The organism is Phascolarctobacterium sp. Marseille-Q4147, assembly GCF_017968825.1.
In the GTDB taxonomy this organism is placed as follows: domain Bacteria; phylum Bacillota; class Negativicutes; order Acidaminococcales; family Acidaminococcaceae; genus Phascolarctobacterium_A.
Genome location: NZ_CP072874.1, coordinates 1,675,153 through 1,790,495, shown reverse-complemented (window position 1 = coordinate 1,790,495; position 115,343 = coordinate 1,675,153). Strand labels below are relative to the sequence as shown.

The 115,343-nt window shown below is 46.4% G+C and carries 80 protein-coding genes, 12 tRNA genes and 1 pseudogene (2 of these 93 only partly in view); 16 read left to right on the top strand and 77 right to left on the bottom strand.

What is annotated here, in order from left to right; translation table 11 throughout:
• The 9 genes from KAH19_RS08335 to KAH19_RS08295 all read right to left on the bottom strand — a co-directional run.
• Positions 1 to 3,708, bottom strand: partial view of an autotransporter outer membrane beta-barrel domain-containing protein gene (locus KAH19_RS08335; RefSeq protein WP_210684195.1) — the 5' portion only. The gene continues 810 nt to the left of window position 1, outside the view; only the first 3,708 of its 4,518 coding nucleotides appear in the window; it begins with the start codon at positions 3,706 to 3,708; its stop codon lies off the left edge, out of view.
• Positions 3,709 to 3,824: 116 nt separating this feature from the next.
• Positions 3,825 to 8,309 carry an autotransporter outer membrane beta-barrel domain-containing protein gene (locus KAH19_RS08330; protein WP_210684194.1) on the bottom strand — a complete coding sequence of 1,495 codons (4,485 nt, stop codon included), beginning with the start codon at positions 8,307 to 8,309 and terminating at the stop codon, positions 3,825 to 3,827.
• Positions 8,310 to 8,422: 113 nt separating this feature from the next.
• Positions 8,423 to 12,610 (bottom strand): autotransporter outer membrane beta-barrel domain-containing protein, encoded by a 4,188-nt coding sequence (locus KAH19_RS08325; protein WP_210684193.1) that lies wholly within the window; start codon positions 12,608 to 12,610, stop codon positions 8,423 to 8,425.
• 234 nt (positions 12,611 to 12,844) lie between these two features.
• Positions 12,845 to 13,333 (bottom strand): hypothetical protein, encoded by a 489-nt coding sequence (locus KAH19_RS08320; RefSeq protein WP_210684192.1) that lies wholly within the window; start codon positions 13,331 to 13,333, stop codon positions 12,845 to 12,847.
• A 97-nt stretch (positions 13,334 to 13,430) separates the two neighbouring features.
• A complete protein-coding gene (locus tag KAH19_RS08315; RefSeq protein WP_210684191.1) occupies positions 13,431 to 29,066 on the bottom strand; it encodes an autotransporter outer membrane beta-barrel domain-containing protein in 15,636 nt (5,211 codons plus the stop codon).
• A gap of 14 nt (positions 29,067 to 29,080) precedes the next feature.
• Positions 29,081 to 31,891, bottom strand: coding sequence for a TonB-dependent receptor plug domain-containing protein (locus tag KAH19_RS08310; protein ID WP_371816702.1), 2,811 nt, complete (start codon positions 31,889 to 31,891; stop codon positions 29,081 to 29,083).
• Positions 31,892 to 32,134: 243 nt separating this feature from the next.
• Positions 32,135 to 32,311, bottom strand: a complete 177-nt coding sequence (locus KAH19_RS08305) for a hypothetical protein (protein WP_210684189.1) — start codon at positions 32,309 to 32,311, stop codon at positions 32,135 to 32,137.
• A gap of 772 nt (positions 32,312 to 33,083) precedes the next feature.
• On the bottom strand, positions 33,084 to 33,797 hold the full coding sequence (locus tag KAH19_RS08300) for a response regulator transcription factor (RefSeq protein ID WP_210685525.1): 714 nt from the start codon (positions 33,795 to 33,797) through the stop codon (positions 33,084 to 33,086).
• On the bottom strand, positions 33,787 to 34,845 hold the full coding sequence (locus tag KAH19_RS08295; RefSeq protein ID WP_246869340.1) for a DUF4118 domain-containing protein: 1,059 nt from the start codon (positions 34,843 to 34,845) through the stop codon (positions 33,787 to 33,789). The genes KAH19_RS08300 and KAH19_RS08295 overlap by 11 nt, the downstream gene beginning before the upstream one ends.
• A 224-nt stretch (positions 34,846 to 35,069) precedes the next feature.
• On the opposite strand from KAH19_RS08295, the gene KAH19_RS08290 reads away from it, so the two are divergent.
• Positions 35,070 to 36,410: a TrkH family potassium uptake protein gene (locus KAH19_RS08290; protein ID WP_210684188.1), complete on the top strand. Its 1,341-nt coding sequence runs from the start codon at positions 35,070 to 35,072 to the stop codon at positions 36,408 to 36,410.
• 20 nt (positions 36,411 to 36,430) lie between these two features.
• The gene (locus KAH19_RS08285; protein WP_210684187.1) at positions 36,431 to 37,078 is read left to right on the top strand and encodes a TrkA family potassium uptake protein; all 648 of its coding nucleotides are present in this window, start codon (positions 36,431 to 36,433) and stop codon (positions 37,076 to 37,078) included.
• Positions 37,079 to 37,184: 106 nt separating this feature from the next.
• On the opposite strand, the gene KAH19_RS08280 is transcribed toward KAH19_RS08285, so the two are convergent.
• The 13 genes from KAH19_RS08280 to KAH19_RS08220 all read right to left on the bottom strand — a co-directional run bounded on the left by KAH19_RS08280 (position 37,185) and on the right by KAH19_RS08220 (position 48,028).
• Positions 37,185 to 37,715, bottom strand: a complete 531-nt coding sequence (locus KAH19_RS08280; protein WP_210684186.1) for a TIGR00730 family Rossman fold protein — start codon at positions 37,713 to 37,715, stop codon at positions 37,185 to 37,187.
• Positions 37,716 to 38,079: 364 nt separating this feature from the next.
• The gene (locus KAH19_RS08275) at positions 38,080 to 38,856 is read right to left on the bottom strand and encodes a ZIP family metal transporter (RefSeq protein WP_210684185.1); all 777 of its coding nucleotides are present in this window, start codon (positions 38,854 to 38,856) and stop codon (positions 38,080 to 38,082) included.
• A 1,398-nt stretch (positions 38,857 to 40,254) separates the two neighbouring features.
• Positions 40,255 to 40,343 (bottom strand) — tRNA-Leu (locus KAH19_RS08270).
• Positions 40,344 to 40,379: 36 nt separating this feature from the next.
• Positions 40,380 to 40,453 (bottom strand) — tRNA-Cys (locus tag KAH19_RS08265).
• A gap of 8 nt (positions 40,454 to 40,461) precedes the next feature.
• Positions 40,462 to 40,536, bottom strand: a tRNA-Gly gene (locus KAH19_RS08260).
• Between the two features lie 4 nt (positions 40,537 to 40,540).
• Positions 40,541 to 40,616: transfer RNA gene (locus tag KAH19_RS08255), tRNA-Phe, on the bottom strand.
• 5 nt (positions 40,617 to 40,621) lie between these two features.
• Positions 40,622 to 40,698, bottom strand: a tRNA-Asp gene (locus tag KAH19_RS08250).
• A 53-nt stretch (positions 40,699 to 40,751) separates the two neighbouring features.
• On the bottom strand, positions 40,752 to 41,444 hold the full coding sequence (locus KAH19_RS08245) for a hypothetical protein (protein ID WP_210684184.1): 693 nt from the start codon (positions 41,442 to 41,444) through the stop codon (positions 40,752 to 40,754).
• A 1-nt stretch (position 41,445) separates the two neighbouring features.
• The gene (locus KAH19_RS08240; RefSeq protein WP_210684183.1) at positions 41,446 to 42,336 is read right to left on the bottom strand and encodes an amidohydrolase family protein; all 891 of its coding nucleotides are present in this window, start codon (positions 42,334 to 42,336) and stop codon (positions 41,446 to 41,448) included.
• A 33-nt stretch (positions 42,337 to 42,369) separates the two neighbouring features.
• The gene (locus KAH19_RS08235; RefSeq protein WP_210684182.1) at positions 42,370 to 43,680 is read right to left on the bottom strand and encodes a uracil-xanthine permease family protein; all 1,311 of its coding nucleotides are present in this window, start codon (positions 43,678 to 43,680) and stop codon (positions 42,370 to 42,372) included.
• The gene (locus KAH19_RS08230) at positions 43,680 to 44,267 is read right to left on the bottom strand and encodes a xanthine phosphoribosyltransferase (protein ID WP_210684181.1); all 588 of its coding nucleotides are present in this window, start codon (positions 44,265 to 44,267) and stop codon (positions 43,680 to 43,682) included. The genes KAH19_RS08235 and KAH19_RS08230 overlap by 1 nt, the downstream gene beginning before the upstream one ends.
• Before the next feature lie 144 nt (positions 44,268 to 44,411).
• Entirely contained in the window at positions 44,412 to 46,865 is a 2,454-nt protein-coding gene (locus tag KAH19_RS08225; RefSeq protein WP_210684180.1) for an AAA family ATPase, read from the bottom strand.
• Positions 46,862 to 48,028 carry an exonuclease SbcCD subunit D gene (locus KAH19_RS08220; protein ID WP_210684179.1) on the bottom strand — a complete coding sequence of 389 codons (1,167 nt, stop codon included), beginning with the start codon at positions 48,026 to 48,028 and terminating at the stop codon, positions 46,862 to 46,864. Before KAH19_RS08220 ends, KAH19_RS08225 begins: the two co-directional genes overlap by 4 nt.
• A gap of 231 nt (positions 48,029 to 48,259) precedes the next feature.
• Between KAH19_RS08220 and KAH19_RS08215 the strand changes: the two genes are divergently transcribed.
• Together KAH19_RS08215 and KAH19_RS08210 are read left to right on the top strand one after the other, a co-directional pair.
• Positions 48,260 to 48,333: transfer RNA gene (locus KAH19_RS08215), tRNA-Gln, on the top strand.
• Between the two features lie 3 nt (positions 48,334 to 48,336).
• A tRNA-Glu gene (locus tag KAH19_RS08210) sits at positions 48,337 to 48,411 on the top strand.
• A 270-nt stretch (positions 48,412 to 48,681) separates the two neighbouring features.
• Here the strand turns inward: KAH19_RS08210 and KAH19_RS08205 are convergent.
• The 5 genes from KAH19_RS08205 to KAH19_RS08185 all read right to left on the bottom strand — a co-directional run bounded on the left by KAH19_RS08205 (position 48,682) and on the right by KAH19_RS08185 (position 53,332).
• Complete coding sequence (locus tag KAH19_RS08205; RefSeq protein WP_210684178.1) at positions 48,682 to 48,975, bottom strand: helix-turn-helix domain-containing protein; 294 nt, start codon at positions 48,973 to 48,975, stop codon at positions 48,682 to 48,684.
• Between the two features lie 226 nt (positions 48,976 to 49,201).
• On the bottom strand, positions 49,202 to 49,834 hold the full coding sequence (locus KAH19_RS08200) for a hypothetical protein (protein ID WP_210684177.1): 633 nt from the start codon (positions 49,832 to 49,834) through the stop codon (positions 49,202 to 49,204).
• 238 nt (positions 49,835 to 50,072) lie between these two features.
• A complete protein-coding gene (locus tag KAH19_RS08195) occupies positions 50,073 to 51,506 on the bottom strand; it encodes an aspartate ammonia-lyase (protein ID WP_210684176.1) in 1,434 nt (477 codons plus the stop codon).
• Between the two features lie 183 nt (positions 51,507 to 51,689).
• Complete coding sequence (locus tag KAH19_RS08190) at positions 51,690 to 52,262, bottom strand: carbonic anhydrase (protein WP_210684175.1); 573 nt, start codon at positions 52,260 to 52,262, stop codon at positions 51,690 to 51,692.
• A gap of 35 nt (positions 52,263 to 52,297) precedes the next feature.
• Positions 52,298 to 53,332 (bottom strand): alcohol dehydrogenase, encoded by a 1,035-nt coding sequence (locus KAH19_RS08185; protein ID WP_210684174.1) that lies wholly within the window; start codon positions 53,330 to 53,332, stop codon positions 52,298 to 52,300.
• A 234-nt stretch (positions 53,333 to 53,566) separates the two neighbouring features.
• On the opposite strand from KAH19_RS08185, the gene lgt reads away from it, so the two are divergent.
• The 3 genes from lgt to KAH19_RS08170 all read left to right on the top strand — a co-directional run bounded on the left by lgt (position 53,567) and on the right by KAH19_RS08170 (position 55,296).
• Positions 53,567 to 54,382, top strand: coding sequence for a prolipoprotein diacylglyceryl transferase (gene lgt, locus KAH19_RS08180; protein WP_210684173.1), 816 nt, complete (start codon positions 53,567 to 53,569; stop codon positions 54,380 to 54,382).
• Positions 54,383 to 54,459: 77 nt separating this feature from the next.
• A tRNA-Arg gene (locus KAH19_RS08175) sits at positions 54,460 to 54,536 on the top strand.
• A gap of 151 nt (positions 54,537 to 54,687) precedes the next feature.
• Positions 54,688 to 55,296, top strand: a complete 609-nt coding sequence (locus KAH19_RS08170; protein WP_210684172.1) for an NTP transferase domain-containing protein — start codon at positions 54,688 to 54,690, stop codon at positions 55,294 to 55,296.
• Here the strand turns inward: KAH19_RS08170 and KAH19_RS08165 are convergent.
• The 14 genes from KAH19_RS08165 to dnaG all read right to left on the bottom strand — a co-directional run bounded on the left by KAH19_RS08165 (position 55,262) and on the right by dnaG (position 68,404).
• Positions 55,262 to 56,668: a uracil-xanthine permease family protein gene (locus tag KAH19_RS08165; protein WP_210684171.1), complete on the bottom strand. Its 1,407-nt coding sequence runs from the start codon at positions 56,666 to 56,668 to the stop codon at positions 55,262 to 55,264. The genes KAH19_RS08170 and KAH19_RS08165 overlap by 35 nt on opposite strands.
• 202 nt (positions 56,669 to 56,870) lie before the next feature.
• The gene (locus tag KAH19_RS08160) at positions 56,871 to 57,827 is read right to left on the bottom strand and encodes an XdhC family protein (RefSeq protein WP_210684170.1); all 957 of its coding nucleotides are present in this window, start codon (positions 57,825 to 57,827) and stop codon (positions 56,871 to 56,873) included.
• Positions 57,827 to 58,636, bottom strand: a complete 810-nt coding sequence (yqeB, locus tag KAH19_RS08155) for a selenium-dependent molybdenum cofactor biosynthesis protein YqeB (protein WP_210684169.1) — start codon at positions 58,634 to 58,636, stop codon at positions 57,827 to 57,829. The genes KAH19_RS08160 and yqeB overlap by 1 nt, the downstream gene beginning before the upstream one ends.
• Positions 58,637 to 58,639: 3 nt before the next feature.
• Complete coding sequence (gene yqeC, locus KAH19_RS08150; RefSeq protein ID WP_210684168.1) at positions 58,640 to 59,341, bottom strand: selenium cofactor biosynthesis protein YqeC; 702 nt, start codon at positions 59,339 to 59,341, stop codon at positions 58,640 to 58,642.
• A gap of 93 nt (positions 59,342 to 59,434) precedes the next feature.
• On the bottom strand, positions 59,435 to 59,854 hold the full coding sequence (locus KAH19_RS08145; RefSeq protein ID WP_210684167.1) for an OmpH family outer membrane protein: 420 nt from the start codon (positions 59,852 to 59,854) through the stop codon (positions 59,435 to 59,437).
• 76 nt (positions 59,855 to 59,930) lie between these two features.
• Positions 59,931 to 60,662 carry an aspartate/glutamate racemase family protein gene (locus KAH19_RS08140; protein WP_210684166.1) on the bottom strand — a complete coding sequence of 244 codons (732 nt, stop codon included), beginning with the start codon at positions 60,660 to 60,662 and terminating at the stop codon, positions 59,931 to 59,933.
• A gap of 10 nt (positions 60,663 to 60,672) precedes the next feature.
• Entirely contained in the window at positions 60,673 to 61,398 is a 726-nt protein-coding gene (locus tag KAH19_RS08135; protein ID WP_021720719.1) for an amino acid ABC transporter ATP-binding protein, read from the bottom strand.
• Positions 61,391 to 62,047 carry an amino acid ABC transporter permease gene (locus KAH19_RS08130; protein WP_021720720.1) on the bottom strand — a complete coding sequence of 219 codons (657 nt, stop codon included), beginning with the start codon at positions 62,045 to 62,047 and terminating at the stop codon, positions 61,391 to 61,393. The genes KAH19_RS08135 and KAH19_RS08130 overlap by 8 nt, the downstream gene beginning before the upstream one ends.
• A gap of 16 nt (positions 62,048 to 62,063) precedes the next feature.
• A complete protein-coding gene (locus KAH19_RS08125) occupies positions 62,064 to 62,900 on the bottom strand; it encodes an ABC transporter substrate-binding protein (RefSeq protein ID WP_210684165.1) in 837 nt (278 codons plus the stop codon).
• A gap of 120 nt (positions 62,901 to 63,020) precedes the next feature.
• Positions 63,021 to 63,857, bottom strand: a complete 837-nt coding sequence (locus KAH19_RS08120; RefSeq protein ID WP_210684164.1) for a polysaccharide deacetylase family protein — start codon at positions 63,855 to 63,857, stop codon at positions 63,021 to 63,023.
• Positions 63,854 to 64,711: a polysaccharide deacetylase gene (locus tag KAH19_RS08115; protein ID WP_210684163.1), complete on the bottom strand. Its 858-nt coding sequence runs from the start codon at positions 64,709 to 64,711 to the stop codon at positions 63,854 to 63,856. Before KAH19_RS08115 ends, KAH19_RS08120 begins: the two co-directional genes overlap by 4 nt.
• A 161-nt stretch (positions 64,712 to 64,872) precedes the next feature.
• Positions 64,873 to 64,947, bottom strand: a tRNA-Ile gene (locus KAH19_RS08110).
• 54 nt (positions 64,948 to 65,001) lie between these two features.
• Positions 65,002 to 66,606, bottom strand: coding sequence for an RNA polymerase sigma factor RpoD (gene rpoD, locus KAH19_RS11005; protein WP_293388105.1), 1,605 nt, complete (start codon positions 66,604 to 66,606; stop codon positions 65,002 to 65,004).
• A 16-nt stretch (positions 66,607 to 66,622) separates the two neighbouring features.
• Complete coding sequence (dnaG, locus tag KAH19_RS08100; RefSeq protein WP_210684162.1) at positions 66,623 to 68,404, bottom strand: DNA primase; 1,782 nt, start codon at positions 68,402 to 68,404, stop codon at positions 66,623 to 66,625.
• Between the two features lie 179 nt (positions 68,405 to 68,583).
• Between dnaG and KAH19_RS08095 the strand changes: the two genes are divergently transcribed.
• Positions 68,584 to 69,063, top strand: a complete 480-nt coding sequence (locus tag KAH19_RS08095) for an OstA-like protein (RefSeq protein ID WP_210684161.1) — start codon at positions 68,584 to 68,586, stop codon at positions 69,061 to 69,063.
• Between the two features lie 104 nt (positions 69,064 to 69,167).
• Here KAH19_RS08095 and eis read toward each other — a convergent pair whose 3' ends face one another.
• The 4 genes from eis to KAH19_RS08075 all read right to left on the bottom strand — a co-directional run bounded on the left by eis (position 69,168) and on the right by KAH19_RS08075 (position 72,977).
• The gene (gene eis / locus KAH19_RS08090) at positions 69,168 to 70,391 is read right to left on the bottom strand and encodes an enhanced intracellular survival protein Eis (protein ID WP_210684160.1); all 1,224 of its coding nucleotides are present in this window, start codon (positions 70,389 to 70,391) and stop codon (positions 69,168 to 69,170) included.
• An 8-nt stretch (positions 70,392 to 70,399) separates the two neighbouring features.
• Positions 70,400 to 71,245, bottom strand: coding sequence for a DUF2156 domain-containing protein (locus KAH19_RS08085; protein WP_246869339.1), 846 nt, complete (start codon positions 71,243 to 71,245; stop codon positions 70,400 to 70,402).
• Positions 71,246 to 71,593: 348 nt separating this feature from the next.
• Positions 71,594 to 72,100: a hypothetical protein gene (locus KAH19_RS08080; protein WP_210684159.1), complete on the bottom strand. Its 507-nt coding sequence runs from the start codon at positions 72,098 to 72,100 to the stop codon at positions 71,594 to 71,596.
• On the bottom strand, positions 72,093 to 72,977 hold the full coding sequence (locus KAH19_RS08075) for an aminotransferase class IV (protein ID WP_210684158.1): 885 nt from the start codon (positions 72,975 to 72,977) through the stop codon (positions 72,093 to 72,095). The genes KAH19_RS08080 and KAH19_RS08075 overlap by 8 nt, the downstream gene beginning before the upstream one ends.
• Positions 72,978 to 73,184: 207 nt before the next feature.
• Here KAH19_RS08075 and KAH19_RS08070 point away from each other — a divergent pair, with 207 nt between their 5' ends.
• Entirely contained in the window at positions 73,185 to 75,488 is a 2,304-nt protein-coding gene (locus KAH19_RS08070) for a cation:proton antiporter (RefSeq protein WP_210684157.1), read from the top strand.
• Positions 75,489 to 75,553: 65 nt separating this feature from the next.
• Here the strand turns inward: KAH19_RS08070 and KAH19_RS08065 are convergent, their stop codons facing one another.
• Positions 75,554 to 76,540, bottom strand: a complete 987-nt coding sequence (locus KAH19_RS08065) for a type IV pilus twitching motility protein PilT (RefSeq protein ID WP_210684156.1) — start codon at positions 76,538 to 76,540, stop codon at positions 75,554 to 75,556.
• Positions 76,533 to 77,711, bottom strand: coding sequence for a GspE/PulE family protein (locus tag KAH19_RS08060; RefSeq protein WP_210684155.1), 1,179 nt, complete (start codon positions 77,709 to 77,711; stop codon positions 76,533 to 76,535). The genes KAH19_RS08065 and KAH19_RS08060 overlap by 8 nt, the downstream gene beginning before the upstream one ends.
• A gap of 195 nt (positions 77,712 to 77,906) precedes the next feature.
• On the opposite strand from KAH19_RS08060, the gene KAH19_RS08055 reads away from it, so the two are divergent.
• Positions 77,907 to 78,983: a type II secretion system protein GspD gene (locus KAH19_RS08055; protein ID WP_210684154.1), complete on the top strand. Its 1,077-nt coding sequence runs from the start codon at positions 77,907 to 77,909 to the stop codon at positions 78,981 to 78,983.
• Positions 78,984 to 79,274: 291 nt separating this feature from the next.
• Here KAH19_RS08055 and KAH19_RS08050 read toward each other — a convergent pair whose 3' ends face one another.
• The 3 genes from KAH19_RS08050 to KAH19_RS10985 form a co-directional block, all read right to left on the bottom strand.
• Positions 79,275 to 80,672 (bottom strand): ATP-binding protein, encoded by a 1,398-nt coding sequence (locus KAH19_RS08050; RefSeq protein ID WP_210684153.1) that lies wholly within the window; start codon positions 80,670 to 80,672, stop codon positions 79,275 to 79,277.
• Between the two features lie 551 nt (positions 80,673 to 81,223).
• Positions 81,224 to 81,835 carry a hypothetical protein gene (locus KAH19_RS08045; protein ID WP_210684152.1) on the bottom strand — a complete coding sequence of 204 codons (612 nt, stop codon included), beginning with the start codon at positions 81,833 to 81,835 and terminating at the stop codon, positions 81,224 to 81,226.
• A 109-nt stretch (positions 81,836 to 81,944) separates the two neighbouring features.
• On the bottom strand, positions 81,945 to 82,070 hold the full coding sequence (locus KAH19_RS10985; RefSeq protein ID WP_256437799.1) for a hypothetical protein: 126 nt from the start codon (positions 82,068 to 82,070) through the stop codon (positions 81,945 to 81,947).
• Between the two features lie 236 nt (positions 82,071 to 82,306).
• Here KAH19_RS10985 and KAH19_RS08040 point away from each other — a divergent pair.
• Positions 82,307 to 82,603: pseudogene (locus KAH19_RS08040) on the top strand (IS30 family transposase); the annotation flags it as partial.
• A gap of 59 nt (positions 82,604 to 82,662) precedes the next feature.
• Here KAH19_RS08040 and KAH19_RS08035 read toward each other — a convergent pair.
• From KAH19_RS08035 to KAH19_RS07995, 9 genes are read right to left on the bottom strand one after another with little or no spacing between them, the layout of a single operon-like run.
• Complete coding sequence (locus KAH19_RS08035) at positions 82,663 to 83,271, bottom strand: L,D-transpeptidase (RefSeq protein WP_246869338.1); 609 nt, start codon at positions 83,269 to 83,271, stop codon at positions 82,663 to 82,665.
• A 14-nt stretch (positions 83,272 to 83,285) separates the two neighbouring features.
• Complete coding sequence (locus tag KAH19_RS08030; protein WP_210684151.1) at positions 83,286 to 84,008, bottom strand: N-acetylmuramoyl-L-alanine amidase; 723 nt, start codon at positions 84,006 to 84,008, stop codon at positions 83,286 to 83,288.
• Between the two features lie 18 nt (positions 84,009 to 84,026).
• Positions 84,027 to 85,331, bottom strand: coding sequence for an SH3 domain-containing protein (locus KAH19_RS08025; RefSeq protein WP_210684150.1), 1,305 nt, complete (start codon positions 85,329 to 85,331; stop codon positions 84,027 to 84,029).
• A 27-nt stretch (positions 85,332 to 85,358) separates the two neighbouring features.
• Entirely contained in the window at positions 85,359 to 86,078 is a 720-nt protein-coding gene (locus KAH19_RS08020) for a lectin-like protein (RefSeq protein WP_210684149.1), read from the bottom strand.
• A gap of 11 nt (positions 86,079 to 86,089) precedes the next feature.
• Positions 86,090 to 87,727 carry a hypothetical protein gene (locus KAH19_RS08015; RefSeq protein ID WP_210684148.1) on the bottom strand — a complete coding sequence of 546 codons (1,638 nt, stop codon included), beginning with the start codon at positions 87,725 to 87,727 and terminating at the stop codon, positions 86,090 to 86,092.
• 19 nt (positions 87,728 to 87,746) lie between these two features.
• Positions 87,747 to 88,373: a hypothetical protein gene (locus KAH19_RS08010; protein WP_210684147.1), complete on the bottom strand. Its 627-nt coding sequence runs from the start codon at positions 88,371 to 88,373 to the stop codon at positions 87,747 to 87,749.
• A gap of 21 nt (positions 88,374 to 88,394) precedes the next feature.
• A complete protein-coding gene (locus KAH19_RS08005; RefSeq protein ID WP_210684146.1) occupies positions 88,395 to 89,198 on the bottom strand; it encodes a hypothetical protein in 804 nt (267 codons plus the stop codon).
• Positions 89,199 to 89,221: 23 nt separating this feature from the next.
• On the bottom strand, positions 89,222 to 89,806 hold the full coding sequence (locus KAH19_RS08000; protein ID WP_210684145.1) for a zinc ribbon domain-containing protein: 585 nt from the start codon (positions 89,804 to 89,806) through the stop codon (positions 89,222 to 89,224).
• 17 nt (positions 89,807 to 89,823) lie between these two features.
• Positions 89,824 to 90,891, bottom strand: a complete 1,068-nt coding sequence (locus KAH19_RS07995; RefSeq protein WP_210684144.1) for an SPFH domain-containing protein — start codon at positions 90,889 to 90,891, stop codon at positions 89,824 to 89,826.
• 388 nt (positions 90,892 to 91,279) lie between these two features.
• Between KAH19_RS07995 and KAH19_RS07990 the strand changes: the two genes are divergently transcribed.
• Complete coding sequence (locus KAH19_RS07990; RefSeq protein ID WP_210684143.1) at positions 91,280 to 92,737, top strand: hypothetical protein; 1,458 nt, start codon at positions 91,280 to 91,282, stop codon at positions 92,735 to 92,737.
• Between the two features lie 181 nt (positions 92,738 to 92,918).
• Here the strand turns inward: KAH19_RS07990 and rd are convergent, their stop codons facing one another.
• The 16 genes from rd to KAH19_RS07910 form a co-directional block, all read right to left on the bottom strand.
• A complete protein-coding gene (rd, locus tag KAH19_RS07985; RefSeq protein WP_009146201.1) occupies positions 92,919 to 93,077 on the bottom strand; it encodes a rubredoxin in 159 nt (52 codons plus the stop codon).
• 136 nt (positions 93,078 to 93,213) lie between these two features.
• Positions 93,214 to 95,061, bottom strand: a complete 1,848-nt coding sequence (uvrC, locus tag KAH19_RS07980) for an excinuclease ABC subunit UvrC (RefSeq protein ID WP_210684142.1) — start codon at positions 95,059 to 95,061, stop codon at positions 93,214 to 93,216.
• Positions 95,058 to 97,907, bottom strand: coding sequence for an excinuclease ABC subunit UvrA (gene uvrA, locus KAH19_RS07975; RefSeq protein ID WP_210684141.1), 2,850 nt, complete (start codon positions 97,905 to 97,907; stop codon positions 95,058 to 95,060). Before uvrA ends, uvrC begins: the two co-directional genes overlap by 4 nt.
• Before the next feature lie 146 nt (positions 97,908 to 98,053).
• Positions 98,054 to 98,776 carry an aspartate/glutamate racemase family protein gene (locus KAH19_RS07970; protein WP_210684140.1) on the bottom strand — a complete coding sequence of 241 codons (723 nt, stop codon included), beginning with the start codon at positions 98,774 to 98,776 and terminating at the stop codon, positions 98,054 to 98,056.
• A gap of 165 nt (positions 98,777 to 98,941) precedes the next feature.
• The gene (sepF, locus tag KAH19_RS07965) at positions 98,942 to 99,316 is read right to left on the bottom strand and encodes a cell division protein SepF (protein WP_040565369.1); all 375 of its coding nucleotides are present in this window, start codon (positions 99,314 to 99,316) and stop codon (positions 98,942 to 98,944) included.
• Positions 99,317 to 99,428: 112 nt separating this feature from the next.
• The gene (gene typA / locus KAH19_RS07960) at positions 99,429 to 101,255 is read right to left on the bottom strand and encodes a translational GTPase TypA (protein WP_210684139.1); all 1,827 of its coding nucleotides are present in this window, start codon (positions 101,253 to 101,255) and stop codon (positions 99,429 to 99,431) included.
• A gap of 267 nt (positions 101,256 to 101,522) precedes the next feature.
• Positions 101,523 to 101,596: transfer RNA gene (locus KAH19_RS07955), tRNA-Trp, on the bottom strand.
• A gap of 1 nt (position 101,597) precedes the next feature.
• Positions 101,598 to 101,672: transfer RNA gene (locus tag KAH19_RS07950), tRNA-Gly, on the bottom strand.
• 2 nt (positions 101,673 to 101,674) lie between these two features.
• Positions 101,675 to 101,751: transfer RNA gene (locus KAH19_RS07945), tRNA-Asp, on the bottom strand.
• A 75-nt stretch (positions 101,752 to 101,826) separates the two neighbouring features.
• The gene (locus KAH19_RS07940; protein ID WP_246869337.1) at positions 101,827 to 103,044 is read right to left on the bottom strand and encodes an AMP-binding protein; all 1,218 of its coding nucleotides are present in this window, start codon (positions 103,042 to 103,044) and stop codon (positions 101,827 to 101,829) included.
• Between the two features lie 5 nt (positions 103,045 to 103,049).
• A complete protein-coding gene (locus KAH19_RS07935) occupies positions 103,050 to 104,186 on the bottom strand; it encodes a thiolase family protein (protein ID WP_210684137.1) in 1,137 nt (378 codons plus the stop codon).
• 81 nt (positions 104,187 to 104,267) lie between these two features.
• Positions 104,268 to 104,849: a biotin transporter BioY gene (locus tag KAH19_RS07930; RefSeq protein ID WP_210684136.1), complete on the bottom strand. Its 582-nt coding sequence runs from the start codon at positions 104,847 to 104,849 to the stop codon at positions 104,268 to 104,270.
• 17 nt (positions 104,850 to 104,866) lie between these two features.
• Entirely contained in the window at positions 104,867 to 105,406 is a 540-nt protein-coding gene (locus KAH19_RS07925; RefSeq protein WP_210684135.1) for a hypothetical protein, read from the bottom strand.
• Between the two features lie 144 nt (positions 105,407 to 105,550).
• Positions 105,551 to 106,648 (bottom strand): SLC13 family permease, encoded by a 1,098-nt coding sequence (locus KAH19_RS07920; protein WP_246869463.1) that lies wholly within the window; start codon positions 106,646 to 106,648, stop codon positions 105,551 to 105,553.
• Positions 106,649 to 106,658: 10 nt separating this feature from the next.
• A complete protein-coding gene (locus KAH19_RS07915; RefSeq protein ID WP_210684133.1) occupies positions 106,659 to 107,384 on the bottom strand; it encodes a ComF family protein in 726 nt (241 codons plus the stop codon).
• Positions 107,384 to 109,549: an ATP-dependent RecD-like DNA helicase gene (locus KAH19_RS07910; RefSeq protein WP_210684132.1), complete on the bottom strand. Its 2,166-nt coding sequence runs from the start codon at positions 109,547 to 109,549 to the stop codon at positions 107,384 to 107,386. The genes KAH19_RS07915 and KAH19_RS07910 overlap by 1 nt, the downstream gene beginning before the upstream one ends.
• Before the next feature lie 210 nt (positions 109,550 to 109,759).
• Between KAH19_RS07910 and KAH19_RS07905 the strand changes: the two genes are divergently transcribed.
• From KAH19_RS07905 to KAH19_RS07895, 3 genes are all read left to right on the top strand, one after another.
• On the top strand, positions 109,760 to 110,242 hold the full coding sequence (locus KAH19_RS07905) for an S-adenosylmethionine decarboxylase family protein (protein WP_210684131.1): 483 nt from the start codon (positions 109,760 to 109,762) through the stop codon (positions 110,240 to 110,242).
• A 78-nt stretch (positions 110,243 to 110,320) separates the two neighbouring features.
• Positions 110,321 to 111,040, top strand: a complete 720-nt coding sequence (locus KAH19_RS07900) for an HAD family hydrolase (RefSeq protein ID WP_210684130.1) — start codon at positions 110,321 to 110,323, stop codon at positions 111,038 to 111,040.
• The gene (locus KAH19_RS07895) at positions 111,033 to 111,785 is read left to right on the top strand and encodes a pentapeptide repeat-containing protein (protein WP_210684129.1); all 753 of its coding nucleotides are present in this window, start codon (positions 111,033 to 111,035) and stop codon (positions 111,783 to 111,785) included. Before KAH19_RS07900 ends, KAH19_RS07895 begins: the two co-directional genes overlap by 8 nt.
• An 85-nt stretch (positions 111,786 to 111,870) precedes the next feature.
• On the opposite strand, the gene KAH19_RS07890 is transcribed toward KAH19_RS07895, so the two are convergent.
• Positions 111,871 to 113,358 (bottom strand): aldehyde dehydrogenase family protein, encoded by a 1,488-nt coding sequence (locus KAH19_RS07890; protein WP_210684128.1) that lies wholly within the window; start codon positions 113,356 to 113,358, stop codon positions 111,871 to 111,873.
• A gap of 149 nt (positions 113,359 to 113,507) precedes the next feature.
• Here KAH19_RS07890 and KAH19_RS07885 point away from each other — a divergent pair, with 149 nt between their 5' ends.
• The gene (locus KAH19_RS07885) at positions 113,508 to 114,917 is read left to right on the top strand and encodes a PLP-dependent aminotransferase family protein (RefSeq protein ID WP_210684127.1); all 1,410 of its coding nucleotides are present in this window, start codon (positions 113,508 to 113,510) and stop codon (positions 114,915 to 114,917) included.
• 118 nt (positions 114,918 to 115,035) lie between these two features.
• On the opposite strand, the gene KAH19_RS07880 is transcribed toward KAH19_RS07885, so the two are convergent.
• Positions 115,036 to 115,343, bottom strand: the 3' end of a protein-coding gene (locus tag KAH19_RS07880; RefSeq protein ID WP_210684126.1) for a nitronate monooxygenase. It continues 637 nt past the right edge of the window; only the last 308 of its 945 coding nucleotides appear in the window; its start codon lies off the right edge, out of view; the stop codon is at positions 115,036 to 115,038.

Sequence of the window (115,343 nt, the reverse complement as noted above, 5' to 3'; positions counted from 1 at the left end):
TTCACCTTCAGACAGACGCAGGTCGCCCATGCGTTTCATCAGGTCATTGTTTTCTGCACGCCACAGCATTGCGGTGGAAGCCATAGCAGATTTTGCACCCTTCATCATAGCAGTTTCCTTGCTGCCGTACATGATAGGTACATATACATCCGGAGTATGAATGCTGCCTGCAATCAGGCTGCCTTCGCCGTTCTCTTTGTTGAAGTCCAGGTCTGCCAGACGGATTGCCACGGAACCTGCTGTCAGGCCTTCGGCAATACCAACCTTGCCATCCAGATTAATTTCCGGTGTCGGATTATCCTCAGTAGCAACTGCTTCGTTATAAACCAGCTTTCTTCCCAGAGCGGAAAGTGTATTGACTACCTTATCCTGGTCGCTGGTATCAATACCGCTGCGGTCGGTATAGAGTGTAATGCCTGCATTCTTGCCGTCAGTCTTAGTTGCCTTATCAATAACAATATTACCCAAAGCATCAAAGCTTGCGTTGCCGTCTTCACCATTTTCATGTGCCAGATATGCGTTTACATAACCGGACAGATTTTTGATATTGATGTCCTTGGCTTCATTTTGATAAATATTACCGGCTGTTTCCGCAGTATTGCCACCATAGAGGCTGCTAATTACACTCTCGTGAGAAGTAGTATATTCCGGACCCGACCACGGATGGAACAGCAATCCCTTGTTATCCCAAACAGCTCCGTTGGACAACCAAAGGTTGTTATTAAATTTAGTATTTTCATCTCTCGGTCCGTAAAAATGACCATGCAGATAAGAATCAGGTGTAGTCAGGCCAATATTAATAGTACCGCCCTCACCATAGAAATCAGTGGAAGTGCGTACATCACCGGTAATCTGCACATAATTATTACCTGCACCGGTTACGTTACCATTCTCATCCTCAAGAACATTAACATTAACCATGGTGTTTTCTCCGGATGTCCAGATAGATTCATGCTTATCCGCAAAAATACGACCACCGCCAACACTGACCTTGCTATATCCCTGGCGAGCAAAAATAGCTGCAGATTTTTCGGTTTCGATATCTACAAGTCCCTTGATATCAATAGTATTGGAGTTTTCCTTAGTCGCATCGTTAAACATGCTTGTTGCTTCCAATGCACGCCAGTCAAGTTCGTAAGCAGGAGTAGGAATTCCGCCGCGGATAGTAACAGCATGGTCACGGCTGTTATCGTTATTGATGATAACATGAGCACCGGTATCGGTAGCAGCAGCTGTAGACGCTCTGATAGCACTGCCATAATAGTAGTTGTTTCTGGATTCCAGATAAACTGCACCGGGGTTATCAATCGTAATAGTACCCTCTCTATAAGCTCCGATAGCAGCTGCTGTCCACATAGGCTGATCGCCTGTGCTGTTTGGCTGCGGAAAAGCATTAAACACAACGCTCAAATTATGTCCCTGCATATCAATAGTGTAGGACGGTCCGCCTTTAGCTGTAAACGCACTGGATTTATAAGGAGCAGTACCATAGTTGTTGATGGCAGCACAGTACAATGTTTTACCCCAGACACCCTTCGGCATTTCATTAAGCTTTACTTCTACCATCGCATTATCATTAAATGTGTATTTCAAATCCTTACCATCAGCTGTTCCGCTAATAACGTCCTTATAGCCTGCCGCTGAGTCCGCCTTTTCATCGCCGAACATTACTCCAACATATGGATTATATATTTTTTCTTCCTTTTTAGCCTGACCGGTTTTCTCATCAAAGGTAATATTACTATAATACTTAGCAACAGAAGAACTTGTCAGGCCTTCGGCAATTTCTACTCTGCCGCTCAAATTACGCTCACCATCTACATATGCAGAATAGGTCAGCTTTTTAGCCAAATTATCCAGTACTTGATTAACAAGCCCTGTATCCTCCGTATTTATACCGTCAGCAGCTGTCTGCAGATATACCGTTGAATCGGAATGACCTAAAACCTCCTCTGTTTCAGTACCATCGCCAATACCGGTTGAAAGGATATCAGAAGGCACTGCCGATTTAATAGTAACATTACCACCCGTCAAATCTGCCGGATTCTCAGCAGTATGTTGGAAAACAAAGGTAGTATTACCGGCATACTTATCAATAGTAATATCACCTGCACCGACATTTACAAAGTTTCTCTTGCTGACAGCATCAGAGGAGGTAAGCTTGTTTACATGCTGCTTAGCATCAGAGGTAATGTTCCACACGGAATTACCGGTAAAACCAAGATTGATATTGTTGTCATCACCGGAAATCGCACCATTCCATGTTGCACCATCATAAGCGTATAAGGAAATATTACCGGAAACATTGCCCGTATACGCTCTGCCGGTGCCACTAATACCAAAGGTTATCTTGCTGTCGGCATCAGTTTTCATATCACCGGCAAGATTTCCATTTGAGGAAGCAACACTTATTGCATCATAATCAAGCTTGTCATAATGAGTACTGCTTACACCATAATTGATTTCGCCCTTGTTTTCAGCCAATGCAAGATATTTTCCGTCCGCTACGCTCTTGACATCTATGCCAAGATAATCTTTATCACCCTTCAGGACATTGATTCTACCGCCATCATGTGCATAGAAAATATTGCCGCCGCTACTGCTGATTATAGTATTATTTTCAGCACTGAACTCAACAACACCGTTTTTACCGGCTTCTGCAATGTTGCCTGTTGCAGTAATGTTATTTTTAATTCTGTCTGTAGCCGCTGCCGCAACCTTAACTTTTACCTTGCTTTCGTTTGTACCGTTATTGCCTGCATAAATAGCACTGCCCTTGTCATTACCGCTGACATTCATATTAAAAAATCTTGACTGGACGCTGACAATACCGGACTTATCATTGTAAATACCATACACAGTATCATCAGCATTACCTATAGCATTAATATTGAGTACAGTATAGCCGTTACTAGGTTTTTGCGTTTTAACATTAACAGGAGCATTAGTTATGTACAAATCCTTATCTGCTCCCTGTACTGCAGCTTTTAAGCTTTCTGAAGACAGGTCAGGCTGAATAGTAAACTGCATATCCTTGTTGTCACCATAGAAAACCAAGGTGTTTGCAGGTATCTTCACTTCCTCGTAAGTCGGACTCAGAGTAGTACGGTCGCTTGACGATATATCATAGTAAGGATTGTTATCATTTTTCAAAACATTAGTATATGTGCCGGCACTGCCATTATAGAAATAATACTTATCGCGGTCAGCATTATTTTTTACTATAATAAATGCACTGCGAATTACATTGCCATCATCATCCACAATTTTGATTTGTGAATATCCCCTTAAAAAATAATAGGCAGACGATGCTTTTGCAGAATCCGTAAGAACAAATTTATCTAACAGCCCATTAAGAACCTTATTGATTGTCGCATTAGTATAGTCAGGCAAATCGCTTGCTTTTACCTCTAAAGAAGCAAATACCGGTTTGGACATAACATCAGAGGTTACATTGACGTCTCCGCCAACTATCTTGCCAGTATTTTTATCATATCTGAAGCTGAAAACATCAGGCTTTACTTTAGATGAACCGACCTGTGCTTTGTTGGGATACGTCTTGCTGTCCAAAGTAATGCCGCCTGCGTATTCGCTGCTGCTCATATCATAGCTGGCAGCACTTGCAACACTCATCAGGCTGCAGCCTAAAGCTACGGCAATAGCTAAGGCAAGTTTGGTTTTCATTAAGCTTTTTTTACTCTTACTCATTTTTGTACATCTCCTCACTCAAAAATAAAAACTGAGTGGAGGCAGGAGCGATAGCTTCAGCTCCTGCCCGCTCTATACATATGCCTTAAATGGCACAATGTCAAGGAAACTAATTATTAGAACGTAAATCTTAAGCCTGCGTCTACACGCCATTTCTCTTCAACGTCACCGCCGAAGCTGCGTTCAAAGTCTGCATAAATCAGGCTGTTTTTGCTCAGCTTAGCTGTACCGCCGATTTGTGCTTCGTACCAGGTATCACCAAAGTCGATACTTGTTCTGCCTTCAGGCTCGTTCACTGCACGGAAGGTAGTGTCAAAGTCTCCGCTGAATTCATGTGCTGCTGCCAGTTTTACAAAGTAGCTTGCATTATCCAGCTTCTGGCCCAGGCGGAAGCCTACGCGGCCTACCAACGTATTGAACGCATCCTGCTCTACCTGCATATCCTTCTTCACACCAACGCTGTCCAGATAATCACTGTGTGCATTGTAATCCTTGCCGTTGATGCGTCCCAAGGTCAGCTCTACGCTCGGATCAAAGTAGAAGCCGTTGTCATTTTCAAAACGCTTGCCATATTCCGCGCTGATGCTGGTGCCCCAGGTCTTGTAATCGCCGCTCAGCTTGTGACCGCCGTCATTGAATACCTTGTAGTCATTATCCAGCTTGCTGTACTTGGCGATGATGTCAACATACTGTCCGTCTTCACTCTTCCAGGTACCATAGATGCCTGCGCTGTAAGCGGAAAGGTCACCGCGGCCATTGCCATAGGTAGCATCACCATCGTTGTAGGATACTGCTGCACCGACTGTCCAGCCGTTGCCTGCATCTGCATCATAGCCTAACTGATATGCATTATATTTCAGGTTGAAATCAGTATTCTGGCTGTCCATCTCGTACTTGCCGCCGTAGTATTTTGCCCACAAGCCTCTTTCACCTTCAGACAGACGCAGGTCGCCCATGCGTTTCATCAGGTCATTGTTTTCTGCACGCCACAGCATTGCGGTGGAAGCCATAGCAGATTTTGCACCCTTCATCATTGCGGTTTCCTTGCTACCGTACATGATTGGTACGTAAGCATCAGGAGTATGAATGCTACCTGCAATCAGGCTGCCTTCACCGTTCTCTTTGTTGAAGTCCAGGTCTGCCAGACGGATTGCTACGGAACCTGCAGTCAGGCCTTCGGCAATACCAACCTTGCCATCCAGATTGATTTCCGGTGTCGAGCCATCCATAGCACTAGTTTCAGTTTCAGTATCAACCTCCGGAGAATTTATAGCTTCATTGTAAACCAGCTTTTTAGCTAAAGCAGTCAAGGTATTTACTACTTCATTATTTTCGCTGGTATCAATACCATTGCGGTCAGTAAAGAGCGTAATGCAGGCATTCTTGCCATCTGTCTTGGTTGCTTTTTCTACAACAATGTTGCCAAGAGCATCAAAGTTTGCATTGCCGTCTTCACCGTTTTCATGTGCCAGATATGCATTTACATAACCGGACAGATTCTGGATATTGATGTCCTTGGCTTCATGCTGATAAATATTACCGGCATGAGCGCTGTCTGCACCACCATAAAGATTGCTAATATTGCTGACAATATTGTTAGTGCTATAGGTGCCGCCAGCCCAGTTATGCGTTACAGCAGGCATATTATCCCAAACGGCACCGTTGCGCAGATACAGATTATTGTTTCCAACGCCGTAGAAATGACCTTTCAGATAAGAATCAGCAGTGTTCAGACCGACATTAATTGTACCATTAGAACCCCAATACGGTGTAGCTGTCGAAACATCGCCTTCAATCTGCAGATAATTGTTGCCTGCATCTATAACGTTTCCTTCTGCATCCTTCTGCATATTCAGGTTAATCAAAGCTTCCTTACCAGCAGTAAAGATAGAGGAATAATTATGAGAAACAATGCGGCCGCCGCCGATGTCAATCGTCGCATAGTTGCCACGAGCAAATAAAGATGCACAATTATTTACATCAATATCAACAAGGCCCTTGATATCTACAGAGTTACCGTTTTCTGCTTTAGTACCATTTTGCGTCGTTACCTCAATCGCACGCCAGTTCAGCTGATAACCCGGAGTATCGATACCGCCGCGAATCTTGACAGCATGCTCCTTGCTGTTATCATTATTGATAATAACATGCGCACCGGTTGCGCCAGCAGCAGCAGTAGAGGCTCTGATAGCACTGCCGTAATAATAGTTATTAGTAGAGGTAATGCTGACAGCACCGGGGTTATCAATCGTAATCGTGCCATCACGGTAAGCGCCGATAGCTGCAGCAGTCCACATTGGCTGGCTGCCGGTAGAGCCTGAAGCCGGGAAAGCGCTGAAGTTTACATTCAGGTCATGTCCCTGCATATCGATAGTATAGCTCGGTCCGCCCTTAGTATAGGCAGGTGAAGATTGATATGGACGGTCACCGTAGTTGTTGATTGCTGCACAATATAGACCGCCCCATCCGAAGCTACGCGGATCCTTGTTCAGCTTAACATCAATAAGAGTATCATCATTAAAGGTATATTTTAAATCCTTGCCGACAGCGGTACCGCTGATCTGGTCAGCATACCCGTTTTTCGCATCTGATGTTTCATTACCAAAAATAATACCTGTAAACGGTTTAAAGAGCTCATTCTCTTTTTTAGCCTGTCCGCTGGCTGCGTCAAAGGTAATATTGCTGTAGAATTTGCTTACAGAAGCACTCGTCAGGCCCTCCGCAAGTTCTACCCTGCCACTTAAGTTACGCTCGCCGTTAACATAAGCAGAGTATGTCAGCTTCTTGGCCAGATTATCCAGCACGGAATTGATTGCAGCATCATCTGTAGTATCTATGCCATCGGTGGAAGTCTGCAGATACACTGTAGATGGTACTTCTGATACCTGATATTTCTCAGAGCCAACGCCTGTGCTGAGAACCTTAGTCGTCTCAGCGCTGTTAATAGTCAAATCGCCGCCAAGAATCTTGCTGGCATCAGCTGCATCATGCTGATAAACAAAGGTTGTATTGCCGGAGTATTTATCAATCGTCAGATTGCCTTCACCAACATTAATAAAGCTTCTCTTAGAAGCAGAGTCACCACCATTATGTACTTTTAAATGCTGTGCAGAGTTAGCGGTAATATTCCAAAAAGTGTCGCTGCCCAAATCCAAAGCAACATCTTCACCTATAGCATTGCCTTCCCAGCCTGCTCCTGTAGTGAAATACAAATTAACATTCCCCTCTGCATCACCTTGGTAGTTGTACTTACCGCCGAGGCCAAAATTAATTTTACTGTTAGCATCTGCCTTCATATTGCCGGTAACATTATTGCTTCCTTTTAAAACAGTAGCCTTATCATAATCTACACTGTCAAGATGCTCAACACTGACACCTGCATTAATCGTACCGCCGTTTTCAGCCAATGCCAAATACTTGCTGCTGTCACCCATTGTTATTTTCAGCCCGGCAGTACCCTTTGTCTTATGTCCAACGTTGATAATGCCACCATCATGAGCATACAACAAATTGCCTGTCGCAGTTTCCAAACTGCTTTGGCCGGATGTCAGGTCGATTACGCCATTCTTGCCGGCTTCGAGAACATTGCCGTTCGCCTTCAGCGCTACACCAACACTATTGTCAGCAGTAGATTCCAAAATGATATTGCTTGTATAATCCGCATTATTACCTGCATAGGCAGCATTGCTCTGCTCGTTGCCGTCAGCAGTGATAGTCATCTTGGCATTCTTCAGATGTACCAAGCCCTTCTGATCATTGTAGACGCCATAAACTCTATCTGTATTTTTTCCCTCGGCTTTAATGGTTATCTCACTGTTCCAGGTACTGGAGCCCAATACGTTATTAACATATAAATCCTTTTCAGCACCGCGTACAGCAGCCTTTATAGTTTCCTTAGAAAGGTCCGGAGCAACAGTCAGTCCATAACGGCTATCGTTTCCGCCAACATACCAGGTGTTTGCAGGGATTGTTGCATAACCATGCGTAGTATCAACCTGCTTGATATCATATTCCTTATTGCTGCTGTCATTGCTTAAAACTGTTTTATAGGTACCGCCGGTCAGATTAGCTGTACTGCTCATGTCATCAGCAAATTTCACTTCAGATACGCGCACTACCTTGCCGTCATCGTCAAGAATGCGAATAGATACGTAGTCAAAGCCGTAATAGTGGAGTAAGCCTTCAGCCGGCTTCAGCTTCTTCAAAACAGCAGCATTAACCTTTTCTACTGTTGCTAAAGAGCAATCAGGCAAATCGCTAGCCTTAACGTCAAGATTAGCAAAAACAGTAACACCTTTTACTTGCGTGCCACCCCAAGGAGTGGGTTCTTCATAGCGCATATCGGTAGCCATAGTAATATCGCCGCCAAGCACCTGTCCAGTCGCCTTATCATAACCAAACATATAACTATCCGGATCCTGATAGCTTTTACCAATCTGATCACCGTTTACCGCATGGCTCCAGGTAATGCCGCCGGCATATTCGCTACTCGTCATATCATAGGTAGCGGCACTTGCAACACTCATCAGGCTGCAGCCTAAAGCTACGGCAATAGCTAAGGCTAGTTTTGTTTTCATTAAGCTTTTTTTACTCTTACTCATTTTTGTACATCTCCTTACCCAAAAATAAATTTTTTGGATACAGGAGCTATAGCTTCAGCTCCTGTCTGTTTTATACATATGTCTTCAAAGACACAATGCCAAGGAATTATAATTTAGAACGTAAATCTCAAACCGGCATCTACACGCCATTTCTCTTCAACGTCACCGCCGAAGCTGCGTTCAAAGTCTGCGTAAATCAGGCTGTTGTCGCTCAGCTTAGCAGTACCGCCGATTTGTGCCTCATACCAGGTATCGCCAAAGTCGATACTGGTTCTGCCTTCAGGCTCACCCTCTGCTGCAAAGCGGCTGTTGAATTCACCTTTAAACTCATGTGCTGCTGCAAGTTTTACAAAATAGCTTGCCTTTTCAGTCTGTTGACCAAGACGGAAGCCTACGCGTCCTACCAATGTGTTAAAGGCATCCTGCTGTACCTGCATGCCTCTGCTCTTGCCCCAGGTGTCCAAATAATCACTGTTTGCACTGTAATCCTTGCCGTTGATGCGTCCCAGTGTCAGCTCTACGCTCGGATCAAAGTAGAAACCGCTTTCATTTTCGAAACGCTTGCCATATTCTGCACTGATGCTGGTACCCCAGGTCTTGTAATCGCCGCTCAGCTTGTGACCATAAACATTGGCAACATCATAGTCATTTTCCATACGGGTATATTTGGCAATCAGGTCTACATACTGACCATCATTACCCTTCCAGGTACCATACAAACCTACGCTTGTATCCTTCAGATCAGCTTTGCCAATGCCATAATTGGAATCACCATCGTTATAGGATACTGCCAAACCAACTGACCAGCCGTTACCTACAGCCTTATCAAAGCCTACCTGATAAGCATTGTATTTCAGATTAAGGTCAGTATTCTGACTGTCCATCTCGTATTTGCCGCCATAGTATTTAGCCCAGATGCCTGCTTCACCATCATCCAGACGCAAATCACCCATACGCTTCAGCAAGTCATTATTTTCGGCACGCCACATCAACGCACCGGAGGCCATAGCAGATTTTGCACCCTTCATCATAGCAGTTTCACTGCTGCCATAAATAATCTTCGCATCCGGCGTTCTGATAGTATCTGCTACCAGACTTGCCTGTCCGTTATCAGCAGAGAACTCAACATCTGCCAGCTTCATGCCGGCAGATGCAGCGGTTAGCCCTTCTGCTATCTGCACATAACCGTCAAGATTAGCTTCCGCATTATCTACGGCACCCTGGTAATAAAGCTTGTTAGCAAGGCTGCTCAATACAGCTTTTGTTTCATCTGCTTTATGCACATCAAAACCGCTGTTGTCTGTTGTCAGCGTAACAGCAGAGCCTTCAGCAGCGTGATTAATAGTAAAGTTACCGCCAAGAATATTTGTTGCATCGTCCGCCGCATGCTTATAAATAACGTTTACATGACCGCCAAAATTTTCAATAGTTGTATCTACAACACCGTCATGCGTCATATCAACAGTACCTGCAGCTGCTTGCGTAGCACCGCCAGTCAAAGACTTCAACGAAGTAGGCTGCTCTGTATCATTTAAGTTGTACCAAACAGCACCATTCTTGATTGTTGCATCAACAGCATTGTTTAAGGAATAACCTTCCCACGTTGCCCCGCTGTCCATCAGCAGTTTAGTAGCATAAGAGGCTTTGCCCATCCATTTAGCTTTATTGCCCATAAACAGGCTTACTATGCCATAATCACCGGGTGTTACGCCCCAACCGCCACCTGCGACAAAATTACCTACCCAATAGGAATCAGGTGTATTCAGGCCAACATTGATTTTACCCTTGGTGCCCATGCCGCCGACAGTTGAAAAGTTACCTACTATCTGCGTAGTATTATTTCCGGCCGCAATAGCGTTACCGGTAGGAGAATCCTCATCCTTGATAACATTGACGTTGACAATGCCATAATTGGTACTAACAAATTCGCCATAAGCACGGATAGCAGCATTTTCCGCACCGCCGCCAAAATTTAGGCCAGGATTTTGCCCAGCTTTCGTCATAATAATTCTGCCGCCGCCAACATCGATAGTAGATGCAACAGCACTCAAGCCTTCGGCCATACCAACACCGTCTGTAGTATCTGCTTCCAAATCAATCAAACCATCAACCTTCAGCCAGGAGCGTTCACCATTTGCACCATTCATAGACTTGATAACAGCGCCATTGGTGCTGTTAGTGGTACTGCCACGAACCGTGAGAACCTTTTTCTCTAAATTCTCACCGCCATTATGGATATAAAGCTGACCGCCGCCATTCACAAACAACGCCGCTGTCTGAGCACCTTTATTACTTACAGCTTTAACGGACATAGCTCCGGGGTTGAAAATTTCAACCTTGCCGGTAGCACCTACTGCAGCAATGCCAGTCGTACTTTGGTCGGTAGCTATATTTAAATCCATACTATGACCATTCAGGTCAACATTCACATTCTGCTGATTATAACCGCTGAAAATACCGGAGCTGAAGGTATACAGCCAAGGCCCTGCTACTAATTTATTACCTTCCGGATCAACATTGATTTTAATATCCTTGGTAAAAACATAGTTGCCGTTGTCGTATACACCTGCATCCTGATATTCTTTGGTCAGAGAAACATCACCGATTATAGCCTTGGTAAATTCTACGGCACCCTGTTCCGCAGGTTTAACGTATTCATTAACCTTGCTTTCCTTGTCAAGATAGCCCTGACCTGTAGTATCATCAAAGCTCATATCGGCGAAATACTTGCTGGCAGAGCTGGTTGTAAGACCTTCCGCAATACTTACGGTACCATTTAAATTTCTTTCGCCGCTTGCATAGCCTGTATAATAAATTTTGTTTGCCAAAGCGTTAAGTGTTGCCTCTCTGGCAGCTTCTGTATTCAGGTTGGCATCATAGTCAGTAAAAACATTGAGAGCACTGTTCTCTATAGCTTTTTCAATAGTGAAATTGCCACCTAAAATTTTTGACGGGTCCTTCTTATCATGCTCATAAGCTACGTTAAACAGATGGCTGTCAAATTTCTTAATTGTAACATCACCGCTATCGGCACTTTGATGCAACATACCGTTAATACCGCTAAAATTATTCAATACTGTATTGGTACCCTTATTGCCTGTATTGGCAGCGCTATTATTCCATACGGCACCATCATTAAGAATCATCAACACATTGCCGAATTTTCCTTCTTCCTTAATTACGCCGTTCAAATAGGAATCTTTGCCGCTTAACCCTAAGTAGACAATATTTTTTTCATTGTCACCAACAAAGACATCTCCGCCTATCTGAGTACCGGTACCCAATACCACAGCACCAGTCTGACTGTTCAAGCCGCCAACTGAATTTGCGCCATAAAAAACCTTGCCATAGGTATTATAAATTGCATAACGCTCACTACCATCAGTCGTCGGAATAAGCTTAATAGTACCTCCTTTTTTTACAGTAATGGCTTGATTATTATAGTTGGGAGTATTGTGTACAGGTGCAACAACTATACCATTTCCATCAGAAATAATATTACCCTTATGGTTCAAGGTTATCTTGGCATGATTACTGTCAACAAAAAGTCCCGCACTGTTTTCCAATACATCAGCAGCTTTTTTATTGCCGCTTACTGTGATATTTACGTCACCATTAACCGTAATACCGCTATTGTTATAAAATTTATTGTCTGTTGTCATTCCCTCAGGTATAGATACAGCTATACCATAAGCACCATTAGGATTGTCCACTTTAATATTCAGGCCATCGGTAGCAGTTAAAGTAATAGTTCTGGTCTTATTATCAGTAGCTGCACGCCAGATACCATAAGATTTTTTTGTATTGTCGGCATCAGCATTGACATTAATGTTCAATTCTTTTATTGCACCATATTTACTGCTGCCAAACTGCAAAGTGCCAAGACCGGTGGTCTGCAAAATACCGGCGCCGATATTATCACCGGAGGCTTTAACACTTAAAGTCAGCTTATTAGCAGGAGCTGCAATGCAAATATTGGGGCTGGTCTTTCCCTGCACCATATTGACCGCTGCCGCCTGCACATTATAATCTTTACTGTTCAAATCCTGAATAGTGAAGGGGGCAGCAGCACCGTCAACAGTAATGCTGCTATCCTTGGTAAATGTATAAACGTTGTTATTCTTAGCAGGCACTTCCAAAATACCGCTGTAAGTAACATCTTTTTCAATGTCGCCGGTAATGGGAGCCGTAAAATGCGCCTCAGTTTGTTCAGCACTTGTAACACTCATCAGACTGCAGCCTAAAGCTACGGCAATACCTAAAGCTAATTTTTTACTTCGAATCCAAGATGATTTTGCCATAATAAGCACCCCTTGCAAAAACACCGGACAAAGATAATAACACCAGGGCGTCCATCTCCCGACTGTCATTTCCTCTATCATAAAGCAGTCCACTCTCACATCAACCGCTTATCAGGAATCAAAATATTATTTTATAAATGCTTAACTAAACTTGAACATATCATCGACAATATCCTTTTGTTGCCTGACTTTTATTTTCAGCATGTCTCATATGTAAATCCATGCTCAACTAAATTATTTTTTCCAGATTGCTTCCATAATATTGCTGTACTGCGCTTCCAGAAATTTCAGTGCTTCACCGATAATTGCGTTCAGCAGCACCGGATTAAAGGTATTGTTTTCTGCGGTAATGCAGGCATTCAGCATGAAATCCCCCTTTTCGGAAACTGTAAATTTAAAGGGACGTACATTATTGTTCATGTTGTTGATAGCTGCAGCCAGTTCCGGCAGCTTTGCTTCCGGAATTACCTGCGGTGCAATCTGAACCTGTAAAATAATATAAACACTGTCATCCATCAGCACAGCCATCGGCAAAATCTGTCCTTTTACTTCCATACGGCTACGGAAAATTGTGGTATGACGCTCATCTTCAATTTTTTGTACGTCAAAGCAGTCTATTTTGTTATCAGTCAGGAATTGCTGCATTTTATCAATTTTATCAGCACGCTTCTGCTCCATATCCAAAACTTTAGTCTCTTTAGTTTCTTTAACTTTTTCTGTCATTTTAAAGTCTCCTTTAACATTTTTATTTAAGAGGGCGTCGGCGCTACGGCCGCCGCCCCACTTAGAACATTTTTATGCTGCTCGCATACCCCAAATCTTAGAAGCTCCAGCGCAAGCCTGCATCCAACCGCCAGTCATTGCTGCCGGTATCGCCGCCGAATTTCTTCTCGAAGGTAGCATATACATAAGAATTATCATTTACCTTCATGCTGCCGCCCAGCTGCCATTCAAACCAGGTTCCGCCAAAATCAACTGCTGTGCTGCTTGTAGGCTCATTTTCAGCTGCAAAGGTTGTAGTAAAGTCACCGCTGAATTCGTGTGCCAATGCAAATTTCGTATAGAACATTGCCTTGTCAGTTGTTTTGCCCATGCCCAGACCAATACGTCCGATTGCACTGGTAAAGGCATCCTGGCTGACATACATATCCTTCTTCAGGCCTTTGGAGTCGAGGAAGTCGCTGGCTGCACTATAGTCAGCTCCTGCCACACGTCCAACAGTAAATTGTACGCTCGGATCAATGTAGAAGCCGTTCTGCATCTGCATTCTGCGGCCATATTCAGCGCTCAGGGACAGCCCCCAGGTATCATAATCGCCTTCCAGCTTATGACCCATGTCATTGTAAACTGTATAATCATTATCAAGCTTGCCGCCTTTAACGATTACATCAGCATAATGTCCCTTGTCGCTGTTCCAGCTGCCATATACTGACAGGCTGACAGCCTTGCCGTCACCATGACCGCCCATTTCGTAGGTGTTCTTGCCCTTGTTGTAGCTTACAGCCGCACCAAAGAGCTTGTTGTTATCCAGTTGCTTGTCATAGCCTAACTGATATGCATTAAAGCTTGTGCTGTACTTGGTATTCTTAGCATCAAAGCTGTTCTTACCACCGTAGTAACGTGCCCACAGACCGCTTTCCTCATTGTCCAGACGTACATCACCCATGCGCTGCAGCATATCGCTGTTTTCACTGCGCCACAGCAAAGCAGTGGAAGCCATGGCGGATTTAGCGCCACACATCATAGCTGTTTCACTGCTGCCGTAAATAATTTCCGGATCAGTACGCTTAATGCTGCCATCCTTATAATTGCCCTGTCCATGCTCTCCGTAGTTAATATCGCCGTAAACCTTAACCTTCGTCAGGCCTTCGGCAATCTCCACATGACCGCTCAGATTGTCAGGATTGCTGCCCGCATCTGCGTAATACAGTTTCTTGCTCAGCTCACGGAAGAGCTTTTCAATATTATCAGTTTCGGTATAGCTGAGATTATCGGAATTATCGGTTCTTAAGGTAATGCTGCTGCCTTCAGCTGCTTTATCGATATTCAGCGAACCGCCGCCGAACTTGATATTATTCAGGGTGTTGCTTGCTGTATCCTTATCAGCAGTATGCTTGTAGTTGACAACAACGTTTCCGCTGTAATCACCTACATCAATATTACCTGCGTTAGCATCAGTCTGATTAATAATACCGCCATTACCCTTCAGGCTGCGCAGCTTGCTGTTTCCAATATTATTCCATTGAGCCTTGCTGCTATTCAGATGCAGATTAACGTTATCTCCGTCAGCATTACCTGTCCAGATACCCATATCAGCATAGATATTGATTACTGCATCACCGGCAGTACTTACATCACCTGTAAGCTTGCTATCTGCGGTACCCAATCCGATATCTACGCTGCTGCCGGCCGTTGCCAGAACGTTGCCGGTAATATCGGTAAGGATGCTTCCTGCCGCATTATTATTGGCATTAATGCTGATTTTACCTTTATTGTCTGCAGTTACATCACCTTTAACAGTGCCGCCGGCCAGCTCAATGCTGCCTGCATCAGCCTTCACTGCATCGCCGCTGCCTACGGTAATATTTGTCAGACCATCTGCTTTAATACCGCTGCCTGCGCCGTTGGCAACAAACGCACTGTCTGCAGTTACTGCGCCGGTGTTATGCAGAATGATTTTGCCGCCGTTTTCTGCCAGCAAAGCCTGGCCTGCAGCCTTGATATCAAGCTTATCAAGATTCTTAAATTCAATGGTAATCGCATCTGCTTTCACAGCATCAGCACCGGAATTCAGACTCATGCTCTTATTATTGAGCAACAGCTGCAAATCTTTGCCTGCGCCGATGGAAGTACCTGCGGTAGTAATAATGCTTCTGTCCTTGCTGAAGTCGTAAACCGCATTATCTGTATGCAGTACGCCGGCAAGCTTATACTCTTTATCCTGTTTCCATTCGCCGGTAATCTGACTTGTAAAGTTATCTTTTGTCTGTTCTTCCGGATAGGTTACATTCGGAGTAACGCTGCCATCCTTAAGGCTGCCCTGACCGGTCGTCTTATCATAGGCAATATCACCGGTTTGTTTAACAACAGAGCTTGCTGTCAGACCTTCTGCCAACTTAACATAACCGGTAAGATTCCGCTCGCCGGTAATATAACCGGTGTAATACAGCTTATTAGCCAAAGAATTCAAGGCATTGGCAATGCTGACCTCATCACTGAAGTCTACACCGCTTCTGTCCGTCAGCATGGTAATCTTACTGTTGGCTGCTGCCTTGTTAACGGTAAAGTTACCGCCGTATACTTCAGCAGGATTGCTGCTGTTGTGCTTGTAAATGACTGTTGCGTCACCGCTGTAGCTGCCAATCGTTACGCTAGCTGCAGCGTTAGTCATATCAACTATGCCGTTCGTACCAGTGAAGCTCTTCAGGCTGCTTGCACCGCTGTTGTTCCAGGTGCTGTTATTAAGCGTCAGACTAAAGTCTCCGCTTGTGCTTGCACCTGTCCAGATGCTGCCATTTGTCAAAGTTGCACTGCCTGCAGCACTCGTGCTGCCGTTCCACTTGCTGTTGTTGGCAGTAATTGTTACATTTGCACCGCTGTTGTCACCGCTCCAGCTGCTGTCGGTCATATTAACAGTTGCCTTGCTACCGCTGTTTGCACCGGTCCAAGTAGAAGCGTTGCCCAACGTAATGTTCGCATTCGCACCGCCGTTAGCTCCTGTCCAGGCTGCTTTATCTGCTTTCACAGTTACGCCGTCTGCGGTATTGCCTTTGCTCCAGCTTGCGCCGTTGGTCAAAGTTACATTTGCATTGGCTCCGCTGTTCGCACCATTCCATGTAGAAGCATCCAACTTAATCGTGCTGCCTGCACCACTGCTGTCACCGGTCCAGCTTGTGCCGTTCGTCAGCTTTGCGTTCAGCTTGCCGGTATTAGCTCCGTTCCAGCTGCCCTTGCTCAGGCTCATGGTAGTGTTGCCGCTGTTATCACCGCTCCAGCTTGCACCTTCCTTGAAGTTCAGCTCTACGCTGCCGTCGGCATCTGTTGCTACATCTCCGTCCAGCTTGCTGAGGTTCTTGGCTATAACCTTCGCACCCTTGCCATTAGCAGTAATGTCGCTGCCGATAGTTGTATCTGCAGAATCAATCGTTACTGCTGCATTTGCGCCATTTGCGCTCACTGCACCGTTCACCTTTGCAGCCTTCGTTGCCTTAATATTTACGACATTATTTGTGCTTACGTCACCATTCAGCGTTGCATTAACTGCAGTGATCTCTACCTTGCTGTTATTGGCGTTAATTGCTTTCGCACCACTTACTGTCAGGCTACCTGCATCTTGAACTGTCAGCTTACCGCCGGTTATTGCGATACCGTCACCGCTGTTGGCAGTAATAGTCATATCGTTGTTGTTCAGCTTCAAGGTAGTATCTTTGGCTGTAGTAACTGCGCTGCCAGCGGTCGTAATAGTTGTGGCATCTTTCGTGAAGTTATAGATATTGTTATCTACTGTGTTGGAGAGTACGCCGGCCTTACGGTATTCCTTATCAGCGAAGTGCTCACCAGTAATGCTTGTTACAAAGGCTGTTCTGTCCTGTTCTGTCGGATATACAGGTCCCGGCGTTACAGTCTTGTGGTCCGCACTGCCCTGACCGGTTGTCTTGTCATAGACAATACCTGCGGTCTGCTTAGCAACAGAGGTTGCTGTCAGGCCTTCGGCTATCTTCACAGTACCGTTCAGGTTGCTTTCTGCTCCGCCTATTGCTCCCAGGTAGAACAGCTTGCCTGCCAGTGCATCCAGTGCTTCGTTAATCTTATCCTCATCCGTCGTATCTACGCCGGTATTATCCGTCAGCATAGTAATCTTGCTGTTGGCTGCTGCCTTGTTAACAGTAAAGTTACCGCCGTATACTTCAGCAGGATTGCTGCTGTTGTGCTTGTAAATGACTGTTGCGTCACCGCTGTAGCTGCCAATCGTTACGCCGGCTGCTGCATTAGTCATGTCAACTATGCCGTTAGTAGCATTGAAGCTCTTCAGGCTGCTGGCGCCACTGTTGTTCCAGGTACTGCCGTTAAGTGTCAGGCTGAAGTCTGCGCTAGTGCTTGCACCGTTCCAGATACTGCCGTTTGTCAAAGTTGCACTGCCTGCAGCACTCGTGCTGCCGTTCCACTTGCTGTTGTTGGCAGTAATTGTTACATTTGCACCGCTGTTGTCACCGCTCCAGCTGCTGTCGGTCATATTAACAGTTGCCTTGCTACCGCTGTTTGCACCGGTCCAAGTAGAAGCGTTGCCCAACGTAATGTTCGCATTCGCACCGCCGTTAGCTCCTGTCCAGGCTGCTTTATCTGCTTTCACAGTTACGCCGTCTGCAGTATTACCTTTAGTCCAGCTTGCGCCGTTGGTCAAAGTTACATTTGCATTTGCACCGCTGTTCATACCGCTCCAGCTAGAAGCATCCAGCTTAATTGTGCTTCCTGCTCCACTGCTGTCGCCTGTCCAGGTTGTGCCGTTAGTCAGTGTCGCGTTCAGCTTGCCGGTATTAGCTCCGTTCCAGCTGCCCTTGCTCAGGCTCATGGTAGTGTTGCCTGCATTGTCCCCAGTCCAGCTTGCGCCTTCCTTGAAGTTCAGCTCTACGCTGCCGTCGGCATCTGTTGCTACATTGCCGTCCAGCTTGCTGAGGTTCTTGGCTGTAACCTTCGCACCCTTGCCATTAGCAGTAATGTCGCTGCCAATGATAGTATCAGCAGAATCAATCGTTACTGCCGCATTTGCGCCGTCAGCACTTACTGCACCGCTAATTGCTGCGCTTGCTGTTCCGTTAATGCTTACGCTGCTGTTCGCGCCGCTGGCGCTCACTGCACCGTTGACCTTAGCAGCTTTCGCTACTTTGATTGTTACAGTGTTATTCGTAGTCACATCACCATTCAGCGTTGCGTTAACTGCAGTGATATCTACCTTGCTGTTGTTAGCGTTAATTGCTTTCGCACCCTTAACCGTCAGGCTGCCTGCATTCTGAACTGTCAGCTTGCCACCGTTTGTTGCGATACCGTCACCGCTGTTGGCAGTAATCGTCATATCGTGGCTGTTCAGCTTCAGAGTTGCATCTTTGGCTGTATTAACTGCGCTGCCAGCGGTCGTAATCGTAGTTGCGTCTTTCGTGAAGTTATAGATATTGTTATCGACTGTGTTGGAAAGAACGCCGGCCTTACGGTATTCCTTATCAGTCAGATGTTCACCGGTAATGCTCGTTACAAAGGCTGTTCTGTCCTGTTCTGTCGGATATACAGGTCCCGGCGTTACAGTCTTGTGGTCCGCACTGCCCTGACCGGTTGTCTTGTCATAGACAATACCTGCTGTCTGCTTAGCAACAGAGGTTGCTGTCAGGCCTTCGGCTATTTTCACGGTGCCGTTCAGGTTATTTTCTGCACCACCAATTGCACCAGTGTAGAACAGCTTGCCTGCCAGTGCATTCAGTGCTTCGTTAATCTTATCCTCATCCGTCGTATCTACGCCGGTGTTATCCGTCAGCATGGTAATCTTGCTGCCGTTCTTAGCATTGTTGACAGTGAAGTTACCGCCGTATACTTCAGCAGGATTGCTGCTGTTGTGCTTGTAAATGACTGTTGCGTCACCGCTGTAGCTGCCGATGGTTACGCTAGCTGCAGCGTTGGTCATGTCAACTATACCGTTAGTACCGATGAAACTCTTCAGGCTGCTTGCACCGCTGTTGTTCCAGGTGCTGCCGTTCAGCGTAAGAGCAAAGCCTGCGCTAGTGCTTGCACCGTTCCAGATACTGCCGTTTGTCAAAGTTGCACTGCCTGCAGTACTTGTACTGCCGTTCCACTTGCTGTTATTAGCAGTCAGGCTCAAGCCTACGCCGCTGTTTGCACCAGTCCAGCTGCTATCTGTCAGATTTACTGTTGCGTTGCTGCCGGTATTTGCGCCAGTCCAGCTTGCGCTATTGCTCAAAGTGATATTGGCTTTTGCGCCGCCGTTTGCTCCCGTCCAGCTTGATTTATCTGCTTTCACAGTTACGCCGTCTGCAGTATTGCCTTTAGTCCAGCTTGCTCCATTGGTCAATGTAATATCTGCATTTACGCCGCTGTTTGCACCATTCCAAGCAGAACCATCCAGCTTAATTGTGCTTCCTGCTCCACTGCTGTCGCCGGTCCAAGTTGTGCCGTTAGTCAGCGTTGCGTTCAGCTTGCCGGTGTTGGCTCCGTTCCAGGTGCCCTTGCTCAGGCTCATGGTAGTATTGCCGCTGTTGTCACCAGTCCAGCTTGCGCCTTCCTTGAAGTTCAGCTCTACGCTGCCGTCAGCATCTGTTGCCACATCGCCGTTCAGCTTGCTGAGGTTCTTAGCTGTTACTTTAGCTCCGTTGCCATTAGCAGTAATATCGCTGCCAATGGTGGTATCTGCAGAATCAATCGTTACTGCTGCATTTGCGCCATTTGCGCTAACTGCACCGTTGACCTTCGCAGCCTTCGTTGCCTTAATATTTACGACATTATTTGTGCTTACGTCACCGTTCAGCGTTGCGTTAACTGCAGTGATATCCACCTTGCTGTTGTTAGCGTTGATTGCTTGCGCACCACTTACTGTCAGGCTGCCTGCATTCTGAACTGTCAGTGTAGCTCCGGTTGTTGCGATACCGTCACCGCTGTTGGCAGTAATCGTCAGATCGTGGTTGTTCAGCTTCAAGGTTGTATCCTTAGCTGTAGTAATTGCACTGCTGTCGGTAGTAATCGTGGTTGCGTCTTTCGTAAAGTTATAGATATTGTTATCTACTGTGTTGGAGAGTACGCCGGCCTTACGGTATTCCTTATCAGTCAGATGTTCACCGGTAATGCTTGTTACAAAGGCTGTTCTGTCCTGTTCGGTCGGATATACAGGTCCAGGCGTTACAGTCTTGTGGTCCGCACTGCCCTGACCGGTCGTCTTGTCATAGACAATACCTGCGGTCTGCTTAGCAACAGAGGTTGCTGTCAGGCCTTCGGCTATCTTCACGGTGCCGTTCAGGTTATTTTCTGCACCACCAACTGCACCAGTGTAGAACAGCTTGCCTGCCAGTGCATCCAATGCTTCGTTAATCTTATCCTCATCCGTTGTATCTACGCCGGTGTTGTCCGTCAGCATGGTAATCTTGCTATTGGCCGCTGCCTTAGTAACAGTAAAGTTACCGCCGTATACTTCGCCCGGATTACTGCTGTTATGCTTATAGATGACAGTTGCGTCACCGCTGTAGCTGCCGATGGTTACGCCGGCTGCTGCATTAGTCATGTCAACTACACCATTAGTACCAGTGAAGCTCTTCAGGCTGCTTGCACCGCTGTTGTTCCAGGTACTGCCGTTAAGCGTGAGAGCAAAGTCTGCACTAGTGCTTGCACCTGTCCAAACGCTGCCATTTGTCAATACTGCACTGCCTGCGGCACTCGTGCTGCCGTTCCACTTGCTGTTGTCGGCAGTAAGGCTCAGACCTGCGCCGCTGTTGTCACCAGTCCAGTTGCTATCAGTCAGGCTAATAGTCGCATTGCTGCCAGTGTTTGCGCCGTTCCAAGCAGAACCATCCAGCTTAATCGTGCTGCCTACACCACTGCTGTCACCGGTCCAGCTTGTGCCGTTCGTCAGCGTTGCGTTCAGCTTGCCGATATTCGCTCCGTTCCAGCTGCCCTTGCTCAGGCTCATGGTAGTGTTGCCTGCATTGTCGCCACTCCACGCTGCGCCTTCCTTGAAGTTCAGCTCTACGCTGCCGTCAGCATCTGTTGCCACATCGCCGTTCAGCTTGCTGAGGTTCTTAGCTGTTACTTTAGCTCCGTTGCCATTAGCAGTAATATCGCTGCCAATGGTGGTATCTGCAGAATCAATCGTTACTGCTGCATTTGCGCCATTTGCGCTAACTGCACCGTTGACCTTCGCAGCCTTCGTTGCCTTAATATTTACGACATTATTTGTGCTTACGTCACCGTTCAGCGTTGCGTTAACTGCAGTGATATCCACCTTGCTGTTGTTAGCGTTGATTGCTTGCGCACCACTTACTGTCAGGCTGCCTGCATTCTGAACTGTCAGTGTAGCTCCGGTTGTTGCGATACCGTCACCGCTGTTGGCAGTAATCGTCAGATCGTGGTTGTTCAGCTTCAAGGTTGTATCCTTAGCTGTAGTAATTGCACTGCTGTCGGTAGTAATCGTGGTTGCGTCTTTCGTAAAGTTATAGATATTGTTATCTACTGTGTTGGAGAGTACGCCGGCCTTACGGTATTCCTTATCAGTCAGATGTTCACCGGTAATGCTTGTTACAAAGGCTGTTCTGTCCTGTTCGGTCGGATATACAGGTCCAGGCGTTACAGTCTTGTGGTCCGCACTGCCCTGACCGGTCGTCTTGTCATAGACAATACCTGCGGTCTGCTTAGCAACAGAGGTTGCTGTCAGGCCTTCGGCTATCTTCACGGTGCCGTTCAGGTTATTTTCTGCACCACCAACTGCACCAGTGTAGAACAGCTTGCCTGCCAGTGCATCCAATGCTTCGTTAATCTTATCCTCATCCGTTGTATCTACGCCGGTGTTGTCCGTCAGCATGGTAATCTTGCTATTGGCCGCTGCCTTAGTAACAGTAAAGTTACCGCCGTATACTTCGCCCGGATTACTGCTGTTATGCTTATAGATGACAGTTGCGTCACCGCTGTAGCTACCGATGGTTACGCTAGCTGCAGCGTTAGTCATATCAACTATGCCGTTAGTAGCATTGAAGCTCTTCAAGCTGCTGGCGCCACTGTTGTTCCAGGTACTGCCGTTAAGTGTCAGGCTGAAGTCTGCACTAGTGCTTGCACCGTTCCAGATACTGCCGTTTGTCAAAGTTGCACTGCCTGCAGCACTCGTACCGCCGTTCCACTTGCTGTTGTCGGCAGTAAGGTTCAGACCTGCGCCGCTGTTGTCACCGCTCCAGCTGCTGTCTGTCAGGCTAACCGTTGCATTAGCGCCATTATTGGCACCGGTCCATGTGGTTGCGTTGGTCAAAGTAATGTTGGTATTTGCACCGCTGTTTGCGCCTGTCCAAGTTGCTTTATCTGCTTTCACTGTTACTCCGTCTGCGGTATTGCCTTTGCTCCAGCTTGCGCCGTTGTTCAAAGTAATATCCGCATTGGCACCGCTATTCGCACCGCTCCAAGCAGAACCATCCAGCTTAATTATGCTGCCTGCACCACTGCTGTCGCCTGTCCAGGTTGTGCCGTTCGTCAGTGTCGCGTTCAGCTTGCCGGTATTCGCTCCGTTCCAGGTACCCTTGCTCAGGCTCATGGTAGTGTTGCCGCTGTTATCGCCGCTCCAGCTTGCACCTTCCTTGAAGTTCAGCTCTACGCTGCCGTCAGCATCTGTTGCCACATTGCCGTTCAGCTTGCTGAGGTTCTTGGCGGTAACCTTAGCACTCTTGCCGTTGGCAGTAATACCACTACCAATGGTGGTATCTGCAGAATCAATTGTTACTGCTGCATTTGCACCATTTACGCTCACTGCACCGTTGACCTTAACAGCTTTCGCTGCTTTGATTGTTACAGTGTTATTCGTAGCCACATCACCATTCAGCGTTGCGTTGACTGCAGTGATATCCACCTTACTGTTGTTACCGTTGATTGCTTTCGCACCATTAACCGTCAGGCTACCTGCATCCTGAACTGTCAGCGTACCGCCGGTTGTTGCGATACCATCACCGCTGTTGGCAGTAATCGTCAGATCGTGGTTGTTCAGCTTCAAGGTTGTATCTTTGGCTGTAGTAACTGCGCTGCTGTCGGTCGTAATCGTGGTTGCGTCTTTCGTGAAGTTATAGATATTATTATCTACTGTGTTGGAGAGTACGCCGGCCTTACGGTATTCCTTATCAGTCAGATGTTCACCGGTAATGCTTGTTACAAAGGCTGTTCTGTCCTGTTCGGTCGGATATACAGGTCCAGGCGTTACAGTCTTGTGGTCCGCACTGCCCTGACCGGTCGTCTTGTCATAGACAATACCTGCGGTCTGCTTAGCAACAGAGGTTGCTGTCAGGCCTTCGGCTATCTTCACGGTGCCGTTCAGGTTATTTTCTGCACCACCAACTGCACCAGTGTAGAACAGCTTGCCTGCCAGTGCATCCAATGCTTCGTTAATCTTATCCTCATCCGTTGTATCTACGCCGGTGTTGTCCGTCAGCATGGTAATCTTGCTATTGGCCGCTGCCTTAGTAACAGTAAAGTTACCGCCGTATACTTCGCCCGGATTACTGCTGTTATGCTTATAGATGACAGTTGCGTCACCGCTGTAGCTACCGATGGTTACGCTAGCTGCAGCGTTAGTCATATCAACTATGCCGTTAGTAGCATTGAAGCTCTTCAAGCTGCTTGCACCGCTGTTGTTCCAGGTACTGCCGTTAAGTGTCAGGCTGAAGTCTGCACTAGTGCTTGCACCGTTCCAGATACTGCCGTTTGTCAAAGTTGCACTGCCTGCAGCACTCGTACTGCCGTTCCACTTGCTGTTGTCGGCAGTAAGGTTCAGACCTGCGCCGCTGTTGTCACCGCTCCAGTTGCTGTCTGTCAGGCTAACCGTTGCATTAGCGCCATTATTGGCACCGGTCCATGTGGTTGCGTTGGTCAAAGTAATGTTGGTATTTGCACCGCCGTTAGCTCCTGTCCAGGCTGCTTTATCTGCTTTCACGGTTACGCCGTCTGCAGTATTGCCTTTGCTCCAGCTTGCGCCATTGTTCAAAGTAATATCCGCATTGACACCGCTATTCGCACCGCTCCAAGCAGAACCATCCAGCTTAATTGTGCTTCCTGCACCACTGCTGTCACCGGTCCAGCTTGTGCCGTTCGTCAGCGTTGCGTTCAGCTTGCCGGTATTCGCTCCGTTCCAGCTGCCCTTGCTCAGGCTCATGGTAGTATTGCCAGCGTTATCGCCAGTCCAGCTTGCGCCTTCTTTGAAGTTCAGCTCTACGCTACCGTCGGCATCTGTTGCCACATCGCCGTCCAGCTTGCCAATGTTCTTGGCTGTAACCTTGGCACCCTTGCCGTTAGCAGTAACGTCGCTGCCGATAGTTGTATCTGCGGAATCAATCGTTACTGCTGCATTTGCGCCGTCAGCATTTACTGCACCTGTAACAGTCGTAGCTTCGCCGCCATTAATACTTACGCTGCTGTTTACACCATTAGCGCTCACTGCACCGTTGACCTTCGCAGCCTTCGTTGCCTTAATATTTACGACATTATTTGTGCTTACGTCACCGTTCAGTGTTGCGTTGACTGCAGTGATATCTACCTTGCTGTTATTGGCATTGATTGCTTTCGCACCAGTTACAGCAAAGTTTCCTGCATCCTGAACGGTCAGCGTACCGCCGGTTGTTGCGATGCCGTCACCGCTGTTGGCAGTAATAGTCAGATCGTTGTTGTTCAGCTTCAAGGTAGTATCTTTGGCTGTAGTAACTGCGCTGCCAGCGGTCGTAATCGTGGTTGCGTCTTTCGTGAAGTTATAGATATTGTCAGTATCAGGGAGTACACCCGCATCCCTATATTCCTTGTCTGTTACATAATCACCGGTTACAGTTGTTTTAAAATCTGTCTTAGACTGTACATTAGGAATGCTTGTACCATAATCAACGGTTTCTTTATCAAGACTGCCCTGACCGGTTTTACTATCATAACCAATATTACCGGCAAATTTAGTTGCTGATGCAGACGTAAGTCCCTCAGCAATTTTTACATAACCATCAAGATTTTTTTCACCATTTAAGTATCCGGTATAATACAGCTTATTAGCCAAAGCATTCAATGCGTCATTGATGGCATATTTATTGGTAGTTTCCAAACCATTAGAATCTGTCAGCAGGGTAATCCCTGAACCGGTTGTTGCTGTACCAATTGTAATATCACCACCATTAATTTTGGTAACATCATTTACATCATGCTGATAAACAAACGTAGCCTTACCATTATATTTATTAATAGTGAGATTTCCTGCAGTTGCATCCGTCATATCAACTGTAGTACCGCCACCGGCCGCCACAGCTGCAGCCTTTCTCATTTTGCTGATACTGCCGGCATTAAAGCTGTCAAGAACATTATCTCCTTTTAGTTTCCAAAGGCTGTCACCATGCATATTCAGCGTACTGCCGCTACCAATGACATTACCGCTCCAGCTGCTGCCATTATTGATATTAACAGCAACATCCCTACCGCTGCTATTACCTTCCCAACTGCTGCCATTATTCAGAGTTACAGAAGAGCTTTCACCGCTGATGTTACCATTGTAATCGGAATCATCAAGTGTGAGCTGCAAATCGCTGCCACTGCTGTCACCGGTCCAGCTTGCCTTATTTTTCAGTGTAACAACAGCCTTGCTGCCATCATTTTTACCGTTCCAGTCGGATGCGTTCAGTGTTGCATTTATTCCCGTACCCTTATTATCACCGGTCCAGGCAGAATCGGTTGCATTAACCACCATATTGCTGCCGCTGTTGTTGCCGGTCCAGCTTGCTTTGTCCTTCAGAGCCAGATTTACATTATCACCACTGTTATTGCCATGCCAATCGCCTTTTTCTACAAGGAAGTTTCTATCTGCATCAGTGTTATCTCCCTCGGGAGTTTCTGTCTGTACACTGATTTTTTCACCCAAGCTTCCCTGTCCTGTAGTATCGCTGTATTTAACACTGCTTACATATTTAGCTGCAGAAGCCGCTGTCAGACCTTCAGCAATCTGTACCTGCCCGTCCAGATTTCTGCTGCCATTGACATAATCTGTATAATAAAGCTTATTGGCCAAAGCATCGAGAACCTTATTAACAGTTGCTTCAGAAGAAGTATTTACGCCGCTGCTGTCCGTGCGCAAAGCTACAGCAGAGCCGGTTTCAGCAGTCTTCACCGCAAAATTGCCACCCAAAATATTTTCCGGGTTACTGTTATCATGCTCATAAATAACCATAGTATTACCGCTGTATTTGTCTATGGTTATATTCTTGCTGCCACTCTTCTGGAAAATAACGCCTGCAGCACCTGCACTGCCACCTGTAAGTTTGCTGATATGGCTTGCTCCATTGCTGCCGACATCCTCATTATCCTGTGCATAACGTGTATTATTGGCCTGGTTTATCCAGCTTGCACCGTTTTGCAGCCACATATTTACTGTGCCGCCATTATCTACAATGCCGCGCAGATAAGAATCATCCGTAGTCAAAGCTACATTTACCGTACCTGTTTTCAACGCGAAGATATCGCCGCCAAGCTTAACGCTGTTATTGCCGGCCGCTGTGCCATCCTTACCGGTATTGACGTTAATGGTTCCCTGATATGCTCCCAAGGTATAATAACCATAATTCATACCCTTAGGCACATTGATTTCGCCGCCGCCAATAGATACCGTACTGTTCTTAGCATTCGTTGTAATACCATTTCCATAAACATCCATATCAGCAGTACCGCTGACATCTACACGGCTGTTTTCTACCTGCGCAAGAATACCTGCGTTGTTAAAGCGCGACAACACATTATCTGCATTTATAGGAATACCCCATGTTTCGCTGTCAGAGCCCTTTATAGTCAGATTGCCGTTAATCGTAATTGTGTTGGCAACATCGGAAGCATAACTTGCTTCACCCCAACGGTCTGTTTTCTGTACAGCAACGCCATTACCGCCGTAGCTGCCGTTCATAGAGATATTAACATCTCCGTTAACAGTAATCTTGCTGGCAGCCGATTTGCCGGCATCATTCATGATAGCATTATTCAAGGAATTACCATTCACAGCGCCAATAGTAATAATATTCAGCTTACCTGCATTAATAGTAACACTCTTACCATTGCCGGCATAAACACCGACAGGTGTAGCAACACTGTTCTGTACCTGCAGCTGCAGAGTATTGCTGCCGGCGTTGACAGTAACATCATTACCGTCATGCGCATAAACAGCAGCCAGAATATTATTGCTTAAATCAGCCTGTGTTTTCCATGCATTAGGCTTCAGGCTGATAGTTTTATCAGCAGTAAAGGTATAAACACTGTTATCACTGCTGACACCGCTGTAAACGGAACTGTCAGCATCTGTGCCGCTGATGCGTTGGAAATAATCGCCTGTTTTACTATTGGCATTGATGTTGACAATCTTTGTTGTAGTCACAGAAGGAGATGTAAGCCCTTCTTCCCGTGAGGTTGTCAGCAAAGCCTTGTTGCCGAAAACAGTATCACCGGAAAGCAAGGAAACAGAGTTAAATGTATGGTAGGATGTGTTGCCCGCCAGCTCATAGGCACTCCAGGTATAGGTAGGCTTAGCGGCACCATCAGTATAAACTACGATATTATTGCCAAATTCGCCCCAGACACGCTTAGTATAATATTCGGCAAACAGCTTATTGAACCAACCGGTGCCTACACCGGTATTGCCGCCGCCCTCTGTATTGCCTTCAACAACAATTTCCCAATCTACAGGGTTATCCGAGCTCAGATTAGCCACTGTAGTTTTATAAACCTTCAGATTGCTGCCGCCGCCACTGGTTGCCAAATTATATGCCAAGATATAGGCTGTACCATTAGGCCAGACAGTCATATCACGAAAATCAAGGCCATTACTCTTGACGTTTTCCGGCAATACTACAGATTTAGATTCCTGATTCAGAACATTATTGTTAATCGTGGCCAAAGTTATAGCAGATTCACTATTGCCTTGTCCTACATATTGGTAACCGCCGACACCTGTATGCAGCAGTATATCATTATAATTGTTCAGTTTAACCGAGTCAGGATTACGTGCACTGCAGGTATAATTAACATATTCCAGACTACCGTCATCCTTTATCTGATATTGCATAATTATACTGTCATCATAAGGAGCATAACCACCCTTAGGATTGATGCTGACAACTACATAAAGCTGTCCGTTTTTGACAACCATACCTTCGCCATGCACCCAGCCCGGAGAACTGTAACTCATGCCGCAGTAAGTATTAAGATCCTCCATCAGATTACGGGATTTGCTGACTTCTTCGGTCAAAACATTCTTATCGTACTTTACAACGCCGATAGTACCTAAATCATAATCACCGACATAGATATATCCATTATAACCGGCTGCGGAATGCGGGTTGGCACCTTTGGTAATGATGCCGGATGGATAAACCTCATCCTTACTCCAGGTTGTATCGGCACCGATTACCTTCGAAGGAATCAAATCAACTGTACTAGAATTATACTGACGCAGCAAAAACATGCTTTTGCCATCCAGCACAAAGCTATAGGTGCCGGGATCCTTATTCAAGGATTCAATTACTGCTACATTTGCTTTGCTGTCAACCTTATCGGTAACACGTGAGCCGGTAATAGCAGTCATATTGCTGTCACCATAGTTAGAAGGAACAGTTATCAACAGATTGGCTGCGAAAGCGCTGCCGCCAATCATCCATCCACCCATTATTGAAGCTAAAATTGCCGCCTTTTTACTTTTACTGAACTTACGCATTGATAAATCCCCCTTTAGAACTGATAACGCGCTGTAACATAATAGGTGCGGCCCTGTATCGGGAATTCCGGATTAATATAGCCGGGAACCATGAACGCTGCATCACTGCGAATTTTAGATTTAGGACCTTTATTGAGAATGTCATTGCAGCCAAATGTCAGCTGCCAATTTTTCTTTGGCATCCACTTCAAGCCGCTATTCATAACAAACAACGAGCATACCGGCTTGCCGGACAGATACGGTGACAGCTTGCCACTCGTTGCTTTATTGTAATAAGTGAAGTATTCATCCGTGTAATGTCCTTCGGCAAAGAGCGAGAACTTCTCCGAAGGTCTGTAGGTCAGGCGGATATTGCCCTCCCATTCCGGCTGGTAGGTCGGCCATACCGAAGCGTATTCACCAAACTGCGTAGCCGTATGCTTGTTATAGGCACTGGTGTTAAGATAGGTTACCTGTAAATCGAGATCGAATTTATTCCATTTAAAGCTGCTCTGCAATTCAATGCCATGAGATTTTCCCTTGTTATCATTAAAATAAGACCAGTAATCCTTGCCTGCACGCTCCAGCTGCAGCATATTTGTAGAATCTCGCCAATAATAAGTCAAGGTAGTGGAATTATCTGCACCTAACAGTTTGTTATGCATAATTGCGCTGATATCAAACTGCTTACCCTCTTCAGGAACAGGGAACATAGCACCCTCGCCGTTATGGTTCTTCGGAGCAGGCAGGATACCGGCACCGTCACCGGCAATTTCCGCCATGTTCAGCAAACGGTAATAGGTTCCGCCCGTCATACGCAGAGTAAGGTTTTCATTTACTTCTTTCTTCAAAGCCAGCTGCCATGTTGCCTTACCCTTGGTCTGCGAATCCTTAGGATGAATCCAGCTTGCCTGTCCATCGGTAAAGCGCTTGCCATCACTAAAGCCGGTAATCTTTGATTGGTTATAACGTACACTAGGCGTAAAAATCCAGGTGCCTTCTTTATCTAAGGTAATAGAATCCTGCAGTTGTACGTTGAACAGCTCCTGCTCATAACGGTTACGGATTTGAGCGGAAAGGAAATTCTGACTGGCCTGTCCACCTAAAATTTTAGCCATGTTGGAACCATCTATATCCAGGCCTTCTTTGGAATAGTTAATCAAAAAGTCCAGCATATTGTTATCGTTCAGCTTGTAACCGCCATCAATCTGAGCTGTGTATTTATTGGATTTATAACGGCTCCATTCACGCAACGGCTGGTTCTGCATATCCCATTCACTGTTAGGATACGCAGTATTGATATGCTCTGCCCGATACTTTTTGTCCTGATGCATATAATCAAGCATCCAGCCCCATTCAAGCTTGCCAATCTCCTGACGGTTCTGCAGCATCAGGCTGGCACTGTTCTGTTTCTGTCTGCGGCTGTCATAATAATATCTGTCGCTCAAATCAACGCCATTATTATAAACCGCTGCATTAACATCACCCAGCCATACACTGTCCGGCATATGTCTGTCCAAGGTATCATATGTGCCTTTGATAACCCAGTTTTTATTTTGCCATTTTACAATCGTACTGGTCTTTTCATAATCATTATATTTTCTATATCTGGTAGCATTTTCTGCTTCCTTCTGTTTTTGTTTTAATTTTTCCAAAGACTCTTTTCTGCCGGCCTGATTTTTATTTTTATCAGGGTCCGCATCGTTCGTCCACTTATCTATATTATTCTGAACTACTTTATCGCCATACTCTTTAAGAATTTCTTCCTTGATTTCAGGTGTAAGAACACCCTCACCGAAGGAACTGCCGATCCAGTCATATTGCAGCGCCTCATGCCAGTCACTGTCATCATAGCCTCTTTTAAGATACTCATCCTTAAGACCTCTGTCTACCACCTGTTGTTCAATTAAATACAGATTGGAATTGCCGACATCTTTTTTCGCATATTCATATCGGTTATCATAGATAGCATCCTTCAGGCTGTCGCTTCTTACAAATCCCAACCAGGCATCATTATTTGCTTTATAGTAATCTATTTGTTCCTGCTGCAGATTTATTACAGCACCTTTGGTCATATAATCGATGGTTTCATTATTAAAATTATCGATTACTTTCTGCTGTCCTGCTATCTGTTCCGCACCATACGGCAGATACCTTTCCGCAGCATAATTCTTATATTTGAAATCACCGTCACTTGATTCATAGTTAGTGCCAACCATTATCGAACCATCTCCAAGAGGAGCAGTTATTTCCATAGAGCCCCTTTTGCCACCATAAGAGCTTTTGCCAACCTCTAAGGATACATTTGTTGTTTCTGGTTTTTTGGTAACAATGTTGATAACACCGCCCATAAAAGTACCACCAAAACGGCTGGGAATATAACCGCGGTAAACCTCAATACGCTCTACATTTTTTACAGGAATTGTCGAAAGGTCAACCGCAGTATCACCGCCAAGGTTAGCCAATACACCGTCAATAAAAATGCCGACCTGCGCAGCAGTGGAGCCACGCATCGTCACAGTTGTATATTGCCCTTTGCCGTTTACCTCACGCACGTGCACACCGGGCACGGTCAAAAGCAAGTCAGGCAAAGATTTCTGCTCACCTTTGAATTCATCAGGACGCACAATGTTTACCGTACCGGGAGAAAGCTTGCTTTCCCAATCAGGACGTTTAGCTTCGACCGTCATAGCATCAAGGCTGAAGTCCATCAATGAGTCATCAGCATCATTGCTTACTGTCTGCGCAGTATCAGTTGGGGCTGCGTATGCAGCAGGCAGAAATTCTGTAAGAGAGCATCCCAGAGATACAGCAATTGCCGCAGCTAAAATATTTTGGCCATGAATATTTTTCACTAAAATCTCCTCCTTAACCCGGAAATTTATCATAAACTTATAAAAAAAAAGACTTAATTTTAAAATGGGCATAGTAGTCCCATTATAAAATTAAGTCATCAGATTAATTTTATATGTCTTCAGCTGCAATCCGACTTTACGGTCTCCTGTGCAGGTAAGCTAGAGCTATTTGGCGTGCTGAAGTACATGATGTATATTTTTTTATATTAAACCATGTGTTTAAAGATCTGTTTTTTAACAGTTAGCACGGGCATCATTAATTTTACCTTGATGCGCTCTGGCTCCATCGCGCCGGCGCAGCCTTAAAAGCTCACCTATAAGCGTCAGCAAATAATCACGCGGTATTGTTACATATGTTTCGTCGCATTTTGAAAACTGATTAAAGCTTACCTTTAAATCCTCATACTTCATAATGAATCCTCGTCCCCCTTTTAGGCACACAAAAACAATTGCTCTTATCCGCCTGTAAATCGCAGGTTCAATGGATATCTTAAACAAACAGCGCTTTGACTCAAGATCTTCATGTCTCCATCCCTTTGCGAAAGGTATAAGCTGCGGCAATCAGTTTATATGATGAAGGCACTCCCTAATACAATTGCGGTACAGTGCCGGATTCTCACCATGCTTTCCTATTTGTTTAATATGTTTTTAACTTTTTATTATATGCGGAACAATAAATGATATCAGTTTGTAATCTATTTGCTTTTCATTTATCTCTATTTGCTTATTGATTGTTCGTATCATTTGCCGATTTAATTATAACATGTGAAATATTCTTTAGTCAAGAAAGCTCTTTGGATACTTTTTTATTTTATTTACAAAACTCTCAGTAAAACAACACCATGAGCTTTTTCTGTTAACTGCATATTCTTGAACATCATCACTTATTTACTAATTTACAACTAAGCAAACTTCTGCAGTAAATCATCTTTTCCTAAAATATCAAAAATGTCAAATAGCAGATAAACCGTAACGGAAAACCTGCTATCCGACATTTTTTGAGAGGAGTTGATGAGTATTTAAAGCTCATCCTTTATTTTTATGCGCAAAAGCCTGACTTCTACCATAATTCCTGCTTTTTCCAAACAGCTTTAACCAAAATGCAGGCCAAATAAAACGTCACTTTATTCCCTAAGCTACATGCTATGTTTTCCCTTGCCATATGTACACTTTCCGGCAAATCTTATTCTTCATCTTCTGCCAGCATACGATAGCCTACACCAAGCTCATTGACGATATAGCGCTTTTCTCCGGGTGTCACACCCATTTTTTTCCTGATGTTTTTCATATTTACCTGTAGCTTTTTGACGCTCCCATAATCAGAATATCCCCACACAGCTTTGATTATGGCAGCATAAGTCAGCACCTTTCCCGCATGGATGGAGAGGAAAGTCAAAATATTATATTCTGTCTGTGTCAGTTCGATTTCCTTTCCATCGACTAACACCTGCCTTTTATCGTAATCAATCAGCAAATCTTGAAATTTAAATTTACCGATGTGATTACCCTCGTTTTTTTCGCTGTAACGATGACTGCGAAGAACTGCACGGATACGAGCCATCAGTTCCTCAGTTCCAAACGGCTTGGTAATGTAATCATTCGCGCCAAGGTCTAAGGCTTCCACCTTATCCATTTCGCCGGAACGGGCAGAAAGGACAATGATGGGAACAGTATCCGCTTCTCTAACATCCTGAATCAAGCTCAAGCCATCACGGTCCGGCAACCCGAGATCCAGAACAATGAGATCCGGGTGATAAGAAGCGTACATCATCATGCCGAGCGCACAGGTTTCTGCACAGATTACCTGATAATAACTTATTTCCAAGTTGGCTTTGATGAAACTTAGGATGTTTGCTTCATCCTCTACGATTAAAATTTTGAATTTATTATTGCTCATCATCGCACCCTCTTGCCAAAGAAAAGCGGAATACAGCACCGCCGCCCTTCCGATTTTCCACAAAAATCTCGCTGCCATGCGCCTTAATAATAGCAGCACAAACCGAAATACCGATGCCCATATTACTGCGCGTTCCGTCTATCGGTGCTGCAGACTTTTTATAGCATCCGGTAAAAATTTTATCCAAAATCTCCTCTGGAATGCCACACCCATTGTCGGCAACTTCAAATACGGCCTTATCTCCTGCAAGGGAAACCGACAGCTTCAGCTCTGTCATTCCTTTCGCATGAAAAACGGCATTTTCCAAAAAGTTCAACAACACCTGCTCGATAAGAATAGAATCCATAGGAATATCCACAAAGTCGGCCGGTATCTGCGTAATCACCTTCTGATTCTGGTGTTTTTTGGCGAATTTCATAAGAACTGAGTCAATCAGCTCATCTAAAACGATTGGCGTTTTCACAATCTTGACCTTTGCACCGTCGATTCTTGTAACAGCCAACAGGTTTTCGACCATACGGATAAGCCATTCGCTATCCTCTTGAATTTCTCCCAACAGCTTTAGCTGCTGTCCTTCCGAAAGTGCATTCTTCTTGGAAATCAGCGTAGAAGCTGAGCCGTATATTGATGTAAGAGGCGTACGCAAATCATGAGAGATTGCCCGCAGCAGATTGCCCCTCATCCTCTCCTTTTCGCTTTCTGCCCGCAAATTCTCCTGGTCGCGTATCCTACTGTTCAACGTACTGGTGGAAACGGCAACAACCAGCATAATTATGGCAGATAATATGCTTTCTTCTACAAAAAAATCTAAAGTGTAATAGGGATAAGTAAAAGCGAAATTTACGGCAAATACACTTAAGACAGCCGAAACAATACCATAGCAATACCCGTGCGTTTTCAGCGATATCAGAAAAACGCCGAATACAAAAATCATAGGAACCAGCGTTTGCGTTGTAAAGAGCTTCCGAATCAAAAGATTAATGGCAAAAGCGCCGAAAAAAACGCAGACTGAAAACAAAATATCTTCTTTTCGTTGTTGATGCTTCATAATGCTTCTCCTAATTATTTTTACAACTTCATTATACTTCACGAGCAAAAGCGCTTCAAGATTTATCACAAGATACTGATGCTCTACGCTCGTTTCTTTACCAAATCTACACCGAAAAAATGCTATGATAGGAACAAGCAAAGCAGTGTTCAATATACGGCTTTTACATTGTGTCCGCAACAAGCACAATGAATGTATAAACAGATTAACAAGAAGGTGTAGGTATGTCAGAAGAAATGATTAGCAGAAAATTTCAGCTTTCATCTTTTCAAATTATCATATTAGGTTTTGCGGGAGTAATCCTGCTGGGTGCATTACTGCTGATGCTGCCAATTTCCGCAGCAGAACACTGTGTAACACCGTTTCATGATGCGTTATTTACCGCAACCTCCGCAGTTTGTGTAACCGGTCTTGTGATACATGATACCGGCAGCTACTGGTCGGCCTTTGGGCAGACAATCATTCTGACGCTGATACAGATTGGCGGTCTTGGTGTTGTAACAGTAGCGGCATCATTTGCACTTCTGTCCAGGCGAAGAATATCTTTGATGCAGCGCACCACCCTTCAGGACGCAATATCAGCGCCCAACGTAGGCGGTATTGTCCGGCTTACGAAGTTTATCCTGTGGGGGACATTTCTTGTTGAATTTTTGGGTACACTTGCCATGCTTCCGGTATTCTGCCGCGACTATGGCTGGCATGGTATTTGGCTGGCAACCTTTCACTCTATTTCTGCCTTTTGCAATGCAGGCTTCGATATTTTGGGAACTGCAGACAACATCTACCCCTCCCTTACCGGTTACGCGCAGAATCCTATGATAAATATAACGATTATGCTGCTTATCATAATTGGCGGTATCGGTTTTTTGACGTGGGAGGACATTTGTGAAAACAAGCTGCAGTTCCAACGCTACAGAATGCAAAGTAAAGTAATCCTTATCTCGACGGTTATCCTGATTGTCTTTCCGGCAATTTTTTTCTTCTTTGCTGATTTTGCTTCTCTCCCCATAGAAGCGCGGCTTCAAGCGTCCCTGTTCCAGTCGGTTACAACAAGAACAGCGGGCTTCAACACAGCAAATTTATCTGTTATGTCCGGCTCGTCGCAAGGCATTATGATACTTTTGATGCTGATTGGCGGTTCACCGGGCTCAACTGCCGGTGGTATGAAAACGACAACCTTTGCCGTCCTGCTTGCCAACATTGTTGCGACCTATCGCCAACAGGACAGTGCCCATTTTTTTGATCGCAGAGTCGATTACAATGCAATCAAGCTTGCCTCTACTATCCTCACCGTGTATATTACGCTTTTTTTCAGCGGAGGAATTTTTATCAGTGCCTATGAGAACCTGCCACTGACATCCTGCTTATATGAAACAGCATCGGCATTGGGAACAGTCGGACTGACGTTGGGAATTACACCGCAGCTGCATGTACCCTCACAACTGATACTGATTTTACTTATGTATCTTGGCAGAGTAGGCAGCCTTACGCTCATGTACGCAGCATTATCCGGCAAAAAAGCAGTTAACTCAAAACTGCCGCTGGAAAAAATCACTATTGGCTAAACAAAAGGAGTGGATATCCTATGAAAAATATTTTACTGATCGGAGCAGGTCATTTTGGACGGCATATCGCTATGCAGCTTTCACAATTAGGGCATCAGGTCATGGCAGTTGATACTGATGAGGAAAGAATCAATGATGTACTCCCATTTGTCACTAAAGCACAAATTGGCGACAGCACCAATGCAGAGTTTTTACGTGCTCTCGGCATCGGAAATTTTGACGTTTGCTTCGTAACTGTCAGCGGTAATTTTCAAAACTCGCTGGAAACTACTTCTCTTTTAAAAGAACTGGGAGCAAAATGTGTAGTATCTCGCGCTGAACGCGATGTCCAGGCAAAGTTTCTGCTTCGTAACGGTGCAGATAATGTAGTCTATCCTGAAAAGCAGATGGCTATATGGGCAGCCAAACGCTACACTGCAGACCATATTTTCGATTATATAGAGATTGACAAGCAGCACGCTATTTTTGAAGTAGAGGTGCCCAAAGCATGGGTTGGTAAAAGCATCGGCACGTTAGATATCCGCAAAAAGTTTGGCATCAATATTCTTGGTATAAAACGTTTGGGAAAAACTGACGTCTCAATTACGCCCGATACCATATTATCCGACGATATAACAATGCTGGCATTAGGCGAGTATAACGCACTGCAAAAGTGTTTCCGGATATAAGCAGGCTGTGCAACATTTATTAAGCACAGAATATTTAAGGCAGCAAAAAGGCTGACGCCTTGCGTAAATGCACAGCGTCAGCCTTTTTATATTCTCGTCAACTCTTTTATTTCAATAATTTCTTAATTTTTTCCAAGCTTTCCGCAAAATATACTCCCTGCTGCTTTTCCTCTGAAGAGAAGCCTTTAGCAATCATCTGCTGCAAAAAGTGCTTGATATCATCATAATAACCATCAAGATTATAATAAATGCACGGCGCCTGCAGCTGTCCCAAAGACAGCTTAGACATAATTTCACTGATTTCCTCCAGCGTTCCCACGCCGCCGGGAAAAGCAATAAAGGCATCGCCAAGCTCAATCATCTTCGTCTTGCGCTCTGCCATATCTTTGGTAACTATCAGCTGCGTCAGTCCCTCATATTGATAGTCTTCATCTATAAAAAATTGCGGCTCCACGCCGATAACCTTACCACCTGCCTGCAAAACGCTTTGTGCCAGCTCTCCCATCAGGCCGGTTTTAGAACCGCCATAAACCAACGTATTACCGCTCGCACCAATCCAAGTGCCAAGCTCTTTAACCGCAGCCTCAAATTTAGGATTATTGCCTGTGAATGAGGCAAGATATACTGTTATATTCATGTTAAGACCTCCGAGTATTGTTTAATCTAGTCTACCACCATAAAAATACCCGTGCAAGCTATACGCAATATTTTTCCAGACAATTTGCTATGTTATGCAGATGATTTGCCAGTCAATTTATAAAAAAGCTGATACCCGGCAAGTCTTGCGACCTGCCGTAGTATCAGCTTTTTCCTATGTATCCGTAAATTCAATTTTCTATGGTTATCAGCAGGATTTTTTCTCAGGTACAAGTATATTATAAGCCATTAGTACGTCAGAATCTGTCTATCTGCAAAAGAAGATGTTAGGCATGCCAGATAAACTGTTTAACTAAAGAGAGATTACTGTGAAGTGCAGCATTCTGATATACCGAAATTGTTCTCTACCCTAACGCAACATCCAGCACCATCATAACACTAAATCCCACGGCAAAGAAAATCGTGCCGATATTGGAATGCTCTCCCTGCGACATTTGAGGAATCAGCTCCTCTACAACAACATAAAGCATAGCACCGGCAGCAAAGCTCAAAAGATACGGCAGGACCGGTATTACAAGCTGAGCAGCAAGTATCGTCAGCACAGCTCCGATTGGTTCCACCACACCGGAAAGCACACCACCCCAAAACGCTCTGTTCTTACTCTCTCCCTCTGCGCGAAGCGGCATAGAAATAATCGCACCCTCCGGAAAGTTTTGAATAGCAATACCGATGGACAAGGCAAGCGCCCCTGCTGCCGTGATTGGCGTATTTCCCGCCAGAAAGCCGGCATATATTACACCGACTGCCATTCCCTCAGGTATGTTGTGCAGCGTTACAGCCAAAACCATCATCGCAGTACGGCTCAAATTGCTCTTGGGGCCCTCAGTCTGCTCACTTCCCACATGCAGATGGGGAATCAAGTGGTCAAGCATGAGTAAAAATAATATACCAATCCAAAAGCCGATAAACGCAGGGAGAAAGGACAGCCTTCCCATGCTTTCGGATTGCTCGATAGCAGGAATCAGCAGGCTCCAGATAGACGCTGCAACCATTACACCGGCAGCAAAGCCCGCAAGCGAGCGCTGCACCATATCGCTAAGCGATTTTTTCATAAAGAACACACACGCCGAACCGAGTGTTGTTCCGATAAAAGGTATCAGTATGCCGATAAAAGTCTCCATTACTTCACCATCCTCGTATAAAAAATTTGTTTCTTGTCAACTTAATTATACTACAACGGTAGGAATTATGATACCCAAAGCGGAGATTTCTTTGGAGTTATATCACCTACTTTTATGCGGCGGAGTTAATACTGCATGTGAAATCAGCAACAGCAACAAACTTCAGGAAGCATATTCGAACTAAAGGACTTAATCAATCCCCCTCATACCAAGCAGCAAGAAATCAATGCGCACCTTTTTTTCCACGATTACTTCATTATGATATGTTATACTTTGTTCATCGGTTGAATACCGACATGTTCCTTGAAAACTGTTTTGACAAATATATCGTATAACTCGGTGCACTAAAGGGTTGTCAACCCCTCCGAGAATACCGGAAGCTGTGACCAGGCTGCCTGCGGGATACTGCGGCAGTGAGGTTTCTGTTGCTCCGTGAGGACTGATGGAGAAGCCCAAAAGGCAACACAGAACGGTATGTGCGGATCTTGGTGCCGATTAAAACTCGAAGGATTCTGGCAGCGACAATAGACGCTAGCTCGAAAGGCTAGAAAAATCCGTGAAACCTGCAGCAGGGATGCTGCAGCGAACTTAGCAGAAACTCCGAACCAAGCTGTTGGTAGTGAAGCGGAGAAATCCGTGTATAACAGAATTCTGAGGAAAAAGTAGCTCAATACCAGAGTGTTGCTAGTTCTCGAAATTAGCTGGCTCAACTATCTGAAAGATGGGTGAAATTTGTGGGTAGCCATTCCCGCGGCAGGCAAAAGGGGCAGGAAGCTCAGGGTCGCTCCCGAAGGCTCAGACCTGTCTTCTGCGTGGCTGAAGAAATCGGAAACCGTAGATTACGTAAGGCGAAGGTCTATACGATATATTTGTCAAAGCAGTTTTTCTTATTGCAATTCAGAACTTCATATAAATTAAAAAGCTGATACCCAGCAAGTCCTAGCGACCTGCCGTAGTATCAGCTTTTTACTGTGCTTTTGTAGTCTCATATACGCCAGCCTCGGCATACGCTTCTTTAGCTCGTTTAAGATATGCACGCTTTGCGCATATCTGCATTTTTTGCTTTCTTCTATTTCGCCATATTGGCAGTCATAGCACGCTCGCCAGTTACTTGGTTATTATTTCGGCTATCTGATAACGAATGTAACACCATCTTATCTTCCCATTGAATCTTGCATGTTTCTTTATCACCATAAGGTTTATGATTAAAGTCTTTGCTAAACTGCATTCAGAGGGAATGGTTTCTTTAGAAGCGCCCTCTATCCCGCCATCTTTCAGGGAAGCTTGTCTCTGGGATGGCGGGATTCTTTTTTTACACACAAAAAAACTGATTGACTTCTAAAAGTACAATCAGCATTTTCATTCTATATATTGTTCCAACATAAACAAAATTTATGTTGGTGCCGCGGACCGGAATCGAACCGGTACGGGTATCACTACCCGAGGGATTTTAAGTCCCTTGCGTCTGCCAGTTCCGCCACCGCGGCAGACATAACTACTTGGCACCTTTTAAGAAATAAAAATGGAGGCGACACCCAGAATCGAACTGGGGATAAAGGTTTTGCAGACCTCTGCCTTACCGCTTGGCTATGTCGCCTTAAAAGGTGGAGCGGAAAACGAGATTCGAACTCGCGACCCCCTCCTTGGCAAGGAGGTGCTCTACCACTGAGCTATTTCCGCAATATGGTGCCTCAGCACAGAATCGAACTGTGGACACAAGGATTTTCAGTCCTTTGCTCTACCAACTGAGCTACCGAGGCATGATTGGCGACCCGGATGGGACTCGAACCCACGACCTCCGCCGTGACAGGGCGGCATTCTAACCAACTGAACCACCGGGCCAATCAACTACGAATTATATTATACAGGCTTGAACCTATTTTGTCAACATCTTTTTATACTTTTTTTAAATCTTCCAATGCAGCCATCAATTTTTCCTCTATATGCACCTGCAAAGCCTGCAGTTTATCCTCTGCCGGCACGTTGCCAAGCACGTCAAAAGCGTCTGTGGTCAAGGGCAGGTAATTCTTACGCATTTCCGCAAACAGCTCATCACGGAAAATATTATAGGAAAAGTATATCTGATTGCCATGCTTAAAATCAGTATAATCCAAAAAGATAAAGGAACCATTGATATAAGGCAATGGATTATCAGGCGTAATATACAGCTCATAATCGCCTACCTGGGCAGGCAGCGAGCGCCAGTAGTCCCACTGCTCAAAGTGCAACGCTTTTGCTTCATACGGCAGCGCATGCACGGTTTTCTTGTCCATGCTGGCCAAAATATCCGGCAGGCTCTTGCGCATCATGTCAGCAAAATGCTCGCGGTCACGGCAAAAAAAGCGCACGTCGCGAAACGTATGCAGACCTACGGTTTTTACCGGTACATAGTCAAAGGTTTCTTTTGTATAAGTCAAATCAAGACGGCAGTGTGATGCTTCGTGCACATAGGCTGCAATATTCAAAATCTGTCCGTCGATGCCGGAACCCGGTACTAGGGTATAATCACCGATTGCAGCAGGCAGATTGCGCACAAAGTCCCAATCCTTAAGACCTGCTTCTATTTCTTTGATATCAGGCTGTCCCATCTCAACCTCCGCACTTTTCCAGCAGCTTGCCGATTTTACTGTAAATCCTTACTGCATTGTTATAAAATACATCCTCGTGATAGCATTCTGGAACAACATGGCTGATCATCCAGATATACAGGGGAATATTTACAAGCGGCCAATCACTGCCATACATGATTTTTTCATAATTGCCAAGATAATTCAGCCAGGTATGCAGCTGACGCAAAAAGCCACGCTGTCTTTCGAGCAGCATCAGCGGTTTAGGATTGCCCTCCACCAGACCGGAAAGGTCAATACATACGTTGGCATTCTTGCAGGCCACCTCCGCCGCATCGGCGAACCATGGGCAACCACAGTGCGCTATAACAAAGGTAACATCAGGAAACGCCACTGCTGCTTCATCAACAGTCAGCGGATGCGAATATTTCAAAAGACCGCTGGGCCATGCTGTATCGCCTGTGTGAATTGCAACAGGCACATTATAAGCACGCGCCAGTTCAAACAGCGGCCAATGCCTTTTATCGTTGACATAGACAGCATTATACCCGGGATAGAGCTTAATGCCCAGACAATGCGGGTCCTTAATGAAGCGTTCAAATTCCTGCGCTGTTTTTTCCGCATTTGCTTCGGTTATAGCCTCGCTGTTTACACCCATGCAATAGCCAATGTTCTGCGGCTGATTGTAATGCTCCTCGTCAAAAGGCGCTGCAAGGTCAATCATGCGCGGTGTAACACCACCGTATTTCGAAGACGTATAATTAGTGTTGCCCATAGCTACGGAAAAAACGATATTGTTTTCTTCGCATATTTTCTGCCAGCAGGTCGCTGTATTTTCATAACCTGCATTGGCTGCAACCTGCACAAAACCATCAACATTGTAATAATGCATATGGGCATCAATAATCTTCATTTGTAACCCCTCTTTATTTTAAAACACGTATCGCTATTCTTCTTCCTCTTTAGGCAGAATGATATTTAACACCATAGCCACGATAAAAACTACAGCTACACAGTTTTCTGCAAAAACATTCTTAATCAGATCCGGGAAAATCTTAAAAATTGCCGGTGTCTGAGTAAAGCCGATGCCGATGCTGAGTGCCAAAGAAGCAATCGTTACATTACGGGAATTGTAGCCGCAGTTGGCAATCATCTGCACGCCGCTGACTACGATAGAACCGAACATCATCAAGGTGCAACCGCCCAAAACTGCCTCCGGCAGGGATGCCAACAGCACGCCCAGCGCCGGGAACAGGCCTGCCATAATCATAATAACAGCGCCTGTCATGATAGCAAAACGGTTAACAACCTTCGTCATAGCAATCAGGCCTACGTTCTGGCTGAAGGAGGTGATAGGCAAGCAACCGAAAACAGAAGACAAGCTGCTTACCAGACCATCGCAGACAATGGAGCCGGAAATTTCTTTTTCCTTAACATCACGGCGCAGACCGATGGCGGTCATGGCAGAGGTATCACCAATGGTTTCGGTAGCGGAAACCAGGAATATCAAAAAGAATGCAAAAATTGCATCAGGATGGAATTCCATGGTAAAAGGCATCAGCTGAGGAATAGCAATTAGCTTAACCTCAGCGAGCTTGCTCATGTTTACCATGCCCATAAAATAAGCAACTACATAGCCGACAATCAAACCAAAAAGCACGGAAAGTTGCTTGTAAAAGGATTTGGCGAAAATATTGTAGGCAATGCAGCTTACCAAAGTAATAGTACCTACAATAATATAAGGAGCATCACCGAAGTTTGGGTTACCGAAGCCGCCGCCGAAGGAGTTAGCACCTACCGCCAGCAAAGAGAAACCGATGGAGGTAACAACGGTAGCAGCAACAATCGGCGGAATCAGACGGCGCCAATATTTTGCTCCCAGGCCTAAAAAGCCTTCCAGCAAGCCGCCAACCAGTACCGCACCCATAACGCCGCCGTAACCGTACTTAGCACCGATAACACAGGCGATAGATACAAAGGTGAAGCTGATGCCCATAACGATAGGCAGACCGCTGCCGACACGCCAGACAGGATAAAGCTGTATAAGCGTACCGATGCCTGCTACCAGCATTGCCGACTGCACCAGAGCACCGCTCTGCTCTACCGGCATTTTTACCACACCGGCTACAATCAGAATCGGAGCGATATTCGCTACGAACATCGCCAGAATATGCTGCAGGCCGAAGGGAATCGCCTTGCTTACAGAAATTTTTCCGTCTAAGTCGTATATCGGATCAGTATATTGGTTTTCGCTCATTACTCTTCCTCATGTCTGAACACCACTGTGTTGGTTTTGGCATCCATCTTATCAATAATAGCTAAGGAATGCAGGTTGTAGCCGGCCTTGCGCAGCTTGTCGCCGCCACCCTGGAAGCCTTTTTCTACAGCAACGCCAACGCCTTCAACAGTAGCGCCGGACTGACGCACAATATCGATAAGACCTTCCAGAGCACAGCCGTTAGCCAGGAAGTCATCAATAATCAGCACGTGGTCGTTTTTAGACAGGAATCTTTTGGAAACAACAACGTCGTTTGTTTTGCTATGGGTATAAGAATAAATTTGAGTGAAGTAAACATCCTTATCCATATTGCTGCCGCTGGATTTCTTGGCAAACACTACCGGAACGCCAAAATACATTGCCGCAACGCAGGCAATACCGATGCCGGAGGCTTCAATAGTCAGGATTTTAGTAATATTCCTGTCTGCAAACAAGCGCTTTAATTCTTTACCAAGCTCCGCAACAAACGGCACATCAATCTGATGATTTAAAAAGCTGTCAACCTTCAGGACATTACCGCTTTTGATAACACCGTCATTAACAATTTTTTCTTCCAATAATTTCATCGTCAAGCCCTCCATACATTTTGTTTTTTAACTGCTGCTACGAACATGTCAGCAATCAATTTGCCTTTTAAGTATAAAGATTATTTTATCACACTGACAATATATGGTAAAGTAATTTTCTGCTTCCGCAGTGATATTTTTACCTTAATCTACCACCAGTGCGACTTCGCTGCCTGTCCCCTGTTGGCCGCGTTTTTTCCTGACGAGAATTTTTTTGTCAATCATTTCCTGCAAATCGTGTACGTGCGAAATTATACCTACAAGGCGATGGCCTTCACTGAGGCCCTGCAGCGTAGCAATAGCCTGCTGCAGACTGCTGTCATCCAGCGAGCCGAAGCCTTCGTCGACAAACATCGTATCCAGCTGAATGCCGCCGGCACAGGACTGCACCTCATCCGCCAGCCCTAGCGCCAACGCCAGCGATGCCATGAAGGATTCGCCACCGCTTAAGGTTTTGACGCTGCGCAGATTACCGCTGTAATAATCCTTAACCTCCAAATCGAGGCCTGTTTTACTGTTGCCCGTCTTGCTGTCCGCATCCTGCATTTTGTCACGGCACAGCTCGTACTGGCCGCGGCTCATGTGCAGCAGCCTTACATTGGCGCGCTGCAGAATTTTATCGAAATAGTGCATCTGCACATAGGTTTCCAGATTAACACGTTTTTTGCCGGTCAAGGTTCCGTTCAGCGTTGCGGAAAGGCTGTTGATCAAGCTGTACTCCGCTTCGCAGGCTGCCCTGCGCTCTTCGTAGCCGCTGACCTCCTGCTTAATCCGCTGGTTATTCTTAATGGCGGCATAGAGCCGCTTATCCTGCAGCTCCAACTCACGCTGCTGCGCCAGCAGCTTTTCATGCTCCTGCTGCAGCTCCTGTTCATCAACATCCGTCAGCAGCTCATTCTGCTCGGCAAGCTGCTTTTTCAGCTCCTGCAGCTGTCCTTCGGCACCTGCCAGCTGCTGCCTTAAGTTTTGTGCCGCAGCCTCTGCCTGCTTATCGGCAGCCTTCTGCTGCTCCAGCGTTTTCGCCAGCTTACGGTATTGCTCCACCTTTTCCTGCAAAAAGCCCATCTTCAGGCGCAGGTCCGTAATCTTATTGTTAACATCCTTCAGCTCTGCCTGCGCTCTTTCGGCAATCAGCTTCAAATCATCACAGCCAAGCAGCTCCATGCCCTTGCCTATCAGCAAGCCTTTATCCAGCTCCAGATGCTCCTTCAACGCTTTGCCTTCGCCAACAAGTCCGTCTCTTACTTTCTGAGCGGCCTCGGCTTTAGCGCGTGCCTGCTCAACATCGTTTTCAGTAGGTGCATCATGCGCCAGCTGCACAGGCTGCGGATGCTCGCAGGAACCACAAACCGGGCAGGGCTTGCCGGGTTTCAGCTTATCGTGCGCCAGAAGGCCCGCCTGTGCGCCCAAAAATCTGTCAAAGCAAGCATCGCTGAGCTTATTAAGATGATTGAAATTATCACAGGCCTGCTTATACTCCTGGCGCTTCTGCAGCAGTGCAACCTCCTGGCTTTGGTAACGCTGCTGCATTTCGTTTAATTGACGTAGCTCTCTTTGACGTGCCGCCATCTGTTGCCTTTCGGTTTGCAGCTGTGCCAGCTCCAACTCACCCTTTTGCGCTTTGTTAACCTCTGCCTCTAATTTTTGCAGAGCCTCCTGTCTTTGCACTGCCGCATCTGCTTCCTGCTCCAGCTGCTTTTGCATACTTATCATTTTGGCTTCTGTTGTCTGCATATATTTTTCCAGCTGCTGCTTTTTAGCAATAGCGCCCAAGCTGTCCTGCAGCGCAGTCAGATTTTTCGTCACGATAGCCGCCGCTGCTGCCACCTGCTGCTGTTCCTTTTCATCAAGAGCAATAATCGTATCAACCAAAGTCAGCACTTCTTCAACACAGCCCTCGTAATGACGCAAAGCAAAGCTCTGCAGCTGCTCCGTATATGCGGGATAAATGCAGCTGATGCCGTTCAGCGCCTGCTCGCTTCGGCGCTGCTGCTCGGCAAATTCGTTACGCTTGGCCGCAGCATCCTGCTTCAGCTTCTCCTGCAGCTGCTGGAAGAAGTATGTATGAAACAAATCACGGAAGATTTTACTGCGCTCATCTGTATTGGTATCCAAAAATTTGCGGAACTGTCCCTGCGCAATCATCGTAATCTGCGTAAACTGCTTGTGATTAAGCCCCAGCAGCTCCACAATGCTTTTATCTACATCCGACATTCTCGTTACCGGCACGCGGTCATCGGGATAATGCAGTTCTGCTCCGGCCTTCTCCTTCGTCATACCTCCGCCGCGCTTCGCCGGACGGCGGTACTCCGGATTGCGTTTTACCCTGTAGCACTTGCCGCGGAAGGAAAACTCCAGCTCCACAAACGTCGGCGTATCAGCATCCGCATATTGGCTGCGCAGCATGTTGGCATCACGCACACCGCTACTCGTCTGCCCGTACAAGGCATAGGAAACGGCATCAAAAATTACGGTTTTGCCGGCTCCTGTATCACCGGTAATCAGATACAGTCCCTGCTCTCCAAGCTGGGAAAAATCTATCACGGTTTGCCCCGCATACGGACCAAACGCACTCATAACCAGCTTCAGCGGTCTCATAATACGTCACCTCCTATTTCCGACAGCAGATTAGTAAGATAATGCTTCTGCTCCTCGCTCAGTTCCTGATTGTTCTGCAGGCGATAAAAATCATCAATAAGCTCTAACGGTGTTTTCTCTACCAAATCTTCCGTTACCTCCAGCTCCGCATTCGCCTGCGTGCGCTTATTGTCATAATCAAGCTGCAGCAAATTCTTATATACAGTCTGCAGGCGCTGCATAGCATTAGGAACATCGTTTTCATCCGTCAGCGTCAGATAATAAAAATCCTGCAGGAAGCCATTTTCATCAATAGGGAACATAGCGTAATTCGGCTTTGTCATTAAATTCTCGAAGGTATCCTTTAAATAGCGTACCTCGCGCAACGGTGTCAGCGGCAGCTGCGTAACCTTTATATTGCCTTTTTCGGCAAGCTCCACCATTGTTACAGACTTTTGCTGCTGCCATTCGCTGAAGGAATATTTCAGCGGTGTACCGCAATAGCGGATACGCTCATTACCGCCAACATTCTGCGGATTATGGATGTGTCCCAAAGCCACATAATCGAAAGCAGCAAAAACCTCCGCACCTATATTATCCAATCCGCCCACATTAAAAGCCTCGCTGCCTGCGGTAACAGCGCCGGTGACAAACTGATGCGCAACAAGCACATTGCGCTCGTCCTGTGCCAACGGCAACTGCGCCACAGCATATTTCACCGCATCATGATAGCCTGTAATCTCAGCTGCAGCCTCCTCGGGTGCCCAATGCTTCACAACAGCAGGCTTCAAAAACGGCAGCAGGAAAATATTCACCCTGCCGAATTCGTCCTCCAGCACGAGCTTCTGCTCCTCACCGTTGTAACTGCCCGCAAAATGAATGCCACTGCCACTCATCAGCTGCGCGCCGAACGCCAAGCGCTCCGCCGAATCATGGTTGCCGCTAATGATGCACACAGGCACCTTGAGCTCCGCCAGCTGATTGAGAAAATCATCAAATAAAACGACAGCTTCTGCCGGCGGCACCGGTTTATCATAAATATCTCCGGCAAGCAGTACGCAATCAGGCTGCTTAGCGCAAATCATATGTACAATCCGTTGTAAAATATATTTTTGATCATCATAAAGAGAAAATTCATTGAGTTTTTTTCCTAAATGCAGATCCGACAAATGTAAAAGCTTCATGCCATCACTCCCTGTCACGAATATTTATTCACTGTTATTTAATCGTTGTATTATCTTGATTTTATCATGCTAAAGCATATGCGTCAATCTATACTTCAAACAAACGTTGCCGGTCCTCCTAAACTTTTTCTAAAAAAATTTTACTTTTTTCAAAAAAAGTACTTGACCAACTGCCATCTATCTGCTATAATCGTTATTGTTCTGATGAGCGTGCTCAAAAAGAACTGCTACTCCGGGATGGTGTAATGGTAGCACAAGTGACTCTGGATCATTCGGTCTGGGTTCGAGTCCTAGTCCCGGAGCCAAATGGCGCTATGGTCAAGCGGCTAAGACGTCGCCCTCTCAAGGCGAAATCAAGGGTTCGATTCCCTTTAGCGCTACCAGAAGTTAACGCTGATGCTTATGCATCAGCGTTTTTTATTGTTTAAATTCAGAAAAAAAGCCTAATGAGTTCATATCATTTTCGTAACTCATTAGGCTTTTACTATTCTTTCGCGATATTTTATCTTTTAAAAATAAATTCTCCTAAATCATCTTCGACATAAACCTGAACCTGTTGCGCTATATCCTCAGCCAGCTTGAGATTCATACCGAGCTTCTTCGCAACATCCAAGATATCCCTTCATACATGAATCTTACCATTATAAGATACCTTAATCTTGTTGATTTCTTTCATTTTCTATCTCCTCAAGTGACATATAAGGCACGTTGCTGAAAAGCTGCTTCAGCTCTTGTTCAACATTCAATGCGATAGCAATTTTAGTCAGAGATAATAAGGAAATTTCACCTGTACTCTTAAAGCGCTTCACAGATCCTAAGCTTACTCCTGATTTCTCACTTAATCTAACCTGCGTAATTTTGCGCCGTTTGCGTACAGTACGAACGCGAGCTGCAATTCCTTTGTTAATCTCATCCGGGGTAGCTTCCAAAAAATCAAACATATCCATAGCTAATATTTTATCCCCAAAGTGTTGTTTTTGCAAGTTTCAGCTAATATATTATCTATTGTTACTGACAGTAAAAAAACAAATTGTTTGTCCCGAATTATATATATTTTTCGGGACATTCTAAAAATCATATACTCTGCAAACTGATTAAATCGTTCATCAGTCACACACTAAGCTTGAAGATGCTGAGCAACCGCCAACAAGCGATTATTGTCGCTGCAACTGCTTACTGTAATCTGCGCATAACAAACCCTTGCGCAGCATCATCCCACAAAAGCTCCAGCTGCAAATCCGTGCAATATTTTCTCCGCATGCCGAAGGTAGCTTCCGGAGGCATATATTCATATTGGCTGAGCAGAATAAAACGTCCGCTGCCATCCGTGTTAATCTTGGTTACAATCTGCCGCCATTGGTCAATGGCATAGCCGTTTTTCGCCAAATCTTCCAAGGTTACATAGGTCACCCATTGTCCGTTTTCCTTACCGATAAGCCAATAACCGCAGTTCTCCTCATGAGCGCCGATAGTGGCATTTATTTCAAAAAATATTTTTTCGGGATTAGCGGTGAAAACATCCCGCACCCTATAGCCAACCATTCCCTGCTCCGAAGGAACGAAGGTCTTATAAACATCTTTAGTATTTTTGTTCATCAGCTGCAGAGTGCCATCATCAGCAAGAAAGAATTGCACTCCTTCCTCCTCATCACTGATTTCCAGCTCTCTGCTATTCATATAGAGAAATGTTCCGTTATCAGCAGTCAGAAATTCTGCTGCCCGAACCTTGGGAGCATCTGCAAGCAAGCACACGAGGCAAAGTAAAAATAAGGATAAGCAGGAAAACAACTTCTTATAAATACGCATATTCATCAACCTCCTAAATTAGTTTCTGTCATTATAATTATAGCAACAAGAAGCTCTTTTTCCCCCACCCCAAAGCACAATTTCGGGTAGGACGAAAGAAAATTTCTTATATTGATAAGCAAATAAGCAAAATTCTCAAGGCACCAACAAAAAAGCTGTAGCCTGCTCCCGTACTCAGGAGCAAAGCTGCAGCTTTTGCTTTTATTCTATTGTTATAACAGAACTGCTCTCTTGTGCTTTACACAAGCTCTTCTCTGGACTCATGAATCTTCTTCAAAAGCTCCTTACCTGCAATACCCGGTCTGGTCATTTCCGCAGGAGCAAGGATAACCTCCAAGTCCTCTTTGCTCAGCACCTTGCGTTCAATAAGCAGGTCCTTAATGTTTCTGTTGGTTGCCAGCGCCTCCTTCGCCAAAACGGAGCAGGTTTCGTAACCGATATGCGGCAGCAGCGCGGTAACAATGCCAACGCTCTTATCCAGCCATTCCGCACATTGAGCACGGTTAGCCTTAATTCCGTCTACGCAGCGTGTGCGCAGAGTATTAACGGCATTGGTCAGGAAACGTAAGGAATTGAAAATATTGTAAGCCATAACAGGCTCCATAACATTAAGCTGGAACTGGCCGTTTTCTACGCCGAAGGCCACAGCCAAATCGTTGGCAATTACCTGATAGCAGGTTTGGTCCACTACCTCGGGGATAACGGGGTTAACCTTACCCGGCATGATAGAGGAACCGGGCTGACGCGGCGGCAACGTAATTTCGCAGAAGCCTGCCCTCGGACCGGAGGCCATCAGACGCAGGTCATTGGAAATTTTAATCAAGGAAAGTGCCGATGTCTTCAAGCTGGAGGACAAATCGGTGAAGATATCCGTGTTACTGGTAGCATCAACAAGATTGTCCGCGGTAGTGAAGCTCTCGCCGGTAACAAGCGTAAGCTGTTCGCAAACCTCTTTGATATATTCCGGATCGGCATTCAGGCCGGTGCCGACTGCTGTTGCGCCCATATTCATGGTGTGCAGCAGCTCACAGCTGCGGCGAATGTAGTTACTGCGTCTGCGCATGGAGGAAGCAAAGGCTTTGAACTCCAGGCCTAAGGTAATAGGCACTGCGTCCTGCAGATGCGTACGGCCGATTTTCAGTACATCCTTGAATTCCTCGCCTTTCTTATCAAAGGAATCCGCCAGGTTTTCCAAGGCAATAATAAGCTGTTCGGCGCGCATCAGAGCGCAGACACGGATGGATGTAGGAATAACATCGTTAGTGGACTGCGACATATTGGCATGGTTATTAGGGCTGATATAATTATAATCGCCGCGCGGACGGCCGAGAATTTCCAAAGCACGGTTGCAGATTACTTCGTTCGTATTCATATTGAAGGATGTTCCTGCACCGCCCTGAATAGGATCGGTCGGGAACTGGTCGTTCAGCTTGCCGCTGATGATATCATCGCAGGCCTGAACCATAGCATTGCCGATTGTTTCATCTAAAAGACCGATTTTCATATTTGCCAAGGCCGCAGCCTTTTTTACCATACCCAAAGCTTTGATAAAAAGCGGATCGGCAGTATAGCCTGTAATCTGAAAGTTTTCCATGGCACGCATGGTCTGTACACCATAATAAGCATTATCAGGAATTTCTAATTCACCTAAAAAGTCGTGTTCTTTACGCATAATACATTTGCCTCCTTCTTCAAAAGCGTGTAAAAGCTGCTTTTAATCGAAATCTGTATTATGTATACATAATACATTCATGCCACCATTCTGTCAAGCATATTATTGCGAATTTTAAGAAATTACTGCACAAAAAATACTGCCTTAAGACGCTAAGCTTAAGGCAGCTCAAAATAATCTGCTTTAGATAAAATCTACCACACCATTCTCCAGATGGTACATAGCACCGACAACGCGCAAGCCCTCCTGATGCTCAACCTTCTGAATCTCCAGGCTCGCTTCGATTTCCGCTTCACAGCTTTTGACATTAAGGCAGGCAGCCTTATACGGGTCGCACTCGTCACCAATCGCTGCTTTGATTTTATCCGTAATAAATTTGATATAGCCCTCCGGATCATGGTTGATTGCAGCATGCACCGCACCGCAATGCGTATGCCCCATAACAACAATCAACGGTGCGCCCAGATGACTGGCAGCGTATTCAATACTGCCCAGCTGATGCTCATCAATCACATTACCGGCAATACGGATAACAAACAGCTCGCCGATACCTGTCATAAAAATATTCTCCGGAATCACGCGGGAATCAGAGCAGGTAATAATAATCGCATAAGGCTTCTGACCGTTAACCAAGGTATCTGTTCTCTTTGCCTGCGAAATGTCCTCGCTGTTGACCTTGGCATCAATATATCTGGCATTGCCTGCTTTTAATTTTTCTAAGGCCTTTGCCGGTGTTGTTGTTATATGCTTAATCATAAAATCGCCCCTCTTAGAACATGCTTTGCAAAAAATCATTCGGTAATCGCTATCTTGATAACTCCGTCTAATCTGTTTTCGAAAATGCGGTAAGCTTCCTCGATATCAGCCAGCTTGAAGCGATGCGTAATCAGCGGCGTAGTATCAATTTTGCCTTCTTCAATCAGGCGCAGAATCTCCGCACAGTCGCAGCCATCCACGCCACCGGTTTTGAAAATAAGATTCTTGCCGTACATATCAGGCAGAGGCAGGCTCTGTGCTTCATCATAAAGCGCCACAACCGTCACAATAGCGTTCGGACGCGCGCATTTCCACGCCAGCTGGAAGGTATCGCGACCACCGGCAACCTCAAGAACAACGTCCGCACCGCCATGGTCGGAATGCTCCTTAACAAACGCTTCGCATTCATCCGGCTCGCAAAGCAGTACATCGGGATAATGCTTTCTGACAAACTCCGCTCTGGCAGCATCCTTCTCGCAGATGATGATGCGCTTCGGCTGCTTCAGCATAACGCACAGCAGGGTACAGATGCCCGTCGGACCGGCACCGATAATCAACACTGTATCATCCTCCGTGATTTCCGAAATGCGTGTTGCCCAAAAACCGGTAGCAAGAATATCGCCCACAAAAAGCGCCTGCTCATCGGTAACGCTGTCGGGAATTTTGTTCAACCCCTGATCTGCATAGGGTACGCGCACAAATTCCGCCTGTCCGCCGTCAATGCGACAGCCAAGCGCCCAACCACCATGAGGATCGGTACAGTTGTTGACAAAGCCCTTCTTGCAGAAGAAGCATTCGCCGCAGAACGTTTCTACGTTTACCGTCACGCGATCACCTGGCTTCACGGTTTTTACGTCAGCGCCAACCGCTTCCACCACGCCAACCATTTCATGGCCTACGGTAATTCCCGGCACAGCACGCGGTACCGAGCCATGCTTAATATGCAAATCACTGGTGCAGATGCTTCCCAAGGTTACGCGCACGAGAGCATCACGCGCAGAAACAAGCTGCGGCTTGGCCTTTTCTTGCAAAGCAAACTTGCCGTGTTCAATATAAGTCAATGCTTTCATAAAATTGCAGACCTTCTTTCTCTATTTTTTGCTTCACTAACGCTCATATCGCTTCCCTCATTATATCATAATATTGACGCTGTGGATAATGACATCAGCAACATGTCACGCAATACTATCTTCGCTGTTAAATGCAATAAGCTTTCTGAATAAAGAAATCACAACTTTTTCGCTGATAAAAATGCCGGAATGTGTTAAAATATTAGTTAGATTTTTTAGGAGGCTTTATCCATAATGCATCAATATCTCTTTTTTATCGGCGATTTTCCCATACGCATGTATGGTCTGATGCTCTGTACAGCAATTTTTCTGGCTACCGGCACTGCCTACTTTTTGGCTAAGCAGGACGGACGTTGGCACGAGCACATTTTAGACATCGGTATCTACGGCGGCTTTGCAGGCCTCATCGGCGGCAGGCTGTGGGACGTTTTCTTCTTCGACTGGGATTACTACAGCCATCATCTGTTGGAAATCCCCTTCGTCTGGCAGGGTGGCATGGCCGTGCAAGGCGGTATGCTGGCAGGCATTGCTGCCGGCATTGTTTACTGCAAGCTGCATGACATCGACTGGGTAGCTCTGGCGGATATCATTTCGCCTTCGCTGCTTATCGGCCAGTCCATCGGACGCATGGCCAACCTGCTCAATGGTGACGCCTTCGGCACACCTACCGGCGGCAGCTTCGGTATTCTGTACCCGGAAGGCACGCTGGCCTACAAAACCTACGGACCCGTACCCCTGTGGCCGGCGGAGGTTTGGGAAGGTCAGCTGGACATCATTATTTTTGCCCTGCTGCTGTTGTTCCGCACCACCAAGCATGCGCGCGGTCAGGCTTTATGCATGTACGCTATGCTTTATTCCGTAGTCCGCTTCTTTTTGGAAATGCTGCGCGGTGACTACGCCGAGCCCTGGATGTTCGGACTGAAATCCGCTCAGGCAACCAGCTTAGGCTTCTTCCTCGTTGCCTTAGGCTTCTTCATTTACTGCGGTTGGCTGGAAAAGCATCATCCTGTTGCCAAAGAAAAAGCTGTCGGCAAAAAATCTAAAAAATAATTGCAAAAAAGTGTTGACAAGAAGCGTACTTTTCGCTATAATATCATTGTTGCTTGAAACAACAGCAACGCTGATGTGACTCTGTAGCTCAGTTGGATAGAGCGTTTGACTACGAATCAAAAGGTCGCAGGTTCGAATCCTGCCAGGGCCACCACTTGAAAATGAACTCTGTAACTTCGGTTACAGAGTTTTTTGTTTTTGCGGATAAAATATATTCTTCCGCTAACCGGTACTCCCCCGCTTGTTAGCACCATCATTCAGTCTTATAATAAAGATATATATAATCAAAACCGCGAGGTAGACCTATGAACGTAAAATATTCTAAAATAGCCTGCATCATCCTGGCGTCCGGCGTAGGCCGCCGCTTCGGCGCCAACAAGCTGCTGACAGCCATTGACGGAGCGCCCATGCTGCAGCACATCCTTGATATCAGCCAAGGACTTTTCGCCAAGCGCATCGTTGTAACACGCCACAAGGAGGTTGCGGAAATCTGCGCGCAACAGCAAATCCCCTGCCTGCTCCACGACAAGCCCTATCTGAGCGACACAGTGCGCCTGGGCACATCTTATATACAGCAGCTGCTGCCACAGGCCGAGGGCCTGCTTTTTGCCGTTGCCGACCAGCCGTTATTGCAGCATGCAACACTTATCCGCCTCGCCGAAAGCTTTTTAGCTCAGCCGCAAAAAATTCATCGCCTGTATTACGAAGAAACTCCCGGCAATCCCATTATCTTCCCTGCAAAATTTGCCAACGAGCTGCAACAGCTACCGCAGGACAAAGGCGGTTCCGTACTGACAAAAAAATATCCTGAACTGGTAGTAAAAGTACCGGTTCAGGATATCAACGAGCTGCTGGATATAGATACACAGCAGGATAAAACTAAGCTTGAGCGTCTTCGCCCCTATTCAGAATAATATTCAGCAGAATTGCTACAAAGGCTGCCGGAACGATACCGGATTCACCGAACATCATGCGCATAGCCTCCGGGCAGTGTGCCAGGATGCCTGGTGTAGCGCCCATGCCGTAGCCAACGCCTAAAGCAACGGAAATAATCGTCAGGCTGCGCGGGTTAAGCTTCTCTTTAGTAACCAGCTGAATACCGCTGACAACAATCGAGGAGAACATCATTACGGCAGCGCCGCCCAGAACGGATTGCGGCATAATGGAAACCAAAGCGCCCAGCTTGGGAATCAGGCCGCAAAGAATCAAAAATACAGCACCGGTTGCCAAAGCAAAACGGTTAACAATCTTCGTCATAGCAACCAGACCTACATTCTGAGAGAAGGAAGTATTGGGCAGTACGCCGAAAACAGCAGCGATAGCAGAGCCAATGCCGTCACAAATAACGCCGCCGGATAATTCCTTGTCCGTAGCTTCACGGTTCAGACCGCTTTCGACAACGGCAGAAATATCACCAACAGTTTCTACTGCGGTAACAACAAACATGATCAATACCGGCATAATAGCACGCATATCAAATACGATATCAACCGGCATAAGCTGAGGCACAGCGAACCAGGAGGCGTTCGCTACCTTGTCCCAATGCAGTACCCAGGATTTGGTGTATTCTACTCCGTCAGGCGTAACTGCGGTTGTAGGCAGCACAAAGCCCATGAAAATCGCAGCGATATAGCCTGCAATAATACCAAGCAGAATGGAAGAAGAGCTTAAAAAGCCCTTAGTGCCATGCTTAAAGAAAAGAATAACACAAAGTACAAACAAGCCAAGCAGCAGGTTTTCGATAGAACCGAAGTCCTTAGTCTTAAAGCCGCCGCCAAAGGAATTGATACCTACGGAAATCAGCGACAGACCGATGGACAGTACAACGGTACCGCAGACAACAGGCGGGAAGAAGCGACGGATGCGCTTGAGCACCAGACCAAGCACTGCTTCAAAAACGCCGCCGATAATCGAGGCACCCATAATAGCGCCATAGGCGACAACACCGCTGCCCAAGGTTGCAACGATACCGGCAAATACACCGATAAAGCCAGAGCTTGTACCCATGATAATAGGCACCTTGCCGCCGCAGGGACCAACGGAATATAATTGCAGCAGAGTTACCAGACCTGCAACAATCATCGCATTCTGAATCAAAACAACCTGCAGCTGTTCAAAACCGGCACCGCCGACAATACCGCAGGCACCGCCAATAATCAGAACCGGTGTAAGATTGCCGACAAACATAGCCAAAACATGCTGCAGACCTAAAGGAATAGCCGAGCTCAAAGACAGCTTGCCCTCAAACTTATAAGCTTCCTCAGACAGTTTAACAAACTTAGACATATAAGCACCCCTTCATTTTTTCATGCATATATTTTATCGCATATCACGTCTTATTGTAAAGAAAATTACAGAGAAAATCCGTATAAATTTTATCAGATAGTGTTTTTCGTTCGCACTTTAAGATAACGATATAAAAAAGAGCACCTACGAAGTACTTTTGCTACGTTGAGGTGCTCATGAGTTTTTATGTGCTTCCTATACTTTATATGCGTTCTGCTCTAAATTTAATTAACTGTGCTGCCACACTCACCGCAATCTCCGCCGGCGTCTCACTGCCTATATCGATTCCGATGGGCGTAATCACACGCGCGAGCTGCTGCTCGCTGTAACCGTCTGCCAGCAAAGCTGCTCTGGCCATGGCTGCTTTATTTTTACTGCCCATGATGCCGATATAACCGACAGGCGTAGTCAACAGATAACGCTCCACATTAGCGTCATGCACATGGCCGCGCGTCATTACTACCGCATAATCCTTAGCCGTCAGGCTGCAAACCTCCTGCAGCTTAGTAAAATCAACCTGCTGTACATGCTCCGCCTGCGGAAAGGCTGCCGCATCCGCAAACTCCGCCCTGTCATCCAGCACGATGCATTTAAAGCCAAGATGACTCAAAAGCGGCACCAGCTCACGCGCAACATGACCTGCGCCAAAAACATAAACCGAACCGTCATAATCATACTGCTCCGCATAATAAGCGCAGCCATCTATACTGATTACACCTCTGCGACCTGCAAGCTGCAGGTCTTTTTTTATTTGCGGCATTGCGTTGCCTTCACCCAAAGGCAGTAAAAACCACCAGGGAGCATGCTGCTTCATTGCACTAAGAGCTTCCTCTGCCAAATCCTCCGTTTCTTCCCCCACAGGCAGGTAGCAGAACTGCACCTGACAGCTGCCGCCGCAGGCCATGCCTGCTGCCGGAGAGAGGTCAAACGTTTTGACAAAGCTGCCGCCACCATTCTGCAGACGCTGCTGTGCCAGCTGCTGCGCCGCATATTCCATACCGCCGCCGCCAATGGTTCCGTAAAGCAAACCCTTTTCTCCGACCAGCATGCAGGCACCGCCGGTACGCGGAGTAGAGCCTTCACTTTCAATAAGAGTAACAAGATAGCAAGGCTGCGAATCCAAAGCCTGCGCCTGTATTCTTTTCATTAAATCCTTCATTATTGTTTCTCCTGTGCATAACGGCAGACTAATTCCAGGACGCTGCCGGCAATGCAGCGCGCCTTATCCGAAATCGTAAAGCAGTTGGCCAGCTCCTCCTTACGCGGATCAATATCGGCAATTTTAAAGCCTTTAGTAACAGTAAATCCATCGCGTATCATACCGCGAATAAGACCGGAAAGTGTTGCCTTTACCGCCACCTGATTACTGCCGTCGGTAATAGTTGCAATAGTTTCGCCCTTTTCCACAATGCTGCCTATATCATGAACAACGTGCAGAACGCCTGCGCAGGGTGCGTGCAGCACACGCTCCTTACTATAGCCTGCGATATTACCTGGTACACCGCTGTTAGGTGCAGCACTGCCGCTGCGGATAATGCGTCCCAGATTATGACCGCGCTTAGTTTCTACAATTACGTCGGCATCTGCGCCCACGCTGAAGCCGGGGCCTAAAGCAATAACAAGCGGTGCCATTGTACTGCTTGTACCAAGATTGCGCTTGGCAATAATCGCATCAATCACAATATCAGGCGCAAAAGCATGCACACTCTCCGCTGCTGCGTCAACCAGCACCGGAACTTCATCATGCTCCCAGACAGCGTCTGCCTCCGCCAGTGAGCTTATCAGCCTTGCAGTCATCCCTTCTACCTGAGCGCTGCCCTGATACACCGCTTCGCACAGCGCTACCTGTCGACGAATTGCCGCAGGCTTGGCACATTCCAGCACTAAAACTTTAAAGCCCGCTCCCCACAAGCGATGGATAACGCCTGTTGCCAGGTCACCGCCACCGCGTACAATAATCTTCAGCATTTGTTATTCTCCCCTTTCACGAAGCCATATTCTATGCTCGTCCATGCCTGCACCCACTAACAGCCGAAGCATTTCCTCCTGCTGCGCTGCTTTTATCAGGTCGCATTTATTCAAGACAATATAATAAGTGCGTGTTCCTACATTTTTGTGTGATCCCTGCTCCGAAAGCAGCAAAGCAACCAGCATTTGCGCATCAATGACAGAATCTAAGCTGCAACCCAAAAGCGCTGCCGCCGGCTGCGGACGCTGGCAAGCCTGCGCCAGCGAATGGCCTAAAGCATCCATCCCCGCAACAGCCAGCACTATGTCACTGTCAGGCAAAAGTACAGGCTCATGCGCTGCTGGTGCTTTGCACGGATGATGCTTGGAGCCGTCGGCCTCACATAAAATTACGTCAGCCTGCAGCTTCAGCGCTTCATACACGCTTTGCAGCGGTGCCGTCAGCTTACCCGTAGCAAGCTCCGGCGTACCGATAACAGCATAGCGCCGCTGCTGCCACAAATTTTGCACTGCAGGCACATCGGCAGCAAAGCTGCCATCTGCAGGGCACAGGATATGCGTACTCGTCAGCACCAGCACCTTGCGCCCGCAATCTGCCCATGCCGCTGCCAGCTCGTACATAACCGTTGTTTTACCACCACCGCCGACAAGGCAGATATTATGTTTCTTTCCATCAGTAAAAAAATCAAAGGGACAGTGCGCCATCAGCTTCACCTCGCCTAAAATGCACTTATATTATATCACACTCACTGAAAAAGGCTGTCGCTTACCTGCGACAGCCTTCAATAACATTAGTCTTTATTTGCCTTGAGCAACAGCAGCGATGACTTCTTCAGTCAGATCTTTGCCGCCGAATACAACAGCACTTGCATCAACTACATTAGCAATGCCATGAGCTTTTGCTACCTGGCCGATAGTTTTGCGGATTTTTTCGCGGATAGGATTCAGCAGGGAAGCTTCCTTCTTATCTACCTGAGCGGATAATTTTTCGCCCAGCTCGCGTCTGCCCTTGTCGTCAAGTTTCGGAGCCTTTTCGTTGAATTCATTTTCAGCCTTTTGGCGCTCCAGATTGATAACGCTCATAGTAGTCTGAATATCAGGATAGCTGCGGAAAACACGTTCAACATTTACATAACCCAAATCTTCCGCAAAAGCGCTGGTTGCGCAAGCCAAAGCCATAACCAAAGCCATAATCAAAGTCAGTAAGCTCTTTTTCATTAAAACAGTAACCTCTCTTCTTAAGATTTTAATACTAATATTATCTTACACTATTTCCTATAGAAAAGCAAGCTGTTTATAATTGGCCGCTCTGCCACGTCCGTTTGCGCAACGGCGGTGCAGGATAAGCCTTGCGGCTTGTTTTAAGTCCCTGCCGCACAAGGCATTCTGCCAGCGCCACAGGTGCCACCGCCGGGTCCACAACAGGAACGCCCAGACGCTCACTGAGCGGGTGCGCCAAACCTAAAAAGGATAAGCAACCCAAAAGCAGTACCTGCACTCTGCCTACCGACAGCAAATTTTTGCCGGCTTCCGTAAGCAGGTCCAGAACACGCTCACGCTCTGCCCACAAATCAACACCACGGGCCTCAATGCCGCCGATTGCAGCAATACGCGCAGGATCAACACCGCATTGAGCAACAAAAAGCTGCTTTTCTGCATAACGCGCAGTATCTGCCAGCAAAAGCCCGGCCTGCCTGCCTACCAGCGGAGCCAGAAGGCAGCTAGCCTGACCGCCGCCTACTACAGGTATGCTTACCACCTCACGGCAAGCATCCACCGCGGGGTCACTGAAGCAGTACAGCACGACTGCGTCATAGCCTTCGCTTTCCGCACGCACAGCCATTTTGATAATCTCGGGCGCAGCAAGCGCAGCATCAAGAGCAGAATCAATTTCGATATGATTTTCAACAAGGCACTCCATGTGCAGCTCCACATCAGGACCTACATGCACACTGAGCAGATGACAGCGTGCTGCCATCTGCTCAGGAGTAACCCCAAAGTCAGGATTAATTATAAATATTTTCATCTATATTTCCTTATACCAAAACAGAATTAAGGAATTTCTTCGCGCGTTCCGTTTTCGGATGATTAAACACTTCATCCGGCGTACCGCTTTCAATCAGATAACCGCCATCCATGAAATAAACGGTATCCGAAACGTCCTTAGCGAAGCCCATTTCATGGGTAACCAAAACCATGGTAATACCGGTATTGGCCAGCTGCTTGATAACATCCAATACCTCCTTGACCATTTCCGGATCAAGTGCGGAAGTAGGCTCATCCAAAAGCAGTACCTTCGGCTCCATCGCCAAAGCACGGGCAATTGCCACACGCTGCTTCTGGCCGCCGCTCAGACGGCTGGGATATTCATTGGCTTTATCGGAAAGATTGACCTTAGCCAACAGCTTCATAGCCTTTTCCTTTGCCTCCTGCTTGGACAGACCGTTTACTACACGAGGAGCGTAGGTCATATTTTCCAGAACAGTCATATTAGCAAAAAGATTAAAATGCTGGAACACCATGCAGGCATTCTTGCGAATATCTTCAATTTTAATTTTGGAATTTACGATGTCCTTACCTTCGAATAAAATTGCTCCGCCGGTAGGCTGCTCCAGCAGATTGATACAACGCAGTAGCGTAGATTTTCCTGAACCGGAAGAACCGATAATGGTAACAACCTCACCTTTTTTTATTGTCAGGGAAACATCCTTAAGAACCTCTAAATTACCAAAGCTTTTAGACAGGTGTTGAATCTCAATCACTGATGCGCACCTTCTTTTCTAACAAACCGCCCAAAAAGTTCAGGGCCATAACCAAAACATAATAAACAGCAGCAGCTACGATAAAGGCTTCAAACGCACGGAAGGTTTTTGCCTGAATCAGATCCGCCCAACGCAGCGTATCGGCAACACCGATAACGGAAACAAGGCTGGAATCCTTCAGCAGCATAATGCTTTCGTTTACCAGAGAAGGCAATGCATTCTTAATAGCCTGCGGCAGAATAATATCCAGCAGGAAACGATGCTTAGGCACACCCAAGGACATTGCGCCCTCCCACTGACCTTTGTCGACAGCAAGAATGCCGCCGCGCAATGCTTCGGAAATATATGCGGCACTGTTCAGGCCGAAGGAAAGCACGCCTGCCTCCAGGGCAGAAATAGTATAGCTTGTCAGCTGCGGTGTCGCAAAGTAAATCAGCATCAGCTGTACTAAAAGTGGCGTACCGCGGAAGACAGAAATATAAACCTTCGCCAGGAAGGAAAGAACTCTGTTTTTGGACAGGGTTATCAGCGCCAGGATAAAGCCGCCGAAAAAGCCCATAATTGTAGAAAAGAAAGTAAATTTAAGCGTAATCCAGACAGCGGTTGCCAAAAGCGGTATATAAGGTTCCAGAACGGAAAAATCTAACATCTGCTCAATTCACCTCTTACAGCTTTGCAATATCCAGCTTTTCAATTGCAGCTTCATATTCTTTAGTGCCTTCTTCACCCAGATGAGCTACGAGAATTTTGTGCAGCTCACCATTGGTGCGCATTTCCTTCAGGATTTCGTTGATTTTTTCAACATCCTTGGAATCCTTCGGCAGCGCAATAGCAAAGGTATCGTCTTTTACTACAGTTCCCTGCAGAACGTGCAGCTCCAGATCAGGATTTTGTTTTACGAAAACAGCAGCTTGGGAAGAATCAAACAGACCTGCAGCCAGACGACCGTTTTTAATATCCTGAACAACCAGCGGAGTAGTATCCATTTCAACAACTTCGATACCGCCGACAGCCTTCAGCTCTTTAGCATAGGTAGTACCCATAGAAGCACCGGCTTTTTTACCCTTCAGTTTATCCATAGTGTCATAGCCTGCACCCTTTTTGCAGAGAATAGCCTTCATCGGGAAATAATAAGGCTTGGAGAAGGATACAACCTTTTCACGCTCGGAAGTCGGAGAAATGGCGGAGATAATAACATCAGCACGGCCACTTTGCAGAGTAGGTACCAAAGAAGCGAATTTCATATCGGTGAATTCGATTTTCTTGTTCATCTTCTTGGCGATGTAGTGAGCGATATCAATATCAACACCTTGGTAATCCTTGGTGCCTTCCTTTACGGATTCAAACGGCGGGAAGGTGGAGTTGATAGCAACAACCCATTTGTCACCCTTGCCTGCATCAGATGCAGCATCTTTTTTCTCGCCACCACAGCCTACCAGCATCATAGCCAGCATTGCAGTTGCCAGGAAAGCAAAAATACTTTTCATTGTAAACTTTTTCATTAGAAAAACCCCTCTCAATTTTTAATATCTGTTTACTCCGTACATTTAATGAGTAAACTTGCTCATATAATGAATTATTATACCATAGAATCAACGACACTGCCAACAGATTTTTTTCAATCAGTAATGAACCTCAATATCATACCCCTTCTGCTTTAAAACATGTTGAGCGCAGGCTTCGTCAGTAGTAATCCAGGCTCCATTTTCTTTTGCATAATGAATAAATGAACGCAATGCACGAACATATCCCGGACGACCGATAAACTGCGGATGCATAACAAAGTTAATGATGCGGCCCTCGTCTGCCAGGCCGTCAAACTCATCCTGCCAAATCTGCACCATTTCGCGTCCGCTGCGCAGATAATAATGCTCCGGATGCTGCAGAGTATACATATCATAGGAGGTATCATCAACAATGCCGTCCTTCGGCAGCTCAACGATAGGTATTTCCTTGCCGTCTATTTGCAGCAGGAAAGGCCCGTCATTGTTACGCCAGTTGGAGGAATAGATGCAACCGCGGTCCAGCCAGAGCTGCTTATGAAAATCATGCAAGATACCATCAGGCATACGCACACCTACGGGACGTTTGCCGGTAAGGCTGCGAAAGATAGCATCAACCTTATCCATCAGCGCATTTTCTTCTTCATAGGTATCCTTTACTTCATGCAGATAACCGTGATAGCCGATTTCATGTCCCTGCGCTGCAATGTATTGAATGATTTCCGGATGAATCTCCGCAGTATAGGCAGTAGTGAAAAAGGTTGCCTTAAGACCTTCCTCCTCCAGCATCTTCAGAATGCGCGGCAAGCCCTGCTTCGTGGCATAAAGACCGCGGGACATGTGCACCAGATGACGTTCATTGATATCGTTGCGTGTAAGCCACAGAGTTTCCGCATCGATATCAAAGGAAAGCAGTAAAGCAATGCGCTTATTATCAGGCCAGTTCCAGTTCATCATGCTTCGCCTCCTTCCGCACGTTTAGCATAAAACTCCTTTACGTAACGCGCTACCTCTTCGCAGCTTGCAAGCCATGCGCCGTTCGCCTTCATATAGGCAATAAAGCGTTCCAGCATGCGCACGCGGCTGCTGCGGCCGATAAGCTGCGGATGCAGCTTGAGCACAAAAATTTTATCACCCTCGTTGGCAAGCTCGTCAAAATTATCCTTCCAGATATCGTAAACATAGTCCACCGGATAACTGCAGGTAATAGTAGCTTCATCAGCATAGGAAAAATAGAACCAGGAGAAATCATCCAGCGTAGGCTCAGTAGGAAGCTCCACAAGAGGGTAGTCCTCATGCACATACGCCCAGTCGCAATCCTTAAGTGTAGAACCGTATAAATATCCACGTTCAGCCATCAGCTGCATTGCACAGTTAGGCAATAAATCCAGCGGACCGCGATAGCCGACAACCTTGCGGCCGCTTATTTTTTCCAGAAGCACCTCACTCTTGGCCATATTCTCTCTTTCCTCATCAGCAGGCATATCTACAGAGGCTTCGTGCAGATAGCCGTGATATGCAAGCTCATGTCCTGCATCCGCTATTTGCTGCACCTTATCTGCATAAAGCTCCGCAATGCGGCCGGGAACAAAAAAGGTAGTTTTGAGCTGTTGCCGTTCAAGCATATCCAGACAACGCTTCAAGCCCTCATCAGGACCATATTGACCTCTGCTTGTATCGGAAAAGCCGATTGTTCGCTTGCCGATTACAGATTTACGCAGCAGCTCCGCATCAAAATCAAAGGTAACCATCACGGCGATACGCTTGCCGTCAGGCCAAACCATACCGTCACCATTTTTTAAAGTAAACATTCTTGCCTCCTTGGTAATTATTCAAACTTATTCAGTGAAATGAATCCATATTCTTGATAACTATTTAATTATGTCACTATAAGCAGATAAATGTCAACTCATAGAATTAAAAACGCAGGCCTTTCGACCTGCGTTCACTTCGTTTTGCTGATGTAAGGTATTGGTGGGCCCAGTAGGGTTCGAACCTACGACCAGCCGGTTATGAGCCGGCGGCTCTACCACTGAGCTATAGGCCCATGCAAGCTACCAAACAGTATTATTTTATAATAGATATAGTTGTTTGTCAACTATTATTCCAAGAAGTCCTTCAGCTTTTTGCTGCGGCTAGGATGACGCAGCTTGCGCAATGCCTTAGCCTCAATCTGACGGATACGCTCACGGGTAACGCCAAAATGCTGGCCAACCTCTTCCAAAGTACGGCTACGGCCGTCCTCCAAACCAAAGCGCAGCTCCAATACCCGTTTTTCACGGATAGTAAGCGTTTCCAGAACCTCCTCCAGCTGCTCACGCAGCAGAGTGAAGGAAGCAGCGTCGGCAGGTGCCGGTGCATCGTGATCCTCAATAAAATCACCCAGATGCGAATCCTCTTCCTCACCGATAGGAGTTTCCAGAGAAACAGGCTCCTGCGCAATTTTCATAATCTCGCGCACTCTGTCAACGGAGGTATCCATTTCCTTGGCAATTTCTTCCGGCAAAGGCTCGCGGCCAAGCTCCTGCAGCAGCTGGCGGGAAACACGGATGAGCTTGTTAATGGTTTCCACCATATGTACGGGAATACGGATAGTACGCGCCTGGTCGGCAATCGCACGGGTAATCGCCTGACGAATCCACCATGTAGCATAGGTACTGAATTTAAAGCCCTTGTTATAGTCAAATTTATCTACAGCCTTAATCAGGCCCAGGTTGCCCTCCTGAATCAAATCCAGGAACAGCATACCGCGACCGACATAGCGCTTGGCAATACTTACTACCAGACGCAGGTTAGCTTCGGATAAGCATTGCTTAGCTTCGTCACCCTGATGTGCAACTGCTTTCAACAGCTTTTCGAAATCCTCATCCAGATTGCAGTAAGCTTCAACAACAGCGGAATCCTTTTCTCTGCCGTCACTCATACGCTCTCTGAGCTCGTTGAGAATAGCCTTAATCTGATAAAGCTTGTGATCATCTAAATCGCTTGTTTCACGCGTTACTACGAACTGTTCACAGCCCGGAATCAGACATCTTTGTTCTGCCATCAGGCGCTGCAGATGCAGACGCTCATCTTTGGTAAATTCAAAAATCAGGTCCTCGTAATCGTCAACAGTATAAGGCTGACCTACGCTCTGACGCTTTTTAATCATCTGCGCTACACGGAAAACAGAACGCATATTGGTAATCTGCCATTCCTCTTTCAGGCTCTCGCGCAGCTTTTCAACCAATGCGCTGCCGCTGTCCTCGGCAGTAAAAGCAGGCTCCTCCAGCTCAATCATTCTGCCGCGCTGAATACGCTCTGCCTGACGGCCCTTATCCATGCGCTTAGCGAGCTTAACCTCATCCTCCCCGATAAGCAGCGGTACTCTGCCGATTTCCTTAAGGTACATGCGTACAGGATCGTCAATGCTAATGCCTTCGGGAACGCTCATATTTTCCAGCTCGCTGCTGCTGGGCTCATCATTATCTTCGTCGTTTCCTACCAAAGGCAGTATATCTTCGTCGGAGGCGTTGTCATCATCAACAAGCTCCAGACCTTTACGTGTAATAACCTCGTAGATATGCTCAACATCTTCGGGCGTAATATCTTCCAAAGTATTGGTGAGGTTCATTACATCGCCATAGGTGAGAACACCCTTATTAGCCTTACCCTTGCGGATAAGCTCATCAATCTGCTCCTGCGTTATTTTAGTAGCTGCAGCCATGGTGTCCCCTCCTTCCTTATTTATTTTGGTTTCCATAGAGTTTTTTGATTTCATTCTTTATCCTTTGACTTTCCATTAATTCACTGAGAAAGCGCTCATCTGCCGATCTTTCGTATTCATCAGCCAGCAGACGATGCTTTTCATATTCTTTTTCCAGACAAAGCCGCCGCATCTGCCTGAGGCAGTCCTGCATAAGCTTATCCATATCTCCCTCCGGAAGCTGATGTGCCAAAATACGTGCCAGCGCTGTCTGCGCCGCATCATCCAGGACATTATTCAGCTTATCCGTTGTATAAGCGGTGCCAAGCTCGCACAACCTGTCAAACAGCTGTGCCAGCACAGCATCTTCAAAGCCTGTTTCCTTTACCTCCGCACGGCATTCATCACACAGCTGCGGCTGCTCCAAAAGCAATCTCAGAAGCAGTTCTTCCGCCTGCTGACCGATACCGGCGCTTTTTTCCTCCGGAATCACCGTCGGCTGCCCAGTCTGCTGTCTGCCGCCTTTGCGTGCTGCCTTGCGGTATTCCTCCGCAATCAGGCCTTCATCAATAGTCAGCCGCTGTGCCAGCCTTCGGATATGCTCCGACGCTTCAATTTCATTTTGACATTCTAATAGGAATGGTAGTATATTCGACACAGCCTCTACTTTTCCTGCTAAATTAGCAATATTATTTTGCAGGATAGTTTCATCTATTTGAAAATCAATACCATTCTGCGCCGCCGCCAGCACCTGTGCAAAAGCATCATGACCATGCTGACGTACATATTCGTCGGGATCCTTGCCGTCAGGTACACCTGCTATGCGCACCTTCAAGCCTGCTTCCCTGGCAATGCTCACGGCACGCACCGAAGCCTTGCGGCCTGCGCTGTCGCTGTCATAGCAAAAGATTACTTCATCCGCCAGACGCTGCAGCAGCTTAGCCTGCTCCTGGGAAAAGGCCGTTCCCATAGATGCTACAACATTATCAAAGCCTGCCGCATGCAAGCTGATAGCATCCATATAACCCTCGACAACTACAGCCCGACCGCTTTTGCGGATAGCCTTCAAGGCTATATCCAGACCAAAAAGCAGCCTTCGCTTATTAAACCACTGCGTTTCCGCTGTATTCAGATATTTAGGTGTGCTGTTGTCCAGCACTCTGCCGCCAAAGCCGACTATACGTCCGCGGGCATCGCGGATAGGAATAATCACACGGTTGCGGAACTTGTCATAATAGCCGTCGCGCCCACGGGCCGCCAGTCCGGCAGCCTCCAGCACCTGCGGCTGACAACCGCGCTTAGCAAGAGAGCTGACAAGCGCGGTAAAATTATTCAGCGCATAGCCTATGCCAAAGCCGGCAATAATTTCTTTACCGATTCCGCGCCCGGCGAGATAAGCAAGGGCAGGTTCACCATAAGCAGTTTTTGTCAGACAGGCCTGAAAAAATTTTGACGCCAGCTCATTAGCACTATAAATGCTGTCCCTTTGTTTCTCGCGTGCAATTTCGGCGGCTGTCTTCTGCTTTTCCGGTATCGGAATACCGTATCTGCCGGCCAGCAGCTTTAATGCATCCATAAAGCTGCAGTTTTCGATTTTCATAATAAACTTAAAAATATCTCCGCCCTCATGGCAGCCAAAGCAATAAAACATGCTCTTGCCGGGGTTCACCGAAAAGGACGGCGTTTTCTCTCCGTGAAACGGGCAACAGCCCCAATAGTTCTGGCCTTTCTTTTTCAACGGCACGTAACCGGAGATTATTTCTACCATATCAGCTGTGCTGCGCACCTGCTCTTTAAAGTTTTCAAAATCTCCGTTCATTACCCTCTCCGCCTCCACTACTATATCACACATAATTTATATTCAATGTATAAAGGAAAAATCCTCTTTTTTTCTAAAAAAATCTTTTTTAACGCTTGCGCCGATTCTCTAAAAATACTATAATAAAGAGTACACTTAAAATTTCTCCTGTTTTTCATGCTACAAGAGGTGATTTATTCATGAAGAAATTACTTTTAATATTAACTATGCTTGTTATGATGCTGCCTTCTATGTGCTTTGCCGACCCGGTAATCAAGAGTGACAGCCGTACCTTTAACCCGCTCACTGGTGTATATGACCTGCAGGGAAATGTTTTCGTACAGTTCCCTGCACATGACACTACCTTAACCATTACCGGCGATGCCACAAAGGTATATCTTTATGCTATGGAGGTTCACGGCCAGGGCAATATCCGTCTGAGTTTCGGCGATATGAGCTTTGCCTGCGATAAGGTAGATGTATATCATTCCGACAGAACTGCCTATGTAAACGGCAATCTTGTTTTCAATGATAACAGCAATAAAATTACCGCAGACAGCGGCAGCTACTGCTGGAAGACTAAAATTGCAGCCTTTCACGGCAATGTAACGGTCAACGGTCAGCCGCATGACGGTGATGTAGCCTATAACGTCATGGAAAAGCAAATTACAGCGCAGTAAATTCTGTACCAAAAAAATGAGCCCATGCTTTACGCTAAGTAAAGCATGGGTTTTTCTGTTGTCAAAAAGCAGACTGCCGAAACATCCGACAGCCTGCATAAGCTTTAAAAATATTCGTTATTATAGGTGCGGCATTTAGGAAACAGTTCATCGAGCAAATGTAGCTTCTGCACATCATTGCATTTAATACGCCCTGCTTCCCACAGCTCCGTAGCGCTGAACGCACCGAAGTAAAGCTGGGTAAAGGCGCCCATGTCCATGGTAACCTCCTCCTGCTCCAGCGTGCTGACTGCCTCCAGCTTGCCCGGTGACGTGCGTAGCTGCAGCAGATGATTATTACGCTCAATCATCTTATCCGTAAGCAGCATGACAACGCTTCCGCTGCTCATATCTTCTGCTACCGGCAGCTTGGCGAGCGCCAAACGCGCATCAAGACAGCGCGCCATCATAAACGGCTGCAGTCTGCCTGTAAGCGCCTGGTCCGCAAAGCTAAGATATGTTTCATCCCACGGCTCCGCCAGCCAGCAAAGCTCCTGCGCTTCGCTTCTGTGTCCTGCGGCATATTGCAGCAGACGGTTCTTTACCGCAGCATCCTGCGCCAGCAGCTCCTGCACGTTGAACGTGCCGTCAGTCAGCGAGTAAAGCATATAGCCCACTGCTTCCTCCGCACGGTAAACAACAGCGCACAGCACATTTTCCTGCGTAACTACAGACAACAGCTTGCGCCATTGGAACGCAGTGCGCTGCGGTACGCCGTTCCATGCTGCGGTAACACTTGCGTAAATATCTGCCAAAGGATTGCAAGGCTGAGCTTTTTCCTCAGTCACAGATTGCAGCAAAGAAACTAAATCCAGACGTTCTACCGACAGTTCATCACCAATTGCAGGAATTTGCAGCTTTGCCAAAGGCATTTTATATTCATGACGATAATAGCAGTAAGCAAATTCATACGGCAGATAAATACCGGCACTTATAGGCATCAGCGTCACAAAAGGGAATCCCTGCGAGCGCAGCACCTCAAAGGCAGTTTCCAAAAGCGGACGCAAAAGGTGCTGTCCACGTGCTTCCGGAGCTGTGGCAATGCCCACCAGATACGGCACCAGCATCTCCTGCCCGCGCAAACGCAGCATATAAGGATTTACATGCAGCATTGTGCGCAACTTTTCTTCCTCGCCAACCTTGTCAAAGCCACCGATAACCATATTGTCCTTGCCGCAGTACTGCTCAAAATAGTACTGAAAGAAAGGCTCCTTCTTTTTTTCAAAGCAGTAATCCCAAAGCTCTTCCGCTTGGTACATCCGCTCCTTGCTCAAGACACGGTAAATCATAAGCTACCTCACCCAATAATTACATTATATTTTTTCACCATAAATTCCGGATGCAGCGCCATTTTTGCCTCACGCAGACCGGGATGCCCCATATCCTCCTCGCGGTTAAGATATTTTACATCCGTCCAGGCATGAGCAGCGAACTCCTTGGTAATAGCAGTATACAAACCGCGTACATCATGACGCGCCTTTTCTACATGCAGCACCGCTGTATCGTCGTTAATCTTCTTGCCAAAGCTGAAGGCCTGAATTTTACCGTCGAAACGGATTGCACCGCCGCGCAGCTCCAGCTGCTCAAAGCTCAGGAAGGCCTCCTGAATAGCATACTTTTCGCACAGCAGCGAAGGATCCTCCGCCATATGCTCATCGCACCAGCGCTCGCCGAAGTTCAGGCATTCCATCATATTATCCATAGTAATCGGCTCATAAACGAAATCCGGATGTGCCTTGACAAAAGCATTGTAGTGATTCTTCTGCCCATGCAGCTTGCGGCCGGAAAGCGTTGCCAGCTTTTCCTGCAGATATACATAATCCCAGTTGTCGCGGTCCTCCTCATACGTCAGACCGGGCATTACGCGTTCAAAGCGCTCCTTGGTAAAATCATAGATACCGTGCATCTCAAACGGCTTGCCCTGATGCTCCTCTTTAAGCTCCTGCATCAGACGCGGCAAATCCTCATCGCGTCCGCCAAAAGGCTGAATATAAAAGTCAACGTTGTTGCGTTTTACCTTCAGCAGCAGGAAATCGTGCGCTACGCACCAATAAATATGATAGCAGTCACGCCAGACAAAAAGATTGGAAAAGGCACATTCGCTGCCATTTTGATGTGATTTTGATATATAGCTTTCAAACAAAGGCTTTTGCGCCAATGTTACAGGTTTAAATTCTAAAATACTGATAACCCCCTAAAACTCATTACTGCTTGTATATTATAGCATACGAAATATAGCTTGCGGCACTGTATTGGCATTTTTAACATTAACTTCACAAAATAAATAACTACTATCCATTGCCTATATTATAATATGCTGTTGCCGCTCATTTGTAAAGTATGCACAAAAAAGTGCTTCAGTTACCAAAAGGTTACTGAGCAAAGCCGAAGCATTAAACAAAATAACCGCTCAGCTTTTACACCGGCGGTTATTTTCGCTGTCGGTTAAATACGACGCGCATAAATACATTATGTTATTGCCAAACCTGTATTAATCAAACTGACGCAGGCGCTTTTTGACCTGCTCTGCCAGCAAAATACCGGCAACAGCTGTCAGCAGTTGCGGTACGCTCATCGCAAACATAACAGTCTTGCGCAGCGCAGGATTCGGCAGCGCCAAGAAGCTCAGCGCAGCCCAGGCTGCCAGCAGCATAACACAGGCCTTCGCCACAGGCGGCACACATAAAGACAGCTTGCTTCTGCCCTTAAACTGACGCACAAGCAACACAAAGATAAAATTGCCCAGCCAGATCACAGGAATCAGAAACGGCAGCAGCACCTGCCCCTGCACATAAGCAGTCAGCGGCAGCAAAAATGCCAGCAGCAATGCTGTCTTCAATCCGTTGAGCTGCAGCGTGAGCACCAGCATCATGTGCACCAAAGTACCGATGATAAACGTGGAAAGCATTTGCGGCATCGGCAGCACCAGACGCAGCGACTGCAGCGCCAACGCCAAAGCCACCAATAACGCTCCACGCACCAGCTTGCTGTTATTCATGCTTAGCAGGGCATTCCTTAGCTACAAATGCCATATATGCATCCTGCAGCTTTTGTGTCAGCTCGCCAACCTTGCCGTCAGCAACGAAGCTGCGGTCGATTTTGGTAACAGGCATAAATTCGCAACGCGGTCCGCAGAGGAAGGCTTCGTCTGCTTTGAGTGCGAAATCCTTATCAAAAGCTCTTTCGATAATCTGCAGGTCCAAGTCTTTGGACAGGCGTTCCATCAGCAGACGGCGGGTAATATTTTTATGGATAAAGTTGTTTTCGGGATGAGTCCACAGAATGCCGTCTTTATAAATGAAGAAGCTTGCTTCCGTGCTTTCGGTAATTTTGCCGTCGCGAACAAACAGGGAATCAAAAGCATTGCCGATAACAGCCTTCTGTTTAGCCATTACCTCCGGCAGACGGTTCAGAGTATTGATATCGCAACGTGCCCAGCGCACGTCCTCCACAGTGATAACATTTACGCCCTTGGCACGTTTTTCAGCCAGTGCCTCGCGGTCAACCGGTACAGCATACATAGTCAGATGCGGAATGCTCTGCTCCGGATAGGACAGAGCATAAGCACCGCTGCCACGAGTTACCTGAGTATAGATTTCGCAGTCCTGCAGACCGGTTGCGGCCAACAGGCTTTCATGAAACTCTACCAGCTCTTCAATCATATAAACGCCGGGGATTTTTACGGCGATTACAGAATCGAATAAATTGTTCATATGCGGCAGCAAAGCAAAGGCACGGCCGTTATAAACCGGTACAATTTCAAAAACGCCATCGCCGAAGTTATGACCGCGGTCGTTAACGTCAATAAACGCTTCAGCTTCTGGCATAATCTCGCCATCTACCAAAACTAATTTTTCTTGTTGATTTTCGTTCATCTTTATTCCTCCAAATGCGATTGTCACAATAAATTAACATAATAAAGCATTATTTATGCAATAATTTCAGTCAAAAATATTGTATAATATATATTGAGATTATTTGTTTTGCAGTCTACAGAGCTTGTAAAAAGCTAATGACTACATTTCAATTATTATACACCATTTAAAGCCATTTTGGCAAAAAATATCGCAAAGGAGATTCCCATGACTCATCTGCCTACTATTATTAATGATTTAGCAATGATTTTGCTCGTAGCCGGCGTCACGACAATTCTTTTCAAGAAGATTAATCAGCCGCTGGTACTCGGCTACATTGTTGCCGGCTTCATCACCGGTCCGCATTTCAACTTCTTCCCGACGATTACCGATAAAGCCAACGTACACGCCTGGTCCGAAATCGGTGTTATCTTCCTGCTGTTCGCACTGGGACTGGAGTTCAGCTTTTACAAGCTGAAAAGCGTAGGCAGTACAGCCTTCATCGCCACCGCGGTAGAAATCGGCGGTATGCTGGCCGTGGGCTACTTCGCCGGTACACTGCTCGGATGGAACCATATGGACAGCCTTTTCCTGGGCGGTATGCTTTCTATGTCCTCCACCACGATTATTATCAAGGCCTTCGACGATTTAAAGCTCAGGGCACAGCGCTTTACGGAAATAGTTTTCGGCGTGCTGATTATTGAAGATATCGCCGGTATCGTGATGATGGTGCTGCTTGCAACCATGGCCGTAGCCAGCGCCGATGTTTCCACAATGGAGCTGCTGCTCAGCATCGGACGCTTGATTTTCTTCCTCGTTTTATGGTTTGTTCTGGGTATGTACCTTGTTCCCAGCTTCTTTAAATGGGCCAAACAGCTGATGAACGAAGAAACTCTGGTAGTTGTTTCCATCGGCCTGTGCCTCGGTATGGTGGTACTGGCAACTCAGCTCGGCTTCTCCTCCGCTTTGGGTGCCTTCATCATGGGTTCTTTGATTGCCGAAGCGCCTAATGCAGAAAAAATCGAGCACCTCGTTGCTCCTATCAAGGATTTATTCGGCGCTGTCTTTTTCGTATCCGTCGGCATGATGGTAGATCCCGCTATCCTGCTGGAGCAGGCGCTTCCTATTTTCGTACTGGTAGTAGCAACAATTATCGGCAAGCTAATTTTCTCCACCGGCGGCGTGCTGGCCTCCGGCCAAAGCCTCAACACCTCTGTACACTGCGGCTTCAGCCTGGCACAGATTGGTGAATTCTCTTTTATTATCGCTTCCCTTGGCATGAGCCTGGGCGTAATCAGCAGCTTTTTATATCCGATTATCGTAGCGGTATCCGTAATCACTACCTTTACCACACCCTTCTGCATCATGGCAGCTGAGCCCTTTTACCAGCTGGTGCTGAAGCTGCTGCCGCCGCAGGCTAAAAGCTGGCTTGACCGTTACACCGGCACAACAACCGATGATGACAAGGATCAGGATTGGAAGAATCTGCTGACCGGTTACACCATGCGTATGCTGATTTTCATCACCCTGCTGGCAGCTATCGCTTTGGGTGCGGAATATTACCTGTTGCCTTATTTGGGCAACACCTTAAAGCTGCCGTACAGCAGACTGCTGACCGCCGCAGCCACCTTTATTATCATGTCGCCGATTCTGCGTGCCGTTTTAGTTAACCGCGCTGGCAATGGTGATTTGTTCTCCAAGCTTTGGTTTAAGAAGCGTGCTAACCATCTGCCGCTGATGTTCCTGGTATTTGGCAAGCTACTTGTAGCATCCGCTTCGCTGTACTTCATCTTTCACACCCTGCTGAATCTGCACGGCTTCCTGGCCTGCGTTTCCGTCCTGCTGGCAGCATACTTCATCTCCTCCTCCGACTGGCTGATGAGCGAGTACCTGCGCATTGAATCACGCTTTTTGGTAAACCTTAACGAAAAGCACATGCGCAAGCATCGCGAAAGCGCTCCCGATGACAGCCGTACCTGGTTCGACGAGGATTTACAGCTTGTCTACTACGATTTGCAAAAGGATTCTCCCATTAAAGGACACAGCCTGCGCAGTCTTGGCTTCCGTGAAAGCTATGGCTGCAACGTACTGCAGCTTTTGGGCAGCAACCGTGCTGTTGATATGCCCGGCGGTGAGCAGATAGTGGAAAATGGCGACAAGCTGCTGCTCATCGGCACCGCCAGCCAGCTGCAGGTTTTTGCTGCTGCAGTAAGGCAGCGCAGCTTAGGCCTTGAGCGCTGCGACCTGCCGCAAAGCCTGCGTGAATTCATGCTGGATAACCACCAAAACAAACCGGAGCAGCAATTCCTCTCCCTGGCGATTACCATCGACAAGCATTCTCCTATTTTGGGAACCTCACTGAAGGCCGCCGACTTGCGCAATAAATGGAGCTGCCTCGTTGTCGGTCTGGAGCGTGGTGCCTTTACGATTACCAACCCCCACGTTTCACTCGTTTTCGAAGAAAACGATTTGCTTTGGGTATTGGGCAAGCAAAAGATGATGAACACCCTAATCAGAGAAGAGATTTTGTAATACCGTTTATAAGTTTTCTGTATATAAAGCTCATATTCAGCCGCTGCTTTTCGCAGCGGCTTTTTTTATGCGATTATTCCGCGCAGCTGCAAGGCCTTTACCGCATCCTCCATCGTCTGCATGCCGTAGCGCGCGCCGGTCTGCAAATAGGACTGCAGCTGGTGCGTGCGCCCCTCACGAATTAAATTGCGCATGGCAGGCGTCGCGACAAGCACCTCAAAGGCTGCCACTCGTCCAAATTCATCGCAACGCGGCAGCAACCTTTGGCAGCAAATCCCCAACAGGCAGTCGGCCAGCTGCGTACACACATGCTGTCTGTCCGGCAGCACGTCAAGAATGCGGTTCACCGTACCTGCAGCATCCTGCGTGTGCAGCGTTGCCAAAACAAGATGACCTGTTTCTGCCGCCGTCAGCGCTATACCGATTGTTTCTGCATCCCTGAGCTCGCCCACCATAATCACATCCGGGTCCTGCCTGAGCGCACTGCGCAGACCGCTGGCAAAGCTTTTGGTATCACGCCCCACCTCACGCTGGTTAATCAGTGCCAGGCCCGCCGGATAAACATATTCTATCGGGTCCTCCAGCGTCAGGACGTGTACAGCGCGCGTTTGATTTATCTGCTGTACAAGTGAAGCAAGTGTTGTACTTTTACCGCTGCCTGTGGCACCGGTGACGAGCAGCAGACCGCGACTGCTCTCAGCAAGCTGACTGATAATTTGCGGTAGGCCAAGACTGTTGCAGTCAGGAATTTCCTTCGGCAGCAGACGAATCGCCGCCGCATAGCCGTTGCCAAGCCGGTAAACATTGAGCCGGCAGCGCTCCTGCAAACTGTCACTAAAAGCAGCATCAATCTCACCTGTCTGCAGCAGCTGCTGTTTTTCCTGCTCCGGCAGCAGGGCAAGCAACGCCTTCTCCAGCTTTTCCCGGGAAATAAATTCGTTTTGCAAAGGCTGCAGACTGCCATCTACGCGCACCATCGGTACACTCGCAGGCGTAAGATGCAAATCGCTGGCTCCCATATTCCGTGCCAAAAGCAGCAGCTTATCAAGCATTGTCAGCCTCCCCGGTGATACCGACGCGCCACAATTCTTCAACCGTTGTTGCACCCTGCAGCACCTTCGCTACTGCGTCGGCGTACAGACTGCGCCATCCCTGCTTGCGCGCCTCCTGCAAAAGCTCTGCTTCATCAGCGCCGTTTACCAACAGCTGCTGCATCCGTTTATCAAACACTACCAGCTCATGCAAGGCCAAACGCCCTCTGTAACCTGTGCCGTGACAATGCTCACAGCCGTGAGCCTGCACCACCTGCAGTTTTTCATCAGCACTACGCCCAATATACTGCAGCTCCGCTGCCGTGGCCAAGCGCCGTTCGCCGCAATGGCGGCAGGGACGACGCAGCAAACGCTGCGCCAGCACACCGCGCAACCCTGCAGCCAAAAGATAATCGGCAATCCCCATATCCAGCAGACGATAAACCGCACCGATAGCATCATTCGTGTGCAGTGTGCTCAACACCAAATGACCTGTAAGCGCAGCATGCACCGCCATCGCCGCCGTTTCCTCATCTCTGATTTCACCCAGCATGATAACATCCGGATCCTGACGCACCACCGAACGCAAGCCTGCCGCAAAGGTCAGTCCGCTCCTGCGGTTGACCGCCACCTGATTGATTCCCGGCAGCTTGTATTCCACCGGGTCCTCTAAGGTTATTATATTGTTGGCAGCAGCATCCAGCTCCTGCAGCGTCGCATAAAGCGTGGTCGTTTTGCCGCTGCCAGTAGGTCCTGTCAAAAGCACCAAGCCGTTCGGCTGATGAAAAAGCTGCCGGTAGCGCTGCAAATTATCATCGCTGAACTGCAGCTGCTCCAGCTGCAGCAAATTATCCTGACGCTGCAGAAAACGGATTGCCAGCTTTTCGCCGTTCACCGTAGGCAGGCTGGATAAACGCAAATCCACCTCGCTGCCTTCATGCTCCAACAATAGCCTACCGTCCTGCGGCACTCTTTTTTCGGCAATATCCATACCGCTCCACACCTTCAGCTGCGTCAGCAGCGTGCTTTGCTGTGAGCGTGGCAACACGCACAGCTGCTGCAGCAGACCGTCAACACGGACGCGCACACGCACGCCCTGTCCGTCAGGCTCGATATGCAAATCACTTGCTCCCTGAATCAATGCCAGATGCAGCAAATCCTCCGCCAGTTTATTATTACGCAAGCCATCCATTGTATCACCTCATTTTTCCTGTATTGCATTCATTGTAGCATAAAAAAAGCGAAATGCAATATGATAATTTAAAATTTTCTCTATTTTCTAAATTTTCACTTGAAATTATTCCCTGCTTGCGCTAAAATGAAAAATGAAATTTACTATGCAATGCTTGTTCCGTCCTTTTAACGGACAACACCGAAAGGAGCCATTATGCTAAAACGATTTTTCCCGTTAATACTCAGCAGTCTGCTGCTTGCCTTAGCTCTGCCCTGCAATGCCCAAAATAAGCTCACCAATCCCTTTTTGCCTTCCCCCGCCAACGTCGGCCAAACTGTTGCAGTAAACGTTTCCGCACTACCGCAGCCCGTCAGCGAACGCCTGGCCTGCTATTCTCTGAGTTACGCCCACGCCAAGGACGTGCAGGAAGCATTGGCTCCGCACTTCGGCTCCAAGCTGGGGCTGGATACTATCACCAACAGCCTCATCCTTTTGGGCGACGAACCATGCCAAGCACGCTTAAAGCAACTGCTACCCAAGCTGGATATCCCTACAAGGCAGGTAACGTTGGAAGCAAAAATCATCGCCGTCAGCCGCGAGGACAGCAAAAACCTGGGCGTGCGCTGGGACTGGGACAATATTCCCCAACGCAAGCAGGAAACGAACGACAGTAACAGTGACAACAGCAATTATGACGGCAGCTTTAAATTCTGGCGCGGGTTTGCCTTCCGCTTCAACGCTACGCTTAATGCCCTCATCAATAGCGGTAAAGCGCGCATTTTGGCAACACCGCGCATCATCACCATCCCCGGCAAGGAGGCCAGCATTTTCATCGGTGACCACATCCCTGTGCAGACAGAAAAGCATGACAGCAGCGGCAGCTATACGGCAACGGAATATCTGGATGCCGGCATCAAACTGCAATATGCCCCTATCATCAGCGAAGACGGTAAGATGGTTACCGCCAGTGTCCACACCGAGGTAAGCACACCTGTGCTTATCAGCGAATTGAAAAATTACCGCATCACCAGTCGCACCGCCGACACCAACGTGCGCATGTACAGCGGTGAAACGTTGGTGATTGGTGGTCTGATCAGCGAAGAGCAGCAGCGTACAATGCAGAAGGTACCTTTTTTGAGCAAGATTCCTCTGTTGGGCGAGCTGTTTAAAAACCGTTCGCGTTCGCACAGCAAGACGGAGGTTTTGCTGCTTTTAACACCGCACATTACGGAAGCAGGCGCTTCGCCGGCGATTTATAATGAGGGGCTGATGAAGGAGGAAGAGAAGTAGCAGACAAATACGTTAGATGCTTACAACCTGTTTTCGCAGTAATCTGTATTTTCTCAACCCCTATTCCTCAAAAAGAGCGAGTAAATTCCATGTCGCTCTCACATGGAGTTAAGCCTGTAGATAGTAACTCAAGATGCTAGCGGAAAAGAGTATATACGTAACCAGAAATCCCACAAAGGCAATTTGTTTACCAACCAATGTTTATGAAGAATCGAAAAAGACCACCGATGGTGGTCTTTTTTTCATGCCGGGACGTTTTAACGGTTGACTGTTTGACGCTTACGAAAGGACTTAATTATACAAATCAGCCAGCGTCACAAGCGTCACTTCGCCACGCTGCGCTGCTTGCAGCAAGCCCTCAGTGAAACCGCCTTTAGAAAAAATATAAAAATAATACTTTGTTCCCTTGCCAAAAACTCTTGCGTAATCGCGTAAAAGCTCCAGCTCATCTAAACCGATTTTCTCATTACGATATTTACAAGAACCGATGATATAAGCATCGGGTGTAATTCCTGTTGCGACAATATCAATCTGCACCTGCTTCTTCTTTTGCGCATCCGTCCCCCACCATTGCCCTATATCAACAAGCTCAATAGGCAAGCTCTTCGCATAATATAGCAAGTAATCCTGACACATTTTTTCAAAAACAAGGCCCATATAATCTGAAAAATAGCGTTTTACCGTCTGCGAATAAATCCTTGCAATCCTGCCGGAATCAATGGCATTCACATTATTCGGTACAAACTTATACCAGAAACGGAAAAAATTATCTGCTAAAAGATAAATTGTCTTGCGCCCTGCTTTTTCCGTGAGCGGAGTCTCCTTTTTGACTATTCCTAATTCCATCAACGTTTTCAAGTACTTTAAAACAGTCGTGCTTGTCTCCTGCACTTTACCGCAGATATCAGCAGCTCGCGATGAACCTTCAGCAATGACTTTAATAATAGCATTATAAATTGCAGGCTCACGTAACTCCTGCTTAAGCAAATTAGCTGGTTCTTCATACAAATAGCCCGAACGATCAAATAAATTGGTCAGCAACGCTTCATCAATATCTTTCTTTACACCCAGCTTGTTAATATAATGCGGCACGCCACCAGTAATGCCATAAATCAAAGCATTGTCTTCATACGTCAGCTCAGGATGGAATACTGCTGTCTCTTTATAATCCAGCGGCTCAATTTTAAACTGACCTGTTCTTCTGCCATATAGCGGACTTTCCTGCCCCAACACCTGATTTTCCATGAAGCTCATAGATGAACCACACAAAATCAAATAAAGTTTTCCCTTGCTCCATTGGTGATCAATTAAATGCTGAAGCATTGCTGAGATAGCAGGCTTAGCTTTTGCTAAATAAGGATATTCGTCAATAACAAACACAAGCCTCTGCTCACGCGCCAACTCCGTTATCTCTGCTAAAGCATCATCATAACTTTTAAACTCCGGCGCAACCACAGCGTCAGGCTTTTCGTAACTCATAATTGCTTTTGATAAAGCCTTTAAATTTTCTTTCCCCGTTGTATTGAGCGCAGAAAAAAATATCGTTGGCTTATCTGCACAAAACTTGTTAATCAAGGCTGTTTTGCCTACACGACGACGGCCATAAATAATCAGGCACTCAAATTCTTCATTTTCATAACGTGTATTAAGCTTGCGCAATTCCTCTTCACGACAATAAAACTTTTCCATCTGCTTCACCACCATTCTAAATTATGTAACTCACGATTATGTTACTCATAAGTATGTTACTTACGAGTATTATAATTTGGAATAGAGAAATTTGCAAGGGTGGACTTTTAAATTTAAAACTTGCGCACGTGATAAAACTATAATTTTGCTAATACCTTGTAAGTTTCCATATTTTCGCAATTAAACGTTTTGATAATTCCATTACATCCTCATTGCTAGCAAGCTCTTCTTGTTCAGCAATACAATACTCCCTATAATATATCCCTATAATATCTTTAATTTTCACCGATTATCTCGGTTTTTCGTAGTTTTCCATATTTTTCAAATCAGCTCTGTGTACTTTCCATCATGTCTAGCACTTGCTAAACAGCAATTTGGGCATACCTAAATAAACGTCGGTTAAAAATCCTTTTTTTAGGGAGATTCCCTTGCTAATATTAGGGAATTTTGATGCTTTTTTTAGGTACTTTTATTGTATCATATACAGCCATTTGTTCATCTAAAGCACCCCCCTATGATATCTCCATATAATATACGAATATTATCTATAATTAATCAATTCTCACAGAATAATATGCACCTATAGTTTGTTCACGTTTTACTCTTAAATAATAACGACCAGGGTTTAGCATCACATTTTCATCAATGATGTTATCATTACAGTACATTGTATGACCAATTTGTCGTTCATCTGCATCTAATAAAGTCATTGACATACGTCCCTCCTGCATTTTCTTTGCGTAAATGTGCAAATTATACGGATAAGCAACGTCAATGCTATAGTAATGCTGCACAGTGTCATTTGCCCAATCTTTAATAGAACGAAAATAATTAGCAGTTGGTACTCCAATACTCAAAGGTTGTGCTGAAAAAACAGATATATTATTTTCAGCTGTGACATTCAAGCTTTCTGCTTCCATTTTAAAACGAGTTTCTAAATTTCCCTGCGTATTCATGCTAAAAAACTCAACATCTATGTTGTATCTGCCTGGTTTTAAAAAGAAATCTTTATCTAGAGTTCTATTACTACTAATATCAAGACGACTACATACCTGATAGCCATCCTGATCATATACTCTATATATGGCTACTGCCTGATAACCATTGGTAATACCATGAAATTTTACAAAGCAAGGCCTACTAATATAAAAAGTAGCTGTCATAATCTTATCATTATTTTTGTAGCCAGACGCTCTACTTGCAGCTACCCCATAATATGTTCCATCTAAATTAATATGGTAGTTCTTGACACTTGCGTTTTTAATAATGTTATTAACATCTATTTTTTTGAGGAATCTTAATAATGTTATCCAAAAATCCTCTTGCTTCTGTTGTTAATGGCGCAAACAATGTCGTAATACCTACTAATGTCAAAGCTAATACAGTTTTTGTTTTCATGGTATATTACCTCCCTATAATATCTTTAATTTTCACCGATTATCTCGGTTTTTCGTAGTTTTCCATATTTTTCAAATCAGCTCTGTGTACTTTCCATCATGTCTAGCACTTGCTAAACAGCGATTTGGGCATACCTAAATAAACGTCGCTTAAAAATCCTTTTTTTAGGGAGATTCCCTTGCTAATATTAGGGAATTTTGATGCTTTTTTTAGGTACTTTTATTGTATCATATACAAAGACTATAACAACTGACAACGGTTCAGAGTTTGCTGAACTCAGCAAGTTGGAAGAGGCAAGCAAAACCCTTGTGTACTATGCTCATCCCTATGCTTCATGGGAAAAAGGCAGCAATGAGAGACATAACCGTTTGGTGCGCCGCTTCATAGCTAAAGGCAAGCGGATAAGCGATTATGGTCTGGATGCTATTGCCAGAATTGAAGACTGGTGCAACAACCTTCCCCGTAAGATATTAGGCTACAAAACCCCTGATGAGTTGTTTGAGGCTAAGCTGGATGAAATTTATGCTATTTGATTAGGAAAAATGTGCAACTTGTTCTTGCAATTTATGTAGAAAAAAGGAATATTGATTGTCTACTCTTCAATAACAACTTGCATGCCAACTTTAGCAAAAGCTTTGAGCTTCTGGACATCATCATTATTTAATCTTATACAGCCTTCTGAAACTTTTTTACCAATCGAATCAGGATCATGAGTTCCGTGGATGCCTATACCTCCCCACTTACCTTTACTCAGCTCATTAGTATCTAAACTAATAAACCAAGGTCCATAAGCTCCTGCAATTTCTCCTTTCCCATCCTTAAAATCATGCGTCCAACTAGAAGCATCAATGATTTCATCAATAGGAAAAATGCCTGACGGAGTTTTCATGTCTCCTTCTTTTTCCTTTTGTCCGCTATTTTTTCCTAAAGCACACGGATAAACTGCTACTACCTTTCCCATATCATCAATAGCATAGACCTCGAATTTGCTTTTAACGATCAAAATGAAACTATTATCCATTTTGTACTTCTTTAATAAATTTTCATTAGTTTCATTTTTATCTTTCACTATTTCTGCCTTATTATCAGTATTGCCTCGTTGCGTATCAGCATCTCTCCCATCCCCATGATCAGCCGAACACCCGCCAATAGAAATAATTGAAAACACCAGTATCAATATATAAAGGACATACTTTTTCACGACCAACACTACTCCTAGTAAAATTTCAAATTCAAATCATTCAATCCTTCTTTTAATTTACCCATAAAAGCAGGACCAGGATCAATTTTTTCCGCATAATAATCTGGTACCTTCTCTATAAATAATCCGCTACTTTCTGCTTCATGTTGTTGATAATGTCCCCACACATACTTAATTGTAGGATACTTTGCCTGTAAATAGCGGATAATAGAAATGTTAGCCTTCACCTGTGCTTCTGTCAAATCTTCTTTTCCATCAACGCCGCCAACATTTTCAATACCAATTGCACACCAATTATAACCTATTGCATGCCTATTTAACGCTGTCTCCGGCGTCAATTGATAAATTGTACCATCTCTATCAACCAAATAATGCGACGCAACATTTAAACGTCCACCGCCATCATCTGGCATAGTCTCACTAGAAAAATACTGATAAACAGATTCAGCATCATTAGATACAGTCCAATGCGTAATTACAACTTGCGGAACAATACTAGTTATATCCTTGCCATAATGCATTTGCGCATATTCTTTGATAAGCTGCTCTCGTTGTTCCGTCCATTTTATAGGTTTATGTACAACTTCTAACTTAGGAAGTTCCTGCTTTGCTTGTTCCTGCACTACTGCCTTGGTCGAATCTTCTTTTTCTTGTACAGAATTTTCTTCTGCACCCAAGCAGCCTAAACTGCTCAAACATAACGCGCCTAGCAAAAACAAAGTCAAATATTTACACATTTTTTCATCACCAACACCTTACAAAGCTCTTTTTAATTGGATAAAATCCTTATATACCCAACCTTCCGTACCACCTGACAAACGCACCTTATACCAAGTCTCGCCGTAAAGCTTTTTAACATTAACTTTATCAACATAGATTGTGCCACTGCCATTTTCTAAATTCAGCTGACACTGATAAATACCACCGTTTTCACCAGTTATTGTCAAAGGCTGTCCCTTTGCTAGTCTTATATTCTGACCATTGAAGCCCACAACCACATTATCAGTATTGATCATACCAGCTCGCTCATCATCACATGTCTGTACAGCAATAGCATCTAGTCCACTATTACGTTTCAATGTTTTTATCACAGAACTGTTAGTAGACGGCGCACTTCTCAGGAAAACATCGTCGCCATTAACATATGCCATTTGAGGTTTAAAATCACCTGTTTCAAAGTGCATATACTCGCTGTTTAATCTGTCATATTCATAATAACCTTCGCTACCAATTTTAAATCCGGCTTGATAATCTAATCCATTAACACCTGCTCTAAGACCATCTACCAAACCGTTTATTCTTTTTTGTTCTGCTTGAAGAATTCTGATAAGCATTCTTCCCTTACGCGTATTTGCTTCACTGCTATTACGCAGCTCTGATAAAGTATCTAATACTTCTTGCTCAACACGCATTGCACTATTCAAAAGTTCTGTTTCACCTTTCAGATTACCTTTTTTATTTACAGTATCGTTAATCAATGTAGCTATGCTGGCAATGCTGCCATTATGCCTATCTTTAGCTGCTTCAATTTTAGGTATAATTGACTTTTGTTGAGCAGGCATAACAAGCGGCGGCAGTGCTGCAATACTCTTTGGCTTATTGGGTTGTATAAACACAAAAAATACAGCAATTCCTAATACTAAAATACCCACAATAATGCCAAAAATTATCATCATATTTTTATTCGCTCGCCAAGTCATATCATTGTTGTCCGGCTTAACTTCAACAGGTGGTTTAGGCTTAGTAATTTTTTCAGGTGGTATTTTTATTCCTGTAACTCTATGAATAGCAGTACCTTCAGCATCCGTTTTTCTGGAAGCACTAGTTGGTTTAGCATCCGTTGAAGGAACATTAGTTGCATTAGCATCGATGATATTAGCCACAACAGCCTTATATGCACTTGTTAATTCTCCTAGCTCTTTTACAGCTAAAGCTCGTTCTTCCGGATTACGGGACAGCATTTTTCCCTGCACTTCTTTTTTCTTGGACATAAAGGCATTTTTTGCCTCATTTTTTGTACAGTTTGCATTTAATCCAAGCAAATCATAATACTCTTGCATATATACTCCACTCCTTTACACAGCAAATTAACCGGAAATCTCTTCCTCATAATCTGGCTCTTCATACGAGCTATTTCCCCACGATGGTTCATAATAACCGCCATCTGCTGGTTCTTCCTTTCTTACAACTTTTTCCTTATATTCTTGTGGTTTCACTTCTTTATCCCATTCAATTATAAATGCTGTAGTATTACTATTTTCTAACAAAGGCGAAAACGAACCAGCTTTCCAAGTAGCATTTTTATATTTGCGATATAACATTGCATACCTTTCATTACTTTCTTCCTTTGTCGGTTGCCCAGAATGCCAATTAGTAAATGTAGGCTTCTGCCCATTAGGCAATACCCAATTGCCATTAAGATTTTCATCAGTCAAGCCAAAATACGCACTGTCGTATCCTTGCGAAACCATGAAATTATACAACATTCTGCTCTTTTCTTTAGAATCAATTATTGCCAAATGTCCACCTACACGATCTGCATATAATTCAGCTTTTTTATAACCAGAACGCAAATCAACAATTTGGTACATGCGATTATTTGCCAATATCGTCGGTTTAGATTCACTGGGCTTAGTTTTATCTCTCTTTGCTATTTTTGGTTTAGATGATTGTCCTCCACTTGAAATGCCAACAGACCTTAATATTTTATTACCAAAATTTCCCCAATCAAATGCGTCAGCAGGCGTTGCACACAAACTGCTAGTTGTTAATGTCAAAACTAATAAAATACCACATATTTTTTTCATGATTTGCTCCTTCAATGCGTCCTTAATCTGAAAGTATCTATAGCAACAGGTACCACTTTATCATTTTCTAATTTGAAAACTACACCAAGCTCACCTTCACCATTGCCAACTCTACTCTCTTGAATACCATTTCTATTCTTTCTTGTATAATTAAATTTAAAATTGATTTTATAAATTCTATCTTTGAACGGATTATATAATCTATTATTATACTGTTCATTGCTTGTAACCTCAGTAATATCAATAAAGTATATACCGCTTCCATCAGCTCTGTTGAAGAAACGCTTATATTGATCATACATACTGCTCAGTTTTGACTCAGAAAAACCTAATTGCAGATTCTCAAGGCTGTCATTTTTGAGTGCCCCTTCTACAATTTTTCGCTGAATATCTTCAGATTGCTTCTCCATGTCCTGCAAAACATCTTTTTTCAAATGCGATTTCCAATAATATAATACTGGAGATTTCGTACTAGGCGTTAAAATTAGCTTTGTTTCATAAGGATCGCAGAATGGCGCTTCTACCTTAATATTATGCTCGCCATAAAAAAGACCTGATCCGTATTCATGTGTACCCCTTTTGGTAGTATTCGGTACTTTTAACAGCACACCATCAACATAAAGCTTAGCATTAGTTTCTACTTCAATATTAACTAAACTAATCATCTCATGATCAGGGATTTTATAATTTCCAAGTAGCTTATCCCAATAACTAGCAGGAGAAACCGTAGCGACCGTTCCCTCAACTTCACTATTATCATTTAATCTCAATTTATATTTATATGTACGTACGTTCTGTACATCAACTTTGATTTCTTGCCCTACTTGCACAACGTTGATGTCAGCTATTCCTTTAGACAGCTTCACAACTAATTTATCCTTATAGTCATTAGGATTTTTCTTCATGAACTCTATGCTCTTTATATAATTGTCTTTATTTATAAAATCATTTTCGGTTACAAACAAATATCCATAAGCTGCAGCATAATCTTGTTTGCCGAGAGCAGTTAAATACTTTTCTACTGCTTTTTCCGGTGTATTAACAAAATTTTTAAAGACACCAATGCCACACACTAGAATAAGCAATATCGCCAAAACGCTAAAAATATAGTTTTTATATTTGACAATTGTTGTCACTACGCCATCGCCACCACTATCGCCAACACCATCTTCATCATTGTTTCTTAAAGGTTGTCCACAATTTCCGCAAAAATTTAAACTACTATCATTTGCATACTTACATTTTGGACAAATCTTAAAATTATCTTCAGGATGAATTCCCTCTTCTACAGAAGAAGGATTTGTAGATATTTCATCATCACTACTCTCGCCGTCATTAACCACAGTATTTTCTATTTGCGAAACGTGCTCCACATTTACATTTCCAGAAGCATTCTTCTCTGGCGCATCATAAATTACGTTATTGCTTTCAGGCTCTTGAACTTCAACCTTTTTACTATTGATCGAAGCTATAATTTCTTTATATGCTTTTGTTAACTCCTGTAATTGCTGTAAGGCTTCCTTGCGCTCGCCAGGTTCTTTAGATAAGAGCTTATTTTGCAATTGAGCTTTTTGGCTTAAAAATGCTTTTTTTACTTCGTCTTTGCTACAAGTCTCATCTATTCCTAATAAATCAAAATACTGTTTCATGTTAATTCTCACTCCCAGCTTAATAATGTTTTAACATTGCTTCTCGTTCTTCTAACAACTTGTGTATCCTAATATATTTATCATTAACTTCTGCATAATCATAGCTTTCATCAGACAACAATTTTTCTAATTCAACCAGCTCATTACAGATATGATTTTCTAATTCAGTAATATCAGGACTGCCATACCCAAACTCTCCACATGCTAAAAACTGCGCTTCTAAAGCCACCGCTTTTTTATAAATCAACTTGCTATCATCGTTATTCTTATGTAACCTATAATATTTTTCTGCTCCATTAACTATCCGAGCTAATGTTGCCCTTTTAGCATTTTCTGTAAGAAGCGGTTCACCGCTTTTCTCTTTTGAATTTTGAACAGTATATCCACACCAAAATAAAGAAAATAGAAAACCTATCGTCCATACCCATACTAAAATTTTAGTAAATAAAATTCTATATAATTGTCCCAATACAATATCAGCAGAGCGTAAAGTTGCAATTATATTATCTGTCCCACTAAAAAGCCAATCCATCAAAGATATAACCTTATTGTAACGAGCAGGTAATATAACACTGTATAAGAATATACCTATTATAATCATTATTACAGGAGCAAAATATGCCAGATACTTATTTTTGCTTTGCAACTTTCTCACCCTTCCTGATTGTTATGCTAACTCTTCTTTTTTACTACGAATTAAAGCCTGAACTGCCGGAACCTGATTACCTAAAATCTCACTATTCCCAGAAAGTGAAGCAGCTATACGATTATTAGAAGCAACATTTAAACTTAGCCAGTTAATTTTAACCCTAGACCAATTTTGTTTGTTCACACTCCATACATGAAGCAGCTCGTCACCATATTTAACAGCATCAATGTCTCTGTATGCCACTTCAACTGTATACTCTTCCAATATTTTTCCATAAGCAATGTCATAATAACACTTATAAGCTACAGCCTGTTGCTCCGTAAAAACTATATATGTAAATGTTACTAAAGAACAAATTACTTTACCATCTCCACAATCAAGAAAGACATGCTCGGAAATTCTTTCCGGTTTACGCCAAAAACAAACTTTATTGACCAGCCAAAGCCATATAACTCTGATAGGCGAGACTTTTTCTATCTTTTCACCTACATGAATACAACTGGAATCACTTGCATAACCACTAGCAATAATTGGATCAATCAAGCTAAATTCTTCTTCTATAAGTCCCATGACATTAATAGCTCTGTCTTTCAAAAATTCAGCATCCTTTTGTACGCAAGCATTGTATTGATCATAAACTCCATATGTACCACTAAACATATACACTAATTTTATAATTCCCCATATTAATAATATAACAAAACCAATCATAAGAAATGTTGTAAAACAACCTATAATAAAAAGCCAAACTAACCACTTAGGATCTTCACGATAAAATGCTCGTGCCAAAAAATCTCTTACACTATCTTGTCTCATTTCCAAGATTACGTCACTCCTTGCTTTTTTTACTTAATAGCTAAATTTTCTTCCAGTTCTAGGATTTCTTCGTCAGTAACAGCATTCTCCATAGATAAATTTTGTAATTTTAACGCTTTATATTTTGTACGGAGATGTTTTTTATCAAAAAAATCCTTTTGAATTAAATACAAAAAGTAATATAGCCTCCCTTCATCTTGTATACTAATAGCAGCTTCAAGCATCGCAACCGCTTTTTTTATTTTCGGCAACGTCTGAAGATATGGTCGCTTGCCATTCATCAAGCTTAACGCTGCATAATAATAGGCATTCACATTTTCCGGATCAACCTCAATAGCTTTTTCAAAGGATTTCAGCGATATATCGTACATGCTGTTTTTATAATGACATATCCCTAAAGAAATCAATGTATCGCTATCATCAACAAGACCATTAGCTATATTTTTCTTGTACGCAGCTATATGCTTAGCTATGCCTCCTTTCGACAAATTATCGCTATCTTTTATTCTTTGTAAATACACTGCCGAAAAGCAATGACCACAAACCTTATCAGCAATTTTAATCGGTGCTCCGCAATTAGGACATTCATAAGTACAAACTTTTATATCACCCATAATAAAATTAACCTCTGCTATTTATTTACTTTACAACCACATTTAGAGCAAAATTGCGCATTTGGAACTAATTCATTGCCACAATTCATGCAATACATTTTTTCTTGAGTATTTTGTTTTGTTCCGCAATATGAACAAAACAATGCATCAATAGGTAACTCTCTACCACAATGCATACAATGTTTATTATTGCCTGTATCATTTGCTTTTATACGTATATTAGAGGCTATTTGTTCCATAGCTTGATTAGTAACAGAGCCAACCATCATTCCTGCCCCTAATCCCATACCAATTCCTGCGTAATCACCAATTTGTGAATCAGCCATTTTCTCTAATACATCAAATGACCTTCGTTTAGTATAAAAAGCATCTCCTAAAGCTAGTTCTTCTTTATATCTTTGTAATTTAGAAATTTCTTCTTTTAAGGGAGATATTGATTCTATATAAAAATCTAATAACCTAATCCCATAGGCAGAAAAGTCTTCTTCTATGATTTGGAATAACTCATTTGCTATTTCGGTATAATAGCCTGTAATATCAAGGAAAGAGATTTTCTTTTGGTTTACAAACCTAGCTACAATCTCTTTAATATGCATATTTACAATTCCAGAAAAGCATTTATTTACGGTGATATGATTAAACCCTGAATCCAAATTAAGACTGCCGATTAATTTATTTAAGAAGACTCTGCTGTCACTTATACTTATTACATACGATCCAAAGGCTCGTAGCGACAAAAAAATATTGTACTTGGGATCTTCAATGATGAAAGGCGTACTAGTTCCCCAAGTCATTTTTCTGTTTTCGGTCTTATTAATAAAATAAATCTCCGCTGCAAACGGTGTTTGCGAACCGAACGGAAACTTTATCAATTTCCCTAAAAATGGCAAGTTTCCACTGCTAAGCGTATAAGTACCTGGAAGGAAAACGTCTTGCGCCTGACCGTTTTTTACAAATATAGCTTCTTGTCCAGGGCCAACTATTAACTGAGAACCTAAGATAATATCTTCCTTTTTCCATTTATAAATTAACCACGGCTCATTGTTGTGAGTACCATCAAATTTTATTCTATTCAATATTGGCATTAATATCATCCTTTCTACTAAATTGATATAAGAAATGTATCGAAATACTAATAGTAGTCAAACTGCAAGCTAAAACCATCCGCAATGCCATTTACATGTATATCTCCAATACCCATTTTACCCCCCCCATTACACAATAGCGTTTCTACGACGTACTTGTCTATTAGTTCGCAAAGCATCGTCATATAGGGGGTATCTCTTATCAATCCTCTTTTATATCATTATAAAACTTCCATCATACTCTTAATTTTAACCAAACTGACATACTTCTGACACATGTGACAACTTTTGTGACAGGCTTTTTGCATATTCAAGACTTTATTATTGTCACAAATTCATCTATAATATATATATTGACGATGAACTATTTTTAGGAAGGGTTTTGCTTATGACATTATTTGCAGATACGCTCAAAAAGTATCTAGAAACCAAAAATACAACAATTTACACTATCTCAAAAATCAGCGGTGTAGATAGAACAATGATACAGCACATGAAGGTTGGTAAGCGTATGCCTGCGAATGTTGCAGACGTAACTGCTATTGCCAAAGCCATGATGCTCAATCCAAGTGAAACTGCAGATTTACTGCGCGCCTATCATATATCACATATGGGAGAAGAAAACTTTTTCCGTCGTGAGCACGTCAGCAAAATCATCTCCGGTTTTTACGATATGAATTCTGCCGACGAGCTTGTGATTCCCACAGGCGTACAGGATATGCTCGATATGCAGGAACAATTAAAAACTATCAACGGTCAGGCTAATATCAATCGTATTTTGAAGGCGGTTTTGGAAATTGAAGCCAATAAAAAATCAGGCCACATCAAATTAATGGTACAGCCTGAATATCAATATATTTTTGATTGTCTTACTTCCATTGATTTTAACCGCAATAACACGCTTGTGGAAGCTATCATCGTTTTTGACAAAAACGAAGGACATAAAAGCACTACTTATAACCTTAACATCCTGCAAAAGCTTGTGCCTATTTTATTCCAATGCGAGGTTTTCCATCCTTACTATGTTTATGACAATGTTGATACGTTGTTCAACAACACCAGTATGCTGCCGTTCAAAATCATCACCAGTGATTTTGTTTTAACAATATCCTACGAACAGGATAAGGCAGTTCTCTATCATTCACAGGATATGGTTGCACTCGTCGGTGAAACTTTCCAAAAAAGCCTCAGTGTTGCTAATCCGATATGCCAAGCCTTCCATCCTACGCCGGAGGAATATTTGCAATCTACCTTCCTCAGCGATGAGGAAATAAACGCTGAAGAAGTGCATGAGCTTTTCTACCAGCCTTGCTTCCCCAGCTTCTGTCCGGAAGATATACTTATGGACAGATTAAACAAGGATATTATACCGGCTGAAATGCAAGGTGTTATTGCTGCTTATTTTAATAAAATCCGTGCACAATACAGCACACATCATATTTCCTTTACGTTGGAGGGCCTAAACCTCTTTATGGAAACAGGACGCGTAACGGAAATCCCTGATTTCATGTACACCTACCTGACGCCGCCGCAACGCCTGGCGCTTTTAAAGAACATTATCAACAGCGTTGATGATGGCAGCTTCACGCCAAGGATTGTACGCAGTGATAAGCTTTCTGTGCCTTCGCCTATCTGTATTTGCGCGCCAAGCGAACAAAATATTATTATATATTACTTCAGCCCCAATAAAGGACAGTATATCTTCCATCTGCAGGAATTAAGCCTGGTACATGCATTCCATGATTTTCTGGTTTACCTGCCGGAAAGCAGTATGGTTTATTCCGAAGAGGAAAGTAAGGAGCTTCTGCATTCTGTCTACGAGAAATACAAAAATCTTTATAATTGATAAGTAACATCAACGAAGTTGGGACAAATCAACTTCACAAATTAAAGAATCGCTAGAGTTAAGTATTTTTTAATTTTTGCACTAAAAAACCAGTGGAAATTTACCTGACGGTAAACCTCCACTGGTTTTTCTGTTTAAGGCTGGGAGAACCCCAGCCTCGTTTGCTATATCCTATGCAATTTTACATTTCCGAGAATTGGTCCTTGCCTACACCGCAAAGAGGGCAAACCCATTCTTCCGGTACATCTTCCCAAGCAGTGCCTGCAGCAACGCCGTTATCGGGATCGCCAACCTCAGGATCATACACATAACCACAAACGTCACATACCCATTTTGCCATTAGCTTCGTCCTCCTCTTGCCATAGCCTGCGCTTTTAAGAAAAGCTAAGCGCGAGCTACATAATAATTATTATTTTTGACCTATAATTATTATAGCATAGTATGCGAGGATATTCTGCAAAATAGCTGTGAACCTTTTACTGCAGCGCCTGCTGCTTTTCCGGTAAATCCAGACGGAAGAAGTCGTACAGCGTCTGCGCCGCCGCATGGTTCATGCCTTCTACCGCAGCCAGCTCTTCGACGCTTGCTGCCCGCATAGCGTCCAACGTTTTGAACGCCTTCCACAGCTCCTGCCGACGCTTAGGACCGATTCCCTCCACATGGTCAAGCACGGAAACGAGATTGCGCTTACCGCGCAGCTTGCGGTGGTAGGTAATCGCAAAGCGGTGCGCCTCGTCACGGATGCGCTGAATGAGGTGCAGCGCAGCGCCTTCACGGTCCAGCATGATGCTTTCGCTCTGATGCGGCTTGAAGATTTCCTCCTCGCGCTTGGCCAGACCTACAACCGGCAAATCGTCAAGGCCAAGGCCGCGGATAACCTCCAGCGCCGAGCTCAGCTGGCCCTTGCCGCCGTCGATAACCACCAGGCTGGGCAAATCCTCATAATCCCGGTAACGACGGTAGACAACCTCCTGCATGGATTTGAAATCATCAGGCTTGCCTTCTGCCGAAACGATTTTATACCTGCGGTAATCCTTCTTGCTGCTGGTACCATTGCGGAATACAACCATAGAAGCAACAGTTTCGCTGCCCTGCGTATGGCTAATATCGAAGCAGTCCATGCGCTCCAAAGGATGCTCCAAGCCCAAGGCCTGCTGCAGTTCTTCAGCTGCCTGCAGGTCGTTTTTCAGCGACAGGCTGCCCTTGCGCAAGCGTTCATTCAACAGCTTGACGGCATTTTCATTTGCCAGCTTCAACAAATCCTTTTTCACGCCGCGTTGCGGCAACAGCAGCTCCACCCGTCGCTGTGCCTTGTCCGCCAGCCACGTTTCAATAAGCTGTTTTTCTTCCTCCTCGGGCAAATATGGCAGCACAACTTCCTTGGGAATAAACGTTGCCTCGTTATAATACTGCTTGACGAAGGCTGTCATAACCTCCTGCGGCGTATCGCCGCCGTCGGGTAAGAAGAAGTTATCTCTGCCGATAAGCTTGCCCTTACGCACGAAGAACAACTGCACGCACAGGCCCGTCATATCCTGCCCCAGGCCGAAGATATCCATATCACCGCCGTTATTGGTAACAGCCTTCTGCGCTTCATTCAAACGTGCTACAGCCTGCAGCTGGTCGCGCAGTCTGGCAGCCTCCTCAAAGGCGTAGTTATCCGCCGCCTCCTGCATCTGCTGCTTCAAATCGCGCTCCAGCTCCGTCGTGCGTCCGTCCAGCACCATGCAGACGGATTTAATCATCTTGTGATAATCCGCCTTGCTGATGTAACCGGCGCAGGGCGCAAGACAGCGCTTGATGTGGTAGTTCAGGCATGGTCGGTCCGGATTCATTTTGCGGCAAGTACGCAGCGGAAACATGCTTCGCAGCAGCTTTACCGTAGCATGCATGGCACCGGCGTCGGCATACGGTCCGTAATAGCGTGCGCCGTCACGCATGTGTCTGCGCGTAACATATAAACGTGGGAAATCCTCCTGCATGGTAACCTTAAGATAAGGATAGGTTTTGTCATCCTTCAGGCTGATGTTGTAACGCGGACGATATTTTTTGATCAGGTTGCACTCCAGAATCAGTGCTTCCACCTCACTGGAGGTAACAATCGTTTCAATCTCCGCGATTTTCGCTACCATCGCCTTCACCTTCGGCGTATGGCTGGCCAGATTGCGGAAGTAGCTGCGCACGCGGTTTTTCAGCACTACGGCCTTGCCGACATAGATAACCTTGCCGGAAGCATCGTGCATCAGGTAAACGCCGGGCTTTTCCGGCAGTACAGCCAAGGCATTTTTTATATTATCGCTAAAGCCTGCGGCTAATTCTGTCATACGTACCACCCGTTCTTCTTCGCCTTAGCCAGCTCATGCTTGATGTACTGTCCGGTGTAGGATTTTTTGACCTTCGCTACTTCTTCCGGTGTACCGCTGGCAACCAAGGTACCGCCCTTGTCGCCGCCCTCGGGGCCGAGGTCGATAATATAATCCGCTACCTTGATAACGTCCAGATTATGTTCGATTACGATAACGCTGTCACCGCCTTCGACAAGACGCTGCAGCACATCCAGCAGCTTGTGGACATCCGCGATATGCAGGCCTGTTGTAGGTTCGTCCAGGATATACACGGTGCGTCCCGTACTGCGGCGCGAAAGCTCCGTTGCCAGCTTCACGCGCTGCGCTTCGCCGCCGCTAAGCGTCGTCGCTGCCTGTCCCAGATGAATGTAGCCAAGGCCTACGTCCTCCAGCACTGCCAGCTTGCGGTAAATGCGCGGCTGATTCTTAAAGAACTCGCAGGCCTCGCTCACCGTCATATCAAGAACCTCCGCGATGGATTTGCCCTTATAATGCACCTCCAGCGTATCGCGGTTGTAGCGTGCACCGTGGCAGACTTCGCAGGGAACGTAAACGTCCGGCAGAAAGTTCATTTCTATCTTATTCATGCCGTCTCCCTTGCATGCCTCGCAGCGTCCTCCCTTGACGTTAAAGCTGAAGCGTCCGGCCTTATAGCCGCGCAGCTTGGCCTCGTTGGTCTGGCTGAACAGCTCACGGATAAAATCAAAGACGCCGGTATAGGTTGCGGGATTGGAGCGCGGTGTACGTCCGATTGGGGACTGGTCGATGTTGATTACTTTATCCGTATATTCTATGCCTTCAATGCTGTCATGCTCCGAAGCACGCAGACGCGCACCGTTGAGCTTGGCAGCCAGGGAATTATAGAGAATATCATTTATCAGAGTTGATTTACCGCTGCCGCTTACGCCTGTTACGACAGTAAAGACTCCGAGCGGAATGCTGACATCAATATTTTTGAGATTGTTGGCGCGGGCACCGTGAATCGTCAGCATTCTGCCATCACACTCGCGGCGATGCTTAGGAACCGGGATGAATTTGCGGCCGCTAAGATAGGTACCGGTAACGGATGCAGGCACCTGCTTAATTTCTTCCACCGTACCCTGGGCTACCACTTCACCGCCACGCTCGCCTGCTCCCGGACCAATGTCGATAATTTGGTCGGCAGCATACATCGTTTCCTCATCATGCTCGACGACAATCAGCGTATTGCCCAAATCACGCAAATGCTTGAGTGTTTCCAGCAGCTTGCCGTTATCGCGCTGGTGCAGACCGATGCTCGGTTCGTCCAGAATATACAGCACGCCTGTCAGGCCGCTGCCTATCTGCGTTGCCAGGCGGATGCGCTGCGCTTCGCCGCCGCTCAGCGTACCGGCGCTTCTGTCGAGCGTCAGGTAATCAAGGCCTACATCGTTAAGGAACTGCAAGCGTGCCATAATCTCCTTCAAAACCTGATGCGCAATTATTTGCTGCTTCGGCGTCAGCTCCAACTTTTTAAAGAACTGCAGGCAGTCGCGCACCGTCAGCGCCGTAACCTCGCAGATATTTTTGCCGCCTATAAGAATAGACAGAGCCTCCGGCTTCAAACGACTGCCGTGGCAGGCCGCGCAGGGAGTGCTCGTCATAAACTCCTCCAAATCCTGACGCATAGCATCACTGAAGGCTTCACGGTAACGACGGCGCAGCACGTTCAAAATGCCGTCAAAGGTTGTGTTGTGCTCCTTGACCTCACCCTGCAGATTTTCATACAGGAACTTAAACTTGCTTTCACCGGCACCGTCCCACAAAAGCTGCTGCATCTCGGGCGTCAGCTCATTCCATTTGGTGTCATAGTTATAGCCATTGGCAGCAAGAACTGCTCCCAGCTGCTTCATAAAATAGGAATTCAGATTGTTGCTGAAGCAGGCAATGCACCTGTCTGCAAAGCTCTTATCACCGTCAGGCACAATCAAAGCCTTGTCAAACTCCATATGCATGCCAAGACCGGTACAATCCGGGCAGGCACCGAAGGGATTATTAAAGGAAAACAGGCGCGGTTCAATCGCCGGCAGGCTGATGCCGCAGTCATTGCAGGCAAAATGCTCGCTGAAAAGCTGCGTTTCCGTTGTTTCACCCAGCGTTGCCACCTCGGCAAAGCCGTCTGCCAGCTTCAGCGCCGTTTCCACGGAATCCGTCAGGCGCTGCCTGATGCCTTCACGCACCGCCAGACGGTCAATAACCAACGACAGGCTGTGCTTTTTATTTTTCTCCAGACGGATATCCTCATCCAGCGTGCGCACCTCACCGTCGATAAACATACGCACATAGCCTGCACGCCGCATATCGTCGAGCACACGCATATGCTCGCCCTTGCGCCCCCGCACTAGCGGTGCCATCACCATAAAACGGCTTCCCTGCGGCAGCTCCAGCACTCTGTCGACAATCTGCTGCACGCTTTGCTGCTCAATAAGCTTGCCGCACTGCGGGCAATGCGGTTCTCCGGCGCGTGCGAAAAGCAAACGCAGATAATCGTAAATTTCCGTTACCGTACCTACGGTAGAACGCGGATTGCGGCTCGTGGTCTTCTGGTCGATGGAAATTGCTGGGCTCAGTCCCTCGATGTAGTCCACATCCGGCTTGTCCATCTGTCCCAAAAACTGGCGGGCGTAGGCCGAAAGTGATTCCACATAGCGGCGCTGGCCTTCGGCGTAAATTGTATCAAAGGCCAGGCTGCTTTTGCCGCTGCCGCTGAGACCTGTGATAACTACCATTTTATTGCGTGGTATTTCTACCGTTATATTTTTCAGGTTGTGCTGACGCGCACCCTTAACAATTAAAAATTCTTGCATATATTTTACCTCTGTTAACAAAAGGCAGAAGCTGCTCCAGCTGCTGCCGGCGATAGTATGTTTATATTATAGCACACTGCTAGGATAAACGCAGTAAAATAAAAACCACCTCAGCCTCAAGCCAAGGTGGTTGCTATACTCAAATATTATTTTACTTCTTCATACAGTGCACGCACGCAGGCATCTGCCAACGCACCGATGCTGGAAACGCTGCGCTCCTGCGGCAGTCCGGATGCATCATAGCCAAGCGGCAGCTCGGTACAGGCGGTCATTACAGGAATATCGCGCTCAGCCCACAGCTCCTCTACCAGCTCTTTCATAATAGCGCCGGCCTTTGCCAGCTGGTTAGCCTTAACGCAGTTGATAACCTCCTGAGATCTATCGCTCTGCTCTTCATTCGGAATGTACAGTGTCAGTCCGCGCTTTTCGGCATATTTCTGATACAGTCCGCAAGCACGTGTGCCTTTGGTAGACAGCATCCAGGCACCCTTTTCCGGAGAAAGCTCTTTAGCAGCCTTAACGGTTTCGTCAACGATATGCAGCAGCGGTACCGGCAATTCATCCGCAAACTGGTCGATAAAGAAGTGTGCGGTATTGCAGGGAACAGCAAGTACATCCGCACCCATATCGCACAGCTGCAGCAAATCAGCCTTCAGCTTCGGCAGCGGAGATTCACCCTTGCCGAAAATTGCTGTGCCGCGGTCCGGAATATCGCAGTCACCGATCATATATACAACAGGATGCTCCTGGTCGCAGTTCGCCGGGCATCTCATAGTGAACTGACGCAAGAACTCTGCAGCGGCTGCAGGGCCGAGGCCACCGACAACACCTAATTTTTTACCGTTTTTCATCATTTTCTTTTCGCTCATATATACCTCTTCTTTCCTATTCAGTTTCGCTTATAAGATTAGTAAATTTCTTATAATTTTAGCACACCGGGCTGTTATTTGCAAATATCATCAGCCTATCTGCGTACACAAAAAGCCGTTGCCGGCCACCCCGCAAGGTGACAAGCAACGGCTAACTTTTGTTATTTATTTGCTAAGCCAGGAACGTACATTAGAAGAAGTTCTTGCTTCCTCTTTATTAACCTGCACCTGTTCAGGCGCATAAAGCAGCAAATCATCGTTAATTTTTTTCACATCGGCATTAATGATGTAGCTTACACCGTTCAGATAATCAAAAATACGATATCTGAGTGCTTCATCAACTGCATCAAAGCATACCATAATGGCACTGCCGTTCATCAGCGAATCAGCATATTCGCGCACGTCCGCAAAGGATTTCGGTGTACGCACCATAATATTCAGATGTCCGGATTTCAGCAGACGCGGACGGGTATATTCCTCCTGCTGCTCTTCCATATCATCAGACCAAAAGAATTTCATTGCTGTATTTTTTAAACCCATGGCCATCAGCCTCCAAACCAAAACAGTTATTTAGACTATTATTCGCTGCCTATAGGCAAAAGTCCTGCTTAGTAATATTAATTGTAGCAGATTTTTAACAAGTTGTCAAAAATTATGCCTGAACATTCTTCATACGGCCACGCATCTTGCCGCGCTCCAGACGGTCCAAAACCTTCTTACGCATACGGATGCTCTTCGGAGTAACCTCAACCAGCTCATCATCGTTGATGTGCTCCAGAGCCTGCTCCAGAGAGAAGGTCTGAGGCGGAATCAGACGGATAGCGTCGTCACTGCCGGAAGCACGCATGTTGCTGACATGTTTCTTCTTGCAGGGGTTAACGTCCATGTCGTCTTCACGGCTGTTTTCGCCAACCAGCTGGCCTTCATAAATCTTTTCTGCAGGAACAACGAACATGGTGCCGCGCTCCTGAGCGTTGCCGATACCATAGGAAGTGGTTTCGCCGGTTTCAAAAGCAACCAGGCTGCCACGGGTACGGCCGGGGATTTCACCCTTATATTCTTCGTAACCGGCAAATACGTGGTTCATAATGCCGTTACCTTTAGTATCGGTGAGGAACTGGTTACGGAAGCCGATCAGGCCGCGAGCAGGAATCTTAAATTCCATACGCAGATAGCCTGCCATTTCGGTCATGTTCTGCAGCTCAGCCTTACGCAGGCCCAGACCTTCCATAACAGCGCCCATGAAGTCCTGCGGTACATCGATAGTCAATGCTTCCATAGGCTCCATCAGCTTACCGTTTGCATCGCGGTGCATAATAACCTTAGGTTTACCAACCTGCAGCTCAAAGCCTTCACGACGCATAGTTTCAATCAAAATAGACAGATGCAGCTCACCACGGCCGGCAACCTCATAAGCATCGGGGCTTTCGGTTTCGGTAACACGCATGGAAACGTTGGTCTTAACCTCTTTGAACAGACGGTCACGCAGATGACGGCTGGTAACAAATTCACCTTCACGGCCGGCAAACGGACTGTTGTTAACGTAGAAAATCATAGACAGGGTAGGTTCGTCAATCTTGATGCCCTTCAGAGCTTCCGGATTTTCGCTGTCAGCGATAGTGTCGCCGATGTTAGCGTCCTGCAGACCGATCAGAGCAACGATATCACCTGCTTCAACCTCAGGCACTTCTACACGCTTCAGGCCCTGGTAGGTGTACAGACGGCCGATTTTGCCGTTACGGTTGCCTGCTTCGTCCATCAGAATGATGTTTTCGCCGTTGTGAATGGTACCGCGAACTACACGACCTACAACGATACGGCCTACATAATCATCATAGTCCAGGGTGTTAACCAGCATCTGCAGCGGTGCATTAACGTCAACGTCCGGAGCAGGAATGTTTTCCAGAATTACTTTGAACAAAGGCTCCAGAGAATTGCTTTCCTCGTCCATGGACAGTTTGGCAATACCGTTACGGGCGGAAGCCAGAACAACCGGGAACTCCAGCTGATCTTCATCTGCATCCAGCTCAATGAACAGGTCCAGAACTTCGTCAATAACTTCATCAACACGTTGGTCGGGGCGGTCAATCTTGTTGATTACAACAATCGGTTTCAGGTGCTGTTCCAATGCTTTACGCAGTACGTATTTGGTCTGCGGCATCGGACCTTCATAAGCATCAACCAGCAGCAGTACGCCGTCAACCATGGTCAATACACGTTCAACCTCACCGCCGAAGTCAGCATGGCCCGGGGTGTCCAGAATGTTGATTTTTACGCCGTTGTGCATAACAGCGGTGTTTTTAGACAGAATGGTGATACCACGTTCACGCTCCAGAGCATTGGAGTCCATAACGCGTTCTTCAACGCGCTCGTTAGCACGGAAAACGCCGCTTTGCTTCAGCATAGCATCAACCAGGGTAGTCTTGCCATGGTCAACATGGGCAATAATTGCTATATTACGAATATCGTTTCTAATCATTATTCCTTTTCTCTCCTTCATAAAAGACAAGAAAAAGGATGCTTGTCAAGTGCATCCTTTCACAGTATTACTAAACTATTTTATTATATGCTTTTTCCGTCATACTGTCAATAAAATTGTCTTGAAAGTTACAGAAAAGCTTGTAAGATGCAAGGTAAGGGGATTAGCGACAAAGCCTTGCATAAACTATTTGCTAATAAAGTAGTATCTTGCTAAACGCAGGCATGAAAAAAGCCTGAGAGCTGAACTCTCAGGCTACGCTTACTATGGCAGGGGCACTAGGACTCGAACCCAGATCGACGGTTTTGGAGACCGTTGCTCTACCATTGAACTATGCCCCTATGGAGCGGAAAACGAGATTCGAACTCGCGACCCCCTCCTTGGCAAGGAGGTGCTCTACCACTGAGCTATTTCCGCATTGGCGACCCGGATGGGACTCGAACCCACGACCTCCGCCGTGACAGGGCGGCATTCTAACCAACTGAACCACCGGGCCAATGTCAGTGTGTCTGACAGTTATATATATTACCATACGTTTTGCGTTTTGGCAAGAGGTTTTTTTGAAAAAATTTTAGAGAAAGTTTTTCAGCGCCAATTTATCCACCTTACCGCTTTCATTATGCGGCAGCTGTTCCATAAAAACAAACTGCTTTGGCAGCTCATAATCCGCCAAGCTTTGGCGCAGCAGCTTTACCAGCTCCTGCTTGCCGTACTCGCGCGCCGCCCCCACAAAAGCAATAAGCACATCGGCATCGTCCACATGACGGCAGATTACTGCAGCCTCCTCAACGCCCTCAAGCTCGGTCAAAGCAGCGCACACCTTGACAGCAGAAACCTTGCGTCCGTTAACGCTCACAATATCATCCGTGCGCCCCAAAAAGTGCAGACGTCCTTCCGCATCCAGATGTCCTCTGTCCTTCAGCGAAAACGGCAACGAAATTTCCTCCACATGATATGGCGTATCAATGAAAATTTCTTCATTACAAACGCTCACCTGCACGCCCTTGAACGGACGGCCGATAATTGTGCGATCATCCGTCATTTCCTCGGCCTTGATGTAGGTAATGTAATTCAGTTCACTGGCACCGTAGTACAGCGTGATATCCGCATTGGGGAATACCTGCAGCAGTTTGTCCGCCTCCTGCCTGCCCATGCTCTGCGAGCCGCTGATGATACTGCGCACACGCACATCAGGCTCACGCAAAAATTTGGGCAACAACAGCAGCTTAGACGGAATCAGGTAAATTGCGTTCACCGCATAGCGCTGCATCAGCTGCAGCCAATGGCGCGGACGGAAGCGCTCCGTCACTACCAGTGTGCCGCCTGCCGCCAGCACACCCATATAAATATTGAGATTGCCGGTAAAAGCCAGGCTTCCCTGACAGAAAATTACTGTCTCGTTATCAACGCCGAAAACACGATTCTGCTCCGGGAAAAAGTCCGCCCAGCTATGATAGCTGCGCCACAACAGCTTGCTTTTGCCGGTGCTGCCGCTGGTCATAACGCCCATGCAGGCCGCTTCGGGAATAGCCTCGCAGCTGAACTGCTGATTTTTGCTCACCTCGGTAGCGATAACAGGCACTGTTTTAGTACCGCTGTAGGCCAAAAAGGCAATCAGCTGGCGGGCAATGCTGTTTTCATGGATAAAAACCGCCGGAGCGCTAAAATCCGCCTGATTGCGCAGCTCACGTGCTGCCTGCGCCAATCCGGCATAAGTATATTCTTCTTCATCCTCTACAAGAGCGAGCTTGTCCTGTTTTTGCTGTGCTATTAAGGTTAAGTAATCCATTTGCTTCACTCCACTCTTTCCAGCAGCAGCGCCGTTCCTACGCCGCCTGCGGCAGCTACGCTTGCGGCGCCGTAGCGACCGCCCTTCTGCTTCAGTGCCTCCAGCAGATGCAATGTAATTATGCCGCCGCTGGCACCGTAGGGATGACCGTAGGCCAGCGCCCCGCCGAACACATTGTATTTATCAGTGCTGTGCGGAAAGCTGCGGGCAAACAGCACATCAATTACAGCGAAGGCTTCGTTCAGCTCAAAGTCTGCGATATCCTGCTCCTGCAGGCCATGCTTTGCCAACAGCTTTTGCAGTGCGGTAACTGCAGTACGCGGACTTACCAAGGGATCGCCGCCGCAAGCTGTGCTGCCCAGCACTCTGGCCTGCGCCTTTAAGCCGTGCTCCTGCAGATATTTTTGCGAGCACAGCACTACAAAGGCCGCACCATCGTTAATGAGGCAGGAATTGGCCGCAGTAATAAATTCGCCGCCCTCCAGCACCTTGGGCATTCTGTCGAGCAGGCGCTGGCTCATACGCGGTCTGATGCCTTCATCCTTAACTGCACCGCAGACCGGAGCGATAATATTCTGCAGCAATCCCTGCTCACGCGTCTGAGTTGCGAGCGCATGGCTGCGCAATACCCAACTGTCCATTTCTTCTTTAGTAATGCCTTCGCGCTTGGCGGCAAGCTCCGCTCCCTCCAGCATTACCGTTTCGCGGTGAATGCCGGGCATGAATTTAGCTACGCTGTACCATTCGTCTCCCATATAATCGGGATGATTGGGATTATAGCCACGTCTTGGCTGCGTAGAGCTGCTTTCAAAGCCACCGGCAATAATTACATCAGCCTCGCCGCTGTTTATCTTTGCTGCGGCAACAGCAATGCTTTCCAAACCGCTGCCGCATTGCACATCTACCGTAAAGGCCGGCACCGAAATATCTACTCCTGCCGTCAAAGCCATCAGGCGCGCAATATTGCCGCCGGCACCCACACCGTTGCCGGCAATGATATAATCAGGCTCGCGCAGCTGATATTTTTCCATCACCTGCTTAAGCACCTCCGCACCCAGCACCTCCGCCGGGATATGACGATACATACCGTTGACTACGCCTACGTAGCTGCGCAGGCCACCTAAAATATATGCATTTTCCATCTTAACACCTCTATATCCGAAAAAAGCTGCCTGCCACCTGCCTTCCGGCAAATAGCTGACAGCTCTTAAATTATACCTTATTTATCTGTTATCAGTAAAGATACGGTTAATCGGTCCTGCGATAACTGCGGCAGCCAAGCATTTAACAATATCCAGTGGAATAAAGGGCAGCGCGCCTGTCAGAATCGCCTTGTCCCAGGGCATACCGGTAATCAGCTTCAGCTGTACAACGCCGAACACATAAATCAGCGGAATGCCGATAACACAGCCAAGCAGAGCGTAACGCTTGAAGTTGTATTTTTCTCCTTTGAAATATGCCAGGAAAACAGCGGTAACCAAGAAGCCGATAATATAACCGCCGGTAGGTCCGAACAGCTTGCCCGGTCCCGCACTGCCGCCGGTAAATACCGGCACACCTGCCAAGCCTACCAGAAGATAAACCAGCATGGTCATAAAGGCCTGCTTAGCGTTCAGCACATAGCCTGTAAGATTTACAATCAAAGTTTGCAATGCAAGCGGAGAAAGAGAAAACGGCAGCGGAATAATAATATATGCGGATACGCAGTTCATTGCTACCATCAGCGCCATCTTGGTCATTTCCGCAGTCTTGTTGACGCTTGCTCCTCTATGATTCTTATTGATTTCTGTACCAGAAATTGTCATTTCATACACCAGCCTTACTATAATTCTTTAATCACAAAAACATTTATTGCTCCCACATAAGCAGCAAGCTGTCCTTCTGTCCTGTAGATGCACAGCTCGTCGCCCGCGTAAACAGGAGCAAGAAAGCTGATGCGCCAGTCCAGCTCTGTCAGCGCCAGCTCCTTCTGTAGCCAGGCAGCCATGCACAGCCCCGGCACGATGGGATGCTCTCCCTTATGGATGACGTTTTCGTCACCGGTATAGGCAACGTAATCTGCTATTTCCTGTGTTGTAAAGATGTGCTTTGTCAGCAAATCGCCTTTAATTGCCTCCGGCTCCAACGGCTTCGTGCCTAATTTATGCTTAGGCAGTACCAAAAATACCCGCAGCTCCTTAGCCAAACTGCCGTCTACCGCAGTTCCCGCTACACGGATGATTGATTTGCGTTCCTTCGCCAACAGCACCTGATTCGCCATAACCTCTGCCGGCTGATGAATATGTGCTTCTGCTCCTGCCAGCACCCAGCCGCCGAAGAATTTGGCATCGCTGTCCGCCAGCTTATGTGCAAGCTCTAACATTTTTGCATTTTCCTTTCATTTGAGCAGCTTATTGTTGTCTGCTTCACGTGCTTTATTATAATGCAAGTGATGTAAATAGTCAACTTATTACACATCTTCGGTTTACCATTACGCCAAAAGAAATGCCGCAAAGCATTTCCCCGCTTACAGAAGGAAGTAAACCGCTCCTCCTATCAGCAGCAGGCCCAGAAAATTGTAGTACAAAAAAGTTCGTACATACTTCCCTGCCTGCGAAGGATGCTCTGCAGCATATAATTTGTAGGAAATAACGCTCGCCATCGAAGCAATCATCGTCCCCAAGCCACCGATGTTAACGCCTAAAAGCAGCGCGTCCGCTTCCTTAGTCAAGCCTGCCAACAGCATAGCCGCCGGCACATTGCTGAGGAACTGGCTGGCCAGCAGTCCGGTTAAATATGTTCCTGCCGCACTGCCCATCAGCGACTGCTGCAAATAGCTTACCGCAGGACTGTGGCTGATGTTGCCTATGAATACGAAGAAGCCGGCAAAGGTCACAAGCAGGCTGTAATCAACCGCCAGCAGCCGTCGCCTGTCGCACAAGGCCACTACGCCTGCTGTCAGCAGCAGGGCCCACAGCTTGTCGAACCAATGCAACACAGCACCAATGTTCAACAGCAGCAGTCCCAAAAAGAGCAGCAATATTCCCTTGGGAGGCTGCTGCAGCTTAGGCAGCTCCAGCTTCAGCACGCTGTCCTTGCCATGGAATAATAACAATAGCAGATATGCCAACGAAATTATTCCCGGCACAGCCATCACGGCAAAAAAGCTGCCGGCGGTATAAGCATAATGCGCGTATAAAAACAAATTCTGCGGATTACCGGGCGGCGTCAGCATACTGCCAAGGTTAGCAGCCAGCGTCTGCAGGATAATAATCCGCTCCATATCCATTTTCAGTGTTTTGCCGATAACCAGCGCCAACGGCACAAAGGTCAGCAAAGCCACGTCATTCGTCACGAACATCGAGCTGATATAGGTAACTGCCAACAGCACCAGCTCCAGCTGACGCTTACTGCGGCATTTGTTCAGCAGCTCCACCGCCAGCCAGTCCAGAAAGCGTATCTCCTTCAGCTCCGCTACCACCAGCATCAGCGAAAGCAGTATCGCCAGCACGTCAAAATCTATATAGGCAAGCTGAGGCCTGCTGTAAAGGCTGCTGACAGCAGCCAAAATAACCGCTATACACAAAACAGGCTCACGCCGCCAATAATTCTTTAATTTCTGCATCAAGAAAAAGTCACTCCCAATTAGCCTGCGCCGCGCACAGCGCCAGCGCTGATACGCGCGCCGCCCCTGCGTTCAGCAGCACCTGTGCCGCTTCCGCAAACGTGCTGCCCGTAGTATAGATATCGTCGCAGAGCAGTACATGCTTTCCGCGCACCCCGGCATGCGGCAGCAAAGCAAAGCAGCCTACCAGCTCCTGCTTTCTTGCCTCCGGCTTCAGCTCGTACAAGGGCTGAGTATGGCGCACCCGCTCCAGCAAAACCTCCATGCCCACGCTGCGTCCCTCAAAAAGTCCGGCAAACAGCTCCTGCGGCACATCAAAGCCACGCTGCCTGCGTCGCTCCGGTGCAGTAGGCACGCAGGTAATAAGGTCAAACTGCTGCAGCCAGCGCATTTTGGCCGCGGGCAGTGCAAGCTCCGCTTCCTCGCGCAGTAGCGGCAGCAGGCCTGCCTCGCCCTCAAATTTAATTTTATGCAGCGCGTCCTTAAACACGCCTTCATATTTATAAAGCAGCAGTACACTGTATAAAACGTCCGTCGGCAACGGTGCTGCCTGTCCCGCCAGATATTCCTCGCGCGGACAGCAGGGCAGCTGACGCTGCAGCAGATATTCCCTGCGGCACTGCTCACAAACGTAGCCGTTATCAATATTAGTCGCACACACAGCGCAGCGTCTGGGAAAGATAAGCTCCTTCGCCACACGCCCGTAATAAGCAAAATCTCTTAACCAATGATGCATCAGAACACCTCGCTGCTTTCCTGCAGACGCTCAGCCAGCAGGCTGTAACGCCTTTTCGTCTTGTCGTTTTCCACAGCGGTACGCACCGCGTTTTTGCTGCCGACAATCAGCACCTTTTCCTTAGCTCTGGTCACAGCCGTATACAGCAGGTTGCGCTGCAGCATAATGTAATGGCTCTGCACCATGAGCAAAATAACATAGGGATATTCGCTGCCCTGCGACTTGTGCACACTCATAGCGTAGGCCAGCTGCAGCTCCTCCATCTCACCCTGAGCGTAGGTAACGTAATCACCCTCAGGACGCTCCGGAAAGGCTACCGTAACATTTTTTCCGTCTATTTTAATTACACGGCCGATATCGCCGTTGAAAACATCCTTTTCATAGTTATTGCGAATCTGCATAACCTTGTCACCCACACGCAGTACATTACCCGGTATGTTTACCTCGGGCTTGGCAGCAGACGGCGGATTAAGATATTTTTGCAGCAGCTTATTCAGATTCTGCACGCCGCAGGGATTCTTGTGCATCGGTGTCAGCACCTGCACCCTGCGCCAGTCACCGCCGGACGTAAGCTGCGCATAGGTACACGCCACAAATTCCGCAGCATCCTGCTCATTGGCAAACTCCTCCAGCGCAAACTCGCTGTCGGCACCGGCAAGAAACTCCGGCATCTGCCCACGGTTAATCTTATGGGCATTACGGACAATCGGACTTACCTCTGCCTGACGGAAAACATTTTCCAGACGTACAACAGGCATTCTGCCCGAACGGATCATATCCTTGAGCACCGAGCCTGCACCAACGGACGGCAGCTGGTCCACGTCACCGACGAAAATCAGCCGGCAGCCGCCGGGAACCGCCTTAAGCAGATGATAGGTCAGAGTAATATCGAGCATTGAAGCCTCGTCGATAATAATCGCTTCCGCATCCAGCGGATCGCTGTCATCCTTGCCGAAGCACAGGCCGTCACCCGTAGGCTGATATTCCAGCAGACGATGCACCGTTGCTGCAGGATGACCGGCAGAATCCGCCAGTCTGCGTGCGGCGCGTCCGGTAGGCGCGGCCAGCAGAATGCGGCAGCCCGCCTGCTCCAGAACGTTCAGAATGCCTTTGACAACGGTTGTTTTACCTGTACCGGGACCGCCGGTGAGCACAAAGACACCATGCTCCAGCGAAGCATAAATTGCCTGACGCTGTGCCTCCGCCAGCGTAATACCGGCATCACGCTCCCATTTGGCAATAACCTCATCCGCATTCACGCGCGTCACCGGCTTCGCCTGATCGCGCAGCTTCAGCAGACGGCGTGCGGTCTGCACCTCCGCCGTATACAGATATTCAGGATATATCAGGCGAATACCGCCCATTTCCTCCGTGCGCAGTAAATCCTGCTCCAGCAGGCTGCTGAAAACATCCTGCACCACGGAAGTGTCTACCGCCAATGCTCTCGCCGTTTCACGCACCAGCAGCTCCTCCGGCACACAGGTGTGTCCCACGCCTGCGGCCTGCGTCAGCGCATAAGCAATGCCTGCGCGCAAGCGTGCCTCGCAGTCATGCTCCATGCCCATAGCCATAGCAATGCGGTCCGCAGTTTTAAAGCCGATACCGGTAATATCCTCCGCCAGGCTGTAGGGATTTTCCTTAATGCGGGTAATCGCCGTAGCGCCGTAGGTTGCCTGCAGGCGTGCCGCATAACCGCTGCTCACGCCGTGAGCTTCCAAAAACACCATCAGCTCGCGCAGGCCTGAAAGCTGGCTGTAGGATTCACCAATAGCGGCAGCCTTTTTGGCGCTGATGCCGCGCACCTGTGCCAGGCGCTCTGGATAGCTGCCTAAAATTTCCAGCGTATCCGTTCCGAAGGCCTCCACAATTCTTGCCGCCGTCACCGGCCCGACGCCCTTCACAGCGCCGGAAGCCAGAAAGCGTTCGATGCCTGCTACCGAAGTCGGCTGCAAAACCTGCAGTGACTGTATATCAAATTGTCTGCCGAATCTCGCATGCTCAATCCAGCTGCCTTCCATAGCCACATTTTCGCCCATGTACGGCGCATTGCCATGATAAACGGCAGTAAAGCGTCCCTGCGCCTTGCTTTCCATACGCAGCACGCTGAACATGCCGTCATCGCTTTGAAAAACTATATCATCAACTATCGCTTCCAGCTTTTCCATTTTCTCACCGCCACACAAAACAAATGTTTTAACTATTGCTATTATTATAACATAGTTTTCTCAATTAGGATAGCAATTTGACTTTACAAGTATTATAATTTTCGCTATAATTGAATAAGATATGCACTATATATTGTTTCCGGCAAATCAGCGTCCTGTGCCTGAGCCGGCATTGTATTATTGTAATTATAATTATGAGGAGTTTAAAGCATGCAACCCAAGAAATTTACAGGAAAATTAATTGCCATAGATATGTACAACTGCGGCGTAAATGAAGTGAATGATACCGAAAAGGCAAAGACTCTGCTGCAGGAAGGCTGCGATGAATACCAAATGAACAGCCGCGAGCTGCTTGTTTGTCAGGAGGAAGGCCAAAGCGAATATTCCATCTCCGCACTCTGCAAGCAAGGCCATGTAACTCTGCATGTATATCCTAAGCTCGGTTTCATAGCAGCGGATATTTTCAGCTGCTATGACGATGCCGACCCTGCGGGCATGGCTCGTTATCTGCGCAGCGCCTTTGACTGCGACAAGGCTAAAATTACCCTGCTGGACCGCGGCGATTTCGGCAGCAAATACGATATGAAGCCCAACCACCGCTCCAACATCAAATTCATCCGCCGCACTCAGAACGTTACCAAAAACGTCGGCGCTCAACTGAAAAAAATGATGCTCAAGCCCCGTGGCATCTAAACGGGACTATAAGATAAACTTTTCCAGGGGTTGTATGAACAGCCCCTGTTTTTTCTTAAATCAAAGGAGATTTTACACATGAAATATTTAATGTGGGATGTAGACGGCACACTGATTCTTTCCGGCGGTGCCGGCAAGGATGCCATGATTAAGGTTATTAAGGACTATTATTTCCTCGATGCCTTCGATTTCAACAAATCCTTGGCAGGACGCACTGACTCGGACATCATCAAAAGTGTTGTTACCCGTCTGCGCGGGCGCTGCAACAGTGCGGAAGCGGCAGGCCTGCTTATCCGCTACCATATGGAGCTGCCCAAGCAGCTGCCGCTGCACAAGGGCCGTGTTTTGAAAAACGTGGAGAAAACGCTGCAATATTTCTGCCGGCCGGATAGCCGTTACTGCAACTGCCTGCTCACCGGCAACACCGGCACCGGCGCTCATCTCAAGCTGCAGCATTTCGGTCTGGACCAATATTTTAACCACGAGCACAGCGTCTTCGGCGAAATCAGCGAAAACCGCGAAATGCTGGCTAAGGTTGCCTTCCACCGCCTGTATATGCAAAACGAGCAGGCCAAGCCAAACGAGCTTATTTTTATCGGCGATACGCCTAACGACGTGCGCTGCGCCAATGCTATCGGCGCACCCTGCCTGATTATTTTGGAAGGCTCCGGCTATAAGCCTGAGGATTTTGCCGAGGTTAAGCCTTGGAAGATTATCGACTGTCTGCCGGATGATCCCAAGCAGCTGGAGCTTCTGCTGGACGAAGCAGAAAACTATGCAGGAGGGCAAAATGCGTAAGAATATTTTCAAGACTGTGCTTGCTCTCCTGGCGCTCGGCTTAAGCAGCACATGCCTTGCTTACAGCAACAGTGATTTGCATGCGGTACTGAACGGAGCAAGCTGCCCCGGCGGTGACCTTTCCGGTGCCGATTTATCGGGAATGGATTTATCCGGACGCGATTTTACCAACACCGATTTTACGGAAGCACGTCTGGATGCTACCAAGCTGGACAAAGCCAAGCTGCAGGATGCCTGCTTTCAAAGCGCTCTGTTGCCCAACGCCAGTCTGCGCGGTGCCAATCTGGCATATGCTAACCTGCGCTATGCCAATGCCTCCGGCAGCGATTTTACCAACGCCAGCCTGCAGGGAGCATATCTCAACCGCTGCCAGCTGCATGGCGCACATCTGCTGAACGCTAATCTGCAGCAGGTCAAAGCGCAGGAGGCTTCTATGGACGGCGTACAGGCTGATTACGCGGACTTCAGCTTCGCCAACCTGCCCTACAGCTGGCTGCGCCGTGCCAGCTTGAAAAACGCAATTTTTCATGGCGCTAACCTGTACAGTGCCCATCTGGAGCGCAGCGACCTGACGGAAGCAGACCTGCGCAGCAGCAAGCTGGGCCACAGCAATTTGAACAACAGCAAGCTGGACAAGGCGCTGCTGGACAAAGCATTTTTGGAATACGCTGACCTGCGCGGTGCGGAAATGAACTATACTCAGTTCGGCACAGCATTTTTGGATAATGCAAAATTGGATAAATAAATATAACCCACTCAGCAAAAAAGCTCCGGCAACCGCCGGAGCTTTTTTTGCGCAACTAATCAGGAATAATCCTGTTTATTAATCGTCAGTCCTGAGGATAAAACCCAGAAGGAGCATAACTGAGATTAATCATAATATTTTTCACTTGTGTATAGTGGTTCAAAATCATCTTATGAGTTTCACGGCCGATACCGGAGGTTTTGTAACCGCCGAAGGGAGAATGCTCTGGAATCTGGTTATAGGTGTTCACCCACATACGGCCGGTTTCCACGTTGCGTGCCACACGGATAGCCTTGTTGATATCCTTAGTCCAGACAGCACCGCCAAGACCGTATTCACTGTCATTAGCCATAGCCACAACCTCATCCTCATCGTGGAATTTGATAACTACGGCAACAGGTCCGAAGATTTCCTCCTGCGCCACACGCATATCATTGGTTACATCGGTAATCAGCGTCGGCTTCATGAAGGCACCCTTGGCCAGCTCGCCCTCGGTAAAGCGTTCACCGCCGCAGGCAATAGTAGCGCCCTCTTGCTTAGCAATTTCAACATAGCTCAGGATTTTCCTGATCTGGGTTTCGTTAATCTGAGAACCCATCTGCGTATCATCATGCCAGGGCAGGCCCACCTTAACCTTGTTGAAGGCTTTGACTAAAGCCGGTACGAATTTATCGTAAATAGTATCCTGCACGAAGATACGGCTGCCTGCACAGCAAACCTGACCTTGGTTAAAGAGAATACCCAGCTGAGCGCCGTCGATTGCCTGCTCAAAATCGCAGTCATCGAAATAAATGTTGGCACTCTTGCCGCCCAGCTCCAATGTTGCCGGGATAATGCGTTCTGCCGCAGCCAGGCCTACATTACGGCCAACCTCGGTGCTGCCGGTGAAGGCCAGCTTGGCAAAGTTCTTGTGCTCAAGCATATATTGACCGGTTTTGCTGCCCGCGCCGGTAATAACATTGAAAACACCTGCAGGCAGCACGCCGTCAATCAGACGGGCAAATTCCAGAATGGAAAGGCTTGCTTCCTTAGAAGGCTTCAGTACGGTGCAATCGCCTGCTGCCAGCACCGGCGCCAGCTTCCACGCTGCCATCAGGAACGGGAAGTTCCAAGGGATAATCTGACCAACTACGCCGATAGGCTCACGCAGGATGATGGACAGGAACTGCTCATTAAGTACGGATGCCTGACCTTCCTCCGCTAAGATGCAGCCGGCAAAATAACGGAAATGCTCCGCTGCCATCGGAATATCCACGTTCATGGTTTCACGAATCGGCTTGCCGTTATCCATGCTTTCTACCATTGCCAGATGTTCTTTGTTAGCATCAATAATATCGGCAATTTTATTCAGCAGAGCGGCACGCTGTGCCGGAGTAGTCTTTTTCCAGGTTTTAAACGCTTCCCAAGCTGCTGCGGAGGCTGCCTCTACATCCTCGCGGCTGCCCTGAGCGCAAACTGCCAGATGGCTGCCGTCTGCAGGGCTTTCTGCATTATAGGTTGCGCCGTCGGATGCGTTGCGCCAATGTCCGTTAATATATAAACCATATTGTGCTTGTAATTTTACTTTTTCCATAATAATGATAATCCTCCTCATTTGGCTCTTACCCTTCACGCCATTGTGATGGGACTTGTTTTTGTGATGTCACTATTGTATAATCAAAATGGTTCTATTAAAAGAATCAAAAAGCAAAAATATTTTAGAACCAAGGAGAAATATAACTCATGTTAACATATGACTTAGATAAACGCGGCAGCACACCGCTCTATGATTACTTATACCAATGCATTCGTCAAGATATCATCAGCGGCAGGCTGCAGGCAGGCGAACGCTTGCCCTCCAAGCGCACGTTGGCACAGCATCTGAGCGTAGGCATCATCACCGTGGCCAACGCCTACGCCCAGCTGGCGGTAGAAGGCTACATCACCTCGCGCGAAAAGAAGGGCTACTTTGTAGAAAATGTCAGCAGCTACCGCGTGCGCCGCAAGGCTGCAGCAGCAATGCAGCCGGAGGCAGCGGAGCGCGAATACTTTGCCGACTTCAAGGCTAACCGCATCAGCCTGCAAAACTTTCCGCTGGCAACCTGGACACGCCTGATGCGCGAAACACTGTCCGTACACAACGAAGAGCTGCTCAAAACCGTTCCCTACAAAGGTGTCTACGAGCTGCGCAAGGCTATTGCCGCCTACTTGGCACACAACCGCGCTATGGATGTTGACCCATCGCAGATAATCATCGGCGCCGGCACAGAATACCTTTACGGCCGCCTGCTGCAGATGTTCGGCCATGCCTGCACCTTCGCCATCGAAGAACCGGGTTATAAAAAATTCGCCTCCATCTCCGCCAGCTTCGGCAACCCTTGGAAATATATTCCTATTGACGACAACGGTCTGATGATTGACAAGCTGGAGGAAAGCGGTGCCGACGTAGTGCATCTTTCCCCCGCCAACCACTTCCCCACCGGCATTGTCATGCCAGTAACGCGCAGACTGGAGCTGTTTGAATGGGTTAACCGCATCCGCAAGCGCTATATAATTGAAGATGATTACGACAGCGAATTCCGTTACACCGGGCGCTTCATCCTGCCGCTGTACGCGCAGGATACGCAAAGCCGTGTCATCTATATGAACACCTTCTCCAAAAGCCTTGTGCCCTCACTGCGCATCAGCTACATGGTGCTGCCGCCGCGTCTTTTGGAGCGCTACGAACAGACCATGAGCTTTTACAGCTGCACCGTATCCAGCTTCGAGCAGTATACGCTGGCACGCTTTATTTCCGAAGGCTATTTTGAACGTCATATCAACAAAATGAAAAACTACTACCGCGAGCAGCGTCACAAAATTTTGGCTGCCATCCACTCCTCGCCGCTGGCCGCTGTTTCGCAGATAACCGAACGCAACGCCGGTACGCATTTTGTCCTGCATATCAACACCAAACTGACGGAAGCAGAAGTGCGCAAGGCAGCACTGGCAGCAGATATGTGCCTTTCCTTCTATTCCGATTACAGTCATAATACCGAAGAAAATAACGGCTGCACGCTCGTTATCAATTACGCTGCCATCGAGGCAGATAAAATTGCCGCGGTAATAGAACGATTAAGCAGCCTGTTCCCCGAATGCAACCAGATAAGCTGAATAATTACAGACCAGATGAAATATAGTAAAAAAGCATGCACCGCTTTACTTTGTATCTCAACCGGACATCCAGTATTATTGGTACACAGCAAGCAATGCATGCTTTTTGCTTTAATTTTTACAGCTCGATTTTCTGTACGTTGGCAATAGCCTCTTTAGCTTCCGCAATGATACGCTCCATAACATCCTTGCAGGGCAGGATATCATTCAGCACGTTCAGGCTCTGACCGCACATAACGGTACCGTTGGTAACATCACCTTCCACAAGACCTCTGCGGTTGGTGCCTGTACCCATCGCCATCAGCTCCTCTTTGGGAGCACCGGCAATTTCACGCGCGGTATAAGCATCGGTAAAGGCATTGGAAAGGCAGCGTACACCAAGATTACGGCTGTAGCCTGTTGCTACGCTGTCAGTATCGGTTGCTT

Excerpts from the sequence above, each read along its gene's own strand:
- KAH19_RS08330 (WP_210684194.1), bottom strand. The coding sequence starts at position 8,309 with ATGAGTAAGAGTAAAAAAAGCTTAATGAAAACAAAACTAGCCTTAGCT.
- KAH19_RS08325 (WP_210684193.1), bottom strand. The coding sequence starts at position 12,610 with ATGGCAAAATCATCTTGGATTCGAAGTAAAAAATTAGCTTTAGGTATT.
- KAH19_RS08320 (WP_210684192.1), bottom strand. The coding sequence starts at position 13,333 with ATGACAGAAAAAGTTAAAGAAACTAAAGAGACTAAAGTTTTGGATATG.
- KAH19_RS08315 (WP_210684191.1), bottom strand. The coding sequence starts at position 29,066 with ATGCGTAAGTTCAGTAAAAGTAAAAAGGCGGCAATTTTAGCTTCAATA.
- KAH19_RS08305 (WP_210684189.1), bottom strand. The coding sequence starts at position 32,311 with ATGAAGTATGAGGATTTAAAGGTAAGCTTTAATCAGTTTTCAAAATGC.
- KAH19_RS08300 (WP_210685525.1), bottom strand. The coding sequence starts at position 33,797 with ATGAGCAATAATAAATTCAAAATTTTAATCGTAGAGGATGAAGCAAAC.
- KAH19_RS08295 (WP_246869340.1), bottom strand. The coding sequence starts at position 34,845 with ATGAAGCATCAACAACGAAAAGAAGATATTTTGTTTTCAGTCTGCGTT.
- KAH19_RS08290 (WP_210684188.1), top strand. The coding sequence starts at position 35,070 with ATGTCAGAAGAAATGATTAGCAGAAAATTTCAGCTTTCATCTTTTCAA.
- KAH19_RS08285 (WP_210684187.1), top strand. The coding sequence starts at position 36,431 with ATGAAAAATATTTTACTGATCGGAGCAGGTCATTTTGGACGGCATATC.
- KAH19_RS08280 (WP_210684186.1), bottom strand. The coding sequence starts at position 37,715 with ATGAATATAACAGTATATCTTGCCTCATTCACAGGCAATAATCCTAAA.
- KAH19_RS08275 (WP_210684185.1), bottom strand. The coding sequence starts at position 38,856 with ATGGAGACTTTTATCGGCATACTGATACCTTTTATCGGAACAACACTC.
- KAH19_RS08245 (WP_210684184.1), bottom strand. The coding sequence starts at position 41,444 with ATGGGACAGCCTGATATCAAAGAAATAGAAGCAGGTCTTAAGGATTGG.
- KAH19_RS08240 (WP_210684183.1), bottom strand. The coding sequence starts at position 42,336 with ATGAAGATTATTGATGCCCATATGCATTATTACAATGTTGATGGTTTT.
- KAH19_RS08235 (WP_210684182.1), bottom strand. The coding sequence starts at position 43,680 with ATGAGCGAAAACCAATATACTGATCCGATATACGACTTAGACGGAAAA.
- KAH19_RS08230 (WP_210684181.1), bottom strand. The coding sequence starts at position 44,267 with ATGAAATTATTGGAAGAAAAAATTGTTAATGACGGTGTTATCAAAAGC.
- KAH19_RS08225 (WP_210684180.1), bottom strand. The coding sequence starts at position 46,865 with ATGAGACCGCTGAAGCTGGTTATGAGTGCGTTTGGTCCGTATGCGGGG.
- KAH19_RS08220 (WP_210684179.1), bottom strand. The coding sequence starts at position 48,028 with ATGAAGCTTTTACATTTGTCGGATCTGCATTTAGGAAAAAAACTCAAT.
- KAH19_RS08205 (WP_210684178.1), bottom strand. The coding sequence starts at position 48,975 with ATGGATATGTTTGATTTTTTGGAAGCTACCCCGGATGAGATTAACAAA.
- KAH19_RS08200 (WP_210684177.1), bottom strand. The coding sequence starts at position 49,834 with ATGCGTATTTATAAGAAGTTGTTTTCCTGCTTATCCTTATTTTTACTT.
- KAH19_RS08195 (WP_210684176.1), bottom strand. The coding sequence starts at position 51,506 with ATGCGTAAAGAACACGACTTTTTAGGTGAATTAGAAATTCCTGATAAT.
- KAH19_RS08190 (WP_210684175.1), bottom strand. The coding sequence starts at position 52,262 with ATGATTAAGCATATAACAACAACACCGGCAAAGGCCTTAGAAAAATTA.
- KAH19_RS08185 (WP_210684174.1), bottom strand. The coding sequence starts at position 53,332 with ATGAAAGCATTGACTTATATTGAACACGGCAAGTTTGCTTTGCAAGAA.
- lgt (WP_210684173.1), top strand. The coding sequence starts at position 53,567 with ATGCATCAATATCTCTTTTTTATCGGCGATTTTCCCATACGCATGTAT.
- KAH19_RS08170 (WP_210684172.1), top strand. The coding sequence starts at position 54,688 with ATGAACGTAAAATATTCTAAAATAGCCTGCATCATCCTGGCGTCCGGC.
- KAH19_RS08165 (WP_210684171.1), bottom strand. The coding sequence starts at position 56,668 with ATGTCTAAGTTTGTTAAACTGTCTGAGGAAGCTTATAAGTTTGAGGGC.
- KAH19_RS08160 (WP_210684170.1), bottom strand. The coding sequence starts at position 57,827 with ATGAAGGATTTAATGAAAAGAATACAGGCGCAGGCTTTGGATTCGCAG.
- yqeB (WP_210684169.1), bottom strand. The coding sequence starts at position 58,636 with ATGCTGAAGATTATTGTACGCGGTGGCGGTGACCTGGCAACAGGCGTT.
- yqeC (WP_210684168.1), bottom strand. The coding sequence starts at position 59,341 with ATGGCGCACTGTCCCTTTGATTTTTTTACTGATGGAAAGAAACATAAT.
- KAH19_RS08145 (WP_210684167.1), bottom strand. The coding sequence starts at position 59,854 with ATGAAAAAGAGCTTACTGACTTTGATTATGGCTTTGGTTATGGCTTTG.
- KAH19_RS08140 (WP_210684166.1), bottom strand. The coding sequence starts at position 60,662 with ATGAAAATATTTATAATTAATCCTGACTTTGGGGTTACTCCTGAGCAG.
- KAH19_RS08130 (WP_021720720.1), bottom strand. The coding sequence starts at position 62,047 with ATGTTAGATTTTTCCGTTCTGGAACCTTATATACCGCTTTTGGCAACC.
- KAH19_RS08125 (WP_210684165.1), bottom strand. The coding sequence starts at position 62,900 with ATGAAAAAGTTTACAATGAAAAGTATTTTTGCTTTCCTGGCAACTGCA.
- KAH19_RS08120 (WP_210684164.1), bottom strand. The coding sequence starts at position 63,857 with ATGATGAACTGGAACTGGCCTGATAATAAGCGCATTGCTTTACTGCTT.
- KAH19_RS08115 (WP_210684163.1), bottom strand. The coding sequence starts at position 64,711 with ATGTTTACTTTAAAAAATGGTGACGGTATGGTTTGGCCTGACGGCAAG.
- rpoD (WP_293388105.1), bottom strand. The coding sequence starts at position 66,606 with ATGGCTGCAGCTACTAAAATAACGCAGGAGCAGATTGATGAGCTTATC.
- dnaG (WP_210684162.1), bottom strand. The coding sequence starts at position 68,404 with ATGAACGGAGATTTTGAAAACTTTAAAGAGCAGGTGCGCAGCACAGCT.
- KAH19_RS08095 (WP_210684161.1), top strand. The coding sequence starts at position 68,584 with ATGAAGAAATTACTTTTAATATTAACTATGCTTGTTATGATGCTGCCT.
- eis (WP_210684160.1), bottom strand. The coding sequence starts at position 70,391 with ATGATTTACCGTGTCTTGAGCAAGGAGCGGATGTACCAAGCGGAAGAG.
- KAH19_RS08080 (WP_210684159.1), bottom strand. The coding sequence starts at position 72,100 with ATGAATAACAGCAAGCTGGTGCGTGGAGCGTTATTGGTGGCTTTGGCG.
- KAH19_RS08075 (WP_210684158.1), bottom strand. The coding sequence starts at position 72,977 with ATGAACGAAAATCAACAAGAAAAATTAGTTTTGGTAGATGGCGAGATT.
- KAH19_RS08070 (WP_210684157.1), top strand. The coding sequence starts at position 73,185 with ATGACTCATCTGCCTACTATTATTAATGATTTAGCAATGATTTTGCTC.
- KAH19_RS08065 (WP_210684156.1), bottom strand. The coding sequence starts at position 76,540 with ATGCTTGATAAGCTGCTGCTTTTGGCACGGAATATGGGAGCCAGCGAT.
- KAH19_RS08060 (WP_210684155.1), bottom strand. The coding sequence starts at position 77,711 with ATGGATGGCTTGCGTAATAATAAACTGGCGGAGGATTTGCTGCATCTG.
- KAH19_RS08055 (WP_210684154.1), top strand. The coding sequence starts at position 77,907 with ATGCTAAAACGATTTTTCCCGTTAATACTCAGCAGTCTGCTGCTTGCC.
- KAH19_RS08050 (WP_210684153.1), bottom strand. The coding sequence starts at position 80,672 with ATGGAAAAGTTTTATTGTCGTGAAGAGGAATTGCGCAAGCTTAATACA.
- KAH19_RS08045 (WP_210684152.1), bottom strand. The coding sequence starts at position 81,835 with ATGACAGCTACTTTTTATATTAGTAGGCCTTGCTTTGTAAAATTTCAT.
- KAH19_RS10985 (WP_256437799.1), bottom strand. The coding sequence starts at position 82,070 with ATGAAAACAAAAACTGTATTAGCTTTGACATTAGTAGGTATTACGACA.
- KAH19_RS08030 (WP_210684151.1), bottom strand. The coding sequence starts at position 84,008 with ATGTGTAAATATTTGACTTTGTTTTTGCTAGGCGCGTTATGTTTGAGC.
- KAH19_RS08025 (WP_210684150.1), bottom strand. The coding sequence starts at position 85,331 with ATGCAAGAGTATTATGATTTGCTTGGATTAAATGCAAACTGTACAAAA.
- KAH19_RS08020 (WP_210684149.1), bottom strand. The coding sequence starts at position 86,078 with ATGAAAAAAATATGTGGTATTTTATTAGTTTTGACATTAACAACTAGC.
- KAH19_RS08015 (WP_210684148.1), bottom strand. The coding sequence starts at position 87,727 with ATGAAACAGTATTTTGATTTATTAGGAATAGATGAGACTTGTAGCAAA.
- KAH19_RS08000 (WP_210684145.1), bottom strand. The coding sequence starts at position 89,806 with ATGGGTGATATAAAAGTTTGTACTTATGAATGTCCTAATTGCGGAGCA.
- KAH19_RS07995 (WP_210684144.1), bottom strand. The coding sequence starts at position 90,891 with ATGCCAATATTGAATAGAATAAAATTTGATGGTACTCACAACAATGAG.
- KAH19_RS07990 (WP_210684143.1), top strand. The coding sequence starts at position 91,280 with ATGACATTATTTGCAGATACGCTCAAAAAGTATCTAGAAACCAAAAAT.
- rd (WP_009146201.1), bottom strand. The coding sequence starts at position 93,077 with ATGGCAAAATGGGTATGTGACGTTTGTGGTTATGTGTATGATCCTGAG.
- uvrC (WP_210684142.1), bottom strand. The coding sequence starts at position 95,061 with ATGACAGAATTAGCCGCAGGCTTTAGCGATAATATAAAAAATGCCTTG.
- uvrA (WP_210684141.1), bottom strand. The coding sequence starts at position 97,907 with ATGCAAGAATTTTTAATTGTTAAGGGTGCGCGTCAGCACAACCTGAAA.
- KAH19_RS07970 (WP_210684140.1), bottom strand. The coding sequence starts at position 98,776 with ATGAGCGAAAAGAAAATGATGAAAAACGGTAAAAAATTAGGTGTTGTC.
- sepF (WP_040565369.1), bottom strand. The coding sequence starts at position 99,316 with ATGGGTTTAAAAAATACAGCAATGAAATTCTTTTGGTCTGATGATATG.
- typA (WP_210684139.1), bottom strand. The coding sequence starts at position 101,255 with ATGATTAGAAACGATATTCGTAATATAGCAATTATTGCCCATGTTGAC.
- KAH19_RS07940 (WP_246869337.1), bottom strand. The coding sequence starts at position 103,044 with ATGGATTACTTAACCTTAATAGCACAGCAAAAACAGGACAAGCTCGCT.
- KAH19_RS07935 (WP_210684137.1), bottom strand. The coding sequence starts at position 104,186 with ATGGAAAATGCATATATTTTAGGTGGCCTGCGCAGCTACGTAGGCGTA.
- KAH19_RS07930 (WP_210684136.1), bottom strand. The coding sequence starts at position 104,849 with ATGACAATTTCTGGTACAGAAATCAATAAGAATCATAGAGGAGCAAGC.
- KAH19_RS07925 (WP_210684135.1), bottom strand. The coding sequence starts at position 105,406 with ATGTTAGAGCTTGCACATAAGCTGGCGGACAGCGATGCCAAATTCTTC.
- KAH19_RS07920 (WP_246869463.1), bottom strand. The coding sequence starts at position 106,648 with ATGCAGAAATTAAAGAATTATTGGCGGCGTGAGCCTGTTTTGTGTATA.
- KAH19_RS07915 (WP_210684133.1), bottom strand. The coding sequence starts at position 107,384 with ATGCATCATTGGTTAAGAGATTTTGCTTATTACGGGCGTGTGGCGAAG.
- KAH19_RS07910 (WP_210684132.1), bottom strand. The coding sequence starts at position 109,549 with ATGGAAAAGCTGGAAGCGATAGTTGATGATATAGTTTTTCAAAGCGAT.
- KAH19_RS07905 (WP_210684131.1), top strand. The coding sequence starts at position 109,760 with ATGCAACCCAAGAAATTTACAGGAAAATTAATTGCCATAGATATGTAC.
- KAH19_RS07900 (WP_210684130.1), top strand. The coding sequence starts at position 110,321 with ATGAAATATTTAATGTGGGATGTAGACGGCACACTGATTCTTTCCGGC.
- KAH19_RS07895 (WP_210684129.1), top strand. The coding sequence starts at position 111,033 with ATGCGTAAGAATATTTTCAAGACTGTGCTTGCTCTCCTGGCGCTCGGC.
- KAH19_RS07890 (WP_210684128.1), bottom strand. The coding sequence starts at position 113,358 with ATGGAAAAAGTAAAATTACAAGCACAATATGGTTTATATATTAACGGA.
- KAH19_RS07885 (WP_210684127.1), top strand. The coding sequence starts at position 113,508 with ATGTTAACATATGACTTAGATAAACGCGGCAGCACACCGCTCTATGAT.